Below are 115,343 nucleotides of genomic sequence, written 5' to 3'. Positions count from 1 at the left end.
ACGCAGCCGGACCTTGTCACGATGCAGGTTGGCGGCGGCGCGCGGCACGCGTGCGACGTGCCGCCGGGTTGGGCCATTGCGGGTTGGGTTGGGGTTGAATGCAGTCGGAGTGGCGGCGCGGTGCGCGGTTTTCCTGGCGTGCGCTTCGGACGTTCTTTTCGGGCTTGCGCGCAGGGCTGTGCGGGCGAACACCGTGGCGAGCCGGCATAACCTTGTCCGATTTCCCGCCCCAGTTTTCTGCCTGATGCTCCGCCCCGCTGCCCTACCCGCCGCCTTGCTCGATCGCACGCGCAAGCGCGGTCAACGCCGCGCCGCTGGCCGGTGGCGCCATGCCCGCCGCCACTTTGTGCAGCATCGCGCGCAACGCCTCGGCGGCGGCTTCCAGCGCGCTTGCCGCCGGAGCGTCGACAATCACATGCGCGCGCACCGCGGGCGTCGAGACAGCCGTATGCGCGCGGCGCCGCCACGCGAGCCCCAGCGCATCCGCCAGCAACGCGACGTGGCCCAGACCGAGCGCGCACGCCGCCGACCCGAGCCGGTATGCGGCGTCACCGGCTTGCAGCGCTTCGCCCGGATCGGCTTTCTCAGGCTGATCCGCCGCGCGCGCATGGTCCGCGAGCGCGGAAATGGCCGCGTCGGCTGTCTGCAGGAAGTCTTCATACGCATGGGCGTTGACGCTCAACACGCCCAGATCGCGCGTCAGCGAAGTGTGGGCGCTGAACGACTGCGCTTCGATTGCGCTCGCTTCCCACAGCATTTCCGATGCCTGCGTGCCCGCGACATGCCAATCGACGGTCAAGCCATAGTCGTGCAGCACCTCGACCTGATCGGCGTCTTCGGCGGCGGCCCCAAAGAGCGCGTAGTCGCGCCACAGCAACGCGAGCGTGGCCCGCACGAGCGAGCGCTGCGCGCGCTCGATGCCGCGCGCGTGCTCCGCCAGCGCCAGATTGCAGCGCGCATAAAAGCGCCGCGCGTCGGTGTCGCCGACCGCGCGTCCGCCGACGCGCAACGCTCGGGCGCAAGCCTTCGCGAGACGCCAGAAATCGTAGGGATCGGGGCCGGCGAGTTCGGTGAAGACGGCGTCGAGTTCGTCGAGCGCGGCTTGAGTGGCCGCGCGCGCCGCTGCGCTGAGCGTATCCGGCTGCGAGCGCAACACCGGCAGCAACGCACGCTCATAGCGCGCCCGCAGATGCGCCAGCTGGTCGGCCGGCTGCGCGTGGAACGAAACTGGCGGAATGGGGCGCGCGGTCAGCGCGAGGTCTTCAAAGGCAATCTGGGAGGCGGCCGCGGGCTCGCCCGGATCGACGCTCAGCGCGCGGTAATGATTGAAAAGCGCGGGCGAACAGGCGAGTTCGCGCAGATTGTGACGTTCGAGCGCCGCCCGGAAGTCGCGCAGCGCGGCGCCGAACGCCGGCCGCACGCTCTCGGCTTCCGCGGGATCGCCCGTGGCCATCGGCGACAGGCGCACGAGCGCGTCGGCGAAACGCGTGGCGCTCAGCCAGCCGGCGCTGCGCAACGCATGTGACGCGCGCACCAGCCCCGTGGTGCAGCCGGTGTGCTGCTCGAACGACAACAGCGTCTCGGCCAGCGCAAGCTCCGCCGGACGAACAGCGCCGCCGCGCGGATTGGGCAATGCGTCGAAGGGAACGGGTGCTGCGGATCGAAGAGTCATGAGTTGGCGACGGAAAGTCGGCGGGTCGCCGTCGGACGCCGCACGCAGACTGAGCGCCTAACACGCGGACCGGCGAACACAGTGACAGATACGCGATGACAAATACAAAACGACAGACCTGACGACAGGCACGCGATGCAACCTGCTGTTGCGACACACCCCGCTCAGAGACGTTCCGGGAGACGTTCCGGCCGATGCCGCAGCAAGGCCGGACGCCGCCGGCCGTCTTCCGGCTTCAGATCTGAACCATCTCGAAGTCTTCCTTGCGCGCGCCGCATTCAGGGCATGTCCAGTTAATGGGAACATCTTCCCAACGCGTGCCCGGCGCAATGCCTTCGTCCGGCAAACCGGCCTCTTCGTCGTAAATCCAGCCGCAAATCAGGCACATCCAGCTTTGATATTCCATTCTTGTGTCGCGTCGTAAAGTCCGTGGAAACGGGAGCCATGATGGTACCGTGTTGCCGCCCCAATGCCTAGCAATCCAAAAGCCGCAACCCGCGCGCGCAACGGCCTTTGCCATGCCGGCCGGATAACTTCCCGCCTCGTGGGGCAGCGCGCCGCCGCCCGGCTCGCCGCTACGCGCCGCAACCCGCTTCGCCTGTGCAAAAAAACGCCCTCGCACCGGTTTAGGCCGCATAATTGAGCCGATTGCGCACTTCCCGCGCCAAAAAACTGCCCCATTTGTAAAACTTCATGCCCAGCGACACGCCTCCGATCGTCCTCACCTTCGGCCTTTCCGATCCCACCGGCGGCTCCGGCCTGCAAGCCGACCTGATGACCCTTGCCAGCATGGGCTGCCATGGCGTATCCGTGCTCACGGGCTACACCGTGCGCGACTCGGCGAGCTGCGACGAAGTCAACGGGCTCGATCCAGAAGTCGTGGCGACCCAGGCGCGCATGCTGCTCGAAGACATGCCGATCGCGGCCTTCAAGGTCGGCGCCTGCACGCGCGCGGAAGTGGTGAGCGCGATAGCCGAAGTGGTGGCCGATTACGACGACGTCCCGCTGATTCTCGCCCCCGACTTCACGCTCGACGACGAACACGTGCTCGCCGCCGACGAACTCCGCGAAGCGATCGCCGACCTGCTGGCGCCGCAAACCACGTTGCTGGTTGCCGACTCTGCCACGCTGCTCGCCCTCGCCCAACCCGACGGCGACGCCGAAGCGCCGAGCCTCGACGCCGCGATCTCGCATCTGCTCTCGCAAGGCTGCGAATACATCCTTTCGACGGAAACCGGAACGCATCGGCACGTCAACACCCTGTTCAGCGAAGACGGCCAGCTACGCCAGGACATGTGGGATCGCGGCAGCAACCGGATCATGGGCTTGACCGACACGCTGGGCTCCGCGATCGCGGCGCTTCTCGCCAATGGCCAGGAACCGGCCGAGGCGGTGCGCGAGGCTCAGGAGTATCTGTATCAGGCAGTGCGCAGCGCGTTCCGCCCGGGCATGGGCGCGTATATGCCGGACCGGTTCTTCTGGGCGCGCAGCAGCGACGACGAAACTCCGCCCACAGCGGGTAAAGACGCAGCGCCCGGCGAAGCGCGACACTGATTCAAAGCCGCTTGCCGTGTATCGCGCGCTCGTCCGCCGCATATGAAGGAGGCGGCCTCGCCGGCGCCGCATTGGCGCGCGCCGCGCTTTCGCTGCCCCTACCGAAAATCAGCGTCACACGCAAACCTTCCCGCCCGTAAGACCTTGCCAAATGTAAGCATATTCATCATCGTGTAATTAAACGTTACAGCGGTGTGACGGCTCGCGCGCTACACTTACAAATCGTAAATTGTCATATCTTTATATGCGCGCCCCCACGTTTTTTATCCACCCGCCCAAGAGCGGCGGGTCGACGGTGATCTCTTTCTTCGATTTGAACAAAGGCAAGGGTCAATTCGTCAACTTCGAATGGGACAGGCAAGGCTGGGACCGGTGTCGCGCCCAATTGCTGGAAACGCATGTCGGCGGCGGTCATCAGTCGTACGGCATTCATAGAAGTCTCAAAACTCCCCTCGCCTATTGCACCATCTTGCGCGATCCGCTTGCGCGGCAAATCTCGCATTACCGCTACGCATTGAACGGCAAGAACGGCGAGGTTGCACGTGGCGCAAGCGTGTCGGCGACCGAGGCGCTCGTGCGCCGCGGCGCACTTTCACTCGACGAGTGGGTGAGCGAGTCTTTGGGCGGCCGAAACGTATTCGTGCAGATGCTGAGCGGCCATCCTTCGCCGAACGAACTGAGCCTCGAAGTCGCCCAAGCCAATCTTCGGCAACATTTCAGCGCAGTCGGCACGTGCGAGGACATGAGCGAGTTTTTGCTCCGGCTTTGCGGGAGAGCGGGCTTGAAATTGCCGTTCTATTTTGAGACGAACATCACGAGTGGCTCATCGAAAGACATCGGTCAGTTAAGCGACACGGCCAGAGAAAAGTTTATTGAAGACAATAGCCTCGACTATGGGATCGTCGAGTTCGCCAGGCGCCAGATTCAATGCGATAGGCAGAAGTCAGGCAGCGCATTCATCCCGGCGCTCGAACTGGTCAAGGTGATTCAGGCGGAAATCAATCAGCTTGAGAATCCGTATCTCCACAGCTCGGTGGTTTTCGGCTTCGACCAGGCATTTCTCGCGAAAGTGCTGGGCGTAATCGGCCGTTTCGACCTCGCGCCGATCGAGGAATACTTGCAGTCAGTACAAAACGAAACGCCATTGCTCGCCGACATGTACGACGGGTTCGTCGATTCGGTCCGCGACGGTGTCGTGTCGGGCTGGGCCGTCAACCTGAGCCGTCCGGAAGAGAAGGTGCTGCTCGAAGTGCGCGTCGGCGCCGATGTCATTGCGAGCGGCTTGAGTGGCGAGCATCGGCCGGACGTGGCAAACGCCGGGTATCCGAGCGCTTACGCCGGCTTTTCGATCGCGTTGCCATCGGACGCGCCCGACGGATTTCATGTCGCGCTCGCCCATTCCGCTGAGCGCCTGCACAACGCGGGCGTCTGGCGACAAGGTTGGCACTGCGTTTAAGCCTTCAGGAAAAATCTCATGGAACAGCTCCGCGGTCTGGTGCAACGCTTCCACGGCGCGATCACGCTCGACGACAGAATGCGGATTCTTCGCCAGAAGCCCGTCACCATCTGGCTCACCGGTCTTTCGGGCGCGGGCAAGTCGACTATCGCCTTTGAACTCGAGCGGCAACTCGTGTCGCAAGGTCAGGCCTGCTATGTACTCGACGGTGACAACGTCCGCCACGGCCTGGGCCGCGACCTCGGGTTCAGCCAGCAAGACCGTCATGAAAATATCCGCCGGGTCGCGCATGTCGCTCAACTGATGAACGACGCCGGCCTCATTGTCATCACGGCGCTCATCTCGCCGATGCAGGCCGACCGCGCCATGGCGCGCGAGATCATCGGCGCCAACAATTTTATCGAGACGTATTTGTCGGCCCCCGTCGACACATGCGCGCGCCGCGATCCCAAGGGCCTCTACGCGAAAGCGCTGGCGGGAGAAATTCCGTCATTTACCGGTATCTCGGCGCCCTATGAAGCGCCGCTCAATCCGGAACTCGAAGTCGACACCGAGAGGTTGACGCCGGACGAAAGTGTGGCCGGCATTTTCGGGTATTTGCGCGAGCACTGTCTGGCGATGCCGGCCTAGCCCACGCGGCCGGAATTTCAACGCGCTTCTGATCGGCTTTAAAACAAAAAAACCCGCATTTCTGCGGGTTTTTTCTTTGGGAAGCGCACCTCGCGGCGCGCCTTTCCAAGGGCTTCCGACTGAACCTCTGAACGAGGTCCAACCGGAGAGCGAACATGCAATTACATGTCCATGCCCATGCCGCCCATGCCGCCGGGCATGCCGCCGGGCATCGGTGCGTCTTCCTTCGGCAGTTCGCAAACAGCTGCGTCGGTGGTCAACAGCAGGCCAGCGACCGAAGCTGCGTTTTGCAGCGCCGTGCGCGTCACCTTTGTCGGGTCCACGACACCTGCGTCAACCAGGTCGACGTACTCGCCGGTTGCTGCGTTGTAGCCGTAGTTGCCTTGGCCAGCAGCAACTGCCGCGACCACGACGCTGGCTTCTTCGCCACCGTTCGTGACGATCTGGCGCAGCGGCTCTTCCATTGCGCGCAGAACGATCTTGATACCTGCGTCCTGATCGGCGTTAGCGCCCTTCAGGCCGGCGATCGCCGTACGTGCGCGGATCAGCGCAACGCCGCCGCCAGCCACGATGCCTTCTTCCACAGCTGCGCGCGTGGCGTGCAGTGCGTCTTCGACACGTGCCTTCTTTTCCTTCATTTCGACTTCGGTCGCAGCGCCGACCTTGATCACTGCAACGCCGCCTGCCAGCTTGGCAACGCGCTCTTGCAGCTTTTCACGGTCGTAGTCCGACGTAGCTTCTTCGATTTGCGTGCGAACTTGCTTCACACGTGCTTCGATGTTTGCAGCTTCGCCAGCGCCGTCGATGATCGTCGTGTTTTCCTTGCCCACTTCGATGCGCTTCGCCTGGCCCAGTTCTGCCAGCGTTGCCTTTTCGAGCGTCAGGCCGGTTTCTTCAGCGATGACCTGGCCGCCGGTCAGGATCGCGATGTCTTCCAGCATGGCCTTACGACGATCGCCAAAGCCCGGAGCCTTCACAGCAACGGTCTTCAGAATGCCGCGGATGTTGTTCACAACCAGCGTTGCCAGTGCTTCGCCTTCGACGTCTTCGGCGATGATCAGCAGCGGACGGCCAGCCTTCGCGACCTGTTCCAGAACCGGCAGCAGATCACGGATGTTCGACACCTTCTTGTCGTGCAGCAGCACGAACGGGTTGTCGAGCACGGCAACTTGCTTGTCCGGGTTGTTGATGAAGTACGGCGACAGGTAGCCGCGGTCGAATTGCATACCTTCGACAACGTCCAGCTCGTCTTGCAGCGACTTGCCGTCTTCGACGGTGATGACGCCTTCCTTGCCGACCTTGTCCATTGCTTCAGCGATACGATCGCCGATCGACGAGTCGCTGTTTGCCGAAATCGCGCCGACTTGTGCGATTTCCTTGTTGGTCGTGCACGGCTTGCTGATCTTGCGCAGTTCTTCGATTGCTGCGAACACAGCCTTGTCGATACCGCGCTTCAGGTCCATCGGGTTCATGCCCGATGCAACGTACTTCATGCCTTCGCGGACGATCGACTGAGCCAGAACCGTTGCGGTCGTGGTGCCGTCACCTGCGTTGTCGCTGGTCTTGGAAGCGACTTCCTTGACCATTTGCGCGCCCATGTTCTGGAGCTTGTCTTTCAGTTCGATCTCTTTCGCGACCGACACACCGTCCTTGGTGACCGTCGGGCCGCCGAAGCTGCGTTCCAGGACAACGTTGCGGCCCTTCGGACCCAGCGTGACCTTCACAGCGTTCGCGAGGATGTTCACGCCTTCGACCATCTTGGCACGGGCGGAATCACCGAATACGACGTCTTTAGCTGCCATCTTCTAACTCCTTGAATTCTTTAAGATATGACCGGGAAAGTAGCGACCAGCGCTTACTTCTGCACCACGGCCATGATGTCTTCTTCGCGCATTACCAGCAGTTCGTTGCCGTCGACCTTGACGGTCTGGCCTGCGTACTTGCCGAACAGAACGCGGTCGCCCACCTTCACGTCGAGGGCGATTGCTGCGCCCTTGTCGTCGCGCTTACCCGGGCCGACCGCCAGGATTTCGCCCTGATCCGGCTTTTCTGCTGCGGCTTCGGGGATCACGATGCCCGACGCGGTCTTGGTTTCTTGATCCAGACGCTTGACGATCACGCGATCATGCAAAGGACGAAGGTTCATACATACTCCTCTCTTGATTGAGACTGAAGAACGCTTGGAAAACCCGGCTGGCCGAGCCAACCGGCGAAGTTGTTAGCACTCTCGTGCAGCGAGTGCTAATTATATGGACGGGTGGTGACAAATTCAAGAAGCGATGCGGCGCGTGCCGGGATTCACCTAACGGGGACCCTCGTTCGCTCAGGTTCGAATGTCAGAGCGATAGCCGGATCGCCGGCCGGGCGGCCAATCTTACGTAAAAACAATAACTTACAACGTCTGTCGGCATTCGCGGCATGGTGCGCGCAGTCCGGGGCAACGTCCTGCGGCCCGCATTCGTGCTCGCGCGATCTGACGATTCACGCGGCGTAGTGAAAACCCCTACGCAGACAGATGGTCCGTCGTGGCGCGCTTTTCAAGGCGTTTTTCGCGAGCCATCGACAGACACGCCAACTATATAAGTTCTCCGCCTTCATCTGACCCGATTGACGAACTCATTCGTATACGTCTTCGACAGATCGATATGCTTGCCCTTGATATTCGCGTTGAACCCGCTCATGACCTTCAATACGGTTTCGGGTCCGCCTTCCGGCATCTTTCCATCAGGTGAGTACATCGGCAGCGAGGCTTTCAACGCCTGGACGTAGAGTGTTTTGTTGCCGCCGTAGTAGTCCGCCGGCATTTTCGCTGCGATCTCTTCGGGCGAGTGCGTCTGGATGAACCGCAGGGTTCTGACAAACGCTCTCGCAAGCTTCTGCGCGTCGGCCTGATGCGTATCCGCCCAGTTGCGCTGGACGTAGAGACTCGACGCGGGATACAAGCCACCCAAAGCCGCTCTGGTTCCTTCGACGCTGCTCAGGTCCACCAGCACCTTTGCGTCGCCGCTTGCACGCAATAGCGACGTAGTCGGCTCAGTGGTCCACGCAACCTCCACGCGCTGCTGCTTCAGCGACGCGATCAGGCTGTTGCCGGCGCCGACGGGCAGCATCGAATACTCCGATGTCTTGAGACCAAACGTGGACGCCAGATACTGGCCAAGAAATGCCGACGACGAACCGAGCCCCGTGACGCCGAGCGTCTTGCCTTTGATATCGCCCATGTTCTTGATTTGCGCGGCCGCATCCGAGCGCACCATTTCCATACTGCCCGGCACAAGCCCGAAAACAACAATGCTCTCGATGTCCTTGCCCTTCGCCTGCAAGTCGATCGAGTGATCGTAGAAGCCGACCACCGCCTGCGCGGCGCCCGCGAGCAGTTCGTTTTCCGCATCGACGCCGGCCTGTTGCGATTGCAGCTCGACATCGAGACCTTCGTCCTTGAAATAGCCGAGGTTTTCCGCAAGCTTCGGCGGCAGGTAAATCAGCTTGTTAATACCGCCGACGATGATCGTGATCTTCTCGGCGGCCTGTACTTCGACGGCCTGAAAAGCACAGACAGCGGCCGCAACGGCGGCCATGGCGCGAACGGTGAGTTGCATGGAAAGTCTCCGCTTTGTTATCGACATTGGAACGGACGCGCGTTGACACGTGAGAGCGCGCGCCACGGATACAACGATCAAACCGCCTTCATGACCGAGGCCGGAATGAGCACTTCGCCTTGCATCAACCGGCGCGCACTGCGGCTCATGATGGCCTTCGTGACGACCCAATTGCCGTCGCGTTCGAGCGCCTCGGCGCCGACCGCCATGGTCCCAGACGGATGACCGAAACGAAGCTGATCGAGCTGCATGCCGCTCACGAGCTGGTTGACGACAGTACCGGGGATTGCACCGGCAACGGCCAGCGCAACCGCGCCCGTGCCCGTCATCGCGTGATGCAGCTTGCCCATCGACAGAATGCGCGCGTTGATATGCACATCTTGCGGCTCGACACGCTTGCCGCTCGACGCGACATAGCCGCGCGGCAACGACACGAAGGCGAGCTTAGGTGTATGCGGACGCTGCGCCGTGACTTCTTCGGGCGTGGACGCGAGTCCCATGCGCACCGCGGCATGCGCGCGAATCGCTTCGCATCGGTCGAGCAGCGCGGCATTGCTGTTCACGTCCTGCTGCATTTCATTGCCCTGCAATCCCAGTTCTTTTGCGTCGATGAAGATGGCGGGATTGCCTGCATTGATCAGCGTGAGCGCGAATGTGCCGTGCCCTGGAACGTCGAGCGAATCGACAAGATTGCCGGTGGGAAACATGCCGCCGCCGGCCGCTGCATCCGCGTCGGCCGAGCCGCCGGGGTCGAGAAATTCGATGCGGATTTCGGCTGCGGGAAACGTCACGCCGTCGAGTTCGAAGTCGCCGTCTTCAACGACCTCGCCATTCTTCATGGGCACATGCGCGATGATTCTCGCATTGATGTTGGCCTGCCAGATCCGCACGATCGCGATGCCGTTCGCGGGCGCATCGACGAGTCCTTGTGCGATCGCAAATGGCCCGACCGCCGACGTCAGGTTTCCGCAGTTGCCCGACCAGTCGATGACCGCATTCTCAATCGAAGCCGCGCCGAACAGATAGTCCACATCGCAATCGGCTCGCGACGAAGGGCCCACGACGACGAGCTTGCTGGTGCTCGATGTCGCGCCGCCCATTCCGTCGATCTGCTTGCCATACAGGTCGGGACTTCCGATCACCCTCAACAGGATTTTGTCGCGCAATGCCGTGTCTTCAGGAAGACTGTCGGCGCGAAAGAACACGCCCTTGCTCGTGCCGCCGCGCATATAAACGGCCGGAATGCTGTACTGACCCACTCTGCTACTCCTCAATAGTTGCGAAGGCGATGCATACGGGGCTGCCGGTTTCGATCACACGTCCGGTCGGAATGGGCAACTTCGTATGCGCGTCGATTTCATACTGCACAATCGTGTGCGAAATTTCATTCGCCACGTACAACGCGCGGTCATCGGGGCTCAGGCAAAGAAAGCGCGGACACTGTCCTTTCGACGCAGTCCACTCAACCGTTTGCGGCACTCCCGTTTCTTCGCTTAGCGCAATCGTCGCGATGCTGTCGTGGCCGCGATTCGTGACGTAAAGGCAGCGGCCATCGGCGGCGATCACAATGCCGGCGGCACGCGTCAAAGCATGAAATCCGGAAGGCACGACAGAGACCGTCTGCAACGGCGCAAGAGTTCCTGTCGATGAATCGAACGACCACGTTGTGATCGTCGAGTCCAGTTCGTTCGACACGTAGACGAGCGGCAACCCGGGATGGAATGCGGCGTGACGCGGCCCTGCGCCTTCACGGGCATGCCCCTCGCGAACCACTGTCGAGCCGTCGTCGTTCCAGCGCACGGCGAACACGGTGTCGAGCCCCTTGTCGGGAACGATGTGCCAGTCGGTGTCGGCGAAACGGGTCACGTATCGCGCGATATGGTGCGGATGCGACGAGGCCTGCTCGACGCGATGCGGCCCCGGCGTGCCGATGAATTCGAGCGGCGGCAACAAAGGCTCACCGAGCGCGCCATTCGCCTGCAAGGCAATGCGCGTCGCGGTGCCCGTCGCGTAGCCCGCCACCACGAGAGCGCTGCCATCGCGCGAGAGCGCCAGATGCACGGGATTGCGTCCTTCGCACGACTGGCTGTTCAATGCCGATAACCGCCCCGAAGCAGCATCGATCCGATATGCGCTGACCGTGCCGCCATCGCCGTGCACGGTGTAAAGCGTGCGCCGCGAAATGTTGAGCGCGAGGTAGCTCGGATTGACGAGCGGCTCAAGCGTCTGCACATGCCGCCACGCGCCCGACGCACTGACTTCGTACACGCCGATTCCAGTGCCTGCCGCATGGCGTTCGCGTGTCGTGCGGCATCCGACGTAGGCGAATAGTCGCGGCATGATCACGCCGCCTTCATCTCGTGAGCAATACGCGGAAGCAGACCGCCCGCGCTGAAGATCTCCGCTTCTTCCTCGGTATCGATACGGCACTTGACGGGCGCACTCACGACCTCGCCATTCTTGCGCGTGATGCGCAGCGACAACGCGATCGACGGCGTGATGGGTCCGCTCAATCCTTCAATGGCAAACGTCTCCGACCCGTCGATTCGCAGCGTCTTACGATCGACGCCTTCAACAAATTCCAGCGGCAACACGCCCATGCCGACCAGATTCGAACGATGAATGCGCTCGAAGTTTTCACACACGACAGCGCGCACGCCGATCAGCCGAACGCCCTTTGCCGCCCAGTCGCGCGAAGAGCCGGAGCCGTAGTTTTTTCCGGCGATAACGATCAGTTCCTCGCCGCGCTCCATGTATTTTTCGGCGGCGTCGAAGAGGCGCATCGTCGCGCCTTCGGGTTCCATTCTCGTGATCGAGCCTTCCGTGCCGCCCGCCATTTCGTTGTGCAGGCGGTTGTTTGCAAACGTCGCACGAATCGCCACTTGATGATCGCCGCGCCGCGTGCCGTACGAATTGAATTCCGCGGCGTTCACGCCGTGCGCGATCAGGTATTCGCCCGCCGCGCTCTCAGGAAGAATCGCGCCCGAAGGCGAGAGATCATCGGTCGTCACGTTATCGCCGAAAACGCCGATTGCCCGCATTTCGTCGAAGCGCGCCGCTTGAGTCAGGCCCGGCTGCCAGTATGGCGGTCTGCGGATGTAGTTGCTATCCTCGCGCCACGGAAAGCGCGCGGGCACGGCGTTGGCGCCATCGAGACGCTCGGCCTTGCGGAACATTTCCGTGTAGATGCGCAGATACTGTTCGCCATGCAGACTGGCGTTGAGGAGCGCATCGATTTCCTCGTCGGCCGGCCAGAGATCTTTCAGATACACCGCGTGGCCCGCCGCGTCCGCGCCAATTGCGCCGTTCTCGATGTCGATGTTGATCGTGCCTGCAATGGCGTAAGCCACGACGAGCGGCGGCGATGCAAGAAACGCTTCCTTCACGCGCGGATGAATGCGGCCATTGAAATTCCGGTTGCCGGACAGCACGGCGACCGCGTGCACGTTGCGGCTCACAATGTCCTCTTCGATGCTCTGCGGCAAAGGACCGGACATGCCGTTGCACGACGTACAGCCAAATCCGATGATGCCGAAGCCGAGCGCTTCGAGCGGCTCCATCAAACCCGCTTCGCGTAGATAGCTCTCCACGGGTTTCGAGCCGGGCGCAAACGAGGTCTTCACCCACGGTTTTCGATTCAGCCCGCGTTCCATGGCCTTTTTCGCCACGAGCCCCGCGGCAATCATGTTGCGCGGATTCGACGTGTTCGTGCAGCTCGTGATCGCTGCAATGACGACCGAGCCGTCACGCAATTCGACGGGCGACGCCGCGTCCGATTTCGCGTACGATTCCGCGTCCGATTCGGCGTCCGACTCCGCAACGGGCTCAGCGGATGGCCGCGCGATCCCTTTCGCGATCAGACTCGACAGCGGCACACGATCATGCGGATTCGACGGGCCCGCCAGCGCGCGGCCAACGCTCGACAGATCGAACGACAGCACGCGGTCATACTCGGCGTCGTTCAGATCGTCGGCCCAGAGTCCTTGCGCCCTGGCATAGCTTTCCGTCAGCGCGATTTGCGCGGACGGGCGCCCGGTGAGACGCATGAAGTCCAGTGTCTTTTGATCGATTGCAAAGAGCGTCGCCGTCGCGCCGAACTCCGGCGCCATGTTCGAGATCGTCGCGCGATCGCTCAAGGTCATTGCGCGCGCACCTTCACCATGAAACTCGATGATCGAGCCCACCACCTTCTGCTGGCGCAGAAACTCAGTAATGGCGAGCACGAGATCGGTGGCCATCACGCCCGGCTGGCGGCATCCCTTCAACTCGACGCCGACGATGGTCGGCAGCCGCAGCCACACGGCACGGCCGAGCATCACCGATTCGGCCTCGATTCCGCCGACGCCCCAGCCAAGCACGCCGATTGCGTTGATCATCGTCGTGTGGCTGTCGGTGCCGACGAGCGTGTCGGGATACGCCACACCGTCCTTGATCTGAATGACCGGCGACAGGTGCTCGATATTCACCTGATGCAGGATGCCGTTGCCCGGCATCAGCACGTCGAGGTTCGAAAACGCCTGCTTGCACCACGCGAGAAACTCGAAGCGTTCGACGTTCTTCTGCTGCTCGATCGCCATGTTCTTCGCCATCGCCTCGCGGTCGTAGCCCGCGACGTCGACATTCAGCGAATGATCGACGACCAGATGCGTCGGCACGACGGGATTGATCGTCGCCGGATCGCCGCCCGCTTCCGCAATCGCGTCACGCATGCCCGCGAGATCGACGAGCGCCGGCGTGCCGAGCAGATCCTGCAGCACCACGCGCGCCGGATAGTACGGAAAGTCGACGTCGTGACGACGCGCCGCCAGTGCCTGCAGATAGCGTTCGGCTTGCACCCCCGGCTGCCTGCGCGCGATGTTCTCGGCAAACACGCGGACGCTATAAGGCATGCGGGCAAATGAAGTCGCGCCGATGGACTGCATGGCGTCGGCGACGCTGACGAATTCGACGGACTGATTCGGAAGGAAGCGGGACATCAGGGTTTTCTCCAAGGCAATACAAGGCTGCTTGCGTTTCGATGTAGTGCATTCTATGATCATAAAACGCAATAAGCAAATGCAGTTGAACTGGGTGGATACCCTGGCGGGCAGATTCCCGCTCATCGCTGGAGGCAGCAGGCAATGGCAAAATCACAAACCGGCTTTTCAGTTGCATCGCCACATCCGGCGATCGTGAACGGCCGTTTGAGCCATTCGCCGCTTGCAACCCACATGACCTCCTCCACTGAAACCGCTGCGGCGCTGACGCCGCTGCAAACGCGCGTGGCGCGCGAAATCCTCGCGCTTGCGCGGCGTGAAGATCTTGCCCTTGGCGACCGGCTTGCGGAATCCGCGCTCGCCGAAAAAATCGGCACGTCGCGCACGCCCGTGAACGTGGCGCTTCATCATCTCGTGTCGCTCGGCGTGGTGTATTACGACGCGAATCGCGGCTTCTTCATGGCGAAGCCCGCGCGCGACGTGACTGATGTCGCCGCCCAGTTCTTCAACGAACCGGACGACCCGCTGTATCTGCGAATCGCCGAAGACCGTCTCGCGCATCGCTTGCCGGACGACGTGACAGAAGCCGATCTGATGCGTCAGTACGAGGTGTCGCGCAGCGAGCTTCGGCGAGTGCTGTCGCGCATGCAGGAAGAAGGCTGGATCGAACGGCAGGTCGGCCACGGCTGGCAGTTCATGCCCATGATCGACTCGGTCGAGGCGTATGAAGAGAGCTATCTGTTCCGTGCCGCAATCGAGCCGACGGGCGTGATGTCGCCCACGTTCAGCGCAAACCGCGTCGAACTGGACGCGTTGCGCCGCCGCCAGCGCTTCATCGCCGAAGGCGGCTATCTGACGATGAACTCAGTGGAACTCTTCGAAGCCAACAGCGAATTTCACGAGACGATCGCGAAATGGTCGGGCAATCGCTTCATCGCCCAGTCGGTGCGCCGAATGGACCGGCTGCGGCGCCTCGTCGAGTATCGGCAGGCGAAGGCGCGTAAGCCGCGGCAGGAGCAGGCGCTGGAACACCTCGCCATCCTCGATGCGATTGCCCAGCACGATCTGCTGCGCGCGGCCGCGCTGCTGCGCGATCACATCGAAGGCGCGCGGCGCGCCAAGGTTCACGCACGAGAGGTCTTCACGCCGCGAAAATAGCGGTTCTTTGTCATGGCGGCCCGGCCGGGCCGTTTTTTTTAAACCATATTGCGTTTTGTTGCCATAAAACGCTTAATAACGGAGCCGCACCCGCACGGTGTCGAGACTCCGGGACACGGAGACGAGCATGTCGTATCGCCGAGGCTGGATAGCCCTTTTTCTCTTTTGCTTATCCATGATCAACTACATGGACCGCATCGCCCTTTCGATTGCAGCGAAGCCGATTGCATCCGAATTCAAACTGACCTCCGTCGGCATGGGCTATCTGTTCTCGTCGTTCATCTGGAGCTATGCACTGTTCCTGTTGCCGATGGGATTTCTGGTTGACCGTTTCGGCACGAAGCGCATGGCGGCAGCCGGGATCTTCGTCTGGTCGGCGGCGACCGCGCTCACAGGCACCGCAAGCAGCTTTGTCAGCCTGATGTGCGCCCGGCTCGTGATGGGCGCGGGCGAATCCACCAGCAATCCGGTCGGCGCGAAGGTGATCCGTCAATGGATTCCCGCGGACGAACGCGGCATGGTGACCTCCATGTTCAACAGCGGCTCGTATGCCGGGCCGGCGATCTGCTCGATCATGCTGGGTTCGCTCATTGCGCTCTTTGGATGGCGCATTTCGTTTGTCATCGCGGGCGCGATCGGCTTCGTCTGGTTGGCCGCGTGGCTGATTTTCTTCAATACGCCGGAGAAGGTCCGCTGGCTGGACACGGCCGAGCGGAACAAGATTCTCGCCCAGCGCGAAACAAAGCCCGCGAATACGCTCAGTCAATCGAACAACCCGGCCGGGCTGCTGTCCCTGATGCGCTCCCCGACACTGTGGGGTCTCGCCATCACGCAGGGCTGCAACGTCTACACCCAATACCTCTTCCTGACATGGTTGCCGAGCTATTTGCAGGCGACGCGTCACTTGAGCATCAGCCACACCGGTCTTTTTTCGGCTGTTCCTTATGCCGCGTCTGTCGTGCTGTGTATTCTGGCGGGACGTCTGAGCGACCGGTATCTGAAGAAAAGCGGAGTCGGCACGGGCCGTCGCCGCAATGCTGTTGCACTCGCCATGCTCACCGGCGCGACGATCCTCACCGTGCCGTTCACGTCGAACCTTTTCGTGCTGCTTCTGATCTTCTCGATCACCTTGACGGGCATTGCATCGACTACGTCGCTGAACTTCGCGCTGTTGAACGACCTGTTGCCGAATTCGCGCGATGTGGCCAAGGCAATGGCTTTCGTCGTGGTCGGCGGACAGATCTTCGGCATGATCGCGCCCATCGCCACCGGCTATGTGATCGCGGCGACCGGAAGCTATGACTGGGCATTCGGCATTGCCGGCCTGCTTCTGCTTGTGGGCGCAACAGTCGTCATCACGATGACTCGCTCGCCGATGCTGCGCAACCACGATGACGACGCCGCGAATGCTCAGGTCGCGCTGTAATACACAACCAGCGGAACCGTGATTTTCCGAGCCCTCCGCGCGCGATGCGCAGTCGTTCGCGGAGGGCTTGCTCGCGCGCGTGGCAGCGTGTTCCCAAAAGGTGCGTTCGGCACCGGCATGCGGCCCGCACATCGCGCGCCACGCTTTTGCCTGGCCATCTCCGATGCGCCGGCTCCCATGCAAATGTTCTCCACTTGCAGCCGCGTGAAATCGCAAACCTGACGCGCGCCGTCAATCGCAACCGACGCGCCACGCAGGTGAACGGGCGGCTGACAGGCTGTGCGAAATCCGCCCCCAAACGCTGCCATCAAAAGTAAAAAAACAGGCGTTAAGGGTCTCTTAAGCAGGCATTTCGCAGAATGGCATCCCTTGTTGGCAGCATTCCATCGAAGTTGCCCCACCTCTCATTCCGGAGCCGAATTTGACGGACTGCAAGATCGCAGAGGCCGCTGCTGCAGCGGCGACAACAGCGGTTGAGAGTCTGGTCACGACGCGCCCGGCCTTGCCGACGCAAAGTATGACCGCTCGCTCATTTCTGAAACACCATGCCCTCATACCGATCTGCGCATTGCTGATGAGCGGCTGCACGTGGTATCACCGCGCGCCGCTCGCCCTGCAGGCAACGGCCACATCTGCAAGGACGCTTGAGCGCGTTCAGATCGATCCTTCGACCATGCCGCTGCCCGAGCTGGCCGCGCATCGTTTCGATCCGTCCGACGGACTCGACATCGACGAAGTCGCCATGCTCGCGGTGGCCAACAATCCGGACCTCAAGCTCGCGCGCGACGATCTCGGCATCGCCCGCGCGCAAGCTTATTCGGCGGGTCTCCTGCCCGACCCGCAGTTGAGCGTGTCGAGCGATTATGCGGGCGCGGCCGGCACGACGCGCGCGTTCAATTATGGGCTGAGCATCGACGTCATGGCGATCGTGCTTCGCAGCGCGAACAAGCAATCCGCCGACGCCACCGTCGCCAAAACCGATCTCGGCCTGCTGTGGCAGGAATGGCAGATCGTCGCGCAGGCGCGGCAATTGTTCATCAAGACGCGCTTCCAGCAGGACACGCTGCCGCTCTTGCGGCAACAGCGCGATCTCGCGCGCACACGTTATGAGCGCATGGCCGAAGCGCATCGCGACGGCAATCTGACCGACGACACGCTCACCGCCGCGCTCACCGCGTATAGCGACGCCCGCAAGCAGTACACCGACGCCGAACGCGCCGCCGAACAAACGCACCACGATCTGAACGCGCTTCTCGGACTCGCGCCCGAGGTGCAACTACAACTCGCCGACACCGGCGAAACCGCTCCGCTCGACGATGCCACGCTCGACGCCGCGCTCGCGAAGCTGGCGCAGCGCCGCCCCGATCTGATCGCGTTGCAAGCCGGTTACGAAGCGCAGGAGCAGAAATATCGCGCGGCGATTCTCAGCCAGTTTCCGAGCCTGTCCGTGGGCTTCGTACGCGCGCGCGACACGTCGAACATCTATACCAGCGGCTTCCAGATCAACCTGAGCTTGCCGATCTTCAACCGGAACCAGGGCAATGTCGCGATTGAAAAGGCCACGCGCCAGCGGCTGCGCGACGAATATCAAATGCGTCTGAACGAGGCTTACGCCGATGTCGCGCACATGCGCGCGGACAACGCGATCCTGTCGCGCCAGTTGCAGCAGACCCAATCTGCGTTGCCCGATGCCGATCTCGCGGCCACCCATGCGGCTGCGGCCTACGCGGAACATAACCTGACGCTCGGCGCCTATACCGACGCACAAAGCGCGGCACTCACCAAACGCATCGACATCGCGACCTTGCGCGAGTCGCTTGCGGAGCAGCGCGTGGGTCTCCAGGCGCTGCTGGGCAGCGCAATTCCCGACGCCTTCTCTTCCGCCCAGAACTTCACCCAAACCCATGCGAAATAGACCCTTTGCGACGCGGCGAGCGCGTATTGCGCTCCTGACGATAGCCGCCGGCGCCGTCTTCACGTGTTCCGCGTGCCACTCATCGAGTGCGGCCGATTCTGCTGCAAGCGACGCCTCATCCGACAAGCCCGCGGTATCCGTGCAGACCGTGCGCGCGCAGCGCGGGGCCATTGCGCAACCCGTGCGCGCGTATGGCATCGTCGCGGCTTCCGCCTCCAACGTCACCACGATCAATCTGCCGTACATCGCGCGTGTCGTGCAGATGCGCGTGCAGCCAGGGCAGACCGTGACGCGCGGCACGCCGCTTTTCGTCGTGCAAGCCGATCTCGCCGCCGTCCTTGCGGCGACCCAGGCAAAAAGCGCCTTGACCCTCGCACAAGGCGAACTGGCGCGCACTCAGTCACTGTTCGACAAGGGGCTTGCCACGCAGTCGCAACTGGCAGCCGCCCGCAAGTCCGAAGACGACGCGCAGCAGGCGCTCGCCGCGCAAAACCAGAGCGGCGTCGCGGGCGGCAACAAGGTCGTGAGCGCGCCGTTCGACGGCGTGGTGCTCCAGGTATCGGTCGCGCAGGGCGACCAGGTCCAGGCGGGCGCCGCGATCCTGCAACTCGCGGGCGGCAGCAGCAAGGACATGCGCGCGAACGTCATGCTCGGCGTCGAACCGTCGGATGCCGCCGCGATCCATGCCGGCGACGTCGTGACGGTGCACGGACTGTCGGCCACGCTCGCCAGAAACGCGGCGGATGGCCGCGTTGTGATGGTCGGCGCCTCAATCGATCCGCAGAGTCAGCTTGTCGATGTCGGCGCGAATGTGCCGCTCGGCCAGAGTGCATTCATTCCGGGCACGCGCGTGAGCGCCGACATCGCCACGCGCAGCGGCGTCCACTGGATCGTGCCACGCGCGGCCGTGCTGAAGGACGACAAAGGCGCGTACGTGTTCCAGATCAATGCACAAGGCAAGGCGCGGCGCGTCGCCGTGGCGATCCAGGTCGAGGACGGCGACCGTTACGGCGTGGACGGTTCACTCGATCCGGCCCAGAGTCTCGTGGTGAGCGGCAACTATGAGCTGGACGACGGCATGGCGGTGCGGGTCAGTGGAGGCGCGCCGCGATGAATTTTGGTCAATGGATGCAGATGCACCGGCGTTCGCTGCTGTTCGTGATCGCCTTGCTGGCGATTGCCGGCGTCATGAGCGCCTTCCGGCTGCCCATCTCGCTGTTTCCGAACGTCGCGTTTCCGCGTGCGGTCGTCTCTCTCGATGCAGGCGACCGCCCCGCCGAGCAGATGGCCACGCTCGTCACGATGCCCGTCGAAGAGGCGCTGCGCCGTGTGCCGAATGTGCTCGACGTCGAATCGAAAACCAGTCGCGGGTCGGCGGAAATCTCGCTGAACTTCAACTGGGGCACCGACATGGCGCAAGCCACGCTGCAAGCCCAATCGGCGATCAGCGAAATTCTGGCGACGCTGCCGCAGGGCACCTCGATGCAGGTGCGCCGCATGGACCCCACCGTGTTTCCCGTGCTGGCCTACAGCCTGACGTCGAACAACCAGTCGCTCTCCGCGTTGCACGATCTGGCGCAGTTTCAGATGCGGCCGTTGCTGTCCGGGATCGAGGGCGTGGCGCGCGTGGACGTGACAGGCGGCGCACAGGACGAACTCGAAGTCGCGATCGATCCTGCACGGCTCGCCGCGTACAAACTCTCGCTCGCCGATGTATCGAAGGCCATCGGCGCGAGCAATGTGCTGATGGCGAACGGCCGTATCGAGGATCACTACAAGCTCTATCTCGTGATCGCCAACTCCACGATCACAAAGCTCGACGAGCTGCGCAACGTCGTCGTGTCGGCCAACGGCGCCACGCAGATCCGGCTGGGCGACATCGCGACCGTGCGTCAGGGCGTGATGCCCCAGTGGATGCGCGTGACCGCCGACGGACAGGACGCGGTGCTCATCAACGTCTACCAGCAGCCGGGCGCGAATAGCGTGGCCATGGCCAAGGCGATTCGCGCAAAGCTCGCCGATTTCCAGCACCAGATGCCGCGCGGCGTGCATCTGTCGAACTGGTACGATCAGAGCGAACTCGTGATCGCCTCCGCAACCAGCGTGCGCGACGCCATCATGATCGGCGTGGTGCTCGCGGCGCTGACGCTTTTCTTCTTCCTGCGCAACTGGAAGATCACGGCCATCGCCGTCGCGCTGGTGCCGGTCGTGATGGCCGCGACCATCCTGCTGCTCGACGTCTTCGGCATGGGCTTTAACATCATGACACTCGGTGGCATGGCCGCCGCGGTCGGGCTCGTGATCGACGACGCGATCGTGATGATCGAACACATCGTGCGGCGCATGCGCGAAGGCGGCGCACGCGCCTTTCACGGCCGCGTGATGGCCGCGGCACTCGAATTCACACGGCCGCTTGCCGGATCGTCGGCGGCCACGCTGATCATTTTCGTGCCGCTCGCGTTCCTGTCGGGTGTCACCGGTGCCTTCTTCAAGGCACTGTCGATCACGATGGCAAGCGCCCTCTTCATTTCTTTTCTTGTCACGTGGCTCGCCGTGCCGATTCTGTGCGATCGCTGGCTCAAGCCGAAAGACGCCGAGGAACATCGCGAGACACGTTTTGCCTCGTGGATGAACCGGCGCTACGCGTTTCTGGTCGAGCGCGTCACCGCGCGGCCGGTTCTCGTGCTCGTGGGTCTCCTGCCGCTCATCGCGGTGGCCGCGTTCGCCTTCACGCGCGTGGGCAGCGGCTTCATGCCGAGCATGGACGAAGGTGGTTTCGTGCTCGACTACCACACCGAGCCAGGCACTTCGGTGAGCGAAACCGACCGGCTGATGAAACAGGTCGAAAGCATCATTCAGGCGAACCCGAATGTCGCAACGTATTCGCGGCGCACCGGCGCGGGTCTGGGCGGCGATCTCAACGAGCCCAACAAAGGCGACTTCTTTGTGCGGCTGAAGTCAGGCAAGCGCGAGCCGATCGAAACCGTGATGGAGGAAATCCGCTCGAAAGTCGACGCTCAGGTGCCCGGCGTGAATGTCGAACTCGCGCAGCTCATGGAAGATCTGATCGGCGATCTGACGGCGGTTCCGCAACCGGTCCAGATCAAGATCTATTCCGACGACCAGAACACGCTCGACACGACCGCGCGCGCCGTGGCCGCGCGAATCGGGAAGATCCAGGGCGTGGTGGATGTGAACGACGGCATCAATCCGGCCGGCGACGCTCTCGAATTGCATATCCGGCCCGAAGCCGCGGCCGCCGAGGGTATGGACCCGCAGTCGATTGCGCAGGCCGTCTCCGACATGGTCGAAGGGAATGTGGCCACGCAGTTCCAAAACGGACCGAAAACCGTCGGCGTGCGTGTGCGCGTGGCAGGAGCGACGGGATTGACCGATACGCAACTGGGCCAGATGCAGATCCGCGCGCCTGATGGGCATCTTTTTGCGCTGAATCGCGTTGCTGACCAGATCACCGTGACGGGACAGCCGGAAATCAGCCGGGATAACCTGAAGCGGATGGTGGCGGTGACCGCGCGCATCGACGGCCGCGATCTGGGCTCGACGATCGCCGACGTGCAGAAGGCGCTCGGCGACAAAAGCCTGTTGCCCGCCAGCGTGTATTACGAGCTGGGCGGCCTTTATCAGCAACAGCAGATTGCCTTCAAGGGCTTGCTGACCGTGTTCGGCGCGGCAGTCGCGCTGGTGTTCGGCCTGCTGCTGTTCCTCTACGAGCGCTTTCGCGTGGCGCTTGCCGTCATGGCCATGCCTCTGCTGGCGGCGGGCGCGGTGTTCATCGGTTTGTGGATCACCGGCATGGAACTGAATATCTCCGCCATGATGGGAATGACGATGATTATCGGCATCGTGACCGAAGTGGCGATCTTCTATGTATCCGAGCTGCAAGGCTTGACTCGCGAGGAAGAGATGCCATTCGAGGAGGCGCTGACCGCTGCCGGGCGCAATCGCCTGCGGCCCATTGCAATGACGACCATCGCGGCGATCCTCGCGCTGCTGCCGCTCGCCTTCGCGCTCGGTCAGGGGTCGGCCATGCAGCAGCCGCTTGCCATCGCGATCATTTCCGGGCTGATTGTGCAGCTGCCGCTGGTGTTACTGTTACTGCCGGTGTTACTGAAATTGCTGATGAAGAAGCAGGCTATTTGAGTCGGCGAAGGTGTTGTCGGGATTGATTTCGGGGGCCGTCGTCTAGCGTTTGCAGTGCATCAGCGAAAGGGCGCTTCTTGACTCGGCGTTACCCGGTAGAAGTCCCCCGTTGCCCTGATTCTCTCGCCCGCCTCGCGCGGGCTTTTTTTCGTCCTGACGGTGCAGCCTTAACATCGTTCGAGCGGGTCGCAGTTACTTCGTTATGCGAAATAACAGGCTGAAGTGCGTACCGATATGGCAGTTTTGTCATGTGCCATGGTTTCAGAATTTTGGGATGTCTGTTCGTGCGAGGGTGGCACCATTCACACGAACCTTTCAGGGATGAATGATCGTCTTATGCATCGCGGCCGCCATTGAGATAACCCTAAAAAACCAGGAGGCCAGCAATGGACCCGGCTTTCCCCGCGTATTACCAGAAGGAATTGCGATACGTCACAGCATCCTTTGGCGAATTCGCAAAGGCGCACCCGAAGATCGCCGCGCGGCTCGGAGCAAAGGCCGGTGGTGAAGTCAGCGATATCTACGTGCAGCGTCTGCTCCAGTCATACGCCTTCAGCACCGCTGGCTCGCAGATGCGTATCGACCGGTTCCCGGCCGAGATTCCGCAGCGCCTGCTCGATCGCGTCGATATCAACTACACCGCACCGCTGCCGTCGCTGGCCGTGGCACAACTTCACCCCGATCCGGAAGGCGCACACCGTTCGCACGGACTCGTGCTCGACCATGCCATTACCGCAGGGCGGGATGTGAGCCTGTCTGTGGGGCGCTCGCTGATTGCCGCAGCGCGCGGCGCGATCTCCATGTTCGCCTGGTTGGGGCTGAAATTGATCGCGGCCAAAGGCAAGGTCGTGATTCAGGCGCAGAGCGACGAGATGGAGCTGGACGCACTCAAGAACCTCACGGTTCGTAGCGTGAACGGCAAGCTCATTCTGACGGCCAGGGAAGAAGTCTGGATTGGTGCGGGCGGTTCATACATCCAGATCAACGGCGGCGGAATTGTTAATGGCTCGCCTGGGCCGATTCTGGAAAAGACGCCTTCTTGGGATGCGCCTGCTGCATCTTCCCAACGCGTTCCCCTGCCTGCGATGCCGGTCACGCCGCTCATGCAGGACCCCGCCGAGCTTTACTCGCAGACGTTTGATGCCAGCACCGTCATTGCGAACCAGGGCGACGGGCTGGCACTCGCCAACCAGCCCTATCGCGTCTACCTGCCTGACGGCACGCTCAAGCAGCAGGGCATGCTGACTGAAGGTGCGACGCTGACTGTCAACACACCGGAATCTGTAAAAGTGAAGTGCGAAATCGGCGCAGGCGATTGGGCCGTGGCCGAAGACGCATACGACTACGAAGAACTTGCAGATGACTCCGGACAGGCCTGATGTCTGCCCGCCTTTTAAAGTGACTTGTTCGAGGTTAACCGATGGCACACCTGCATCACAAACCGCATTCGGAGGGGCCGGGAACGCCGCCTTCGCCCTACGTGGAAGTCACGATCCTGTTTCGGGACGTGTTGAAAAAGCCCATCGAAGGGCTGTCCGTGCAGGTCAAGGCAGGCACCGGTGCGCCCGCCGCACCGGCGTGGCGAATCGGCCCTGACAATATTGACGATCCACAAACCGGCATCCCGGCATCGGCTCCCAACGGGGCGGCAGCTTCGCCTGCCGCATCTGTACCAATGGTCGATAACAAAGCGGAGGCCGTCGCGGACAGGGATGGATATGCCGCAACGATCCACAATGCCGCGCGCAACCAGCCCATGGATGTACTGGTAAAGAACCGGCATGGTGAGTACGTGCTCAAGGCCACCGTTACGCCGACAAAGGACATCAGCGCCTTCACGGTATCCAGTCCTGAAGTTCATATCGAGGCGACCACGCAGCTAACGCCCAAGCAAACGCTGGAGCAGGATATCAACGTGCCTGTCGTGAAGCAGGGCGAGGTGATGACCATCGAGCGCCTGGTTCATGAATTTGGGCCATTCATAGGTTGGTCTCAGGTAGTGACGGAGCAAGGGAGAGTCAAGAAGGACTTTCCGGAAAAGCACAAGGAAGTGACGACTGATGAACAGACCGGGAAGCAGAAGACAAAGATTGCTATCGAACATCATTACAAAGTCGTGGACAACGGGAAACCACACACTGTCCTGTTGAATCTGCTTGGTTCTCGGCTGAATTATCCGTCGCCAATTACATTCTCCGAAGAGCAGTACAAAAAAATGGCAACGGAATTGAACGTGGATGTTGCTGCTATCAAGGCGATAGTGATGCAGGAATGCGGCGGAGTTCCATTTGAAGCGAACGGTCTTCCAAAAATAAGATATGAGCGACATAGATTTTATGATCTGTTGAGAAAGCAGCACGAAAACCAAGAGGCCGAATAAATCACTGCGGCTCGCAGGAGAGGGCAAAAGAGGAAGGCTGTGCCGTTCAATAATCCTTATCCAAAATTTCCAGATTTGTGCAATCCGAATCAAGGCGGATATGGCGCAGAAGGAATGCATCAATACGAGAAACTGACGCGTGCGGCGGCTCTGGATTTCGATTTGGCAATACAAGCCTGTTCTTGGGGTGGATTTCAGATACTTGCAAACGAGTATGTTGCATGTGGATGTCCAACCTCGTTTTCATTTGCAAATAAGTTCATGTCTGGCTCTAATGGGCAAATGCAAATTTTTATCTTATTTATGAAAAATGTGAAGCTGCATGGCGTTACATCTCTTCGTTCACATGATTGGGAAGGCGTGGCGTCTGCATACAACGGGGCGAGATGGAAGGAAACTAATCCGCACTACGCAACAGATCTCGGGGTGTACTATGAGAAATTTAAGTAAGACTTTTGTTTTTTTTCTACTTGCGACGTCCTCGTGTGAGGTTTGGAGTGGACAGGCATTTTCTTTTGACAAACCGGGGCTTGTTTCTTTCGAAGATCATGGTGCTATAAGTGGATACTATAATGTCAGTGATGGTGAGCGGTCATGCACATTTTTGTTTGTGAGTGCTGGCGGAGAAATTAATGATCCATCAAAGTCCCCCTATTCGGAAGTTAAATTGTTGACCTTTGTGCCACGGGAAAATAGTTTTTCTTTCTCTGAGCGTGATAAGTCTTATGACATATCGGGCACGTTGTATAGAAGGGATGGGACGTGGATTGTTCGAACGGACGAGGGGCAGGCGGGATGCGAAAATTCGTTGGGCTCGTTTATGTCTTCTCGATCGGACAAGGTTGGTGGTGAAATATTTTCCGTCAGACGAACCATTTCTGCGACGGGAATACGTTTGATAGGCCGGAAAACGTATTTATTTGATTTGAAGCGTGGACGATACGTGGCGAAGAAAGCATATCTGACAAAATGGGACGGGGTCATTGTGCTCCAAACCCATGAGCCATTTACCTTGGTTCGCTTCGCAGACGCAAAATCGAACGTGGCAAATCCGGGGAAGGTAACAACCGGCTGGGTCCGTTCAGCCGACCTGGTTGATCCGTTTCCTCCTACAGCCAAACACCAAGGAGAAGCTCAATGATCGATCTCATCCGACTCGGCGACACCACCGACCACGGCGGTGAAGTCATCACCGCCTCCGAAACCATGCGCTACCAGGGCGTTCGTGTCGCCCGCCAGGGCGACGAAGTGAAATGCCCGCAGCATCCAGACGTGAAGCCCAACGTGATACTCGAAGGAGACGGCAAGATCACCGACCACGGCATACCCGTCGCACGCCACGGTCACCGCGCCACATGCGGATGCAGGCTGATATCGAGCATTGGCTGATGCCACAACCTGTCAGGGCCGCGCGCGGCCCTTTTTCAGACGAGGTGCATTTGGAAAGCGTAGTACGCGATACGGCTATGTCTGTACACCTGATCGAAGGTCTGTTGGCCAAACCATGGCACCACAGCTTCTTCGCGCTCATGCGCCGCATCAACGCGAATCCCGCCAGCGATCCTGTCGGTGCCGCGCTGCATCCGCAGGATGAACCGTTTCGCGTCGGCCAGAAGCCGAGCCTCATTTTTGCGCCGAGCGAAGTGGCAGACGCGACGATAACAAATGGCAGACTGCGCATCCGTCTTCACAGCTTGGGAGTGCTAGGTCCCAATGGGCCGCTGCCGATCCATGTCACGGAGATCGCCCGCGAGCGCGAAGAACATCGCGGCGACCCGACACTGTGCAACTTCCTCGACGTTTTCCATCATCGCTCGCTTACGATCCTGTACCGCGCCTGGGCGTCTGCGCAGTCGGCGGCAAGCCTTGACCGGCCCGAACAGGACCGTTTTTCGTTCTATGTCGGCTGCCTGTCCGGTGTTTCGCCAGTGCCAGCACGCACTGTATCGCTGCCCCTGCATGCGCGCCTGGCGGCGACGCCTCTGCTCGTGCAGGAGACGCGCAATCTGGAGGGACTGTGCGGGTGGATTAACCATCACTTCGATGTGCCCGTCCAGATGAAGGAATGGGCGTTTCACTGGACGGCACTCCCACCTGACCTTCAATGCCGGTTCGGTACAGAGCGCAGACTGGGAACGCTCGGCGCGGGAGCGATGCTGGGCGAGCAGGTGCCCGGCAGAACACAGCAGTTCTGTCTCGTCCTCGGCCCGCTCGACCTGGAAACCTATCACCGTTTCACACCGCGCGGCAAAGACCTGCTGCAACTCGTGGCGCTGGTGCGCGCCTATGTCGGGCTGGAGTTCGAATGGCCGCTGGAACTTCAGATCAGGCCGGAGGAAATGACACCGGCAAAGCTGGGTGACGAACAGCGACTCGGCTGGTCGGGCTGGATGGGACGTTCGTCCACGAACCGGCCAGTCGTCGGCATGCGCTTTGAACCCGAGCGGTATCTGGAAGAACTCTTGCGGAACGTGGCGAAGGAGCACTCAGCAAGGCGCAATGCAACTGACCGCGACTCAATGGAGAGCCGTCTCCCTGTCATCGCGCCGTGAGGGAATTTCCGTGGGGTGGGTGCTGCGGCGTGCACCGCAGCGTTGGGGAACCGTGGGGGAATGGATGTTTGAGGGCGTGAGGGGGATGCAATTTCCCCCTCACATAACCCGGAGAACCTTGTGTGGCGGAGTGTTTTATCACAGGGTGTGATTTATCCACAGTGTAATAAACGAATCTGTGGACAACCCCAACCCGTGCCCGACAACATGCACCCGTCCTCCACGCGCACAGTCGATTAACGATTGAGTCGCGACATCGCTCCACCCGTTGAAAGTCCACCTTGCGTTAAGCATTCGATAAGGTTCGCTCACCTATCATTTGCGCAACAGGAAGAACCCGGTTTCGGCCAAGGCGAAGCCGAAGGCGTTTATATCAACGTCTTTCAACAAAGGAGCAGCAGATTGTCTGACGCGCACGTGACACCCATGCAGAACAAGGTGCCCGAAATAACGGCCGCCTTCTGGACAATCAAGATTCTGTCGACGACCGTCGGCGAGACCGGTGCCGACTATCTTGCAGTCCATGTCGGGCTGGGCACCACTATCACCATTGCAATCACGCTGTCGCTGCTTGTGGCCTCGCTGATCGCACAATTGCGCAAACGCGCTTATGTGCCGTGGATCTACTGGCTCACCGTGGTGCTCGTGAGTATCGTCGGCACGCAATTGACGGATGTGCTGACCGACGCACTGGGCGTCAGTCTGTACAGCAGTACCGCGGTCTTCACCGTTTTGCTCTGCAGTGTCTTCGGCATCTGGTACTGGAGGGAAAAAACCCTCTCTATTCACACGATCGTCACGCACAGGCGGGAGCTGTTCTACTGGACGGCGATTCTTGTCACGTTTGCCCTGGGCACGGCAGCAGGCGATCTCGCGACGGAAGCCATCGGACTCGGTTTCAGGCTGGGTGTCGTTGTCTTTGGCTTGTCGCTGCTATTGATGGGTTTCGCTACCTATCTCGGCGCGCAGCCCGTACTGGTCTTCTGGCTAGCCTACATCTTGACGCGGCCGTTCGGCGCATCGCTGGGCGATCTGCTCTCGCAAGCACGCGATTACGGCGGGCTCGGCATGGGGACCGTCACGACGAGCGCCCTATTCCTCGTCGTCATCGTCGCGCTAGTCGGCATTCATGCTTCGGCCAGAGCACGCCGGGGTCCTGCCGTATAGGTCAGATTTCGTTTTCGAGTCGCCAGAACTGGCGAAGTCATCGCATTTTCAAATGGAGGATCGGTTATGAACCGGCGCTTGGTAGTTCCTGTACTCGCAGTGACCGCTTTGGCCATCTATACGATGGCAAGCTCGCCTATCGCCTCGACTTCGCAAGGGCTTTTCGCGCTGTCGCCGGTGTCGGTGGCGCATGCCGATACCGTACCGTCGAAGCTGGGCGATCTCTCGAAGTTCCGGATCATCGCGACCGACACGTCGAAACTCGTCGACAAAAATGATCTGGCTGGCGCGAAAACGCGCATCAAGGATCTGGAAACATCGTGGGACGACGCTGAGCCTTCGCTCAAACCGCGCGCCGCTGCGGAATGGCACAAGCTCGATAAGGCCATCGACAATGCGCTTGAAGCGCTGCGCGACAGGTCGCCGGATCAGACAAAGTGCAAAAAAGCGCTCGCCGATCTGATTGCAATGATGGACCAGATGGGCGGAAAGGGTTGAGCATGCCTGGGTACGAAACGCGCTTTCGAGGGTCGTAGACCGATCCAGGACAAGCGACACACCCAACCAGAGGTGCTCGCAAGAAACGGGCTTTTTCGTACGTTAAGGCCGACTCGTCCCTTCGACGGCTCCAGCGTCGCGCGGTTCTTCCGCTCGCTGCAATGAGGCGATCAACGGGCACGATACGGTACCCCTGCGCGAATGGCACGCGCACACGAGCTGGGCGAGTACCGCTTCCATGCGCGCGAGATCGGCGAGCTTCTCCTGAATGTCGCGGAGCTTGTGCTCGGCGAGGCGGCTCGCCTCATCGCAATGCGTCCCATCCTCCAGTTTCAGCAGCTCCGCGATTTCGTCGAGGCGGAAGCCGAGCCGCTGCGCCGATTTGACGAATCGCACCCGCGTCACGTCCGCCGCGCCGTAGCGACGAATGCCGCCAGATGGCCGTTCCGGTTCGAGCAACAACCCCTTGCGCTGATAGAAGCGGATCGTCTCCACATTGACGCTGGCCGCCCTCGCAAAAGCGCCGATCGTCAACGGCTCTCTATGGTTCTCCATATCGGTTCTCCATATCGCTTGACTCCGTACTTAGGTACAGAGCTAACGTTACGCTATTGATCGGCAAGCCGGAAGGGCAAGCGTATGGCAGAACCACAGAAAGGGCGCGGCGCGCTGGCCGCCGGCGGACTGGCCGCGATGCTCGCGTCGACCTGCTGCCTCGGGCCACTGGTGCTCGTCATGCTGGGTGTCAGCGGGGCCTGGATCGGCAATCTGACCTTGCTCGAACCCTACCGGCCGGTTTTCATCGGCACGGCACTCGTGGCGTTGTTCTTCGCCGGACGGCGCATCTTCCGTCCCGCCGCCGCGTGCAAGCCCGATGAGGTCTGCGCGTTGCCGCGCGTGCGCGCCGCATACAAGCTCGTGTTCTGGATCGTCGTCGCACTTGTAGTGATTGCGCTCGGTTTTCCCTATGTGCTCCCTCTCTTCTATTAACCCGGAGTCGCTCATGAAAAAACTGCTTGCTGCACTCGCGCTCGCCGTCGCGACGGTCCCGGTCTGGGCGGCAACCCGGACGGTCACACTGTCTGTTCCCGGCATGACATGCGCCGCCTGCCCGATCATCGTCAGGCATGCGCTCTCCCAGGTCGCCGGAGTCCAAAAAACGGAGGTCCGTTTCGAGCAGCGGGAAGCGATCGTGACATTCGACGACAACAAGATCAGCGTCCAGACACTGACGAAAGCCACGGCTGACGCGGGCTATCCGTCGTCGGTCAAGCGCTGACGGGCTGGCGGTGACTTCCATGAGCATCCGATTCAATTGAAGAAAAGAACTGGAGCAAGCCCATGACGACCTTGACCATCGACGGAATGACCTGTGCTTCCTGCGCAGCGCATATCAGAGACGCGCTCGAAAAGGTGCCCGGAGTGCGCTCGGTTGCAGTTTCCTGGCCCAGTGCACTCGTCGATGTGACGGTCGATGCAGACGTCAGCCACGACACGCTGGCTGCTGCCGTGACGGCAGCAGGCTACCGCGCCAGGATGGCTGACGCGCCGCCCCACGCCGCCGGCCTCAAGGACGACACGCCCGGCCGGGCGGAAGCTGCCGCGAAGCGTCGCGGCGAAGACGGCCCGCTGCGGATTGCCGTCATCGGCAGTGGTGGCGCTGCGATGGCGGCCGCATTGAAGGCAGCCGAACGCGGCGCGCACGTGACCCTGATCGAGCGAGGCACGACAGGCGGCACCTGCGTGAATGTCGGGTGCGTGCCGTCCAAGATCATGATCCGTGCCGCGCACGTCGCACATCTTCGCCAGACGAGCCCCTTCGACACGGGGATCAGTGCCGTGGCGCCAGTGATCGACCGGCCGCGTCTGCTCGCCCAGCAACAGGCGCGCGTCGACGAACTGCGCCACGACAAGTACGAGGACATTCTGGCGTCGAAGCCGAACATCGACGTCCTGGCCGGCGAGGCGCGCTTCACGGACGGCCATACTCTCGCCGTCACGCTGACCGCCGGCGGCGAGCGCGCGGTGTCGTTCGACCGCTGCCTGATCGCCACGGGCGCAACGGCCGCCGTGCCGCCGGTTCCCGGCCTGGCGCAGACGCCGTACTGGACCTCGACCGAAGCGCTGGCGAGCGACATCGTCCCTAAACGGCTCGCGGTGATCGGCTCGTCGGTGGTCGCCCTGGAGCTGGCCCAGGGGTTTGCGCGGCTGGGCAGTCATGTGACCGTCATGGCTCGCCACACCGTGCTCTACCGGGAGGACCCGGCCATCGGCGAAGCGGTGAGCGCAGCCTTTCGCGCGGAGGGCATCGAAATCATGACGCAGACACAGGCAAGCCGCGTGTCGCACGCCGACGGCACGTTCGTCCTCAGCACGAACCATGGCGAGGTGCAAGCCGACCGGCTGATGGTGGCAACAGGCCGCGCGCCCAACACGGGCAGTCTGAATCTGGCGAGTATCGGCGTGCAGCTCGACGAACGCGGCGCCATTGTGATCGACGCCGGCATGCGCACGAGCGCACCGGATATCTATGCCGCCGGCGACTGCACCGGCCAGCCGCAGTTCGTCTATGTCGCGGCCGCCGCCGGTACGCGCGCGGCGATCAACATGACCGGGGGCGATGCACGGCTCGATCTCGATACGATGCCGGCGGTTGTCTTCACCGAGCCACAGGTCGCCACTGTCGGCTATAGCGAGGCGCAAGCGGATCAGGCGGGCATCGAGACCGCCAGTCGCACGTTGACGCTCGATAACGTCCCGCGCGCGCTGGTGAACTTCGACACGCGCGGCTTCATCAAGCTGGTGGCGGAAGCGGGCAGCGGCCGGCTGATCGGCGTGCAGGCGGTTGCGCCTGAGGCGGGCGAACTCATTCAGACGGCCGCCATTGCGATTCGCGCCCGAATGAGCGTCCACGAACTCGCCGATCAGTTATTTCCGTACCTGACGATGGTCGAGGGGCTCAAGCTTGCCGCGCAGACCTTTTCGAAGGACGTGAAACAGCTCTCGTGCTGCGCCGGATAAGTCGCGGAGAACGACTCATCGGGGCGGATTCAACCGGCGGAGGCTCTTGCAGCCAGCGATATCTGGCTCGGTCCGGAACGCAGTTTTGTCGAAGGGGAAAAGTGTCGCGACTGGTCGCACGTTCGCCGAACCCTGGGCAGCCACACGCGGCTACGCGGAAATCGCGCTCGACACACCGTGCCCGCGTCACATCTCGTTGCTTTACGATAAAACCACGGGAACGCAAGAACCCGCTGTCGGCTTCCAGTGGTTCAGCCACGCAACCAGCGTCGTCGCGGACATGGGTCGTGCGAAAAGATAGCCTTGTGCGACCTTGCAGCCATGCTTTGTCAGGATCTGTCTTTGCGCGTCCGTCTCGACGCCTTCGGCAATCGTGCCCAATCCCAGACTTGCGCCGATGCTCATGACCGCCTTGGCGAGCGTCCTTGCGCTTTCGTTGCTCTCCAGTTCGTGAACGAAGCTCTTGTCCAATTTGAGTTCGTTCACCGGCATCCGGTGCAGATAGCTCAGGCTGGAATAGCCGGTGCCGAAGTCATCGATCGACAGTCCGATACCCTGGTTATGCACCGAATTAAGGTTCGCTAAACCGTCGGTCGCGGTATTGAGGAGCACGCCTTCTGTCACTTCGAGCATCAGATCCGATGCGCGAAGGCCATGCTCGGCTAGCGTCTGTGCGATGAACCCCGGCAACGCCTGATCGCAAAATGTGGTCGGCGAGATGTTCACGGAGACATGTGGGATCGCAATCGCCAAACGTCGCCATTCGCTCAGTTGACGGCAAGCCGAGCGAAGTACCCAGCGATCGAGTTCCGCGATCATGCCGCCTTCTTCCGCCAGTGCGACGAAGCGCTGCGGCGGCACCATGCCGAACTCCGCGTGATCCCAGCGCGCCAATGCCTCCACGCCGTGAATAGCGCCGTCTTCGAGTCTGATCTGAGGCTGATAGTGCAGTTGCAACTGCTCGTTTTGCAGCGCTTCTCGGAGCGCTCGTTCGAGCTTCAGGTTTTCCTGCGCCGCGCGGTTCAAATCGGGATCGAATATCGAATAGCGATGACGACCGGCGGCCTTCGCGCGGTACATGGCCATATCAGCGTGCGGCAGCAATGTGCCGATACTGTCGCCATGCTGCGGAAAGACCGCGATACCCACGCTCGCCGTGGGCGTCACGCTCATTGAACCGAGAAGAACCGGCTCGCGTATTGTCGCCATGATGGCTTCGCAACGTGCAACCGCGGCTTCGGCATTACACGACGTCAGGACGATCACGAATTCGTCGCCCGACAGTCTGCCTGCAATGTCCTTTTCACCGAGGCATTTCTTCAGCCGTTGCGCGACTTCGCACAGGAGCGTGTCGCCCGCCGGATGGCCGAACGAATCGTTCACCTGTTTGAAGCGGTCGAGGTCCAGAAACAACACGGCCAATGGCCGCCCCATCCGGGCAGCGTCGACGAGCAGCGTGTCTGTTTGAGCAACGAGCGAACTTCGATTGGGCAAACCAGTAAGACTATCGAAATAGGCGAGGCGCCGGATTTTTTCCTTGCTGGCCTCGCGCTCCATCGCAAGCGAACACAGGTTCGCGCTGACGTCGGCGAGGCGCCGATGCAGGTTGTCGGGATGGTGTCGTTCGCGGTAGTAAAAGGCGAGCGTGCCGAGCGTCTGGCCGTCGCCCGAGCGAATGGGGCGCCACCAGCACATGGCCAGCCCGCACGCCTGCGCGAGTTCCGTTCGCTTGTTCCAGAACGAAGTGCACGCCTCGTCGCCGAAAACCACCAGTTGTCCTTCCAGCCCCGGCACCTCGCTGCCCTCGATACCGCAATCGAGCGTGATTCCGTCCATGGCTCTCACGTAATGAGCGGGCAGGCTCGGCGCACCGACGGTCCAGAGCCGATTGCTTTGGTCGATACGCCGGATCGATACCGTCACCTCGGGGGCGATCCGCTCGACCTCGAGACAGATCAACCGCATCACGTCCGCGATCGGCGCCTCGCGCGCGATGGCGTGCAGCGCCTTGTGTTGCAGGACCTCGTGCATCTTCGTGTTGGTGATGTCGGTCCACACGCCGACCATGCTCGTGCACACGCCCTCGTCGTTCTTCACCACATTGATCACCGCGGCAATCCAGAGGGGTTTGCCCCGACGGTCGTAAATGAGAATCTCCGTGCGGAAGCTCTCGCGGGACGTAACATGTTCCCGGACACTCGCCAATGCCGTCGCATTGGTATGGAGCCCACTGACGACGGCGCTGGGCACCTTCCCTTGCATGTCGGCAAGCGTATAGCCGAGCATGCGCGTAAACCCGTCATTCAGATAGAGTGTCCGGCCCAAATGATCGGTGATGATGATGGCCGTATCCGTCTCGTTGGCCGCGAGCGAGAGCAAATGGTGCTCTGCCTCAGATAAAACACAGGCGGAAGTAATCTGATTCATGAGTCACACAGGGCGTGAAGCGACGAATGCCGGCAGAGCTATAGGCACGTCATCGGCATAATGCTGAAGAACTTGAAATTCCGGAACGGGCAGCCTTCCTTACAATTTCCTATTCACGTGCAACCGGTCGCCACCTTTTCCCGGCCCTCACTTTACCCGACTTTCACGACCTTACAGCGGACGCTCCCCTTCCTGTCTGGGCGGGCGATCGACGCGCGACCATCACGGCGCGGTGAGCATGCGCAATGACGAGCCGCGACACCGATCCAGGCAACCAGCGACGGGACATGCCAGGTTCGCGATACCGCGTGACGATCAGATGATGAGTTGCTCCGCAGGGCGCCCGACGCGCACGCTGCACACGTGGTGCAGAGAAATGCTTCTCGAAGAAAATTTCAGCCTGTTCGAGATTGCTTCGATGGGACTGCGAGAGAGCGCGCACGAATTCAGGAACCTTAGTACTTATTGTTTATTGACTTCCCACAAGGTTGCTCAATGAGCTATGGCCACTGACGGGCGTCAGCCTGCCGACATTGATCCGATGAAACTGCCGCAAGTCGATGCGGCAGTCTTCCTTTTGAAAGTGAATCAGCCATTTCCCAGACGCCGCTTCGTCAACCGCCATTCTCCGCAGCGACTTGCCCACTGCTCTGCCTCGATAGCGCGACCGACAGGATAATCACCGGCACCAGGAACGCGAGCGCGTCGGTCTCGATACTGCTTGCCATGCCGGGCATCGCGAATGACAGCCCCGCTATCACAATGGGGCCGCCCGCCAAGGTGCCAAGCAGCCTGGCCCACCACCATTTGCCGTTGCGTTCCGTTATGGCAACGATCGCGGCTAACGAAATCCCAAACAGAAAAACACCCGGCAGTACATCCATCATTGGTCTCCACATGGTTGTCGTTGTGGATTAATTTTAGGTGGACGGGACAATCCGGAAAGCCTTCGGCGCGAGGAATCGGCGCAGAAGTGTGCGGAACCTCGCATAGGCTGCTGGCAGACGCCGAACGTTGCAAACCTGCCGCTTCCTTGCTGGCCTGGCTGGAGGTACTTCAATTATGCAGACGATCCCAGCGGCCCGAAAAAGGGAGTCATCTGAAGTCCGTCCAGGTGCGACACGTTGGCAAAACCATTAAGGCACCCTCAAACATTAAGACGGAACCGAAAGCGGATCGATGAGGAAGGTATTAATCGTCATTCAGTGTGTTGACGGCCGCACAGAATCTTGCAATCGACCGGAGCAAGAACCGTCCGTTCAGTTCTCAATACGCACGCATGCGGCAGACTGAGCCCTGACGTGTACTGCCAGACTTCGTCTAATGACAATGCTTCGGCTTACCCCTCTAATTAATTCGCACGACAGCGATATTGTTCGTTCGAACACACACGCGGCGATAACGTTCCTGTTAAATACAAGCGTGGAGGGAAACAAGCGTGGAGAGAATTCCGCGTGGGAGTGAAGTGGTCCGTGCGCGAAAACGCGCCCACTACTTCTGCGTGTTGCGATCGGGGTGCAGGTATTCAACTTCTATAGCGGCGCACGCAATGTGAACCCGCAATGCTTAGACCATTGGAGTAAAACAATGAATCACGTCAGTTCACACGCCTACAGTTTCGGGGAACCGCTACAACAAGCCGCTTTGCCTGCGTACCATCTCAATGCCCTTTATCGTGGACGTTGGGTCATTCTCGGTACGACTCTCGTGTCTCTGGTGATCGGCCTCGGGTACGCCACGTTCAAGCAGCCCGTGTACCGCTCCGACCTGCTGATTCAGGTCGAGCAGAACGCGCAAACCCAGAAGAGCGTTCCCGCCAGTCTCTCTTCGATGTTCGATGAAAAGACAGAAGCGGCCGACGAAATGGAAGTGCTGAGATCGCGCATGGTGACATCGCAAGCCGTGAGCAAGCTCAAGCTCTATATCGATGCCACGCCACGCTATGTGCCAGTTGTTGGATGGTGGGCTGCCGCGCACACGACCGGCTTGTCCAGCCCTTTGCCGGGCGGCTACGTTTTCGGAAGGGAGAACATCGACGTCGGAACGTTTAACGTGCCGCAGAAGCTGGAAGGCAAGACGTTCAAACTGACATTGACGGGTGAAGGCCAGTACACGCTGGAAGGAAGCGGATTCGAATTCACGGATGGAATTCACCTGCAAGGCCAGGTCGGCAAGTTGATGACCGCACAGACGCCGGACGGTACTATCGAGTTGCTGGTCGATAAGGTGACGGGCAACTCTGGCGCAAGCTTCTCACTGAAGCGGAGTTCACAAGTCGAGACCGTCGCGTGGCTACAGAAAGCGATGGTTCTTGCACAGAAGGGCAAGCAGTCTTACATCATTGGCGTATCGCTCGACGGCACCGATGCGCGACATGACAGTCGCATTCTGAACGAGATCTGGCAGGCCTATTTGTCGCAGAACATGCAGCGCAGGTCGGCGGATGCAGACAAGTCGATTCAATTTCTCGACGCGCAATTGCCGGTGCTGAAGGCGCAACTGGAAGCCGCCGAAAACCGCTTCAACAACTTTCGCGCGGAGCATGGGACGATCGACACGAGCCAGGTCGGCGCGGCGCTGCTACAGCAATCCGTCGCCGCACAACTGAAGGTACTCGATCTGCAACAGCATCGCGACGAACTCGTGTCACGTTTCACCGCAAACTATCCTGCGGTGCGAGCCGTCGATACTCAGTTGCAAGATGCCAATGCCTCGCTCGGCTCGGTCCTCTCACGCACTCGTGCGTTGCCTGTCATCCAGCAAAGTTATCTGCGGCTCCAGCGAGACGTGCAGGTCGACACAGAGCTTTATACGAATCTGCTCAATGCTCGCCAGCAACTCACGCTCGTGAGCGCCGGCAAGGTCAGTGACGTGCGACTGCTCGACGCCGCCACGCCGACAAGAACGCCGGTCCAGCCACGGCGAACTCTCGTGATTGCCGGCTCTGCGCTTTTTGGTCTGCTGCTGGGAGTCGGGATTGCATTGTTCCGGCGCCGTGTGGTCGGCGCGGTTGAGGATGCGCGGGAAATTGAAGCGTCTACGGGACTGCTGGTGTATGCAACCGTGCCGCGTGGCCGTCTGCCGATTTACCGGCGCCGCAAGGCGCTGGGTGGGCCGAAGAGCGCGTTAGCAGTAGCAGGCGCCTATTCCTCCGACGCCACCATCGAAAGCCTGCGGAACTTCCGCACACTTTTGCAATTTAGTTTGCCGGAAGCGCGTAACCACATTGTGCTTATCACGGGACCGACGGCGGACATCGGCAAGTCCTTTGTGTGCGCCCACGTTGCCGCGCTCGCGGGCGCGTCGAATAAACGCGTGCTTCTCGTCGACGCCGATCTGCGCAAGGGCGCTTTGCATAAGTATTTCAACCTGGAACGGGCAGGCGGACTCGCGGATGTCGTGAGAGGCACGCAACGTTTTGAAGAAGTGGTACGGCGCGACGTGTCGCCGGGACTCGATTTTCTGTCCACCGGCGGCGCGGAACTCAATCCCAGCGAGATGCTTTTGCAGCCCGAACTCGAAGAACTGCTGGAACGCGTGAGCCTGCAATACGACATGGTCGTGGTCGACGGTCCCCCGCTTCTATTGTTCGCCGATGCGGTAGCGCTCGGGCGTACCGCAGGCACCGTATTTATCGTGGCACGCCATGCAGTGACGACGCATGCGGAGATTCAGGAGAGCGCCCGCCGGCTTGCGCACGCAGGTGTACCTGTCCAGGGCGTGGTCTTCAACGACCTCACCGCGTCGCCCGGCACATACGGATACGGGGACAACGATTTCTCCAGCTACAAGTACCGCCCCGATGCAAGAGATGCATAAAAGTAGCAGCGCCGCCGTGACGGAATGGCATTGAGCAACAACAGCCAGCTCAAGATGCTAATGCAATGCGGACCTTAAGGGTCCGCACTCCTGATAGGTACATGTCATGCCTGTCACCTGAACGATCTAACCGTGGATGGCAAGGAGACGGTAATGCAGAAGACCCGCATGCTCATGGGACCGCCGGAGTTGACGCGCGTCGCCCCAGCACGCATGTCGACGAACCAGCTCGCGTTTAATGGATATTGGTGGGAAGACCCGGCGCGCTTGATGATGTTCTTCATAGTGCCGCTCTACGTTCTGATCTCAATGAGCTTGCTGGGAAACCAGAAAGCGATCGACCGCGTCTTTTTCGATGGCTTCTATGCGTTTGCGGGCGCGCTGTTTTTAATCACCATCATGGTTGTTTCTTCTTTCGGCAGAAGAACGCCTGCAAGGACGAGCCAGGTGCCGTCCCGGGTTCCACCGCTCGTTCTCGACCTGGTCTTTGTTCTTTCGTGTATTGGGTACTTAACCATGATGGGCGGCTTGCTGGCCAAGCCCGCGCTTCTCATGGCGTTCTTTGACGGCAGCGACAGCGCGTTCGATTTGCTGGAGGTGAAAGGCCGGGTTCCTGGAATTTCCACACTGACGCAAGCTGCTATTGCTTACGTGCCGCTGTACTTCTATGTATTTCCACAAAAAAGACGCGGCCTTACCCGGCACAAACTCTATTTTTCAATCTTGTTCGCTTTGACGGCGCTGCGCAGTTTTATTTTTGCCGAGCGCCTCGCGCTTATCGAACTCGTATTGCCGCTTGCGTTGATGTGGGTGAGATTCCGACGCCCGAACAGGCCGTCAAAGATCCTGATGCTCGGACCGTATCTGTGTGTGGCGCCGCTGATTGCGTTTTTTATCGCCAATGAATATCAGCGTTCGTGGGCAATCTACTATGTGAACCTCTACGACAACATCTTTGATTTCGCAATAGAGCGCCTGGGACTGTATTACTCCACCGCGCTCAATAACGGCGCCGCCATGCTGTCGATTTTCGGTTGGGGCACCGGCAGCCCCGAGTTTACGTTCGACTGGTTGATCAAATTTCCGCTAATCGGCGATTACTTTCGTCCACTGTTCGGCCTCGACGCGAGCTACACCATCCTGCTGACCCGGTACGCCGACCCTGAATTCAACAATCCGTCCGGTATCTTCGTGCACTTCTATGAATGGGGTTGGTCTGCCCTGTTCCTCGCCGCATTCATTGGCTGGCTATTCAGAAAGAGTTACTACGGCTGGCGCGCGGCCAATGGATTCTGGTGTTGTGCGCATCCTGTACTACTGGTTTCGCTATTCGAGATCCTGCGTCTTCCCAATCTCTTTAGCGGCAGAAACTTTGTTCCGATTGCACTGTTGTTCATTGTGTTCAGCCTGTGCCGCACGAAGTCCGCGCGACCGTTGAACGCTATTCCGCGACCTTATTGAGCCGCGCAACGCACGGCACGTTCTCTTCGCTCTTTACTCGCCCGCGTAGACGGCGGGCGCCGGCTAGTGAGGCATCGTATGAACAAACGGCTCCATGTCGCCTTCGTGACGCTTGCACTCGCGTCGTGCTACGCAACGGACGTCTGCGCGCAGCCCGAAATGCCGGACAGTGTGTCATCAACAGTGGCGAGAACCGGTCTGAAAGGACCGGGCTCTTTCCAACGGATAACAGTTGCCGCGGTGGCCGACAAGACGATCAGCGCGCCTAAGGGCAGCAGCGATCAGACTCGCGAGATCCAGTCCACGCTCGATGCGCTGCGTCCCGGACAACGGTTAGTGATCCAGCCAGGTACTTATGTTGTGAGTCATTCGCTCGTCGTCCGGACACAAGCGGCGGTGGTAACAGGCTATGGCGCTTCATTCATTGCGACAAACCCTGACGATCAGGCGCTGGTCGTCATGGGGACGGGTGCGACGATAGCTGGACTGACGCTGCGCGGCACCGGACACAAGCGTCTCGAAACGGAAAGCTCCGCGAAAATCGTGGTGCGCGGAAAAGATATCCAGATTCTCGATACGACAATCGAAGGCGGCGCAAGCGCGGGCATTTTTGTGTCGCACGCATCGCGCATCGTCATCGCGCGAAACAAGGTGCAAAAGACGCTGGCCGACGGCATCCATGTAACCGGCGCATCGCGCGACGTGCTCGTTTCGAACAATACGGTGATCGGGACAGGCGACGATCTGATCGCCATTGTCAGCTATAAAAAAGACGGCGCGCTGAGTAGAAATGTACTCGTCACCCATAACACCGTATCTGGAAACTACTGGGGCAGAGGACTGTCGGTGGTCGGCGGCGCCGATGTGACGCTGTCGGAAAACGATGTACGAGGAGTGCAAAAAGCCGCAGGCATCATGGTCGCCCATGAGGACGGTTACCGCACCTACAACGTGAGAAATGTCGTTATCGCCCACAACGTGGTGTCTGATATCGAGGACCCCGTGTATCGCGGCAACGGACTGCCTCCTGCCGAGCAGGCTGGAATCGACATCAATACAGGCGACGAAGACGTCGCACTGGTGGCGGTAAAGGACAATCAGGTTTCGCGAGCAAGCTATGACGGCTTCCGTGCGCTTGGCAATGTTTGCCAATTCGATGTCGCCAATACCGCTTTCTCGTCGATAACCGGTTCTGCGATTTCCTTGCAGACGAACCATTGCACGCCCAGTGCGATGACCTGTCGCGCGAACACACTCGACGGCAAGTTGCTCCCTCAAGCAGCTGGCTGCACGGGTTCCGGCAAACTTGTCGTAACAGGGGCCGACGTGTCGCGTCTTCCGGCCGTTGACCTGCGTGCGCTTTCGGCGCACACGCCGGATTTGGACCCTGCCGACGCGAATGGGCGCGCGATCGCACAATCGTCAGCTAAGCAATAGCACTCTAATTGCGACAATCCACTTATTGATAGCGCGTCCTTTTCAATCTCGATGTTGGCGTACCGGGAACTGAGAGTTACATGGTTTATATTCTCCCTATTCCGAATTGGGAAATCCCAAAGCAGAGTTACGACAGTAGAAATAGATTTCTCCAAATGCGTGGCCCCTATTCATCACGTAGACCTGCGGACAAGTAAATTGGTGATCAGGCCAATCAGGCGCTCGATATTTCCCTGATACTTCGCCAATAGCGATCCCTCTCACTTCCTCCGCGATCCAGACCGAGCAGCTTGCACTGCGGCTTGAACAACATCTGTCCGACGAAAGCGCGGCCACCCGCGCCAACTCAAAGAAGACGCAGCAGCGAGGCCGCCATAGTGCCGCCCGCTCACCGCTGCCCGATCACCTCCAGCGCGAAGAGCGGGTACATCGGTCTCTCTCCATCCGCTCGCTGTCTGTTCGCCATCCCACGCATCTCTGCATGGCTATCCGCCATTCATCTGTCACGGTACGCCCGTTAACTCGATGTATCCCGTTCATGCGCTCTTGTCCGTCTAATATAGTTCTCCAGAGCTTTTAACCTGCTTGCTCAATAGTTTAAACCTCGCCGCGTTGCAGCTGCATTGCTAATGTCGGTGCCAGACGGAGACTGCCTTGCTCAATCCAACCCAGCGTTTGACCACTGGCAGACTACTCAGAAAAGCTCTGGGTTGGCCTGTCCACAGATTCATGCCGGCGGCGCTCAAAGCTTTGATTTTGCCCCGTCGCGCCTTGATCTCAGGACAAACCTGGGATCGCGAGTACCAGACCGGAACCTGGGACTACCTCTCCGCCACCGGAGAACTTGGCCGGTATAGCGTGATCTGCGGATATTGCCGCTACCTGAAACCCGCCGCACGCGTCCTGGACGTTGGATGTGGAGCGGGCATCCTCGCAGAATGGCTTACCAGTGCTCGCATATCGAGCTATTTCGGCATCGACCTGTCAGAAGTCGGGATAGAAAAGGCGCGCCGCTCGAACATCAAGGGAGCGGAGTTCGCTGTGGCCAATGCCGCCGCGTTCGACACCTCGCAAACGTTTGACGTCATCGTGTTTAACGAAATACTTTATTATTTTGAACGGCCTGACGAGGTGGCACGTCGATTTGCGGGCTTCCTTGCCCCCGGAGGAATAATGATTGTCAGCATGTGGCATCACCCCGACGGAATAAGAACATGGAAAGCGTTGAAGACCGGATTCGAGGAGATTGATCGCATCCGCCTCGTTCACGCGTCCTCCCGACTTAAATGGAATATAGCCGTGCTGAGGCCTGAGGGAGGACTACCGAAGGTTCAACAGTAAACGGAAGCGATGTGCCTTTTTCATTCGAAATTATTGCTTTTGCTTAGCATACCCGATCAATCGTGAGCGCCTCACGCGCCGCTTCATTCCGCACATCCATCCTACGGCTGGCCGTCCTCTTAGATCAGTTCTTTCGTCATTTATCCATGAAGCTCAGTTCCTCCGGAACGGCATCATGGATAGGTGCGGCAGCGAACGGATATTTCCCTCCCGGTGCCTAAGATTCATTACGTGATCTTTGAATGGGTGGTTGCACGTCAGACTAGTCGGGCTGCCGTTAAAAAGACAAGCCGCGCAATCGTCCACCCAATGAAGCAATCCATAAAAGAGCCTTAATGCGCTAACAAGGCGGCTTCTGTTCGGCAGATTGAAGCGGACGGCCGGCGCTTCTTCGCGCACGAAATTGATGAGCCTGGCTCAAATCGCCTTCTGTCATGGTTGGTCTTTCCACTGGTGGCCGCATGCAGCGTTCACGCGCTCGCACGGGTGATTTTCGACTGCTCGCGTTGAAATTTTCATTGATTTAAAGATGCACGGAAACTCCTTTTAATGACGCTCCGAATGATTCCGTAGAAAACACTGCCCTTTCCGTTTTCGGCTTTACTGAGGCGACGTTCCACTTCCGCGAACTCTGCATAATCGTTATGAGGAGAGAAGCTCATGGCCCCCCCGACATGGCAGGAAAGTGGCGCTTCCTCATTGCCATTACCTCTGTCGCCCTCGACAACGCAGGAACGGGGCGTGTTGCGATGGCCATTGCGTCTGCTAGCAATATCGTTCGTTCTGTTCGGGTTGGCGTTCGTCGCGGGCGGTGGCTGGTTGATCTGGCTCGGAGGATCTGCGTATTACCTGGCCGCAGGCGCTGGGATTGCCGTGTCTGGAGTACAACTGTTTCGTCTTCGTCAGTCAGGAGCGTGGCTGTACGCGATCGTATATTCAGGAACGGCGATATGGACTGCATGGGAAAGTGGTCTGGATTACTGGGGCTGGGTGCCGCGCCTTGGACTGATGACGTTCTTCGCTTTTTTGCTGGCGCTACTGTTGCCGATACTGAACGTCAGGAAGAAAGTGGCCTTCTCGCTGGCCGGCATGATGGCGGCCATCTTTCTCGTCGCCTTTGCGCTCGCCTTCGTGCCTTACCATGTCACGTCGGCACAAGGGCCGTTTCCGGATAAGCCGCTCGCAGCAGCGATATCCAACGCTGCGCCACAACCCGACGGCGACTGGACGGCTTATGGCCGCGACAATGATGCGACACGCTACTCGCCTCTCAAGCAAATCACGCCGGAGAACGTCAGCCAATTGCAGCGAGCGTGGGTGTACCGTACCGGCGACCTACCTCCGGCTGGCCAGCGAAACAAATGGGCCGCGGAGACAACCCCACTCAAAATTGGCGACGCGGTCTACCTGTGCTCTGCCACGAACGATCTGGTGAGGCTCGACGCAGCGACCGGGCGTCAGATCTGGCGTTATAAATCAGGCGTGAAGTACGAAAACGTACCGTACACGGCGGCCTGTCGCGGCGTGGTGTACTACAAATCGCAGACTCTTTCCGCTTCGCTCCCGTGCGCGCAACGGATCATCGAGGCGACGCTGGACGAGCGGCTGATCGCAGTCGATGCAAAAACAGGTAAGGCATGCGAAGCATTCGGCACGCATGGCCAAGTCGATCTTATGATCGGAATGGGACCATCCGTGCCCGGCTTCGTCGCCGAACCGTCGCCGCCGACCGTGGTCAACGGCGTCATCGTCACGAATCACGAGGTACTGGACGGCCAACGTCGCTGGGCGCCGTCCGGCGTCATTCGAGGTTACAGCGCCGAGACCGGCAAGTTTGTATGGGCGTGGGACGTCAAGCGTCCTCACGATCATGCCGAACCGCCGCCGGGCAAATGGTACAGCCGTGGCACGCCCAATTCATGGGCCATCATGGTGGGCGACGAGAAGCTAGGTCTTATTTATGTGCCGACGGGAAACTCCGCTGTGGACTACTACAGCGCGCTGCGCTCGCCCGAAGAGAACGCGGTTTCTTCCGCGATCGTGGCGCTAGACGCGCGTACCGGTGAGTCGCGTTGGGTATTTCAGACCGTGCACAAGGATGTCTGGGACTATGACATCGCGTCGCAGCCCACATTGATCGACTTCCCCGATAAGGATGGTGTCCCGGTCCCCGCGATGATCGTGCCCACCAAGCGCGGCCAGACCTTCGTGCTCGACCGGCGTAATGGAGAGCCATTGACTGCCGTTGAAGAGCGTCCGGCACCTCCGGGCGTCCTCCCGGAAGATCCGCGCTCGCCGACCCAGCCGTGGTCGGTCGGTATGCCGCAACTCCGCTTTCCCGATCTCAGCGAAAAGCAGATGTGGGGACTCACGCCACTTGACCAACTCTATTGCCGACTCAAGTTCCGGCGCGCACGTTATGAAGGCGAATTCACGGCGCCCAGCCTCACGCGATCCTGGATTCAATACCCCGGAAATAACGGCGGGAGCGAATGGGGGAGCATGGCATATGACCCGACAACTGGCGTGCTGATCGCCAACTGGAATAACACCGCGATGTACAACCGGTTGCTCACTCGCTCTCAGGCTGACGCGGGCCACCTCAGGTCGATCGACGACTCGGCCTTCGATCCGCACGGCGATGGTTCAGGCGCGCAAGCAGAGACACCTTATGGCGTTTTTATCAGCCCGTTCGTCATGAGCTATACGAACCTGCTGTGCACCGAGCCACCCTACGGAATGACCACAGCGATCGACATGCACACCCGGCAGGTGTTATGGCAGCGCCCACTCGGTACGGCACGCGCGAACGGACCTTTCGGGCTATCAACGGGATTGCCGATCCACATGGGGACACCGAATAACGGCGGTCCGATGATCACGGCTGGCGGCCTCGTTTTCATCGCGGCTGCGACAGACAATCTTCTTCGCGCGATCGACATCAAAACGGGCAAGGTCGTCTGGAGCGATGTCCTGCCGACGGGCGGTCAGGCAACGCCCATGACGTATGAAATGAATGGCCGCCAGTTCGTTGTCATCGTTGCAGCAGGTCATCATTTCATGCTGACGGCACCAGGCGATTACGTGATCGCCTACGCTTTACCGAAGCGCGGCGCATGACATTGGCTTAGGCTCTCGTGCGCCACGACCGATTGAGTCCGGTCGTGGCGCGACATGAGCAATGCGGCAACAAGCTGTTGCGCCCACAACAAAACCACAAAGCCGGTTCCGCTCTTTCACCAGTGTCACGCGTGAAATTACCCGCGTGGCACACGCTTGCGGCCTTTGGACGAAAGAAGCGCCAGTGGTCGTAACGCGCGAATTGCCTCTGCAATCACACCCGCAAGACGCCGCGCCGCCGCTTCCATCTGAGCGCTACTGAACCCGCCGAATCCGAGGACCAGCCCAGGCCGCCCGTTCCCCTGTGAAAACATCGGCGATACCGCGCGCACCGCAACGCCGGATTGCGCCGCGAGCGCGGCCACCTCGCGGTCGTCAAGGCGCTGATCGAGCCACAGCACGAGATGCATGCCCTGATCGCCGGGCTGCACCCATGCGACCTCGGGCGCGAGCAACTTGCCGAGCACGGCAATGAGTTGCGCGCGATGGTCCGCATAGACATTGCGAACGCGCCTGATATGCCGCTCCAGATGTCCTTCCGCCATGAACGCCGTGAGAACGTGCTGATCCGCGTTCGGTGGATGACGGTCCATGAGCACCCGCGCGCCGCAAAACGCATCCGCCAGATCGTTCGGCGCGATCACATAACCCAGCCGCAGCGACGGGAACAGAATCTTGCTGAAGGTGCCGAGGTAAATCACGCGATCGGCATCTGAACTTTGCAGCGACGGAAACGGATAACCCTCGTAGCGGAACTCGCTGTCGTAGTCGTCCTCGACGACCCATGCGTCGTTCGCGCGCGCCCACTTCAGCAGCGCGCCGCGTCTCGCCATGCTGAGCGGCATGCCGAGCGGATATTGATGCGACGGCGTCACGAACGCCACTTTCGCGTGCGGCGCGCGGCGAATGCCGGCTTCGACATCGAGTCCCTCTGCATCCACCGGCACGCGAATCATTGCACTGCCGCGCCCGTTATTTTCGAGGATCGCGGTGAGGCCGCGATACGCGGGATCTTCGACCCACGCCTGATCCTTCACTCCGAGCAAGACCTGACTCGCGAGATACAAGCCCTGCTGCGTGCCGCTTGTAACGATCACCTGGCTCGCCTCGCACTGCACCGAGCGCGACTTGCGCACATAGGCCGCAATCGCCTCGCGCAGCGGCAGCGCGCCTCGCGGGTCGTCGTAACCCGCGGGCGCGCCCGCGCCTTTTGCGCGCAGACGATTGCCGAGCCGGCGCCAGATGTCGGCGGGCGCGGTCAGGCCGATCGGCACCGAGATCGCAAACGGCATCGGCCGCAATGGTGTGAATTCGCGCGCCAATCCGGCGAAGCGCGCCGCCGGTTCGGGCAAACTCAAGCGCGACGGCCGGCGGCGAAGCGTGGCGGCACGGCGAGCGCGCGTCGCGGCTCCGGCGCCCGACAAGGCCCCGGCAACGCGCGTGGCCGCACCGCGCCGAGCTTCGAGAAAGCCCTCGGCGATCAGTTGCTCGTACGCTTCCACGACCGTGCCGCGCGCGAGCTGAAGCGACGCGGCGAGGAGCCGCGTCGACGGCAATGCGTCGCCCGGCGCGAGCGCCGTGTCGCGCACCGCCTCTCGCAGCAACTCGGCCAACTGGGCGGACAGGTTGCCCGCGTCGCGCTCGAGTGCGCCGAGCGCGGGGATGTCCAATACACGCGCGGTTCGCGCCATAATTCTGGTTTAATAAAAATGATTCAAACTGGCTCTACAGGATAAACCAGTTTCGGTGCACACTGCGCGCAGAAACTCAACGGAGCAACCATGTACGTACCGGCCCATTTCAACGAGTCCCGCCAGGACGTGTTGCATGCGCTCATCGCGCAAAATCCCTTCGGCACGCTGATTACTCATGGCAAAAGCGGTCTCGACGCCAATCACATCCCGCTCGAACTCGCGCCGAACGAAGGCGAACTCGGCGTGCTGCATGGGCACGTTGCGCGCAATAACCCGCTCTGGCAGGACGTAGCGAATGGCGACGAAGTGCTCGTCGTGTTTCGTGCGGGCGATGCGTACGTTTCGCCGACCTGGTATCCGAGCAAGCACGAAACCCACAAGCAGGTGCCGACGTGGAACTACGTCGTGGTGCATGCACATGGGCGTATCACGATCCGCGACGACGAGAAATATGTGCGTGGCGTGGTCGCGCGCCTCACGCGCACGCACGAGGCCACGCAGCCCGCGCCGTGGAAAATGGGCGATGCGCCCGGCGAATACATCGACACGCTGCTCAAGGCGATTGTCGGCGTGCAGATCGACATCACGCGCCTGGTGGGCAAGAGCAAGCTAAGCCAGAACAAGGACGTCCGCGACATTCAGGGCGCGGGCGCAGCGTTGCAGGCGCAAGGCAACCGGATCGGCAACGCGATGCTCGACTGCGCGGCGCAGAAGGAATAACAGACACGGAGCGCAGTGAATGCGTCTTTGCGCATTGCATCGCATCGCGCGCTGCCCTCGTGCCGCATGTCCTGATTCGCCTGCACGATGGCGTTTTCCCCCGTTATGCAACGCACCGAGCCGGCGCACGAAAGTGGTACGCTAAGGCACGAGCCTTTGCGAGCACAGTGAGCCGCCGTTTTGCGGCGACATCAAAGCGATCAGAACGCACGCAAAGCGCACATTGCCGGAACCGGCTAAACATCGCTGCGGGAGCGACTGCGATGGGATACAAAACCTATACCCTGATGACCCTCATGGCGGTGAGCAACGCGGCCTTCGCGTGGCAACCGCTGATCTATCCGATTCGAGCCCAAGGCCCTGCACAACGCAGCGTCGATAGTGCGTTGTGCTACGCGACTGCGAACAAGCAAACCAAGATCAACATGGTGCACGAATCGCAACGTCCGCCGAGCAAACCGCCTGCGAGCAAGACATCGTCGACCGGCGCGCCGTCGCGTCCGCCGCTGCCGCCGAGCACGTTCTCAGCGGCTCCGATGGGCGCGAGCATGCCCGCCGACGGCGCGCCGGCGGCGCCCAACGCGGCTTCGGGCGCGAAGCAGGGAAATGCCACGGCGACCGCCGGCAACGCGGCACCGGGCGCACCGGGAACACCGGCAAGCGGCACGGCAGTCGCGGCTACGAAGGGCGGCCATGCGGCGTCGGCGGCCCAGCCGGCGTCTGCGTCAGTCGCGGACAAGGGCGCGTCCGAAACGGCGACGATGGCCAGCGCCACAGGCGCATCACAACCGGCCACCGGCACGCCCACCGCGACCCTGCCGCCGCTGCCCGCACCCGAGCCGCCGATGACCCAGTACTGGGCCGCATACGGCGCATGCATGCAGGCACGGGGTTACGTCGTCGCGCAATAGGCTGTCGTTGCGGTTGGGTTGCGGCGTATGTGCCGCAACCTGGCCCGGTGGCGGCATTCAGTGTCGTCAATCAGATCGTCAAGTCTCGTCACGCGAGTCCGCGCGAGATCAATACTTCGGAATACAAACCATGTGGCGCGAGACGAGCAGTGTCGCGCCCGCGTGCTTGCCGATTAGCAAGCACCCTCGCACGTCGCCGTCGAAGATCGGTACGCGCTAATCCGCCGAGGCCACCAGCGGCACGCGATTCACCGGGAGAAAAACAGAGAGAAGCAAACTCGACCGCCATCGCAGCCGCGAGCGGGTGATCGACGACGCACACCTCGCGCGCCCCAGTTCAAAGCATCAGGCAAGGTCGGCGCCATCCACGTCGCCGACCTGCCCGCCTTTAACCGTCAACCACCCGCAGCCGTGTTCGTCACACGGTCACACGGTCATTACTTCGCGAGCACCGCGCCCGTCACAGCCGCGTTGATCGCCGGCAGCAGGAGGTTCAGCACACGGTTGAAGCGAACGAGGCCGCCCTGGCCCACGTACACGACGTCCTTCGGCTCCAGCTCGAACTGATTCGCGAGGATCATCGAAACCGGCGAAGTCGCGTCGAGGTGATAGACCTGCGGCGAGTCCGTCGTCGAGCCGCGGATCACGAACAGTTGCCGCGTTGCCGCCGTGTTCGAATCGAAGCTGCCGCTGTCCGAAATGGCTTGCGAAAGCGTCAGCGAACCGTTGCGCATCGGCATGATGGTCGCCGGCTTGTTCACTTCGCCCATCACATAGACGCCGCTATCTTCGCGTGACGCAACGCGCACGGAGTCGCCCGGTTGCAGATAGATGTTCGACGGGTTCTGGCCGCGCTTGAGCAGATCGTCGAGGTTCAGCTTGTACGTGACGCCATTACGGATCAGTTCGACGCGGCTGCGGTCAGCATTCGGGCTGAAGCCGCCGCCCTGGCTGATCGCGCTCGTGAGCGACATCGAGATGTCATTGATCGATTGCGCGCCGGGCGTGCGGACTTCGCCGTCGATGAACACCTGCGAAGCGCGGAACGATGCAACACGCACCGTCACTTCCGGCTTCTGGTAGACCTTGCTCAAGCGGCTATACAGTTCCTTCTGGATCGTGCCGACGTCCTTGCCCTGCACATGCAACGTGCCCGCATACGGGAACTGCACATTGCCCTGATCGTCGATGAGAAAGCCCTGCGCGGCATCCGTCGTCTTGCCGCTCGCAGCCGGCTGGCCCAGCGCCGCCGCGAGTTCCGGGTGATCCCACACGACGATCTGCAGCACGTCGCCAGGACCGACGCGATACGCGGTCGGCTTGCCGAAGAGCGCGAGCGTGGCGGGCGGCAGCGCGGTGGCGGCCTCCTCCGTGCGCATCTTGCGCACCAATTGCAGATTGATATCGGTAATCGGGATGTTCTGCTGCTGCGCAGGTTCACTGCTGAAATCGCCGCCCGTTTCCTGAACGGCGGCCGGCGTGATCATCCGTTGACCGGGCGCGGCAGCGCAGCCCGCAAGCAATGCAGCGATGGCAAAAACCGTAAGACTTCCCGTGCGTGTACGAAGCGAGCTCATAATATTTCCTCCTTGCGCAAAGCGGCTGTCCTCACATGAAGCAGCGCCCTGCGGGCCTTGTTAACAACTAATAGGCGTTTCGATGTGCCAAGCCGGCAACAATCGTTGCGCCGATAATCCGCATGTCGAGTCCGAACGACCAATGCCCCAGGTAATACAGGTCATGTTCGACACGACGCTCCATCTTCTCGATGCGGTCGGTCTCGCCACGAAAGCCGTTGATCTGCGCCCAACCTGTAATACCCGGCTTGATCCGATAGCGATTGATGTAGCCCGCGACCACTTTCTGATAGAGGTCGTCGTGCTCGAGCGCATGAGGACGCGGTCCCACGACCGACATGTCGCCACGCAATACATTAAAAAACTGCGGTAGTTCATCGAGGCTCGTACGGCGCAGAAACGCGCCCACACGCGTGACGCGCGGATCGTCGCGCGTTGCCTGCTTCAGGATGCCTTTTTCCTCCGTGTGCAGACGCATCGATCGAAACTTGTAGATAGTGAACACGCGTCCGTCCGCGCCCTTGCGCTTCTGCTTGAAGAACACCGGCCCGCGCGACGACAGCTTCACCGCGATCGCAATGCCCAGCAAAAGCGGCGCGAGACAGAAGAGCGCCGCAGCCGCGAACAGGCGATCGAAGATCTCTTTCTTCAGCATCGAGTTCGCCGACAGCGGCGACGCCACCAGGTTGATCGCCGGCACGCCGAGCAGATCGACCACGCCGCTGCCTTCGAACAACGCAAGACTGCGCACGTCCGGCATGAAGCGGATATTCACGAGATCTTCACGGAATTCGCCGACGAGCGAGCAGATCAGCGGTTCCTCGGAAAGCGACAGCATCAGCCACAGTTCATGAACGTCATTGGTGCGGATGTATTCGGCGAGCGCATCCACACTGTCGAAAGCCGGGACGCCCGTGCTGGTCAGCGGCGACTTGTCGGGACTGGTGTTGTAGACCGCCGTCGCGCGAAATCCGGTGCCGGGCGAGAAATCGATACGACGAATCAGCGCGTCGCATTGCGAGCCGCTGCCCACGATCGCCACCTGATGCAGATTCATACCCGCCGTCCGTGCGCGGGCGAGCACGGCATGCGTGATGAGCCGGTACGAAATCAGCAAGCCGCCGGCGACGGCAGTCCAGTACGAGAACCACAAACGCGAAACGGAATCGATGCGATGCAACGAATACATCAGCACGAGCGCGCAGCCCTGCACGATCAGCCACGCCAGCGACACCTGCCCCGCGAGCGCGAGCTTCGAGCGGCCGCGCCACGATTCATACACGCCGAACGCGGGGAAAATGGCCAGCGCGAAGGCAGCAGAGAACATCGCCAGCGTCCAGTAGAAGCCGGAATGAGCGAGGTCCTCGAAACGAATTTGCGAAGCGACTGCCGCTCCTGCGAGCACCAACGCGACGTCGAAAATTCGCGCGAGCAGGTCCTGAAACTTGCGCATTTTGCTTACCTCGTACTGGCCGTTGCCGTTCGCAACCCGTCACGCACGTTGCCTATGAGCAGCGGCCATAGTTGTCGTCGAATCGCACGATGTCGTCTTCGCCGAGATAGGTGCCCGATTGAATTTCAATGATCTCGAGCGGCACCTTGCCCGGGTTTTCCAGCCGGTGCCGCGTGCCGAGCGGAATGTAAGTCGATTCGTTCTCGCTCAGCAGGAACTGCTCTTCGCCTCGCGTGACGAGCGCCGTGCCGGACACCACGACCCAATGTTCCGCGCGATGGTGATGCAGTTGCAGCGAAAGCTGCGCTCCCGGCGACACGACGATGCGCTTGACCTGAAAGCGCTCACCGTGGTCGATGGAATCGTAAAAGCCCCACGGGCGATGAACCTTGCGATGCGCGTCCGCTTCCGGCGCGTGTTGCGCCTTGATGCGCGACACGAGGCCCTTGACGTCCTGCACGTGCGAGCGGTCCACCACGAGCACCGCGTCGGCTGTTTCGACCACGACGACATTCGTCGTGCCGACGCAGGCGACGAGGCGTCCTTCGGAATGCGCGTAGCTCGACACCGCGCCTTCGAACGTCACACGGCCGCGTCCGGCGTTGCCGTTGGCGTCTTTGTCCATGGCGGCCCACACCGCGTCCCACGAACCGAGATCGGACCAGCCGGCTTCGAGCCGGATGACCACGCCGGCAGGCGTTGCCGCGTTTGCGCTGTGGGTCGAATCAGCGGCATCAGTTGCATCGGCGGCCGCGGCGGCATGCGCGCCTTCGGTGTCCACCGTCTCGGTCAGGCGCTCCATCACCGCATAGTCGATCGAATCCGCGGGCGCGCTGAGGAACGCATCGACGAGCGGGCGGAAATACGCGCCCTCGGTGCGCCCGCCGCTGAACGCGCGTTCGCACGCAGCATGCATGTCGGGTTGCAGACGCTTCAGCGTATCGAGCCACACGCTCGCGCGCACGATGAAGATGCCGCTATTCCACCAATACGTGCCTGCTGCAACGTATTGCGCCGCGAGTTCTTCCGCGGGCTTTTCGACGAAGCCGTCGATCGCGTGCCCGCCGTTCGACAGCGCAGCGCCAATGCGGATATAGCCGAAGCCCGTATCGGGGCGCGTGGGCGGCACACCGAGCGTCGCGATCGCACCTTGTTCTGCGTAGCGTGCCGCGTTTTCCAGCGCGCCTTGCAATGCGTCGAGATCGGCGATCGAATGATCGGCCGGCATCACGACGAGGATGCCGTCTTCGCCGTCCGCGCATGCGAGCGATGCGGCAAGCGTGAGCGCGGGCGCCGTATCGCGGCGGCCGGGCTCGACAATCAGGCGCGGCTTCACGCCGTTTTCCTGCAGCTGTTCAGCAATGACGAAGCGGTGCTCTTCACCGCATACGATGATCGGCGAGGCGTCGACTTTCCAGTTCTCGGGAAAGCCGTTCATGCGTCGCGCGGTGGCTTGCAGCAGAGAGTCGGAGCCGACCACATCGATAAGCTGCTTCGGATAGTTTTCGCGCGACACGGGCCACAACCGCGTGCCCGACCCGCCTGCGAGAATGACCGGGACAATGCGCGCGCAACGCGCGCCGGCTGCCCCGCCGCCCGTTTCGGACGACACGTCGCTAAGAGCTCCCTGAGTCGACATATTGGCAATCCTTTGTAGTGCTTAAACCAGCGAAAAGAGAGGCCGGAGCCCGCTCATGGCGAGTACCCCGGCTGACTCCGTCGATGCTATTGGCCGGCCATGCGACGGCTTTGTATGCGGAACTCGGTGGGCGAGATTCGCATACGCTTGCGAAATACTTTCGCGAGCCTGTCGCCATTGCCCATGCCCGTGCGGCGCGCGATCTTGTCGACCGGCAACTCGGACTCGGTCAACAGACTGCACGTCACGGCGAGACGTTCATGCAGCAGAAAACTCGAAGGCGTAATGCCCATTTCCATCTTGAAGCGGCGCAGAAAGTTGCGCTCGCTCATCGCGGCGAACTGCGCGGCGTCCGCGATCGAGATGGCCTGCTGGCAGTTTTCCTGCAGCCAGCGGGCCGCCGCGCGGACCTTGTCGCCCGGCGTAAGCGCGCCCTCGTCGCCGAGCAGCGGCGCGAGACTCGAACACGAATCGGCCAGAAGGCGCTCCGCGACGGTGCGCGCGACTGCGGCGCCGAGATCGCGCTTGATCATCGCGAGCGCGCTTCTCATCGACTCGATGCGATCGCCCGCGTCCCCGGCATGCTCGGGATGGCGCGGCGCATTGCTCATTTCGTTCAGCTCGGCTGCGTCGGACGGGAGAGAGGCGTCGACCAGAGCGCGCCCTTCCGCAATCGGACGGACCACGCCGGTGTTGCGGCGAATCCGACGCAACCAGGCAATCAGCTGTTCGTCCTGAGCGGCAGCACTCGCGCCCTTGCCGCCGGCGACATACAGCGCGTCGAAACCGCCGAAATGCCGGGCGTCGACCGGGTCGGTCCACGCCCGCAAACCCGACGACGTTGCCACCATGCCGCCTTCGGCCGACAGGAAGCACACCTCGTAAGACGCGCCGCCGGTGCCCGACGAAGCCAGTTCATTCGCCGCCTGGAACACTTCGGCGACTACGCCGGCACCTTGCAGCGAGCAGTCGTTGAACAACAGTATCGCGATACGACGCATCCCTTTGTCGGGCGCGTGCACCCAGCGGAGCATTGCAGATTCGAGATCGAGACTCGCGGACATCATAGCTATCCCCTCACAGAAAACGGATCGACCCCACCACCCTTCAGGCCGCAGAGGGCCCGTCTCTGTGCCGTGCATCATAGCTATCGGGCATCCAGCGTTTAGCCGCCATGACCGATAGTGCTGACATGTTGGCGCATTAAATGGAGCGGTTCGTCGGTTGTTTTTCGGCAAAATTCAGCCACGCAAAACTTCACTGAATTAATTGCCGGGTTCCACATATCAGTGAATTGGCGTTGTGCGAATATTAGTGCAAACCAAGAGCGTATTTCGTTCGGCACCGCACACTGGATCGCGACTCAAAAATCGCAGAGAGCACAATCCAATCCGCGCGAAAGCACCCGGGAAAAGAAGGGTTTATTCTTCTCCCGACGACACCTGCGGGCAGTTTCGCCTCAGTGCGCGGATTTGCCAGGCATCTTACCGCACGCCGTTTCCACTGACCATACATAAGGCATGTTTCAATTAGTCAAAACCGTGACTAATTGAAACACTTTACCTGCGACGCCAATTATTTAATTTGTTCTTATTCGACTCGCCGAATATAAACACGGCGATTAATGTTTCAGAATTGAAACACGAAAAAGACCGCGCGGAACGCTGACGCAACCTGCACACCCGGGCGTCCCGCGCCCCAAGGGCGCCAGGGCGAATCGGTCATAAGATTGCGGAAATGCACTATGCAATTTCCGCAACGCGCGGCAGCGGACAAACGTAGGGGCGGCTGAGGTCTCGCGATCCGGCAGTCTGACGACACTCCTCGCCGCGAGACGGCTCGCGATGTCGCGCCGCCGTATCGCACCTTCTTATAAGCAGACGAAAGCATCGTTTCGTACTACCAGAAGCGGCGTCACTGTACTCAGCTCAAACCGCTTCTCCCCGCAGAAGATCTGCGCTGTGAGTAACGAGTCGCATCATGGCCGATTCGGCGCGCTCGGCATCGCCGCCTTCAATCGCGCGCACGACTTTTCCGTAGTCGGCCAGCCACGCGTCGTGCGAGTGCCTTTGCATACGCGGAGCCGCCTGCATGGCCCTCAGACCCATTCTGACGATGCTGCCCATTTGCCTGAGCAATGGGTCGCCGCTTGCCTCGATAATTGCTGCTTGCAGTGCGTCTTCCGCCGCTTCCTGCGCGACCTGATCGCCCCTCGTCCGCTGAAGGTTCTGATACATCGCGGTGATCGCAATGCGCTGATGCCGGCTTGCGCGAGCCGCCGCGAACGCGGCCGCACGGGGATCGACAAGCTTGCGAAACGCGATCAGTCCGTGCAGATACTCGGGGTCGGGCGTGGCGCGAAGCCGCCAGTCCGCCACCTCATGATCGATGATCAGCCAGTCACGCGACGGCGTGATGCGGGTGCCCGTCTTGGTCCTGACATCGAGCATCCGGCGCGAAACCAGAATGCTGATCGCTTCACGCATGATCGCGCGGCTCACGCCGTGCGTCTTCGACAGGATGACCTGTGGAGGCAGCACGTGGTCCGCGTAATCCCCGTTGATAATGCCGGCCACCAGCTGATTGACCACTCGTTTGACGAGCGAGGCTTCGTATCCGTGGTTCATTTTCGTTCTCGTGACACTGTGAGGCGTTACGCCAAGATCTGGTCTCTCTCGCATTTTCGCCTTGGTTTACAGGGCTTTTTCGCTTGCTTTTCCATGTCAACATCGTGCATCGGCTTGAGTTCGCATAACGTGCGTCCGCACACACTGATCATGCAATCGATGCATATCGCAACACGTTGCGAGCAGCAATCCAATATCGCCACAACTGACTACCACTATATTTAGCCACCCTAACGACTTTAAAATTCTCTGCTCGTGCGTTACTTCTTGACCGATTCCGAGCAATAGGCTTCGTACGCGTAGCCGCCGTATCGGCGCGACTGCGCGTAATTGCCGCGACTGACCTTGAATCCGTTCAGCAGAATGCCTTCCACTTTGGCGCCCGTCTGAGCGAGGCGCTTGACCGCTTCGGATATCTCGCCCGCGCGTGTATCGGCGAAACGCGCGACCATGAAGATCGAGTCGGCGACGGGCGCCATGGTCGCCGTATCCGACACGGCAAGAATGGCCGGCGCGTCGAGCAGCACGATGTCGTAGCGCTCCGACGCGGCACGAATGCTCTCCCTGAAATTGCTGCTCAATAACAGTTCGGCGGGGTCGTGCGGATAAGCGCCGCACTGAAGCACATCGAGATTCGGGAGCACGTGCATGTGCACAGCGTCGTCGAACGAACTCGTACCCGCGATCACCTCGGCGAACCCCGCGCCGCGCGGCAAGCCGAAGTACTGATTCAAATGACCGCGGCGCAAGTCGCCATCCACCAGCAGCACGCGCTTTCCAGCTGACGCGAGCAACGTGCTGAGATTCGCGGAGAGGAACGACTTGCCGATTCCGGGAAGCGGCCCCGCGAGCATGACCACGTTGTTGCGGTCCCCATTCAATGCGAATTGCAGCGACGCACGCATCGTGCGCAATGCTTCAATAGCCGGGTCTGCCGGGTGTTCGAAAGCCAGAGTAAGCCTCTCCTCGCCTTTGACCGTCATCTTCCGTGTCAACTGGTTCTGCTGATCGCTGACCGGAATCGTCGCGTAGACAGTCAGGCCGGTACGCGACTCCAGCACACTCGGGTCGGACACGCCCTTGAACAGATAGTCGCGCATGAAGGCAAGCGCGATGCCGGCAAGAAGCCCCAGAAATGCAGAGACGAGCATGACGAGCGCCTTTGCCGGTTTGATCGGCCGCTCGGGGACGTCCGCGGTATCGAGCATCTGCACGGAGGCCGACTCGCCGGCCTTTGCCAGACGCAGCGTGTCGATGTTGCCGCGCAACGCCGCATACATGTCGGAACTCACCCGCACATCTCGCATGAGCCGCAGCGCACCTTGTTCGGCAGCCGGCATAGAGCGCACGCGCGCACCGAGACTGTCGACATATTTGCTGGTGCTCGAGATCTGCTGGTCGATCGCTTCCACACTCGGATGCCCGGCGGAAAAGCGCAACATCAGGTCTTGCCGTTGACGCTTGAGATCGAAGAGGCGCGTTTCGGCTTCAGTGGTCTGTCTCAGGATGAGGCGGCTCTCCTCCTCGGCATCGAGCAAACCATGACTATTGCGGTAGGCGTTGTAGGCTTGCTCTGCCTGATCCACGTCGCGCTTCGCCTGCGGTAGTTGCATCTCCAGGTAATTGAGCGACTTCGCGGCAGCAGCCCCCTTCTGACTCTCGTTCTGACGGACGTACTCGCGGCCGATGTTGTTGAGTATCGCGGTCACGAGAACCGGATCGGCGCCTTCCAGCAGAACACTGAGGACATTCGACCTGTTACCTTGCTCATCGACCAGCAAACCTCTTTGCAATTGTTCGAGCGCCTGTTGACGCGAGTGCCGCGTCACATTGAACACAGCCCCACTTTCGCCATCGAGCTTACTCACCAGCAAAGTAATCGGTCCGTGGATGCTTTCAAAGTGCTCCTCCACGCCAACTTTTCCAGTGACCGGCAGTTCGAGTCCCGGTCCGCGCAACTCATATTGCCCGTGAGATAAAGCGGTGACGCTGTACTCCGATCCTTCGGCGCGCCTCGGCACGTCGAACGTGGACACGCTGATGGATTCGTCGCCCCAGACATAGCCACCCCAGCCAAATAGTCCAGGCGTGTAGCGTCCTTCGATATTCCGCGCGATCAGGCCGCCGACCAGCGGAAGGCGTTTCGGCTGGGCGTCGATATAGAGCTTGAGCGAATCCACCGTTTGCATCGCGATGGTTTTTGATCTCAGCACCTGAATCTCGCTTTCGGCGGAAGTTCTCTGCTCGAATAGAGAAGAAGCATTACGCACTCGATCTTTTCCATCCGGCAGCGTGCTGGATGGACTGTCGTCGATCCTGATCGAGATATTGGCTCGATAGACGGGCGTCGCGCAGAACGCGTAGACGGCGCCGAGCGAGACGAAAAGCAAGGTCGTGACGACAATCAGCACGCGGTGATTCATCAACGTGTCGATGATCGATCCAGGATCGAATTCATCGCTACGTTCAATGACGGTCGCGGATGCGGGATTCATATGTGCCATGGGAACGTCTCGTCACGTGATTTTCTTTGAGCGCGCGAAGCAACGGATGCGAGCGATGGAAATGCACGACTGGATTCTTATCGTCTTTTTCTTAGGTCGAACAATACGCATCGCGCAACGCGAGGTATGCGCGTTACTGAACACAAATCCCGTCGGCCGATCCGCGATAAGCGGCGTATCGCGCTTAACGATCGAAGACCCAATCGCTGCTCAAGGGAAAATCACCAAATGTCTGACCGAAGCGCTTCGAGGTCTCGCATGAAACACTGCGTAAGTGTGCGGACGGAACTTCTGCAACGCCACGTTGCATCACTGGCGCGCTGACGCACGCAACGACGCAATCGCCTGTCACATCGAGCAATACGTTTCGCCATCCTTATTGTTTTAAACGCTCACACTTCAATACCTGATTCACGGCGTCACTGCGAAGTCGCGCTTCTCAGGCGCTTGCAAAGAGCGCTGCCGCACACTGCAATTCACCACTTCGGCGCGGAGTGTTCGATGGACCACGGATATCTGAGTGCACGTTTCGTAGAGTCCGAAACATGCCAGATGCGGTTCATCACTGCACGCCAGCAATAAGGCATCCATTCGATGCCCAGGGGGAAACTCATGAAGATCACTCAGTCGTGCGCGATAGTCGCCCGCTCGATCGCACCATCGTGCGAAGGGACGCTCGTGCACGACTTCATTGCAGCGCGATGCGATGCCATCGCGGCCGCGTCTTCGTGTGACATCTCTTCTGCCGTTTTCTATCGCAAGTGGAAAGACTCTCCGCGATCCACATTGCGTCGCGGCGCGATCGCGCCGCAACGCGTTGTGGCCTTTGCGAATCCGGTTCAGCGCGACTGAGCTGAATGCAAGCCTTTCTTGCTGTACCGGCTACATTTCGGCGCCGATGTAGCTGGGAAACCATGCGCCTTCAATCTGGAGATTGACCATGAAACGCAATCTGATCGCAGCAGCAGTGCTCTCGCTCGTTTCCGCCGCGTCCTTCGCTATGGGAACGGATTCCAGCTCCACGGCGACGTCGGGTGGCTCGACCGCCGCTGCCGTATTCGGGTTCGGCCACTTCGTCGCAACGGATTCGGGCGCGGCAAATGGCAACGCTTATTCCGTCGCGGGTACGGGCTATGGCGATACCGGCACGGCGACGAACGCCACGACGAGCCACACCAACACGTCGAAAGTGAGCGGCTTCGGCTTCGGCGGCGCGACGGCTGGCGGCACCTCGGGCGCCGACGCAGCGGCAAATGCATGGAGCCGTCTGGGCACCGGCTGGCATTAAACCGGCGACTGAAAGACGGAATACGTACCTTTCACTTTGTTTAGGATGACGAATCATGAAAAGTAAAATGATCGTTGCTGCACTGTTCGCGCTTAGCTCGGTTACGGCGCTGGCGGGGACCGGAACGAATTCCTCCTCGATCTCGACATCGGGCGGAACGACGTTTGCAGCCGTTACGGGTTGTGGTTCCTTCTCAGCAAGCGACTACGGCGCGGCCAACAGCAATGCGCAAGCGCTCGCCGGCAGCGGCTACGGCACAACCGGCAATTTCACGAACGCAACGGCGAGCCACACCAACACGTCGACGGCGGGCGGATATGGTCACGGCACGTCCTCGGCAACCGGCCTCTCCGGTGCCGATGCGGCGGCCAACGCGTGGAGTTCGCTGGGCCGCGGCTGGTAATAGTCGGGTGCTGACAGGTGGCGTCTGGATTGATCTCGGGTCAGCCCAGCCGCCCCTTTTCCTCAACTATAAAAAACGACATCGTTGATCCGGGGTCGCTTGTTGCGATGACGACTTTTGCGGCACCCCTCCATATCGGGAGAAGTAAAATGACAAGGAATGCTCTGTACCTGGCATGTGCCGTGATGTTCTGCACCGCGCACGCTGCCTACGCCGATACGACCGCCAATTCGTCGTCGGGATCGACATCGGGTTCCACTTCCGTCGGCATCGGCCAGGGCGGCGGATCGAGCCTGAATAACATCGGGACGTCGGCGAATTCGTCGGCCACCACCAATTCGAACTCGTCGTCGGTCGGCGGCATCGGAAGCGCCAACGCGATGGGCGGCTCGTCGAATGTCAACGTATCCGTGACCATGCCGACCATGACGGCATCCACCGGCGCGGGCACGGGCACGAGCGGCGGCGCGGGTGCCGACGTCACCAGCAAGGCCGCAACGGGCCCGGGATCGAGCGCCTATGACACGCGTGCGACGGTGGACTACAACCAGAGTTCGTACTCCGTGCGCACCACGCCGGCCATCGCCGCACCTGGATTGACCACGACGCTTTCCGACACCTGCATGGGCTCGACGAGCTTCGGACTTTCGGTCACGGGTTTCGGCGTGACGGGCGGCACGACCCAGGTCGATCAGGCTTGCGTGCGCCGACTGGATGCGCGCGAGTTCCGTGCAATGGGTCTGACCGATGTCGCGCTCGCGCTGCTGTGCCAAAGCGACGCCAATCGCAAGGCGGTGGAAGCGACCGGCCACCTCTGCCCCGGCACGACCGCGCCGCTTGCGAAGGCCCCGAAGGCTCCTGAAGCGCCGCAATATTCCGACGACGAAAAGTATCGCGATCCGTTCGTGCGCGCACGTCTCGGCCTTCCTGTTCCGGAAACCGGCGCGCAGTCGCAGTCCTCGGGCGTACCGGCGAATGCGCCCTCGGCCCGTGACGCGCACAATGACATTGCCGCTGTGAAGACGTCACCGGTCACGAGCCACAGCATCGAGGTATCGCTGCTGAAATAGGTTGTTCTGGAAGGAACGGCAACCTGCACTCGATGAAAAGAGATTTGCTCGTGCCTTTTCTACGTCTTAAGGGTTGGCCAGTGTCGCCGGTCGCCAACTCGTTTTATCGTGAGGCATCGTATGAAGAGCTATCTCATGTTGGCCATGCTGTCGCTCGCTGCCATTGCAGACGTTACCGCGCAAGCCGCAACACCTGGCACGGCGCTTTGGGCTGCCACCCCAGCGGGCTCGCAACCCGTGCCCAACGCGCCGGACCTGGTGTTGCTCCAATGGAGCGGGGCAGTTCCGCTCAAGCTCTCCGACGGCGGCAAATGTCTCCTTGTCGCGCGACGGGGACCGCAGATCGTGGCGATCGAGTTGTCGCCGCTTATCGAGGGGCCGAAGCTGGTCGGCTGGGCGCCGAAGCAGATCGACATGAACACGGCCACGTCGAAGTGGGGATATGTCGCTCCGTCATGGGATGCAAACCGGGCGAAGTTCAGCAATCCGGCCACTGCGTCGATCCAGGCTTCGAGCAAAACAGTGGCGAATGCAAGCGGCGCGTCAGCCGCTTATGCAAACGCGAGCGCAAGCACGAAAAGCTGGACCAATGCGAGCGTCGAGGCCCATAAGAGCGCCGCGGCGACCAGCGAGTCGGCGCAGACAGTCACGGTCAAAGGCAAGACCTACACGAAATACAGCCATTTTGAAGCTGCATCCGCGCAGGTGCCGATGGCGGCCTCGGACGAATACATTTGCCAGTGACCGCCGCCGACATTCATCGCGCCTCGTGAACCGGGGCGCGTTACTTCGAAATATCCTCCAACGCGACATTGCGTGTTCTCGGTCCCAACGCGCCGATGGCGAGCATCACAATCGCCATCGCGCAGGAGATGAACACGAACACGCCGTCCACGCCGAAGCGGCCCAGGCACGCCGCGATCACGAAGGCGGAGAACATCGCCGAAATGCGGCTCCACGAATAAACGAAGCCGACTGCGCGCGCGCGGATGCTCGTCGGAAAGAGTTCGGCCTGATACGCGTGATAGCTGTACGAAATGATGTTGCCGGCCAGCACGAGACAGACACCGAGGCTCACCAGCATCACCGTCTCGCGCGCCTGGCTGAACAGCAGGCCGCACACCACGTTGACCGCGGCCATGCAGATAATCACCGTCTTGCGCTCGAAGCGGTCCGCAATCAGCAGGCCGAGCAATGGTCCGAGCGGCGCCGCCACGGCGATGATGCTCGCGTACATCAGGCTCGTCGTCACCGTGATGCCCTGCTTGATCAGCAACGTGGGAATCCAGTTGGCGAAGCCGTAATAGCCCATCGTCTGGAATACGTGAAAGATGATCAGCATGAGCGTGCGTTTGCGATACGGCGGCACGAGCAGGTCGCGAAACGCTGAGCGCGCGCGCACCGGTTCCGGCAATGCGGGCTGCGGCAACGCGCGTCCATATTCGCGTTCGACGCGCGCTTCGAGTCGCGTCATGATCGCGTCCGCTTCGTCCAAACGGCCTTTTTGCGCGAGCCAGCGCGGACTCTCCGGCAGACCGAGGCGAATCCACCACACCACGATCGCGCCGACCACGCCCGTCAGCACGACGAGACGCCAGCCATCGAGGCCGAAGTATCGATGCGGCACCAGTTGATACGACAGAAACGCGACGATCGGCACCGCGCAAAAACCCACCGCCTGCGAACACGCCGACGCGCGGCCGCGCACATGCTTCGGAACAAGTTCGGAAATGTACGTGCCGATCGTCACGATCTCCACGCCAATGCCGATGCCCGCAATGAAGCGCCACAGATTGAGCCCGAGCGCCGTGTCCTGAAACGCCATGATGATGTTCGCGGCCGTGTACCACAGCAGCGACCACGTGAAGATTGCGCGCCGTCCGAAGCGGTCCGCGAGAAAGCCGCACGCCGCCGTGCCGATGAACAGTCCCGCGAACAACGCGGCAATGAAACTCGCGACGCCGCTCGTGCCGAACAGGCCATGCGTCGTCGCGGTGAGAATGCCGCTGCGCACGAGGCCCGGCGCGATATAGCCGGAAAACATGAGGTCGTACAGTTCGAAGAAGAGCCCGAGGCTCAGCAACATCACCAGCTTCCAGATGGAACGCGTGGCCGGCAAACGGTCGAGCCGCGCCGAAATGCGCGCACCGCCCAGTGCGATGTCGTCCGCGTGGCTCTCTGCCGAGGCGCCCGCGCCGAGAGGCGCGCCGAGCGCGCCGGCATCGCCGGTTGCCGCCGCATATACCGCCTGATTCGACGATTTCATCGTCTGTCTCCTTGAATGCCGGTCTTTCGCCGGATAAGCCTGATTGACTACCTGTGATGCATGAAAGCGCTACGCGCGATCAGGCGGCCTCGCGCGGCGTCTGAGTAGAACCGCTGGTAAGCGCCGCGATCTGCGCGTCGTCGTAACCGATTTCGCGCAAGACGTCGGCGGTGTGCTCGCCGATCTTCGCTATCGGCTGACGCGGCTGCAAACGCGCGCCGTCGATCGAAATGGGCAGCAAGGGCATGGCGGTTTCGTTGCCGTCGTCGAGCGTGAGGCGCGCAAGGCCGCCGCTTTCGTTCAGATGCGGATCGTCGAACAGTTCTTCAGGCTTCACGATAGACGCGAACGGAATGTGGTCGCGCTCGAACAGCGGCACGAGCGCGGCGCCTTCGAACTGGCTCAAGGTTTCGCCGAGCGTCTTCAACAGCCATTCGCGCGCGAGCACGCGGTCGTTGTTGGTCGCGAGACGCGGGTCGGCGAGCAGATCGGCGCGGCCGAGAATCCCGCACAACGCGCGCCATTGACTGTCGCCCGTCGCGGCGATGAACATCTGCTCGTGGTTGGCCAGCGTGAACACGTCGTAGACGGCCCATGCGCTGATGCGCTCAGGCATCGGCGCGGGCGCGACGCCGGTCGCGGCGTACTGCTGCATGTGCTGCGCCGACAGCAACACGCAGTTTTCGAACAGCGCGCTTTGCACTTCCTTGCCACGCCCGCTTGCATGCCGCTCGTGCAACGCGGCCAGCACGCCGATGGCGCCGAACATGCCGCCCATGATGTCGTTCACCGAACTGCCCGCGCGCAGCGGCCGGCCCACCGGCCCGGTCATATACGCGAGGCCGGCCATCATCTGCACGACTTCGTCGAGTGCGAGGCGATGTTCGTACGGGCCGTTCAAAAAGCCTTTGTGCGAGACGTAGATCAGTTTCGGGTTGCGCTCGCGCAGCGACGCGTAATCGAGACCGAGGCTCGCCATGCGTCCCGGCTTGAAGTTTTCGACGAACACGTCAGCGGTATCCACGAGCCTATGCAGCGCGGCGAGTCCCGCTTCGCTGTCGAGATCGAGCGCGATGCTCTTCTTGTTGCGATTGAAGGTGCGGAAAAAGCCCGCGCCCGTGCCGAGCAAACGACGCGTGCCGTCGCCGCGCGGCGGCTCGACCTTGATGACCTCGGCGCCCAGGTCGCCGAGAATCATCCCGCACGTCGGGCCCATCACCATATGCGACAACTCGATCACGCGAATGCCCGCGAGCGGCAACGCGCCTGGCTGTTGGCCCGCCGCGGCGGCATCCGGGGAAGAGGAATAAGCGTTCATTGCAGTACCTGCGAGGCGGAAGATTGGGAAGAGCCGAGGTGTCCGGCAGCAGCGAACTGCTTCGGCAAACCGGCGCGCGCGAGATAGCCGTAAAGCGGCTCGCCGGGCAATGCATCCGCGAGCACCTCGCGCGACGCGATCAGACGGGTCAGGTCGATGCCCGTTTCGTAGCCCATGCTGTCGAGCATGAACACGAGGTCTTCGGTGTTCACGTTGCCGGTCGCGCCGGGCGCATGCGGGCAGCCGCCGAGTCCCGCGAGCGACGCGTCGAATTCGCGGATGCCGTGTTGCAGCGCGATCAGCGTATTCGCGAGGCCGAGTCCGCGCGTGTCGTGCAAATGCAGTGAGCGCAGCGTGTCGCCGGCTACGTCGCGCACGAGTTCGATGATCTCGCCGACCTGGCGCGGCGTCGCTTCGCCGGTCGTGTCGCCGAGCGCGATCACATCGGCGCCTGCTTCGACGGCCGCGCGCGCAATCGCGGCAATGTCCGCGTACGGCACCGCGCCTTGCAGCGTGCAGCCGAACACCGTCGACAAACCGGCGATCAACTCGACGCGCCTCGCGCTCGCACCCGCCGCGCTGTCGATCAACTCGCGCATCGCCGCAAACGCGTCGATCATTTCAGCCGGCGTCTTGCGCACGTTCGCGAGGCTGTGCGCGGCGCTGACCGAAATCGGCGCGACGATCCTGTGCGCGCCGGATTCGAGCGCGCGCTGCGCGCCCTTCAGGTTCGGCACGAGCGCGGTCACGATCAGATCGTCGTAGCCGAGCGCGTGAGCAATGACTTCGTCGGCGTCGGCCATTTGCGGCAGGAGCTTCGCGGGCACGAATGACGCGACTTCCATATGACGCACGCCGGCGGCATACGCGGCATCGATCCAGCGGCGTTTGGCTTCGGTGGGCATCGTTCGCGCGATGCTTTGCAGACCGTCGCGCATGCCGACTTCCGTCACGACGACGCGCTCCCTGGTTTCATTCATGTCGTAAATCCTGCGGAAAAAATGCGGGGAATCAAGCACGGATGAGAGCGTGCCTGTTCGCGGGCGCGCCGCAAAGTCTGCGTTGACGAAGCACTCCATCGCCGTTGACGATGGCAGCCGACGCAAGCGGGGCGGCCTTGCGCCGCCACAAAGGGGAAACCCTTAAGGGCTTTTCAGAGGATGAGAAACCACCCGCGGCGCAGGCAGACGCACGCGTCTCAAACGGCATCCAGCAAATGAGCGAGCAGATGCGACGCGGCCAGCGTCAGCGCATGCCGGTCGCGCACGCAGATCACGAAGCGCCGCGCGGCCCACGCTTCGCGCAACGGCACGGCGACAATGTCGTATTCCTCGGCGGCGTGGCGAGGCAGCGCCTCGGCGGGCAGAATGGCCACCGCGAGGCCGGCCTGAATGAAGCGATAGGCGGCGTCGAAGGTCGATACGTAAGTGCGATAGTTAAGCTCGCGGCCCTTCTCCGCTGCGATGCGCTGCATCAGTGAGTTCACCGACGCATTCGAAGCGAGCCCGAGGTGGTCGAACGAAAGCGTCTGCTCGAAGCTGATCGCGGCCTCGCCGGCCAGCGGATGACCGCGCGGCACGATCAGCGCGAGATGATCGGCGCGATATGGCAGCGCGTCGAGAGTGCCCATCGGCACGGTATCGCGGCAGATGCCGAGATCGGCCACGCCTTCTTCGAGGCCGCGCACGATCTCCGTGCTCACGCGCTCTTCCACGTCCACGCGAATCTGCGGATTGGCCTTCAGAAAGACGGATAATGCCTCGGGCAAAAACTCGACCATCGACGACACATTCGCCAGCACGCGCACATGGCCGCGCGCGCCGGCCGCATATTGGCTGAGTTCGGCCTGCATGCGTTCATGGCCGCGCATGATGAGCCGCGCATGCCGCAACAGCGCCTCGCCCGCGGCGGTGGCGCGCACGCCGCGCTGGCTGCGCGACAGCAGCGCCACGTCGACGAGCGCTTCGAGATCGGCGAGCCGCTTGCTCACCGCCGACGGCGCGATGAACTCGCGTTCAGCGGCGCGCGCGATCGTGCCTTCCTCGCAAACGGCAATGAACAAGCGCAACGTCACCTGATCGATCTGCCACATGCGAGAAGGCTCCAGAAATTGAGTGGGGAAAATTATGCCCGAGGAAAGCGGCGGCCGAGTCCGTCCCAGGGTATCCACGGTCCATGGCCAGAGGGCATGGCGGGCTTGCTCGCCGCATCCGCTCTGGCTATGCTGGGCGACGCCCGCCGCAAGCCGCTTGTGACTTTCCCGGCGACCGGCTCGATCGAACAACACACCACGAGAACCGCCATGTCCATGACCAGCCTCTTCTTTACCGCCGCGGGCGTCGGCCTTGCGATTGCCGCGCCGGTCGGCCCCATGGGCATGCTGTGCATTCGCCGCACGCTGACGGGCGGTCCGCAAGCGGGGCTCGCCATCGGCCTCGGCATTGCGAGCGGCGATGCGCTCTATGGCCTGATCGCGGCGCTCGGCCTCGTCGGCATTTCGCAGTTCATGCTTGCGTACGACAGGCCGTTGCATCTGCTTGCCGGCTTGTTTCTGCTTTATCTCGGCGTGCGGACGCTGCTGCAAAAGCCTCCCGCCGACGCCAACGCCGAGCAAAGCGGCAATGGAACCGGCAACGGCAAGCTTGCGCAAGTGGGCCGCGCGGGCGCGTTGCGCGCCTATGCGAGTTCCTTGCTCCTCACATTGACCAACCCGCAAACGGTCATCATGTTCGCCGCGCTGTTCACGACGCTCGCGCCACGCGGCGCGTTTTCCTCGACGATCGCGTTGACCACCGTCGGCGGCGTGTTCTGCGGCTCGATCGCCTGGTGGTGCTTTCTCGTGACGGTGGTGTCGCTCGCGCGGCATGCCATCGGCAGCAAGCTGCGGCTGGCAATCGACCGGTTCGTCGGGATCATGCTCGCGGCGTTCGGCGTGGTGGAAATTCGCCGCGCGCTATGAGCGCTGCGCCGCACTGCGCCGCATAAAATGCGGCCTCGGCGTTCACCTTTCCTTGCATTCCATACGCTCGCGCTTCAGTTTTGCGACAATAGCGCCTTTCGCTGCGCCGGGCGCTGCCTTCCGCCCATTGTTGCCGACTCGCGTCGGCGCACGAGGCACGCGCGCCGCGCGTGCCCTAACGTCAATCCACCGACCGCCAGCGGTCTCTTCAATGGCTCTTCCGCATATCGATCTGCTGTACGCCGTCTCCGGTCTCTTTGTCGGCTTTCTGGTCGGACTGACGGGCGTGGGTGGCGGCTCCCTGATGACGCCGATTCTGGTGCTGCTGTTCAACGTGCATCCGGCGACGGCTGTCGGCACGGACCTGCTGTACGCGGCCGCCACCAAGGCGACCGGCACGCTGATCCACGGTCTGAAAGGCTCGATCGACTGGCAGGTCACGCTGCGGCTGGCGGCCGGCAGCGTGCCGGCGGCGACCGTCACGCTGCTCCTGCTGCACCGCTACGGGATGGACACGCCGGGCGCGAGCCGGCTGATCCAGCTCGTGCTCGGCGCCGCGTTGCTGGTGACGGCGGTGGCGCTCGTGTTTCGTCCGCAGCTCGCGGCGCTCGGCGCGCACCGCCGCCGCGCGCCGAGCCAAGGGCGCACGCTCGCACTGACCATGCTGACGGGCGCGGTGCTCGGCGTGCTGGTGTCGCTGACTTCGGTGGGCGCGGGCGCGATCGGCGTGACCGTGTTGCTGCTGCTTTATCCGATGCTGCCGACCAAGCGCATCGTCGGCTCCGATATCGCGCACGCCGTGCCGCTCACGCTGCTGGCGGGCGCGGGCCATTGGCTGCTCGGTTCCGTCGACTGGTCGATGCTGCTGTCGCTCCTGATTGGCTCGCTGCCGGGCATCGTGACGGGCAGTCTGCTGTCCTCGCGCGCGCCGGACTCGCTCTTGCGCAATCTGCTGGCCGCGACGCTCACGCTGGTGGGCGCGCGCCTCGTGCTCGCCTGACGCCGCGGGCGGACGCCGTTCCGCTCATTTGAAAAAGCGGCTGATCAGGTCGGCTTCGAACTGCCGGACCCATTGGCCACGCCGGTCGTAATACGCTTGCGCCCAGTTGGCGCGCCGCACGGTGACGAGGCGTTCGCCGGCTGTATCGGCGGGATCGGCGGAAATGCTCAGGTCGAAATGCGCGGGCGCGAAGCCATGGCGCGCGCAGACCAGTTCGAAGGCCGCCCGGTCGTTGATGGGCAAATCGGTGTAACGCAGGAGCGTGGATTGCATGGCGTGGACTCCGGTTCTTCATCCACACAGTACGCTTCGCGCGGCGTCGGCAATGTGTCATGGGACACAGTCCGGCGACGTCGCCTGGCGCGGCATCGGCTGAAACCCACAGCGCCGCTTCAATCATGCACGGCCAACAATAAAAAAGCTCCGGCGTGGATCGCCGGAGCTTTGTACTGGCCGACAGCGGAATCGCGCGCTGCAATCCCGGCGCCGCCCCGGCGCGCATCCGCGCCGTGCTTACTGCTGCATCACCGTCAGCTTGTTCGACACCGACGTCACGCCCGCCACACCCTTCGCGGCATTGCCCGCAGCGTCGATCTGGCCCTGGTCGGGCACGGAGCCCGTCAGCGTCACCGCGCCGCCGCGAGCCCGCACGGCGATGTTCGACACATCGACGCCCTGCGTCTTCGAGATTGCGCTGCGCACCTTGCGGCCCAGTTGCCTATTGGCCTTCTTGCCCGCCTTGGCGCTGGCGGCGGGGGCGGCTGTCGTGCCCGTTGCCGTTGCATCGCTTGCCTGAGCATAGACATTGCACGCCACCACCATGGCCACCACTGAGCCCAGCGTCTTCAGAAAACCGACCGATTTCATGTTTCTTCTCTCCTTGGCTTCACATTGGACCGCCTGGATAAGCGGCTTCGTACGACTACCGGCGGCCATGCCTGGCGCGACAAAACAGACGCGACACAAACAAACGCGACAAAGCGCGCGGCGAAACCATGGCCGGCTGGAGCTGCGACACGCGATGCGAGAGGCGAAGAGAGACCGGCTGCCGCGTGCCGCACGCGATGGCGCGCATGCAATGCGGTACGGAAACCGGCAAGCCGCGAATTCCGCCGACGCGCCCGGTTCTTGTGTGTCTTGTGTGTCATGCCGGGTCGCGCCGCGCGAAAGCTGTGTTCGCGGCAGCGATGCACAATTTAATCTAGCCGTGCGAGAAGCGCAAAGGGTTTAGTCGCCCGTCACTTTTTGTTACGGGTTTCTCGGCGCGCCCGGCTGGCGTGCGTTTCGCGGCCGCTGCAATCTCAGGTACCATCGGCGCCACGCGCAGCGCCGCCATTCTGTTCACTCTCGACCGTAGCCGTCCCCGTCACCCGATGAAGCCAGCCACCGGCCGCAAACGCCCTCCCCGCCTCGTCGCCCGTTTTGTCGCGATCTCGTGGCGCGATCTCGCGGTCTCCTTCGGGCCGATCCTGCTGATCGCCATCGTCGCGATCTGGGTCGCCGTGCGTCTGATCCAGCCCGCGCCGCCCAGCACGCTCACCATCAGCGCCGGCCCGGAAGGCAGCAATTTCTGGAACGCGGCGCAGAAATACAAGGAGATTCTGGCGCGCAACCGCATCACGCTGAACGTGCTGCCCTCGGAAGGCTCGCTGCAAAACCTCAAGCGGCTGTCGGACCCGAACTCGAATGTCGACGTGGGCTTCGTGCAGGACGGCGTCGCGCCCGGCGCGGCCGGCAGCGGTCTGATGTCGCTCGGCAGCGTGTCGTATGTGCCGCTCGCGATCTTCTATCACGGGCCGACGGTCACGCGGCTCTCCGAATTCAAAGGCCAGCGGCTCGCGGTCGGCGCCGAGGGCAGCGGCACGCGCGAGCTGGCGCTCGCGCTGCTCAAGGCCAACGGCATCGAGCCGGGCGGCTCGACCAAGCTGCTGCCGCTTTCCGGCGATGCCGCCGCGCAGGCGCTCGTCTCCGGCAAGGTGGACGCGGCCTTCCTCGCCGGCGATTCCGCGCAGCCCGCCGTCATGGGCAAGCTTTACCGCACGCCGAACGTGCAGTTCTACGACTTCGCGCAGGCCGACGCCTACACGCGCCGCTTTCCGTATCTGACGCAGCTCGAATTGCCGATGGGCGCGTTCGATCTCGGCAAGAACCTGCCGTCCGCGCCGATCCACATGGTTGCGCCGACCGCCGAACTGGTCGCGCGCGACTCGCTGCATCCCGCGCTGTCGGACCTGCTGATCGAAGCCGCGCGCGAAGTGCACGGCAAGGCGAACATCATGCAGCGCGCCGGCGAATTCCCCGCGCCGCTCGCGCACGACTTCCCGATCAGCGACGACGCCGCTCGCTACTACAAGTCGGGCAAGAGCTTCCTGTACCGCCTGTTGCCGTTCTGGCTCGCGAGCCTCGCCGACCGTCTGCTGGTGGTTGTCGTGCCGCTCGTCGTGCTGCTGATTCCGGCGTTGCGGCTCGTGCCGTCGCTGTATGCGTGGCGCGTGAAGTCGCGCATCTATCGCTGGTATGGCGCGCTGATCGCGATCGAGCGCAGCGCGCTCAGCGATCACTCGCCGGCCGAACGCGCGTCGCTGCGGCGGCGTCTGGACGCCATCGAAGATTCGGTGAATGGTCTGAAGATGCCGCTCGCCTATGCCGACCAGTTCTATGTGCTGCGCGAGCACATCGGCTTCGTGCGGTCGCGGCTCACGCACAGCCGCGACGCCCGGCGCGATCTGTCCGGCGAGGAAGACACCGACGACACCGCGGACGAGGACGAAGATGCGACGCCGTCCACGCCGTCCACGCCGAACGAAGCGGCCGAGATCGGTGAGACACGCGCCGACGAGCCCCGCAAACCAGATTGACGGTGCAAGCCGCAGCCGCACCGCGTAAGATCATTACAGTTCCGACGATGCAGCAGATGCGCCTGCCGATCTGTCGGAGAAGCAATTCGGGAGACATATATGACCGTTGGCATCGACGCCGCGCAGCCTTTGTGGTTTTACGATTTCGTCTCGCCGTTCACCTATCTGCTGCTCGAGCAACACGACAAATGGCCGGGCTTCGACTTCGCCTTCACGCCGGTCGTGCTGAACGACCTGTACCGTCACTGGGGGCAGCGCTCGGCCTACAGCGTGCCCGCCAAGCGCACCTTCATGTACCGGCACGCGCTGTTTCGCGCGGAACAACTCGGCATTCCGTACAAGATGCCGCCGGCTCATCCGTTCGACTCGATGAAGCCGCTGCTGCTCGCGACCGCCGCGCGCGCGGACATGGTGTGCGTGCGCGAGATCTTCCGCTTCATCTGGCGCGAAGGGCGTGATCCGTCGAGCGACGCGGCCTTTGCCGAACTGTGCGAACGCGTCGGCATACCGGACGGTCCGGCGCTGATCAAAAGCGAGGAAGTGAAGGCCCAATTGCAGCGCAATACCGCCGATGCCATCGGCCTCGGCGTCTACGGCGTGCCGACCTTCCGCATGAACGACCAGTTGTTCTGGGGCGAGGATGCGCTGCCCATGGTGCTGTATTGCGCGCGCACGCCGAACTGGCTGGAATCGAGCGAGGTGAAACGGGTCAGCGCGTTGCCGTCGGGTCTGCCGGGGGTGTCGTCCGATGTGTCGTCGGATCTGTCGTCCGATGTGTCGCCGGATCTGTCGCAAAGCTGAGCATCGCGCGTTCGCGTCGGCAAAGCACCGCTGATGCCGGTCATACCGCGCCTGCTATGGCGGCTGCAGTGCAATCGGGCCTAAGGTTATGACCTTTGCGTCGTGCATCGCCCGTGCCACTGGCTTGTCCGCTCTTACGCGGAACCTGTCTTTCGGGCGGTTATTTGCGCGACGCGTGGCCCATTCCGGTCCGCTTGCCTCTTTATCATGGACGACACCGCCGCCTCCCTCGATATCTGGCTCGTGCGCGTGCTGCGCACGCTGCTCGTCGAGCGCAGCGTCACGCAGAGCGCGCTGCGTCTGAATCAGACTCAGCCTGCCATCAGCACCGCGCTGCGCAAATTGCGCGAGACGCTGAACGACCCCATTCTCGTGCGTGGCAAAGCGGGCATGGTGCCCACCGAGTACGGCGAATCGCTTCTGGCTTCCGCGCAACGCGTGCTGCGCGAGGTCGATTTCGTGGCGACGCCGCACGGCGATTTCGATCCCGGCCGCTCGCGCCGCACGTTTCGCGTGGCCGCGCCGGATTATCTGAACGACTTCTTCATGCCGACCGTGATCGCGCAGTTTCGCGAGGCGGCGCCGCACGCGCGGCTCGAAATCGATTCGCTCAACCCGATGCTCGACCATTACGCCGCGCTCGATGCAGGCGAACTCGACCTCGTGATCGGCAACTGGCCGAAGCCGGATGCGCGCTTCGAGCGCAGCGATCTGTTCTCGGATACGGTCGTGTGTCTGATGCGCGCCGATCATCCGCTGACGCGCACGCCGCTCACTCGCGACGCGTATCTGGCCGCGCCGCATCTCGCGCCGACTCCGTATAGTGGCGCACGCGGCGGCGCCATCGACATCGGCTTCGCGCGCGCGCACGCGGAGCGGCGCATCGTCGCCACGCTGCCCTACTTCGGCCTCGTGCCGCAAACGCTGCTTCAATCGGATCTGATCTTCACGACGACGCGCCGCTTCGCCATGCACTATGCGAGCATCCTGCCGCTCGCGGTGGTCGAGGCGCCAATTCCGTTTCCGCGTATCAAGTGCTATCAGATGTGGCATCCGCAGCCGGATCGTCCGAGCGATCTCGGCTGGTTGCGGGCATTGATGTCCGAGGTGTCGGACGGGCTGGTCGCGCAGAAAGTGCGGCGCGTGAAGCGGGCGGGGTGAGAGTGATTGGGGCGCTTGAAGCGCTTGAGGCGTCTCAAGCGCCTCAACCCTCTTACACGTTCGTCGTCGTACGCTGAGCTGGTGCGGCAAGACAGGCTCGCGTGGCGGCCTGCCTTGCAGCCTGCCGGCAGCGAACCTGGAGCAATTCGGCGCACACCGCGACGGCAATCGTCGAGGGCGCCTTATCGACGATGCCCGCGACGCCAATCGGACAAGTCATCTGCGCAAGCCGTTCGAGTTCGACGCCACGCTCCAGCAAGCGCCGCTCGAATTTCACGCGCTTCGTTTTCGAGCCAATCATGCCGAAGTATGTGAAATCGCGCCGCCGCATGATCCGCGCGGCGAGCGAAAAATCGAGCGCATGGTTGTGCGTCATCACCAGAAAGTAGGCGCCGGGCGGCGCTGTATCGACGATCGCGTCGGGCGTGTCGGTCGCTTCGATCTGCACGTTCGGGGGCGTTTCGTCGGGGAACAGTTCGTCGCGCTCGTCGACCCATTGCACCACGCACGGCAGATGGCCGAGCAGTTCAACAAGCGCATGGCCGACGTGCCCCGCGCCGAACAGCACGATGTGCATCGGCGCGGGACGCGGCGAACCGGAGACGCCGCGCCGGCCGATCTGAATGAAGGGATAGTCGTTCATCGCGATCGTCGCTCCGGTTAGCGCGCGGCGGACGTCGCGGCCCGCACCGCACCAATCGCGCGCAGGATTTCCTCGCTCGTGGCAGGCGCGTTCAGCGGCGGATTGACCTTGTGGCCGCCCACGGCCGACACGGCGTCGCGAATCGCGAAAAACACCGAGAACGGCAGCAGCAACGGCGGCTCGCCGGTTGCCTTCGAGCGATGAATGCTGTCCTCCACATTCCGGTTCTTGAAGAGGCGCACGTTGAAAACCGGCGGCGTATCGTTGACGGTCGGAATCTTGTACGTGGACGGCGCGTGCGTCATCAGCTTGCCGCCGGCGTTCCACCAGAGTTCTTCGGTCGTGAGCCAGCCCATGCCCTGAATGAAAGCGCCTTCCACCTGACCGACGTCGAGCGCCGGATTCAGCGACGCGCCCACGTCATGCAGCGCGTCCGCGCGCAGCACACGCATTTCGCCGGTCAGCGTGTCGATCACCACTTCCGACACGGCCGCGCCATACGAGTAGTAGTAGAACGGCCGGCCCTGCAACTTCGCCTGATCCCAGTAGAGCTTCGGCGTGGCGTAAAAACCGTCGGACCACAATTGCACGCGCGCGAGATACGCCTTCGCGATCACTTCTCCGAATGGCACGACCGCCTCGCCGACCATCACGCGATCATGCGCGAAGCGCACGTCCGAAGCGTTGACCTCGCCCGCGCCGAAGCGCTCGGCGGCAAACGCCGCGAGACGTTCGCGCAACTGACGCGCCGCGTCCTGTGCGGCCTTGCCGTTCAGATCGGAACCTGTGGACGCCGCCGTTGCCGATGTATTCGCGACCTTGCTCGTATCCGTCGCGGTCACGCGAATGCGATTGAAGCCGATGCCCAGCTCATGCGCGACGACCTGCGCGACCTTCGTGTTCAATCCCTGGCCCATTTCCGTGCCGCCGTGATTCACGAGCACCGAACCATCGGTATAGATATGCACGAGCGCGCCGGCCTGATTGAAGTGCGTAACGTTGAACGCAATGCCGAACTTGACCGGCGTGAGCGCGAGTCCTTTCTTCAATACTTCGTTGTTCGAATTGAATTCGTCGATTTCCTTGCGGCGCGCGCGATAGCCGCTCGTCGCCTCCAGTTCGTCGATCAGTTCGTGAATCACGTTGTCTTCGACAATCTGGCCGTACGGCGTCTGATTGCGCTCGGTCTTGCCATACAGATTGCGGCGGCGCACGTCGAGCGAATCTTCGCCGATGGAACGCGCCACGTTGTCCATGATGTATTCGATCGCAAACGCGCCTTGCGGACCGCCGAAGCCGCGGAACGCCGTATTCGACTGCGTGTTGGTCTTGCCGCAGAAGCCGTCGATCGTGACATCGGAGAGCCAGTACGCGTTGTCGAAGTGACACAGCGCGCGCGTCATCACCGGGCCCGACAGGTCGGCCGAGAAACCGCAGCGCGAGGTCATATCCACGGCGACGCCCTCGATCACGCCCTTGTCGTCGTAGCCGACTTCATACGTGTAGTGGAAATCGTGACGCTTGCCCGTGACCATCATGTCGTCGTCGCGGTCCGGACGCAGCTTGACGGGGCACAGCAACTTCCATGCGGCGAGCGCCGCGCAGCACGCGAACAGACCCGACTGCGATTCCTTGCCGCCAAAGCCGCCGCCCATCCGGCGGCATTCGATCAACACGTTATGCGACGCAATGCCCAATGCGTGCGCGACGAGGTGCTGCATTTCCGTCGGATGCTGCGTCGAGCAGTAGACGTGCATGCCGTCGTCGTCTTTCGGCACCGCGTACGAAATCTGGCCTTCCAGGTAGAACTGTTCCTGGCCGCCCAACAACATTTCGCCCGCCTCGCGGCGCGCGGCGCGTGCGATCTTCGCGTCCGCCTCGCCGCGCGCGAGTTTCATCGGCGGCAATACGTGCTGGTTGGCCGCGCGCGCCTGTTGCGCGGTCAGAATGGCGGGCAGTTCCTCGTACACAATTTCAGCGCGGCGCGCCGCGCGTCGCGCGGTTTCATGCGACGTCGCGACCACGATGAACACCGGCTGGCCGACGTATTGCACGATGCCGTCGGCGAGAATCGGATCGTCGCCGTGGATGATCGGGCCCACGTCGTTGGCGCCCGGAATGTCGTCGGCGGTGAAGATCGCGACCACGCCGGGCGTGGCGCGCACTTTCGCGAGCGACATCGACGTGATCTTCGCGTGCGCTTTGGTCGAGAGCCCGAGCGCGGCGTGCAGCGTGCCGGCGACCGTCGGGATGTCGTCCGTGTAAGTGGCGCGGCCGCTCACATGCAGATGCGCGGATTCATGCGGTCGCGAGACATGGACCTGCGTGAAGTCTTCGAGCGCCTGAGCGTCTTTCAGGAATGGTTCGGCTTGCTGATTCATCGTCGTGTTCTCCGTATCCTTCTTGTGTCTCGCGCGTCAGGCGCCGGCTTCGAGGTCGGCGGGCGCGCGGGCCGCGGCGACCGCGCGCACGTCGAGCGAGCTTTTCGGCAGCGGATTGTCCGGACGCGTTTCGAGCCAGAAGCGGTACAGCGTGTTCTTCGCGGCTTCGAGGCGATAGTTGCTGGTCGCGCGCATGTCGGACAGCGGCGCGTAGTCGTTGCCGAGCGCGAGCATCGCGGCCTGCGCGGTGGCTTCGTGCCAGTGCGTGTCGCGCAGCACGGCTTCGGCGTGCGTCGCGCGCTTCGGCGTCGCGGCCATGCCGCCGAATGCAACGCGCGGCTCGCGAATCGTGTCGCCATCCGCAATGAACGAGAACGCCGCGCACACGGCGGAAATGTCCGAGTCGAAACGCTTGGACAGCTTGTAGGTGCGGAATTGCAGCTTTTCGCGAGCGCCGGTGCGCGTCGGCACTTTCAATCCGACGACGAATTCGTGTTCCGCCATGTCCTTCTTCTGATAGGCGAGGTAAAGGTCTTCCAGCGCCATTTCACGTTCGATGTCACCGCCGCGCACGATCACGCGCGCGCCGAGCGCGATGAGGCCGGGCATCGAATCGCCGATCGGCGAACCATTGGCGATGTTGCCGCCGAGCGTGCCCGCGTTGCGAATTGGCAGCGACGCAAAGCGCTGCCACATCTCGGTGAGTTCGGGATATTGCTTCGCGATTTCCGCATAAGCCTTTTCGACGGTCACGCCCGCGCCGATCTCGATCCATTCGGCACTGGTTTCGAGCTTCTGCAAACCGGCGATCTGCCCCACGTAGACCACGTTGCCGAGTTCGCGCATCTGCTTGGTGACCCACAGGCCGATGTCCGTGCTGCCCGCGAGAATGCGCGCGGACGGTTCAGCCTGCTTGATGTGCGCGAGCGCTTCGATGCTGCGCGGCGCGTGAAAGCGCTGACCGGCGTGCTCGTAGTGAAAGGTGTCGTCGCGTTGCAGCGTGGCGAGCGTGCCCGCGAGCGTCTCGACATTCACCGGCGCTTTCGGCGCGGGCGCTTCGAACATGCGCTCGGCCGCGTCGACAATCGGACGATAGCCCGTGCAGCGGCACAGATTGCCGGTCAGCGCGTTGCTGATCGCCTCGCGCGAAGGCACCGTCTTGTTGGCGCAGCCCTGTTCGTGGCCGTGCTTTTCGTAGAGCGACCACATCGACATGACGAAGCCCGGCGTGCAGAAGCCGCACTGCGAGCCGTGGCATTCGACCATCGCCTCCTGCACCGGATGCAGCGAACCGTCCGGCTGGCGCAGATCTTCGACGGTGAAAAGCGCTTTGCCGTCGAGTGTCGGCAGGAACTGGATGCAGGCGTTGACCGCCTTGAATTCGACCCCGCCCGCCTCGTTGCGCTCACCGACCACCACGGTGCATGCGCCGCAATCGCCTTCGGCGCAGCCTTCCTTGGTGCCGGTGCAATGCGCGTCTTCGCGCAGATACTGCAGGACCGTGCGGGTGACGGGCGCGTCCTTGATCTCGCGGATCGCGTTGCGATGGTAGAAGCGAATCGGCTCAGTCATGTCTCGTGGCTCTCGAATGTTCTCGACTCTGCGCGGTCCGGTGGAACGGGCAGCGGGGATGGTTCGAAAACTATCACCGTCAATAATCACAACCCATAGGCCGGATCGCATGGGGGACATACTCGTGCAGCGATAACGAGATGGATTACCGACGACGTCGGCTTATGTTGACGCGACTGAATCGAGGTGCTTCTTTGGTTTATGTCGCGATTGCGCCAGATCCGCGCATTGAATGGGCCGCCGACGCGCTTCAGAACGAACGCTTCAGGGGTTAAAACGCACCACTATATGAGCCGGCGAACCGTCTTTGGTCTGACGAATTATTAAGCGAATCCTGCAAGAGAATCGGTTCCATGGGAAAATCACGACCTCCCGCCGTTTTCAAGTCTCGTTTTCCCCATGTCCACCGACTCAGCGACACCTCGCAGCGAATTCGCGACGACCTTGCAGATCATTCCGGTCGTCTTTTTCACGTTTCTTTGCTACCTGACGATCGGTATTCCGCTCGCGGTGCTGCCCGGCTACGTTCACGACGACCTCGGCTATAGCGCCGTGCTCGCGGGCGCGGCGATCAGCGTTCAATATCTGGCGACGCTGGCCTCGCGGCCGCTGGCGGGACGCTCGGCGGACACAGTGGGGCCGAAGCGCACCGTGACGCTCGGTTTGCTCGGTTGCGGCGCGAGCGGGGTTTTATTGTTGCTGGCGGTGTTATGCGGACGCTGGCCCGCGCTGAGCCTGGTGCTGCTGGTGTGCAGCCGCCTCGTGCTTGGCTTCGGCGAAAGTCTGTGCGGCACGGGCGCGATTCTGTGGGGCATTGGCCGCGTGGGCACGACCAATAATGCACGCGTGATTTCGTGGAACGGCATCGCCACGTATGGCGCGCTGGCCGTCGGCGCGCCGCTCGGCGTGGCGATCGAGCGCACGATCGGGTTTCCGGCGCTGGCCATTCTGGTGATTCTGCTGGCGGCGCTCGGCTTTTATCTTGCGCGTCCGATGGCGCCTGTGCCGATCGTCCATGGCGAGCGGATGTCCTACCGCAGCGTGTTCACGCGCGTGCTGCCGCACGGGTTGGGTCTTGCGCTGGGCTCGGCCGGTTTTGGGTCGATTGCCACGTTCATCACGTTGTTCTATGCGGCAAGGCATTGGCCGAACGCGGCTTTGTCGCTGACGGTGTTCGGCACGCTGTTCATCGGCGCACGCTTGCTGTTTGCAAACACCATCAAGACGTATGGCGGATTCCGGGTCGCGATTGCTTCGTTTTCGTTCGAGTGTGCCGGCTTGTTGATGCTGTGGCTGGCGCCTGAGCCGCATATCGCGCTGGCGGGCGCGGCATTGACCGGATTTGGATTTGCGTTGGTGTTTCCGGCGCTCGGCGTCGAAGCGGTGGGGCTCGTGCCGCCGGCTAGCCGCGGCGCGGCGCTGTCGGCTTATTCGGTGTTTCTGGATTTGTCGCTGGGGATTACGGGGCCGTTGGCCGGGTATATTGCCGGTGAGTTTGGATATGGGTCGGTGTTTCTTTTTGCCGCGGTGGCCGCGGCGGCGGCTGTGGGGCTTTCTGCTTTTCTTTATCTTCGGGACGTGAGGGTTGGGAAGATGCCTGCGGCGCTTTGACGGTTTTTTGGGTTTTGGATTTTTGCCTGCTCGGCCGGGCTTTTTTTGGGCTTTTCTTTTGTTTGTGGTCTAAGAAAAGAAAAGCCCAACAACGCCAACCCAAAAATCCAACCCAAAAACCCAATCAGAAAATCCCAAACAGAAAAAACCCAAAGACCTACTTCCCCTCCGACAACCCCCTCTCCAGCGCCGCGACGCCCGCCGGCAAATCCACCCTAACCCCGAGATCCACCATCGTCCTCCCCAGCGCGTGCACAGTCCGAAAGAGATTGTGCTCCCGACACTGCTCGCCCATCTGTCCAATCCGAACAATCGGCAATCCGAACGATCCAGAAATTTCCACCTGATGCTGCCGTGAAATATGCGCGCAAACATCGCCAGGACTCAGCCCAGCGGGCACCTCGATCCCCACGACCGAATTCAACCGGCACTCCGTCGGCGCATACAACTGCAAGCCCAGCGCGGTCACGCCTTCCTGCAAGGCCACGGAGCACTTCAGATGCCGCGCAAAGCGCTTCTCCAGCGTCTCCGCGCAAACGAGCCGCAACGCCTCATGCAAAGCCAGCACGCCCGACACCGGCGCCGTGTAGTGATACCCCGCGTTATGCCAGAAATTTTCCGCGAGCGATGCATCGAGACACCAATGCGCATTCGGCGCGGTACGGCCCTTCACTCGCGCCCACGCCGCGTCGGAAAACGCGATCAGCGAGACGCCCGGAATCGATGACAACCCTTTCTGCCCGCCCGTGATCACCGCGTCGATACCCCACGCGTCCATCGCGAGCGGCATCGTGCTCAGCGTGCACACGGCATCCACGATCACCAGCGCGCCGGCCGCCTTCGCCAGCGCCGCAATGTCCTTCAGGTGATAGTTCCACACCGTATTCGACGTCTCGCCCTGCACGACCGTGACGATCTCCGGACGCTCGCGACGGATCGCGCCGGCGATCTCGTCGAGACTCGCCACCGTGCGGTCGGCCACGTCGAGCGTGCTCACCCGCGCGCCGACGCGCCGGCCCATCTCGGCCATCCGTCCGCTGAAAAAGCCGTTTTTGATGCTCAGCACACGCGTGCCTTCCCACGCGAGATTGGAGATCGCCATTTCCATGGCGGCCGAGCCCGGTCCGGCCACGCCCAGCACCCATTTCGAATTCGTCTGGAACACGTAGCGCGCCATCGTCTTCACCTGGCCGATCACCTTCACCATCGTGCCGCCCAGGTGATTGATCACGATCGCGTTGGCCTTGGCGACGGCCGCCGGAATCGGCACGGGGCCGGCGCCCATCATGAGTAACGGCTCTTCGGGAAGAATGGCGTCGAGCGACTCGACAACGGGACACGGCACAGCGGAGGACGCAACGTCGATGGATGAAGTCGGCATGATCGGTACTTGAAGATTGAACGCAAAAGTGGAGCGCAAAGTCGCGAACGGCCTCGCCAGCAGAGACACTGGCAAGGCCGTCGATCGATCATTCACCGAACCGCACGATTGCGCAAGCACTTTGACCATGCTTGACCGAACCGCGTGACAACGACGCCCTGACAACGACGCCCTGGCCCACAGCCAAAAGGCGCAATGACGTCATGGGCGTGCGCCGGCACGCCTTGCGATAGCGAGCCGGCAAGCGGCGCGAGCGGAGCGGGCCGCTAAACCCCGCCGTCTGCGTTCAGCGAAACCGGACGGATCGCCGTGCGGGCGTCGTCGGGCGCGCCGCACATCTCGCGCAACAAGGCCGCCTCGCGCTCGTGCACTTCGACGGGAAACCAGCGCGCGCCAGCATCGGCGAGATAGCGCGCGCGATGCTGCCCATTGCGAAACGACACCACGCCTTCGCGCTCGATACCCATCCAGCCCAGCAGGCCGGACGCGCGGCGCGTCGAGATCGTCACGTAGGGCATTTGCGGAATGCGCGGATTGTCCGGATCGAGAAACTCGCGAATGCCGCGCACCTTACCCGGATGCCATTCGACGACGGGCTTCAGAACATAATCGGTGTTGTCGCGATCCGCGCACGCCAGCAGTTTGCGCGCGTCGACCAGCACGACCTGATGCCGCGTGCCGTCGGCAACAAAGACGCGCTTCAGACGCACATGGTCGTACCATGAATGCTGGTTCAGCGGCACGACCCAGAGCGTCTCCGCACATCCCGGCGCGGCCGCGGGTGTTGTAGTTATTAGGGGCAAGGACAGGCTCGATAAGCTTGCGGTGATCCGCCAGCGCGTTAAAAGAGCGCTAACGCTACGAGCCGATTGTGAAAGAAGCATGTCAAATCATTGTTTTAATTGCTCTGCATGAGCGCTGCGCCACCCCCGCGCGCCCGAGCGAACGAGCGAACGCGGACCTTCAAGGACACGACGATGACCGGCACCGAAAATTTCAACGACTATGTGCGCATCGAAGCTACCCAGGATAACGGCGTAGCAACGATCGTGCTTGAGCGTTCCGAGCGTCGAAATGCGGTCGATCGTATAGTCGCCGACGCGTTGCGCGCCGCGTTCGAGCGCTTCGAAGCGGAGCCCGCGTGGCATGCGGCCGTGCTGTTCGGCGCGGGCGGCACGTTTTGCGCGGGCGCGGACCTGAGCGCGCTCGCCGACGAAAACCGCCGCAACGAGCTGCATGCGGACGGCAGCGGCCCCGGACCGATGGGGCCGACCCGTACTTTTTTCACAAAGCCGGTCATTGCTGCCATTTCGGGCTATGCGGTCGCGGGCGGCCTGGAGCTGGCGGCCATGTGCGACCTGCGAGTCGTCGAGGAAGACGCGGTGCTCGGCGTGTTCTGCCGGCGCGTGGGCATTCCGTTGATCGACGGCGGCACGATCCGCTTGCCTCGGCTCATCGGCATGTCGCGCGCACTCGATCTCATCCTGACGGGGCGCGCCGTGAGCGCGCAGGAAGCGCTGCAGATCGGCCTGGCAAACCGCGTGGTCGCCAAGGGCGAAGCGCGCGCGGCGGCGGAGCAACTCGCCGCGCAGCTCGCGGCCTTCCCACAAGCCGCGCTGCTGGCCGACCGCCGCTCGGTGCTGGAAAACAGCGTGCTCGACGACTTCGCCGAGGCGCTCCGGCGCGAAGGCGCCGGCGGCTATCAGGCGGTATTCGACGAAGGCGTCACCGGTGCCGCGCGCTTCACGGCAGGCGCGGGGCGCCACGGCAAGACTTTGAATTCGCCAGAGAGCAACGGCTAGCGGGCACCGTCGCCCGCCGAGCTTTGCCACGAAATACAACAACCGCGGCAACCCGTGCCCGGCCGTCAGCACTATCGTTTTGACTTAGGTAGAATCCCTGACTGCTCGACTCCTTGCCGGCGCAGGCGCTCTCGCCCCGAGAACGCGCGACGGCCACGCGACGCTCCCGTCGCGCAGATTCATACTCCGCCGCCATGCCTTTGCCCCTGCTTGCCCTTGCCGTTGCCGCGTTCGGCATCGGTACAACCGAATTCGTGATCATGGGGCTGCTGCCCGACGTCTCCCGCGATCTGTCCGTCTCGATTCCGGCGGCGGGCATGCTCGTGTCGGCTTATGCGCTCGGCGTGACGATCGGCGCGCCGATCGTGGCCATCGCGGTCGCGAACATGCCGCGCAAGAAGGCGCTGATGAGTCTGATCGGCGTGTTCATCGTCGGGAATCTGCTGTGCGCGGTCGCGCCGGGCTACGCGGTGCTGATGGCCGCGCGGATCGTCACTGCGTTTTGCCATGGCGCGTTTTTCGGCATCGGCTCGGTGGTGGCCGCGGGCCTCGTCGCGCCGAACCGTCGCGCGCAGGCCATCGCGCTGATGTTCACCGGCCTCACGCTCGCCAACGTGTTGGGCGTGCCGCTCGGCACGGCGCTCGGTCAGGCCGTGGGCTGGCGCGCGACCTTCTGGGCAGTGACGGGCATCGGCATTGTCGCGGCCGCCGCGCTCGCGCTCTGCCTGCCCGCGCGGATCGAGATGCAGAAGGCGAGCCTCATGCGCGAATTCAGCGTGCTGAAAAATCCGCAAGTGCTGATGGTGCTCGGCATCAGCGTGCTGGCGTCGGCCAGCCTTTTCTCGACCTTCACGTACATCACGCCGATTCTCGAAGACGTTACCGGCTTCACGCCCCACGCGGTCACGCTCGTGCTGCTGCTGTTCGGCCTCGGCCTGACGGTCGGCAGCACGCTCGGCGGCAAGCTCGCCGACTGGCGGCTGATGCCGTCGCTGATTGCGTTTTTGCTGGCCATCGTGGTGATTCTGGCGGTGTTCGCGCACACCATGCACGCCGATATTCCGGCGATGATCACCATCTTCGTCTGGGGCGTGCTGGCTTTTGCGATCGTGCCGCCGTTGCAGATGCTGATCGTCGACCGCGCGAGTCATGCGCCGAATCTTGCGTCCACGCTGAATCAGGGCGCGTTCAACCTCGGCAACGCGACGGGCGCATGGCTCGGCGGCATGGCAATCGGTGCGGGCGCGCCGTTGACGACGCTGCCGTGGGTCGGCGTCGCGACGTCGATGGGTGCGCTCCTGCTCACGCTGTGGTCGCAGGCCATCGACCGGCGCGCGCAGCGCATCGCCATGGCCGGCTGAGCTCGCCGCGGAGCGTCGCGACGATGCGGTGGCGGGTACACCGCACGCCGCCGCGCTCGCGTTTCCGCGCTCGCGTTTCTTGTGGCGGCGTGGGAAAGGCGGTTTATCGCGCCGCCAGAATTTCCCCGACACACTCGCCAAATCCCACACGATAACCCTCGCCCTGACACCAGCCCGCGAGCGTCAACTCATCGCCATCCTCGATGAAGCTGCGTGTGCCGCCCTCCTTCAACTCCAGCGGCTTTTTCCCGTTGTATGTCAGTTCGAGCAGGCTGCCGTAGGAATCTTCCGTCGGACCGCTGATCGTGCCCGAGCCCATCAGATCGCCCACTCGCGTGTTGCATCCCGACACGGTGTGATGCGCGAGCTGCTGCGCCATCGTCCAGTACATGTACTTGAAGTTGGTCCGCGAGATCGTGCTGGCCTCCCCGGCGCCGCGCGGACGCAGCTTCACTTCCAGCGCGATGTCGAACGCGTGCGCGCCGCCGTGCCGCAGATACGCGAGCGGCTCCGGCTCCTGCACAGGTTGCGCGACGCGGAATGGTTCGAGCGCGTCGAGCGTGACGATCCACGGCGAGATGGTGGTCGAAAAGCCCTTCGAGTTGAACGGGCCGAGCGGCACGTATTCCCATTGCTGGATGTCGCGCGCGCTCCAGTCGTTCAGCAGCACCATGCCGAAGATATGCGCTTCCGCGTCGGCACACGCAATCGGTTCGCCCAGCACGTTGCCGCCGCCGATGACGAAACCCGTCTCCAGCTCGATATCGAGCTTGCGGCACGCGCCGAACACCGGCCGCTCCTGATCCGGCAACTTCAACTGGCCATTCGGACGACGCACCGGCGTGCCGCTCACCACCACCGACGACGCGCGTCCGTTGTAGCCGATCGGCATTTCCGACCAGTTCGGCAGCAGCGCATTCTTCGGATCGCGAAACATGCTGCCGACATTCGTCGCGTGCTCTTTCGACGAATAGAAATCCGTGTAGCCCGGAATCTGCACCGGCAGGTGCAACCGGGCATCGGCCCGGCGCACCAGCGCTTTCGCGCGCAACGCGGCGTCGTCGCGCAAGCTCGCGGTATCGCGTGCGAGCAGGTGGCTCAACTGGATGCGCACCTCGCGCCAAGCCTCGCGGCCGAGCGCGATGAAATCGTTCAGCGCGTCGCGCGAGAAAACATCGGCCGGCGCGGCCAGCTTCAATAGCCCGGCTGTCCGCAACGCGGCCAGATCGACGATCTCGTCGCCGATCGCCACGCCCACGCGGCGCGTGTCGTTGCTGTTGTCGCTGAAAATGCCGAACGGCAGGTTCTGAATCGAGAAGTCGTGGGTCGGTTCGTTGGCCGACTCGACCCAGCTTTTGCGCGACGGATCGAGCGTCGCCTGAAGATCGCTCAATGCGCTCATCGTTGCTCCGGATTGAAGTGTTTCTTGAGACCCTGCCAGCACTCGTAGTAATGCGCCTGCAATTGCGCGGTTTCCAGCGCAAAACGGGTGGGTTTGATCAGTGTGCGCGTTTCGAACATGAAGGCCATGGTGTCGCCGACCTTGCTCGGTTTCGACGTATCGCCGTGCGACGCCTTTTCGAACGTCCCGGCGTCAGGGCCGTGGCCCGACATGCAGTTGTGCAGACTCGCGCCGCCCGGCACGAAACCCTCGGCCTTCGCGTCGTACACGCCGTGCACGAGCCCCATGAATTCGCTCGCGACATTGCGATGGAACCACGGCGGGCGGAACGTATCTTCGGCCGCGAGCCAGCGCGGCGGGAAAATCACGAAGTCGATCGAATCTACGCCCGGCGTGTCGCTTTGCGATTGCAGCACGAGAAAAATCGACGGGTCCGGATGATCGAAACTGATCGAGCCAATTGTGTTGAAGCGCCGCAAGTCGTACTTGTACGGCGCGTAATTGCCGTGCCACGCAACCACGTCGAGCGGCGAATGGCCAATGTCCGCGCGCCACACATTGCCGTTCATCTTCGCGACGAGTTCGAAGTCGCCTTCGCGGTCTTCGTAGGCTGCGTGCGGCGTGAGAAAGTCGCGTGGATTCGCGAGGCCGTTCGAGCCGATCGGCCCGAGATCCGGCAAGCGCAACAACGCCCCGAAGTTTTCGCAGATATAGCCGCGCGCGGCGCCGTCCGGCAGGCTCACCGCGAAGCGCACGCCGCGCGGAATCACCGCGATCTCGAACGGTTCCACTTCGAGGCGGCCCAGTTCGGTCGCGATGTCGAGGCGGCCTTCCTGCGGCACGATCAGCAATTCGCCGTCCGCGCTGTAAAAGAAGCGGTCTGTCATCGAGCGGTTCGCCGCGTACAGGTGGATCGCGCAGCCGCTCATCGACTCGGCCGCGCCGTTGCCCGCCATCGTCACCCAGCCGTCGATGAAATCCGTCGGCTCGGCCGGCATCGGCAAGGCGTCCCAACGCAGCTGGTTCGGCGGCGTCGGCGGCACGTCGGCGAAATTGGCGACGAGCCGCCCGGACGGCAGCGGCGTGAACGGCTTGTGCACCGCCGCCGGCCGAATCCGGTACAACCACGTGCGGCGATTGTGGCCGCGCGGCGCGGTGAAGGCGGTGCCCGACAACTGCTCGGCGTACAAGCCGTAGGCCACGCGTTGCGGCGAATTGCGGCCTGCGGGCAGCGCGCCCGGCAGCGCCTCGGTCGCGAATTCGTTCGCAAATCCCGACTGATAGCCGGGCTCGATTTCGAGCCGCGAACGCCCGGTGTTCGGACTCCGTGTTGAGGTATCCATGCAAGGTTCTCCGTTGATGCCCGATGTTTTCATCTCACGCGGCGCGGGGTGCCGACGGGCCACTGTGCTGACACGCTGAGCCGCCGTCATAATTTACGTATAGTAAAATGAATTACGTTAAGTGAAATTAACGTATACCTTGGAGACGCGGGTTTACGTGGAGGCGCGCGCGGCCGGACAGGCGTGCGGCTCCTATCGTTATGAGCATTTTGTTCATGAGAGCGCGATGCGGACTGCTACCATCGGGGGACGCGGCGCGCGCGCCTTCACCTCGGCGCTACGTGCCATTCATGTGATCCATTCGTTTAAATGATTCCCCAGACTATCCCCACTCTCGTTGCGCGCGCGGCCGAGCATCCCTTTCTCCGCAACCATCTGGCAATGGGGCACGGCGCGAACGGGAACGTCGCGCTCGCGCGCTTCGACGACATCGAACTGACAAGCTGCTATGAACCGATCTTCGACATCAGCGTGCATGCGTTGGCGCAGTCGTTGTCGTCGGATGTGGAAAGCGTGGACCGTTTCGGCGACGAACTCGGCTTTCAGGCGGTCACGCAGCGGCTCGACGCCGCGCCGTTCGATGTGTTCGATCCGTTCGACCGCATCGCCGACGACCAGGAACTCGTCGCGCTCGACCGCATGTCGCGCGCGCTGCATGCAATCAACTTCTTCGGCGCGCAGCGGCACGGCCTGCTCTTTCTGCGCGTGCACGAGCGGCTGTTGAAGAGCGTGAAATACGATCACGGGCGGCATTTCTCAAACGTGCTGATGTCGTTCGGGCTGACCCCGTCGAGGATCGTGATCGAATTGCCCGCGGCGGCGGTCGCGCACAAGACTTTTCTCGGCTATCTGACCAAGAGCTATCAGCACTACGGGTTCAAGGTCGCGGGCAATCTGTCCAATGCAGGGCAGATTCTGTCGGTGTCGGACACCGCGCGGCTCGATTTCATCAAGATGGATGCGACGGTCGCGTTGCGCGACGCCACGGTCAAACCGCTAGTGGGCTACGCGAGCCGGCTGCGGATTCCGCTGATCTTCAATCGCGTGATGGACGAGCCGCAGTTCGAGGCCTTGCAGCAGTACGACGTGCGCTTCGTGCAAGGGCCACTGTTCAATGCGCATTATCACGATCGGCCCGCTTGAATTTCCTGGCGTGATTCGGGTGCTCTGACTCACGCGCCGCTTCGACCTGCTATCCGGCGTCGCCCAAACGCCGCGCGAGCGCCTTCAGGCGCGGCGCAACCTTCTCGCGAAACACCTCTTCTCCCATCGACGAAGCCGGACCGCTGCAACTCAGCACGAGCCAGCGCCCTTCGCGCGGCTCGCGAAACGGCACCGCGACGGCGTTCACGTCGTCGTGCCACGCGCGAAACGAATAGCTGCAGCGTTCCTTCTCGAACGCGGCGATTTCCTTCACCGCGTCCGCCGCGAGCGCCGCGCCGCCCTTGCCTGCCGCTTTCCTCAATTCGACCAGCAACGCGGCGCGCACGTCGGCGGGCTGCACGGCCAGATAGGCGCGGCCCATGGAACTCGTCAGCATCGACAGTTTCGAGCCCGGCGCGAGGCCGAGCGTGAGCGCCGTTTCGCTGCGAATGGTGTCGAGATAGATCATGTCGAGGCCGTCGCGGCAACCGAGCGAGACCGCCGCGCCCACTTCGCGCGCGAATGCGCGCATGTGCGGGCGCGCGAGTTCGAGCGTGTCGGTGCCCGAGAGCAGCGCGAAACCGAGCGACAAAACGCCGGCATCCAGTGCATATTTGCCCAATGCCTCATCGAGCCGAAGATAGCCGAGCACGGTCAGCGTGTAGGCGAGCCGGTTCACGGTCGCCTTGGGCAAACCCGTGCGTTCGACGAAATCGCGGTTGCCGAGCATCGTGTCGCCCGGCCTGAACGCGCGCAGCAAATCGAGCCCGCGTGCAAGGGCGACGACGAATTTGCGCTCGTCGAGCGATTCAGGGGAAGTGGATGCGGGCGTCATAGGGTGATACACTCGGGCGTCGGTTGCAAAACATTGTTTCGCATAGCGGAACTTAAGTCAAGCTTGGATCGAGCAGAAAATCAGGAGATACGTCATGGCCGAAGCCGCGCAGTTTCACTGGGAAGACCCGTTGCTGCTGGATCAGCAGCTCACCGAAGACGAACGCATGGTGCGCGACGCCGCCGCCGCTTATGCGCAGGACAAGCTCCAGCCGCGCGTGCTCGAAGCGTTCCGTCACGAGAAGACGGACATCGAAATTTTCCGCGAGATGGGCGAACTGGGCCTGCTCGGGCCGACCATCCCCGAGCAATACGGCGGGCCGGGGCTGAACTACGTGGCATATGGTTTGATCGCGCGCGAGGTGGAGCGGGTCGACTCGGGCTACCGGTCCATGATGTCGGTGCAGTCGTCGCTCGTCATGGTGCCGATCCACGCGTTCGGCTCCGAGGCGCAAAAACAGAAGTACCTGCCAAAGCTCGCCACCGGCGAGTGGATCGGCTGCTTCGGTCTGACCGAGCCGGATCACGGCTCCGATCCGGGCAGCATGGTGACGCGCGCGAAAAAGGTCGACGGCGGCTATTCGCTGTCGGGCTCGAAAATGTGGATCACCAATTCGCCGATCGCCGACGTTTTCGTCGTATGGGCCAAGCTCGAGGAAGACGGCAAGGACGCGATCCGCGGCTTCATTCTCGAAAAGGGCTGGAAGGGGCTGTCGGCGCCGACCATTCATAGCAAGGTCGGTTTGCGGGCGTCGATCACCGGCGAGATCGTGCTGGACGACGTCTTCGTGCCCGAAGAAAACCGCTTTCCGGAAGTCAGCGGCCTGCGCGGTCCGTTCACGTGCCTGAACTCGGCGCGCTATGGCATTGCATGGGGCGCACTCGGTGCGGCCGAGTCGTGCTGGCACACCGCGCGTCAGTACGTGCTCGATCGCAAGCAGTTCGGCCGGCCGCTCGCGGCGAACCAGTTGATCCAGAAAAAACTCGCCGACATGCAGACGGAAATCACGCTCGGCCTGCAAGGCGTCTTGCGGCTTGGGCGCATGAAGGACGAAGGCACGGCGGCCGTCGAAATCACGTCGATCATGAAGCGCAATTCGTGCGGCAAGGCGCTCGACATTGCGCGGCTCGCGCGCGACATGCTGGGCGGCAACGGCATCTCGGACGAGTTCGGCATCGCGCGGCATCTGGTGAATCTGGAAGTGGTGAACACCTATGAAGGCACGCACGACATCCACGCGCTGATTCTGGGCCGCGCGCAAACGGGCATTCAGGCGTTTTTCTGAAGTTCTTCTGAAACACCTTTGCGCCGAGTATGGTGGAGATGTCTCACACGCTTGTAAGCAAAAAGGCCGGTTCGCGAGGAACCGGCCTTTTTCGTTTGCAATAGCGCTTTTACTTGTTCGGCTGCGGCGTCATACGCAGATACGGGCGCAGCGCCTTGTAGCCCTTCGGGAATTTCTGTTTGATCACCTCTTCGTCTTTCAGCGACGGCACGATCACGACGTCATCGCCCTGCTTCCAGTTGCCGGGCGTGGCGACCGAGTGATTATCGGTGAGCTGAAGCGAATCGATTACGCGCAATACTTCGTCGAAATTGCGCCCCGTGCTCGCCGGGTACGTGATGATCAAACGCACCTTCTTCTTCGGATCGATCACGAAGAGCGAGCGCACCGTCAGCGTTTCGTTCGCGTTCGGGTGAATCATGTCGTACAACTCGGACACTTTGCGGTCACCATCGGCCAAAATCGGGAAGCCGACATTGGCAGCCTGAGTCTCGTTGATGTCCTTGATCCATTCGTTGTGCGACTCGGCGCTATCCACCGACAACGCAATGGTCTTCACGTTGCGCTTCGCAAATTCCTCGGCGAGCTTGGCGGTCAGACCGAGTTCCGTGGTGCAGACCGGCGTGAAGTCGGCCGGATGCGAAAACAGCACACCCCAGCTATCGCCGAGCCATTCGTGGAACTTGATGCGGCCGATGCTGGAATCCTGCTCGAAATCCGGTGCGGTATCGCCAAGACGTAGACTCATGTGCATCTCCTTTAGATAGTCGGACATTAGGGCGAGCGTGTGCCCGCAGCGCCTCGCAAAAGATAAAGCATACGGCCGCGACCGTATATGACGAACCAACATCGCGTCACTACTTTATGCGCCTTTGTAATTTTCGCCGATTTAATGGAAACTTTGCGGGACAGATCAACTCCATCATGAACTAACATCAATTGGATGTCGTGCAGATGTTCGTTTCAAACGCTCCACCTCGCCGGGAACGGTTCGTGCGGTCGCCGTCTGCATCCGTGCAGTGCGCTCGCCAGCCGCCGTTTCTTTGGTTACGATTCACGCGTGACGTGAGAAGAAGGGGGAGCTGTCAATGTCGGAAGCCAACAAGGAGAGATTGATGTCGGATATCAAAACCGTCCTCGCGGACGCAGAAGACCTTCTGAAGCAAGCCGCAAGCGCAACGGGCGAGCGCGCGTCGGAACTGCGTGAAACGGCGCTTTCGCGTCTGAAGCAGGCGCGCGAAAAAGCGGCTGACGTGCAGGTCGTCGTGATCGAGAAAGGCAAGAAGGCCGCTCGCGTGACCGACGACTACGTTCATGAACATCCGTGGGCATCCATCGGCATCGCTGCGGGCGCCGGTGTGCTGCTCGGCCTGCTGATCAACCGCAAGTAAGACTGCACGTGGCCGGACCGACCTGTCCGGCATGCCTGCGAATCGAGTTGACCGGCGCACGTCCGGCCGGTCCGCTTCTCTTGGCGCGCACGTTTGCTCGCGCCGCCTTGGCCAACACGCGCAATGCCCACAGCCATGACGATCGACACCCATTCGCAGCGCGAACCACATAGCCCATTACGCCGCATCATCGGTTCGGTGTCTGCCATTCTGCAAACGCGTCTCGAACTGATCGGCATCGAACTCGCTGAAGAGAAAGACCGCCTTCTGGCCGTGCTGTTTCTCGGCCTGGCCGCGATGATGCTCGTCACCATGGCCCTGATCGCACTCACCGCGCTGGTCGCCATTACGTTCTGGGATACCTACCGATGGCAGGCGCTCGCCGGCATCACGATTGTCTACGCGGTTGCCGGGCTGATCTGTGCGCTCAAAGCGCGCAGCGGGCTGCGCAACGCGCCGCTCGTTTTCGAAGAGACCCTCGCCGAATTCGAAAAAGACCGCGACATATTCCGTCGACCGTGACAGGCCAAGCGCGTGAGGCGTGTGCGACGCCTTCGCGCTGATCGAGAAGCTCCAACGATTGCCGCGACGTTTTCTGCGCTGTGCCCTGTTCCCCCGCTCCCTTAGACTGCCCCCTTCGACTGCCGACATGCCATGAGCCAAAGCCACTCAAGCACCGCATACCGTAACAAGCGCCAGCCGGCCAAGGACCTGAGCGCGCCGCATCTGCGCGCGCTGCGCAAGGAACTGCTGCTCGTGCGCGCGGACGTCGAGCGCATGGAACTCGCTCAGGCGACGATCGAACTGCGCGAGTCCGTCACGCACTTCGGCTGGCTCAAGTTCATCGTGCCGGGCTTCGGCGGACTGCGCATGGGCCGCGGCTCCAAGGCCCGCTTTGTCAACGCCGGGACGATTGGCGCGCTGCTCAAGCAATACCCTGTCATCAGCTCGATTGTCTCAATGGTCTTTGCCAAACCGCTTCGCGCAACTGTCGCCGCCGGTGCAAAGCCCGCACTGAAGTGGGGCGGCCTGGCGTTTGCCGCGTGGGAAGCGTACCGCGTGTGGCAGCAGATCAAAGGCGAGTCTCGTGCCTCGAAAGAGACCGGCGGCGAAGGCTGAACGCTACCGCGGTTCGTCGCCGCACAAGCACACTGCGGCTTGGGGCGGCTTGCGGCGGCTTGCGGCGGCTTGTATTTGCATGCCCCGGATTTGCGGCTCGCTAGCTCGTATTCCAACACTCGGCGCTCGGCGGCGTCGAACCATTCGACACTGTCTTATTGCCTCGCAGCCCGGTCGCGTCGAGTGTGAACGTGCCGCAGGCGTCATCCTGCATTGGGCCCGATTCGCTTGGCGCCGCTTCGATTGAATAGCCTCCGTTTGTTTCGTCTGCCGGCAATACGTGAAGCCGATAGATCGCCACGCCGGATTGCGGCGCCTGATCCAGCCCCGACGGCAAAGCGATAAGGCTGTCTCCCGCCGCCCCCTCGACGAATTGCGCTGCCCGGAATAGTGCCGATGCCGCGTCGAGCCTATGCGTTCGCGCAACGTGGCTGTGGTACGAAGGCACGGCCAATACGGCCAGCGCGGCAACTATCGCGAGCGTGATCATCAGTTCGAGCAGTGTGAAGGCAGATGTGTTCGGCTTTTTCATCGGGGACTCGTCAAAAGGGTCTTGCGGCGACGCGCCGCCAATGGCGCTCGATTCTGTCGCCGTCAATGACCAGTTCCATTTGCAGCCATACATGCGACTCTTTGCTCTTGCCGAAACCGCACGACGTGAGCAGAAACGCTCGCGCGTCCGGACGGCTGGCCAGGCGCCATGGTTCCACCATGCACTGCGGCGCGCGCGACGATCCCGGCCATTGCGCGACAGGCGTCAGCGCGGCGCCTTCGAAAGCAGACTCGACTTTCCATTGCGTCGGCTCGGCCCCGGCGGCCGCCGGGGCGCCGCCACTGCCCGTTGATCCAATCACGCTGCGGGCGCATAAGGTCAATGCCGAGTCAGCCGCGTGAAACGCCTGCAGGTAGTCGCGCACATTCATTGCGCTACGCGCCGCTGCGAGCGATGTCTCGAACCACGCAGCCGATGTCGCCAGCAGCATCGCCGAGATCAGCAGGACGATGGGTAACACGGTGCCACGATGGCGCATCCGTGAAGCACGGTAACGGCGATTGCCACGAACCCGCCAGCGTGGTGAGCCAACGCTCGCAACAGCCGGTGCTTCGCCAACGCAGCGCCCTGAGCTGCTTCCAGCGTCTGTCACGAGCCATCCTCCACGTAATTGCGCAGCGCGATGCGCCGCGAGAAAGCTTGCCGCGGACGCAAATCCGTCGCGATGCCGCTTACGCCGTCGCAATCGACGTAACGCGAGCGCTGACCCTGAGGCGCCCCGCGCACGAGCACGCAGAGGTCGACGGCGACGATGCTGGCCCACTGATCGGCCATCATCGCTGACGCGTCTCTCGCTTCCCTCGCCCCGGCGAGCCAGTATCTGATTCGCAAGCGTTCGACACCCTCGACCAGTGGCTGCGCGGACCCCGTCTTGCCATTACCGTCGCAGTAAAGTTCCGGCTCGCCGGTCGACGTGCTCGCCTTCGCGAAGTAACGATTGACTACCGCTACGCCGCGGTCGCCGAGCGTGGCGCTGCTGCCTGTCACGGCTTGGCCGAGACAATCCGTTGTTTGTCCACTCGACGACGGCCACGTCGAAACGCTGTCACCCACATATCGGATCGCCACACCGTCCGACTTCCCGGGCAAGCTCTCGCACGTGAGATGGCTGTCGTCGGCACCTGTCGGATGGCCGCCCGAGCAGCCGAACAACGGCGCAGGCGCGTGGTATTGGGCGACGTCGGCGGGAACGAAGCCGGCCATTTGCAATTGCTGCCCAACGAGGGTGAGCGCGGTCAAGCCGGCTTCGCGGATGCGCAGCGCGTTGCTCGCGTGTTCAAAGGCTGCGCGTTGCGCCGTGTAAAGCGACACCGCTGCTGCGGTCACCACGAGCCCGAGCGCCATGGCGATCACGAACTCGATCAGCGTATGACCGCGGGCCCCATGCAAAGGCGGCATCATTTGACGAACGCCAGGGCGACACAAGAGAAGCCGACGGGGGCCTCCACTGCGCCGCAAGACTCGGGCTTGTCGATCGCGCCGTCGGCGCGCGGCAGATTGCGCACAGTTGCCCACGTCACGCGCGCCGCCGACACGGCGCCTGCACCGACCACCGAGGCCTCGCCGCGCGGCAATAGCATCGACGCTTTGCTGCTCCATTGCTTGAGCGCGGCGTCACCCGGTGACGGCGCGGACACTGCCTCCGCGACGGAATCGGCGATCCACGCGGCGTGTTCGCGCATCGACATCGCGCGGGCTTCGCGCGCCGTCCACAATTGGCCCGCAATCAGGCCAAGTGCCGTGACCGCTATGACCGCGACGGCGAGCATCACTTCGATCAGCGAACTGCCGCCGCTTTTCGTCTTTTGGCATCTGAACTGCTGTGCCCCGCGCGGACAGGAATTGCTTTGCGGCTTCATGACGCCGCTCCACAGGCACCATTGGAAATGCGTGGCCGTCCACCCGCCGCAATGCGAATGCAGCGCCGCCATTTGTCGCCCTGAGTCGCTTTCGATGAAACGCGCGGTGCGACTTCGAAACTACGGAAGCTGCCGATAAGCTGGCCTGCGGGCGGCGTGAATGTCAGATTCGTCTGCGTGCCGACAATGCTCACGGATGCAAACGGCGAATGCGCGCGCAGCAGCGTCAGCGTGCCGGCACGGTCCGCCAGAACCGCCCAACCGCAGGACCAGTCGGTCATGCCATTGCCGCACGATTGCCCCGCCGCAAGATAATGCCGCGCGGCATCGATCCTGCATACGGTCACCCGCGCGCCACGGCGCAACGCCTCACTGCGTGCATACGCGAGTGTGGACAGGAGCGCCTTGGCGCGCGCGTCGACCTGATCTCGCACGTGCCACGCTACGAACGATGGTGTCGCCATCACGGCCATCACCGCGATTAACGCGACCACCGCCAGCGTCTCGACAAGCGTGAATCCCCCGCTGGGCGGAGAGCCGATTACATGCTGATTCATCTGCATCCCTGAACGTTTCAAAGAATGCAGCCAATCTAGCGATTCGCGCACAGCTCAACAATCGGCCGAATGGCCAGGTGGTATTCAGACGCTAACCCGCGCAAGAATTCACGCGACGAACCATAACGGGAGCAGCAGATGCAGACACGTCAAGCCACGCGGCACAGACACGTCACGGAAAGTTTGAAGCGACGCGAGACGCGCTGGCGATCAGCGCTTGCGGGAAGGCTTGGGAGGAGAAGACGCGCGGCGAAACTCTTCGATTACGTCCTCGAACTCGGAGACGTCTTCAAAGCGCCGGTAAACAGAGGCAAAGCGAACGTAGGCAATCGTGTCGAGTGCGCGCAACTCGTTCATCACGAGTTCGCCGAGTCGCTCGCTGCGCACCTCGCGCTCGCCGCTGCCAAGAAGCTGATATTCGATGCGCGCGACTGCGGCGTCGATCGCGTCCGCTGCAACCGGACGCTTGCGCAGCGCCAGTTGCATGCTCGCGACAATCTTGCGGCGGTCGAACTCCGTGCGGCTGCCATCCTTCTTGACGACCGACGGCAACGCCAGCTCGACCCGCTCATACGTCGTGAAACGCTTGTCGCAGGCCGGGCAGCGGCGGCGCCGGCGAATCGTCGCGCCGTCTTCGGATACGCGCGAGTCGACGACCTGCGTATCGGCGTGACGGCAGAAAGGGCAATGCATGGCGGCTTAGCGGTAGACCGGGAAGCGCTGCGTCAACTCGGCGACCTGGCCACGCACCCGTTCGATCGTGGCGGCGTCTTCCGGGTTGTCGAGCACGTCGGCAATCAGGTTACCCACCTGCTCTGCTTCCTTGACGCCGAAACCGCGCGTGGTCATGGCAGGCGAGCCGAGACGGATACCGCTCGTCACAAACGGCTTTTCCGGGTCGTTCGGAATCGCGTTCTTGTTGACCGTAATGTGAGCGGCGCCCAGCGCCGCTTCCGCAGCCTTGCCGGTGATCTTCTTGGCGCGCAGATCGACCAGCATCACGTGGCTTTCAGTGCGGCCGGAGACAATGCGCAGACCACGCTTGACCAGCGTTTCGGCGAGCACGCGCGCATTTTCGACGACTTGCTGCTGATACGTCTTGAATTCCGGCGACAGTGCCTCTTTGAACGCGACGGCCTTGCCGGCGATCACGTGCATCAGCGGACCACCCTGAATGCCCGGGAAGATTGCCGAATTGATCTGCTTTTCGAACTCGGCCTTCATCAGGATCACACCGCCGCGAGGGCCGCGCAGGCTCTTGTGCGTGGTGGTGGTGACGAAATCCGCGTGGGGAACGGGGTTGGGGTAGACGCCCGCAGCGATCAGGCCGGCGTAGTGCGCCATGTCGACCATGAAGTACGCGCCGACCGACTTGGCGATTTTCGACAGACGCTCGAAGTCGATGCGCAGCGCGAAGGCCGACGCGCCCGCGACGATCAGCTTCGGCTTGTGTTCCTGAGCGAGCTTCTCGGCGGCGTCGTAGTCGATGTCTTCCGCTTCGTTCAGGCCATAGCTCACCACGTTGAACCACTTGCCCGACATGTTGACCGGCGAACCGTGGGTCAGGTGGCCGCCGTGCGCGAGGCTCATGCCCATGATCGTGTCGCCCGGCTTGAGCATGGCGAAGAACACGCCCTGATTCGCTTGCGAGCCCGAGTTCGGCTGCACGTTGGCCGCGTCGGCGCCGAACAGTTGCTTCACGCGGTCGATTGCCAGCTGTTCCGCCACGTCGACGTATTCACAGCCGCCGTAGTAACGCTTGCCCGGATACCCTTCGGCGTACTTGTTGGTGAGCTGCGAGCCTTGCGCAGCCATCACGGCCGGACTCGTGTAGTTTTCCGACGCGATCAGCTCGATGTGCTCTTCCTGGCGGCGGTTTTCCTGCTCGATCACCTTCCAGAGTTCAGGATCGACGTTGGCGATGGTGCTTTGGGCTCTGTCAAACATACGGATTCCGTTGAGTGTGTTCAGGTTGACCGGATCGTGCGCCGAATCTTGCGTAGTGGGTACGCAGCGCTGCTGGCGGCTGGGCCAGCCCTGACGTGGCGGAAGGAGAATCGCCGCACACGCGAGGCAGGACAGCCACCGTCAGCGCAGATTGATGCGCACGGATCACAGCTGCCCAGGCGAACGGCAAAACGGCACCCTGCGCTTCACGGTGGGTTGCTCCACCTTGAACCCGATCGGTTGGATCGGCTCTATCGCCAGTCACGCAGGGATGAGCGCGTTAGTGTATTGGAAGCGGATCGAATAGGCAACCGGCTTCCAGCCGCCATCGGGGACGGCCGCCAAGGGCAGATCCACAGCCCGCCGGGGTGCCTGCGACGGGCCGCCGAAAGGCCGCTGCAAGCCGGTTGCGCGCGCCTCCCGACGCACGCGATCCGGCTGGTTCATCCTTGCCGCAGCGCCGCATTGGAAGTAGGCTTTGGGCCTTTTCCTCCTTCCGACCAGGGAACTGCAATGATCGTGTTCGTCACCGGGGCGTCCGCAGGATTCGGCGCCGCCATCGCTCGCGCCTTCGTCAAGGGCGGCCATCGCGTCGTCGCCACCGCCCGCCGTAAAGACCGCCTGCAGGCACTCGCCGATGAGCTCGGCGACGCGCTTCTGCCCTACGAACTGGACGTGCGGGATCGCGCGGCCGTCGAGGCGGTTCCGGCAGCATTGCCCGCTGAATTCGCCGCCATCGACGTGCTCGTCAACAACGCCGGCCTCGCGCTCGGCGTCGAGCCGGCCCACAAGGCGAGCCTCGATGAATGGAACACCATGATCGAAACCAACTGCACGGGTCTCGTTCAGGTCACGCACGCCCTCCTGTCCGGCATGGTCGAGCGCAACCGCGGCCATGTTTTCAACCTGGGCTCGGTCGCCGGACGCTGGCCCTACGCGGGCGGCAACGTCTACGGCGCCACGAAGGCATTCGTGCGCCAGTTCAGCCTGAACCTGCGCGCCGACCTCGCGGGCACCGCGCTTCGCGTGACCGACATCGAGCCGGGCCTCTGCGGCGGCACGGAATTTTCGAACGTGCGTTATCGCGGCGACGACCAGAAGGCCGACAAGGTCTACGAAAACGTCCAGCCGCTCACAGCCGAAGATATCGCCGATTCGATTTACTGGATCGCCACGCGGCCGGCCCACGTCAACATCAATACGATCGAACTGATGCCGGTCGCGCAATCGTTCGCCGGCCTGACTATCCATCGCGGCTGAGACACGCGAGACGGAACGCACAACTTGAAACAGACCACGCGTTGTGCGTTCCGGTAAAATGCGCCGCATGAATATGACGACCAGTCAGCCCGGCGCGGAAATAGGCCACACGTGGGCCATCCGTGTGTATTACGAAGATACCGACGCCGGCGGCATCGTGTTTTACGCGAACTATCTGAAGTTCTTTGAACGGGCGCGCACCGAATGGCTGCGCGCGTGTGGAATCGACCAGAATCGGCTTGCCGATGAAACGGGGGCAATCTTCATCGTCCGCAGCACCGCGATCGACTATCGGGCGCCCGCGCGGCTTGACGACGTCGTCAAAGTGGTGAGCCGGATCGAGCGCCTCGGTAAAGCGTCCGTCGACTTCGCGCAGGAAGCATGGCGCGACGGCACGTTGCTTGCTGCGGGCTCGATTCGGGTCGGCTGCGTCGAGCGCACAGCGTTGCGCCCCCTCGCGATCCCTCCGCCGGTTCTTGCCGCTTTGCGGCTCGGGCCGGGCCTCAGTGATGGGAGCGTGTCAACGAACGTATGCTGATCCTCGTTGTTACGGGGCCAGCGAACTCGCATCGATCAAGCAGCATGAAACATGGTTCGGCTTGCGGCACCGCCGACGCTTCCGTTTTGCCAACGGCAAGCTTCGTATAGCCTTGCAAAGCCGGACGCCCGCTTTCGGGACGTTAAAACGAACCTTTATGAACACTACACAAGATCTGTCGATCGTTTCTCTCGTACTCAATGCGAGCCTGCTGGCGCAGGCCGTGATGGCGCTACTGCTGTTGTTGTCGCTGCTCTCCTGGACCTTCATCTTCCGCAAGTGGTTTGCGATCCGCCGCGCCCGCGCGCAAACTGAACGTTTCGAACGCGATTTCTGGTCGGGCGGCGATCTTCAGGCGTTGTATCAAAGCGCGGCAAATAATCGCCACACGATCGGCGCGCTCGAGCGAATTTTCGAATCCGGCATGCGCGAATTCCTAAAAGGCAAGGAAAAGCGCCTGAACGACCCCGGCGCGATTCTCGACGGTGCGCGGCGTGCCATGCGGGCGGCGTTCCAGCGCGAAATGGACGTGCTCGAAGCGAACCTGGCGTTTCTCGCGTCGGTGGGTTCGGTCAGCCCGTATATCGGTCTCTTCGGGACGGTGTGGGGGATCATGAATGCGTTCCGCGGCCTCGCCAACGTGCAGCAGGCCACGCTTGCGAACGTCGCACCGGGCATCGCCGAAGCGCTGACCGCCACCGCGATCGGCCTGTTCGCCGCGATTCCCGCCGTGGTCGCGTATAACCGCTACGCGCACGACATCGACCGTCTGGCAATCCGCTTCGAGACCTTCATCGAAGAGTTCTCGAACATCCTGCAGCGTCAGGCGCACTAAGGAGTCCACGATGGCAGGCTCTCGCTCCTCCAGCATGCGCGGCGGCCGCTCGCGCCGCGCGATGGCCGACATCAACGTCGTGCCGTACATCGACGTGATGCTCGTGCTGCTCGTCATCTTCATGGTGACCGCGCCGCTCGTCGCGCCATCCATCGTCAATCTGCCGACCGTCGGCGGCGCAGCGCCGCAGCAGCAAACGCCGCCCGTGATCGTGAACATTCGCGCGGACGGCAATATGAGCGTCAAATACAAGGACGATTCCGGCGCGCAGCAGCAGGAGGACATGACGAAAGCCGGCCTGAACGGCTTTATCGCCGACCGCGCGCAGTCGCATCCGGATCAGCCCGTCGTGATCGCCGCCGACAAAACCGTGAAGTATGAAGCCGTGATGAACGTGATGTCCGAGCTCAAGGCACGAGGCGTCAAGCGCGTTGGATTGCTCGTCAAATCGCAATGATCCGTAAGAACACCGAATATCCGCTCCAGCCACCGCGTGAACGCGGCACCGGGCGAGCTTTTGCGTTCGCGCTGGTGATGCATGCGCTGCTCGGGTTCTTCCTGTATCACGGCATTCAGTGGCAAAACAGTACGCCGGAAGGCGCGGAAGCGGAACTGTGGACCGAAGTGCCGGACAGCGCGATTCCGCCCCCGGTTACGCCTCCGCCTCCCCCCGTGCGCGTGGCCCCTGCCCCGCCGGTGGCTGACGAACAGGCTGACATCGCGCTGCAGGAAAAGAAACGCAAGCAACAGGAAGCGGCTCGCCAGGCACAACTCGCCGAACAGGAACGTCAGCAGAAGCTGCAGGCTCAACAGGAAGCCGAAGCGAAGCGTGAGCAGCAAATTGCGGCCGAACAGGCGGCGCAACTGGCGGCCCAGAAAGCCGCGGCGGCGAAGCAGAAACAACAGCAACAGCAGGCCGAAAAGCTCAAGCAACAGCAACTGGCCGAACAGAAAAAACAGCAGCTGAAGGAACAGCAAGAGCAACAGCAGAAGCAGGTCGAGGCGCAGAAGCAGGCTGAAGCGCAGAAGCAGGCCGAAGCCGAAGCCCAGAAGAAGGCCGACGCGCAAAAGGCGGCGAAGGCCAAGGCGCAGGCCGACGCCGCGGCGCAAGCGAAAAAGCTCGATGCGGAACGGCGTGCTCGCCTGGCTCAGATGCAGGGCATGGCCGGCCCTCCGGGTTCGACCGGCAACGGACTGGGCAAGAGCGGTACGGGCAGCGGCTCGGGCGGCACGGCGACCTCGCCGGGTTACGCCGACAAAGTGCGTCGCGTCGTACGGCCGAACATTTCGTGGGGCGGCGAAACCGAGGGTCTCGAAACCGTGATCGCGGTTCGCTGCTCGCCGACGGGCACGCTGTTGAGCGCGACGATCGCGCACAGCAGCGGCAACTCGGCGTGGGACGACGCAGCGCTGCGAGCCGTTCAGCGCTCGGACCCAATGCCTCAGGATATCGACGGCAAAACGCCGGCCAGCTTCAGGATTACGTTGCGTCCGGCAGGTTGATTGATGGCAGCTTGACAGTCGGCTAACAGCAGACAGGCGCCCGCCCCGCGCGGCGCGCTCGGGAACGAAACAGCCGTTTTCGGGTCTGTCTGCTGTTGCGAAGCTTTAGTAAAACCGTTTTTGGGGAATCCATACAGCATGAGTTTGATGACCAAGCTAGGCCTGCGGACACTTGTAGCGTCGTGCCTGATCGCCGCCGGCGGCGCCGCCCACGCACAACTCAACGTCCTCGTCACGGGCGTCGGGTCCACCCAGTTTCCGATCGCAACGGCGAACTTCGCCAACGAGGCAAACTCGCCGCAGCAAGTCAGCACCATCGTGCGCCAGGATCTGCAACGCAGCGGCAAATTCACCAATATCGACGCGGGCTCGGCGCCGGTTCCCGAAACGGCCTCGGTCGACCTCGGCAGCTGGAAAGCGAAAGGCGCGAACGCGTTTGTCGCCGGCAGCGTCAACCGCCTGCCCAACGGCCAGTACGAAGTGCGCTTCAAGCTGTACGACACGGTCAAGGGCGAGAGCCTCGGCGGCCTCGTGCTGGTGAGCCCGGAAAGCGGCCTGCGCATGAGCGCGCACAAGGTTGCCGACTACATCTACGCGAAGCTGATGGGCGGCCGCGGCGTGTTCGCCACGCGCCTGTCCTACGTGATCAAGACGGGCAACCGTTATCAGTTGCAGATTTCGGACTCTGACGGCCAGGACGCGCACATCGCGCTGTCGAGCCCCGAGCCGATCATCTCTCCCGCCTGGTCGCCTGACGGCACCAAGGTCGCTTACGTTTCGTTCGAAAAGAAGAAGCCGATCGTCTATATCCACGATCTGCCCACGGGCCGCCGCATCGTCGTGTCGGATCAAAAGGGCAATAACAGCGCGCCGGCATGGTCGCCGGATGGCCGCACAGTCGCCGTCGCGCTCTCGCGCACCGGCAACACGCAGATCTTCGCCGTGAATGCGGACGGCTCGGGCCTGCGCCGCCTCACACAAGGCAGTTCGATCGACACCGAACCCACCTTCTCGCCCGACGGCCAGTCTATCTATTTCACCAGCGACCGCGGCGGCCAACCGCAGATCTACAAGATGTCGGCGCAAGGCGAAAGCGCCGGCTCGGCACAACGCGTCACGTTCACCGGCAGCTACAACACGAGCCCGCGCGTGAGCCCGGACGGCAAGCAACTCGCGTATATTTCGCGCGTGGGCGGCGGCTTCAAGCTCTATATCCAGGACCTGCAAGGCAACTCGGCCACAGGCCTGACGGACACAACACATGACGAATCGCCGAGTTTCGCGGCGAACGGTCAGTACATTCTTTATGCCACCCAGGTGAACGGCCGTGGCGTATTGGCTGCGGTTTCGACCGACGGTCGCACCCGGCAGGTCCTGTCAGTGCAGGGCGGCAGCGTACGCGAGCCGTCCTGGGGACCCTTTATGCAATAACGTTTGATGCAATAACACAAGGAGAGTAAAAAATGATGTCCAAACTTCGCTTCGGATTTGCAGTCCTCATGGTCGGTGCATTGGCCGCATGTCACTCGGGCGTCAAGCTCGACGAAAACGCAAACAAGAACGGCGCCGTCTCGACGCAACCGAACCCGAACGATGTCGCGCGAGTCAACGTCGACCCGCTGAACGACCCGAACAGCCCGCTCGCGAAGCGCAGCATTTACTTCGACTTCGACAGCTACTCGGTGAAGGACGACTATCAGACGCTGCTGCAGCAACACTCGCAATACCTGAAGAGCCATCCGCAACGCCACGTGCTGATTCAGGGCAACACCGACGAGCGCGGTACGAGCGAGTACAACCTGGCACTCGGCCAGAAGCGTGCTGAAGCTGTGCGCCGTTCGTTGTCGCTGATGGGCGTGACGGACTCGCAAATGGAAGCCGTGAGCCTCGGCAAGGAAAAGCCGCAAGCTACGGGTCATGACGAATCGTCGTGGGCGCAAAACCGCCGCGCCGACCTCGTGTACCAACAGTAAGTAACGGGTGATGAGCCGAATGACGCATCGTTTCTCCTGGCTGCGGCTCGCCGCAGTGGCCTGCGTCGCGGGCACGACCTTCACGGCTGTGCCCGCGCATGCCGGCATGTTCGACGACGATCAGGCCCGCCAGGCCATCCTTGATCTGCGTACGAAGACCGACAGCCTGTCGAGCCAGTTGTCGGCGGCACAGCGCACTATCCTCGATCAGTCCAACCGTCTCGACCAGATGAATCAACAGGTCGCGACGCTGCGTGGACAAAACGAGGACATGGCTAACCAGCTCGCCACGCTGCAAAAACAGCAGAAGGACTACTACACCGATCTGGACACGCGCCTGAAGAAATTCGAGCCGCAGCAACAAACGGTGGATGGCGTCCAGGGCGAGGTGCAGCCGGGCGAAACGGAGTCGTTCAATGCGGCTTCACAGCAGTTCCGCAACGGCGACTTCAAGAATGCAGCGGCGTCTTTCCGCAGCTTCATTTCCAAGTATCCGAACAGCCCTTATCAGCCAACCGCGCAGTACTGGCTCGGCAACGCGCTGTATGCGCTGCGCGATTACAAGGGCTCGACGGCGACCTGGCAGGGCGTCGTGAAGAACTACCCGCAGCATCCTCGTGCGCCGGAAGCGTTGCTGGCCATCGCGAACAATCAGCTCGAGCAAGGTCAGAAGGCAGCGGCCAAGAAGACGCTTGAGCAGATCCTCGCGCAATACGGCGGATCGGACGTCGCGCAGTCGGCACAGAGCAAGCTGTCGCAGATCAAGTAGACGTATCGAGCAGTCGGCAGTCACGCGAGGTGTCCGCGAGGTGTCAGAAAGTAGGCACGCGCGCCTCTCGCTGAAAAGCCCAGGCCTTACCGCTTGGGCTTTTCACTATTTGAAGTGAGTCCCTGTTGTTAGCCAAAATGCTCACAATGGGTTGACAGCCCTTAGGGCCGTCGATATAATTTCGCTTCTCTTTTGGGTCGTTAGCTCAGCTGGTAGAGCAGCGGACTTTTAATCCGTTGGTCACAGGTTCGAATCCCGTACGGCCTACCAAAAGATTCGAGGGCTTACACGCGTCAGCGTCGTAAGCCCTTTTCTTTTTGCGTCGCGCTTTTGTGCGATGGTCTCAGCAGTTCCTCCATTCCCGTACGAAAAGCCCCACCGAAATACGAAGCGATCTTACAGAGCAAGCCGCGCTTTCTCCCGCTAGTTTCAGCCGTTTCACCAACAAAATTTCACGCACCCTGACAACACTACGGACTCCCAATCTGGACATTTATTGAGACATAAAGACGTGCAATGATCGCCGCCGTCCGGCTGTACCCGCTGTGATCCTGCGGAACCAGACGCTTTGCAGCACCACAACCCGCGGCGCTTTCATTTCATCGATATGACCAATTTTCTGTTCGATCTCGTCTCGAATCTTGCATTGCTGGCGATCGTGCTTATCGCATGTCATGTGTGCAATCGGTTGACTCCAGGTGTTGCGCTGAACGGCTCGCACGTTTTTGCAGCGCTCGCGCTTGTGGCCGCGCTCCTCGATGCCGCCCTTACCTTCCTCGTCTTTGCCGACGCCCGCACGCGCTACGGTCAGTTCAGCACGTCGTCGGCGTTTCTTGCGCGAAGCGCCGCCTATGCAATCGCGATCATTGTCGCCTTGACATGGCGCAGCGTCGTCCTCCGGAACCGGCCCACGAAAGCACCATCGGACAAGGCGCTCGCGATTCAAACCTCGCCGTATTCGGAATCGCATCTGCCGATGTAAGCGACACACACTCCTGCGCGTCCGACGACCGGCAAACAAAAACGGCGTCGCGATTGACGCGACGCCGTGTATTGATGCAGGCAACTTCGTGTGAAGCAGTCTTAGCCGGGCTTGGACGCGTTCTTGCGCATCATCTTCCACAGCGCGCCGAGCACGACCGGCACGATCGCCGCGCCAATCCCGACCAGCACGATCACGTTCAGATATTGGCGAATGAACGGAATGTTGCCGAAGAAATAGCCGAGCAGAACGAGCAGCAACACCCAGAACAGCGCGCCCGCAATGTTGAAAAGCTGAAACCGGCTGAACGTCATTTGGGACGCGCCCCCGACAAACGGTGCGAAGGTACGCACCACCGGAATGAAACGCGCGAGCACGATAGTCTTGCCGCCATGCTTTTCATAGAAGTCGTGCGTCTTTTGCAGCGCGCGCCGATCGAGAAAGCGCTCGAGCACCGGAATGTGCGAATTGAACACCTTCGGCCCAATCGCGCGCCCGATCATATAGTTGACGGTATTGCCGCCGGTTGCCGCGAGAAACAGCAGCAGAATCAACAGGCCGAGACTCATCTCCCCGGTCGCGCAAAACGCGCCGCCGATGAACAGCAGCGAATCGCCAGGCAGAAACGGCAGGACGACCAGCCCGGTTTCGCAGAACACGATCAAAAACAGCACCGCATAAACCCAGGCGCCGTACACGTGGATGAAATCTCCGAGGAACTTGTCGATGTGCAGGACAAGATTGACGAAATGTAGCAGCGTGTCCAAAACAGCGTCCTTTATCAAGCGAGAGTGGGCGTGGCGGCCGAGGTCGGCGGCAGACCTGCTGGCGACGGCGGTAAGCCCCGCGTGCCGCCCCAAATTGACCGCGTCATGATACCGAAAGTGCCGGGGCCATCCTGAAAAATCTCCGGCTCGTTTCCGCCATTTCAGGGCCGCCGCGCCGAATCGCTATAATTTCGCCATGTCCGAATTTTCTGAAACGCCTGTCGGTGCCGACGCCGCAGCCACTGCTTCCGCCACGCCGCCTGCCCGCCCGCTGCGCGCGATCCAGCCGCTGCCCGATCAGCTCATCAGCCAGATCGCCGCCGGCGAAGTGGTCGAGCGGCCCGCGTCGGTCGTGAAGGAATTGCTGGAGAACGCGCTCGACGCTGGCGCGCAGACGCTGCGCATCATGCTGGACGAAGGCGGCGTCAAACGCATTTCGATCACCGACGACGGCTGCGGCATTCCCGAGAACGAACTGGCGCTCGCCCTGATGCGCCATGCCACCAGCAAGATCCGCTCGCTCGCGGAACTCGAGGCGGTTGCGACGCTGGGTTTCCGCGGCGAGGCGCTGGCCTCGATCGCGTCCGTCGCGCAAATGACGATCACGAGCCGCACCGCCGAGGCGCCGCATGCCGTGCGCGTCGACGCGCAAACCGGCGTGCTGAGCCCCGCTGCGGGTACGCAGGGCACGACCATCGAGGTGCGCGAGCTGTATTTCAACACGCCTGCGCGCCGCAAATTCCTGAAGAGCGAACAGACCGAACTCGGCCATTGTCTCGAACAGATTCGCCGCGCCGCGCTAGCGCGCCCGGACGTCGCGATTTCGGTGCTGCATAACGGCAAGGCCGTCGAACACTGGAACGCCAGCGAACCGCCAGCGCGCGTCGCGAAAATACTCGGCGAGATCTTCGCGACGGCTCATCTGCCGCTCGACGAATCCGCCGGCCCGCTCGCCGTCTACGGTTGCGCGGGTTTGCCGACCGCGAGCCGCGGCCGCTCGGACCAGCAATATTTCTTCGTCAACGGCCGCTTCGTGCGCGACAAGCTGCTCACGCACGCCGTGCGCGCCGCTTATGAAGACGTGCTGCATGGCGATCGCTATCCGTCGTATGTGCTGTTTCTCGACTTGCCGCCGGAAGCGGTCGATGTGAACGTGCATCCGTCCAAGATCGAAGTGCGCTTCCGCGATTCGCGCTCGATTCACCAGTTCGTTTTTCACGCCGTGCAGCGCGCGCTCGCGCGGCAGGCGGGCGCATCGCCGGAAACGACCGCCGGTGGTCACGCGGCGCATCTGCAAACGTCGCCGGATGGAGGGGTTTCGTTCGGCGCGTCGCCGGTGAGTGGCGCGGGATTCGGCGCTTCAGGTAGCGCGAACGCGACAACCGGCTTCGGTTCGAACGCGGCGCTGTCCGGCTCGCCGGGCAGCGGCTTCAGCGCGCCGCAAGCCGGCAACACGTGGATGCGCCAGTCGCGCATGACGCAAGGCACGCTGCCGGTCGCGCAACCGCTCGCCTTCTACGACGCATTGTTCGGCCGCAAGGACACCAGCGCGGGAACCGCGCAAGGCGCCGCGCTTTTCGAAGCGCGCGATTCGGCAGCGGAAGGCGCGTCGCCGTACAACGCGTCAGCGCCCTACACGCCGCCCGCGTTCAACGCCGCCGACGACCAGCCGCTCGGTTTCGCGCTCGGCCAGATCCACGGCATCTACGTGCTCGCGCAGAACGCGCATGGACTGGTGATCGTCGATATGCACGCCGCGCACGAGCGCATCCTGTACGAGCAGTTCAAAAACGCGCTGGCCGACCGCACGATCGCCGTGCAGCCGCTGCTGATTCCGCAGACCATGCAGGCCGATCCGGTTGAAATCGGCACCGTCGAGGAAGAGCGCGATACGCTCGACGCGCTCGGCTTCGACCTCGCCGCGCTATCGCCGACCACGCTCGCCATCCGCGCGGTGCCGGCGTTGCTGAAAGACGCCGATCTGCAGGCGTTGGCGCGCGCGGTCCTGTCCGATCTGCATGCATATGGCGGCTCGCGCGTGTTGACCGAGCGCCAGCACGAGCTGCTCGGCACGCTCGCGTGCCATCACGCGGTGCGCGCCAACCGGCGCCTCTCGCTCGATGAAATGAACGCGCTGTTGCGTCAGATGGAAGCGACCGAGCGCGCCGATCAATGCAACCACGGGCGTCCGACGTGGTATCAATTGACACTGTCCGATCTCGATCGCCTGTTCATGCGTGGACAGTGACGGTGCGTTTCATCGAACCCGATTCGCGCGCGCCGGCACGCTCATGACCGCACGCCAATGACTTCAAGCATTCCAACGCCGATTCCCTGCCTGCTCGGGCCGACCGCGTCCGGCAAGACCGCGGCCGCGCTCGCGTTGGCCGCGCGGCGGCCGGTGGAAATCGTCAGCGTCGATTCGGCGCTGGTGTATCGCGAGATGGACATCGGCACCGCCAAGCCGACCGCGCAGGAGCGCGCGGCGGCGCCGCATCATCTGATCGATATTGTCGATCCCGCCGACGCCTATTCCGCCGCTCAATTTCGCGCCGACGCGCTGCGTCTGACAGCCGAAATCAGCGCGCGCGGGCGACTGCCGCTGCTGGTCGGCGGCACGATGCTGTACTACAAGGCGCTCACGCAAGGGCTCAACGATCTGCCCGCAGCCGATGCGACCGTGCGGGCGCAACTCGACGCCGACGCCGCGCGCGACAGCTGGCCCGCGCTGCATGCGCGGCTTGCCGCCGTCGATCCGGCGACGGCCGCGCGCCTCGCGCCCAACGACTCGCAGAGAATCCAGCGCGCGCTCGAGGTGTTCATGCTGACCGGCCAGGCGATGTCGGCGCTGCTGTCGGCGCCCGCCCGCATCGACGACGCCGCCGCCCAATGGCGTTTCGTGCCGATCGCGCTCGAACCGTCCGACCGCAGCGTGCTGCACGCGCGCATCGAGCAACGTTTTGACGCGATGCTGGCGAGCGGTTTCATCGATGAAGTGGTGAAATTGCGCGAACGCGGAGATCTGTCGCCCGACATGCCGTCGATGCGTTGCGTCGGCTACCGGCAGGTTTGGGAATATCTCGATGGCGCGGTCGATTATTCGACCATGCGCGACAAAGGCGTCTTTGCGACGCGCCAACTATGCAAGCGGCAGCTCACATGGCTGCGAAGCATGAACGAGCGGGTGGTGGTGGACTGCTGCGATCCGCACGCGACGGCACGCGTGCTGGATGTGATCGAAGCGCTGCTTTGAAGCCGCTTCTTCAAGGAACCGTTGAAACTTCGAACCCGCGCGGCGCTTTCTGTGCATACGCCGCGCGGAGTACTACGACGCGTTAGACCGCGATCAAACCACAACAGTCTGCGCTTCGCCGGCCGCGCTTTCGCGAATCACGCCGATCTTCCAGACCTGCTCGCCGGCCGCGGACAGCAAACCGATCGCGGCATCCGCGTCGGCAGCCGAAACCACCACGGCCATGCCGATGCCGCAATTGAACACGCGATGCATTTCCGCGTCCGCCACGCCGCCGTGCTTCTGCAGCCACGAGAACAGCGGCGGCAGCGGCCAGCCGCGATGATCCAGTTCGGCCGTCAGGCCTTCGCGCAGAACGCGCGGAATATTTTCCACAAGGCCGCCGCCCGTGATGTGCGCCATGCCCTTCACGGCGATCTGCTGCATCAGCGCGAGGAGCGGCTTCACATAAATGTGCGTGGGCGCCATGAGCGCGTCGGCGAGCGAGCGGCCGTCGAAATCCGCATTCAGATCGGGCTGCGCGCGCTCGATGATCTTGCGCACCAGCGAAAAGCCGTTCGAATGGATGCCGCTCGACGCGAGGCCCAGCACGACGTCGCCGGGGGCGATCGTGCTGCCGTCGATAATCTTGCTCTTTTCCACCGCGCCGACCGCGAAGCCGGCCAGATCGTACTCGCCGTCCGGATACATGCCCGGCATTTCGGCCGTCTCGCCGCCGATCAACGCGCAACCCGCCAGCTCGCAGCCATAGGCGATGCCCTTCACGACCGTGGCTGCCGTGCCGACGTCCAGCTTGCCGCACGCGAAGTAATCGAGGAAAAAGAGCGGCTCGGCGCCTTGCACGAGAATGTCGTTCACGCTCATGGCCACCAGATCCTGACCCACGGTGTCGTGCTTGTTCAGCTGGAATGCGAGACGCAGCTTGGTGCCGACGCCGTCCGTGCCCGACACCAGCACCGGTTCCTTGTAGCGCTTCGGCACTTCGAACAGCGCGCCGAATCCGCCGATGCCGCCCAGCACGCCGTCGCGCATCGTCTTTTTGGCAAAGGGCTTGATCGCGTCGACAAGGGCGTCGCCCGCGTCGATGTCCACGCCGGCGTCGCGATACGACAAACCAGTGCGATTCGGGGCGGATTTCGGTTCAGTCATGGGGGGAGAGCTCGAAGGTCGGTAAAATGCGATTTTACCCGATGCCGGCCGGCTGGCTGGAATTTGAATCATCCGGTTCCGACGACACCAGGGAAACAACTTTGCAACAGAACTCGCCTATTCTTACGCCGGTTCAGCGCCGCGCCTTCATCTGGCTCGCCATTGCGCTGGGCGTCGGCATTCTCCTCTGGCTGCTGAGTCCGGTTCTCACGCCGTTTCTGCTCGGCGCGATTCTCGCGTACATCCTGCAGCCGGGCGTCGCATGGCTGGTGCGCCGGCGCGTGCCGCGCGCGCTCGCCGCCTTGCTGATGATGCTGTTTTTCTCGCTGCTGATGACTCTGCTCGTGCTGCTCGTGCTCGCCGTCATCCAGAAAGAAGGGCCGCAGTTGCGGCAGCAGGTGCCGCAACTGTTCGCGCACGTGAATGCGTGGCTGCAGCCCAAGCTCGCGTTGCTGGGCCTCGCCGATTCACTCGACTTCGCGAGCATCCGCGATATGGTGATGGGCCAGCTCGAAGGCAGCGCGCAGACGGTCGCGCACTACGCGTGGACCTCGATCGTGACGAGCAGCAACGTCATGATGGCGGTGGTCGGCAATCTCGTGATGGTGCCGCTCGTACTGTTCTATCTGCTGTACGACTGGAACCGCATGCTGCTGCGCGTGCAAAGCGTGGTGCCGCGCCGCTGGCTCGACAAGACGCTGCAACTCGCGCACGACATGGATCAGATGCTGTCGCAATATCTGCGCGGCCAGTTGCTCGTAATGGCCGTGCTCGCCGTGTTCTACGCGGTGGCGCTGACCCTTGCCGGCTTCGAGATTGCGCTGCCGGTGGGCATTTTCACGGGGCTCGCGGTATTCATCCCGTACGTGGGCTATGCAACGGGTCTCGCGCTCGCGCTGCTCGCCGCGCTGCTGCAGTTCGGCGACTGGTATGGCTTCGGCGCGGTCGCGCTGATTTACGGCGTCGGCCAGATCCTGGAAAGCTTCTTTCTCACGCCGCGCCTCGTGGGCGAGCGCATCGGCCTGCATCCGCTCGCAGTGATTTTCGCGTTGCTCGCGTTCGGGCAGTTGTTCGGCTTTTTCGGCGTGTTGATGGCCTTGCCGGTGAGCGCGATTTTGTCCGTGGCGATGCGCGAGCTTCGGCAAAGCTATCTGACCAGCACGCTCTACAACAATTGATTGTCTGCACCGATGTTGCCGGCGCGCCGGCAACATCGGCGGCCTCAGCCTCATTTTCGGCATTAACCTACTGTGCTTCGTCAACTGACGCTCGATCTCGGCACCCCGCCGCCATCGACATTCGACAATTTTTTCGCCGGCGCCAACGCCGAGCTTGTCACGCGCCTGCGCGAGCTTGATAACGCGCTCGCCGCCGGGCCGGTCGCGGATCGCACCTTCTACATCTGGGGCGAAGCGGGCAGCGGCCGCACGCATCTTCTGGAAGCGCTCGTGCACGAGGCGCCGCCGGGTCACGCGCGCTTCGCGGGTCCGCAAAGCAGCCTCGCCGCGTTCGGCTTCGATCCGCGCGTCGCGCTCTATGCCATCGACGATTGCGACGGCCTCTCCGCCGCCCAGCAGATCGCCGTGTTCAATCTCTTCAACGAGGTGCGCGCGCATCCCACCAGTGCGCTCGTCGCCACGGGCAATGCGCCGCCGATCGGCATGACCGTGCGCGAGGATCTGCGCACGCGGCTCGGCTGGGGCCTCGTGTTCCATCTCGCGCCGCTGCCCGACGAAGGCAAGGCGGCCGTGCTGAAGCTCGCGGCGCGCGAGCGCGGCATCATGCTCGCCGACGACGTGCCCGCCTATCTGCTCACGCATTTTCGCCGCGACATGCCGAGCCTGATGGCCCTGCTCGGCGCGCTCGACCGCTTTTCGCTCGAACAGAAGCGCGCGGTCACGCTGCCGCTGTTGCGCACGATGCTGGCTTCGTCGGGTGTGGAAGGCCCCGCCGCGTCGTCCGCCGCTTCAAGTAAAATAGACCCCCATGGCTAATCTCGCACTCTTCGACCTCGATCACACGCTCATTCCCACCGACAGCGACCACGAATGGGGCCGCTTCATGGTGAAACACGGCATGGTCGACGCCGAAAATTTCGCCCGTGAAAACGACCGCTTCTTTGCCGACTACAAAGCCGGCAAGCTCGACATTCACGCCTATCTGATCGCCATGCTCACGCCGCTCGCCAAATACACGCGCGCGCAGCTCGCGGACTTCCACGAGCAGTACATGCATGAAGTGATCACGCCGGCCATTCTTCCGGCCGCGGTCGAGCTGGTCAAACGGCATCGCGAAGCCGGCGACCTCTGTTGCGTGGTCACGGCCACGAACGAATTCATCACGCGTCCCATCGCCAGCGCGTTCGGCGTCGACACGCTGATCGCCTGCGAAGCCGAAACCGTCGACGGCCAGCCGCATTCGCCGTACACCGGCCGCCCCACCGGCACGCCGAGCTACAAGGAAGGCAAGATCGTGCGCACCGAGACATGGCTCGCGTCGCTCGGCAAAACCTGGAGCGACTTCGAGCGCAGCTATTTCTATAGCGATTCGCACAACGACATTCCGCTGCTCGAAAAGGTCACCGATCCGATCGCGACCAATCCCGACGACACATTGCGTGCCCATGCGCAGGCCAAAGGCTGGCGCATCCTCGAACTCTTCCAACCCCAGTGATCAAAAAACTCATCCGCAAGCTATTCGGCCAGGACGCAGCGTCCACCGACGACATCGTGCCGCCTGAAGCCGACGCAGACGAAACCGGCAGCGCACCGGCGCGCAATGCACGCGGCGCGGCCGGAGCCGGCCGCGCGCGCCGCAAACCGGCACGCTCCGGCGCGTCGGCAAAGACGGTGCGCGATCCCGACGTGCCGGTCATCATTCCGCACGACGTGCACGGCATCGACCCCACGCTGATCTCGCGCAACGCGACTCGTGTGACCGAAGGGCTGCAACAGGCGGGGCACCGGGCGTTCATCGTGGGCGGCGCGGTGCGCGATCTGCTGCTCGGCATCAAGCCCAAAGATTTCGACGTCGCGACCGACGCGACGCCCGAACAGGTGCAAAAGCTGTTCCGCCGCGCGCGCATCATCGGCCGCCGGTTTCAGATCGTGCACGTGCAGTTCGGGCAGGAAATCATCGAAACCTCCACGTTTCGCGCACTGGTCGATCCGCCCGCCGCAGACGCCGCGCCCGCGCGGCGCCTCAAGCGCGACGAGCTCGACCGCCGCACGCACGCGGTGGACGCGAGCGGCCGCGTGCTGCGCGACAACGTGTGGGGCGAGCAGCACGAAGACGCCACGCGCCGCGATTTCACGATCAACGCGATGTACTACGATCCGGCCACGGAAACCGTGCTCGACTATCACAACGGCATGGCCGACGTGCGCGCGCGCCTGTTGCGCATGATCGGCGATCCGGCCACGCGTTATCGCGAAGACCCGGTGCGGATGCTGCGCGTGGTCCGCTTCGCCGCCAAGCTCGATTTCGAGATCGACGACGCGACCCGCGCGCCGATCGCGAACATGGCCGATCTGATCAACAACGTGCCGGCCGCGCGTCTGTTCGACGAGATGCTGAAGCTCATGCTGTCGGGCCACGCGCTCGCGTGTCTGAAGCGTCTGCGCCAGGAAGGCCTGCATCATGGCCTGCTGCCCTTGCTCGACGTGGTGCTCGAACAGCCCACCGGCGAAAAATTCATCACGCTCGCGCTCAACAACACAGACGCGCGCGTGCGCGCCGGCAAGCCGGTCTCGCCGGGTTTTCTTTTTGCCACCTTGTTGTGGCACGACGTGCAGCAGCGCTGGCAGAAATTCGAGGCGAACGGCGAATATCCGGTGCCCGCGCTGCATCGCGCGATGGACGAAGTCCTCGACATGCAAACCGAGAAACTCGCTATTCATAAGCGTTTTTCGTCGGACATGCGCGAAATCTGGGGCTTGCAGCTGCGTCTTGAAAAACGCTCGGGAAGGAGCGCGCTGAAGCTGCTGGAACACCAAAGATTTAGAGCGGGGTATGATTTCCTCCTGTTGCGCTGCGAATCCGGCGAACTCGACGAGTCGGTCGGAGCGTGGTGGACGGAGTTCATCGAAGGAGACGTCGCGGCGCGTGAAA

At 62.2% G+C, this 115,343-nt stretch carries 98 protein-coding genes, 1 tRNA gene, 1 pseudogene and 1 riboswitch (1 of these 101 running past the window's edge); of the genes and pseudogenes, 58 read left to right on the top strand and 42 right to left on the bottom strand.

From position 1 onward, the window contains the following. Positions 1-262 precede the first annotated feature (262 nt). Both VOM14_RS20130 and VOM14_RS20125 read right to left on the bottom strand, forming a co-directional pair. On the bottom strand, positions 263-1,672 hold the full coding sequence (locus VOM14_RS20130) for a hypothetical protein (protein ID WP_327630489.1): 1,410 nt from the start codon (positions 1,670-1,672) through the stop codon (positions 263-265). Positions 1,673-1,907: 235 nt separating this feature from the next. Beyond that, positions 1,908-2,078 carry a rubredoxin gene (locus tag VOM14_RS20125; protein WP_006047743.1) on the bottom strand — a complete coding sequence of 57 codons (171 nt, stop codon included), beginning with the start codon at positions 2,076-2,078 and terminating at the stop codon, positions 1,908-1,910. Between the two features lie 287 nt (positions 2,079-2,365). On the opposite strand from VOM14_RS20125, the gene VOM14_RS20120 reads away from it, so the two are divergent. From VOM14_RS20120 to cysC, 3 genes are all read left to right on the top strand, one after another. Further along, on the top strand, positions 2,366-3,226 hold the full coding sequence (locus VOM14_RS20120) for a hydroxymethylpyrimidine/phosphomethylpyrimidine kinase (RefSeq protein WP_327630488.1): 861 nt from the start codon (positions 2,366-2,368) through the stop codon (positions 3,224-3,226). 244 nt (positions 3,227-3,470) lie between these two features. After that, a complete protein-coding gene (locus VOM14_RS20115; RefSeq protein ID WP_327630539.1) occupies positions 3,471-4,682 on the top strand; it encodes a chondroitin 4-O-sulfotransferase in 1,212 nt (403 codons plus the stop codon). A gap of 18 nt (positions 4,683-4,700) precedes the next feature. After that, the gene (gene cysC, locus VOM14_RS20110) at positions 4,701-5,312 is read left to right on the top strand and encodes an adenylyl-sulfate kinase (protein WP_327630487.1); all 612 of its coding nucleotides are present in this window, start codon (positions 4,701-4,703) and stop codon (positions 5,310-5,312) included. A gap of 161 nt (positions 5,313-5,473) precedes the next feature. On the opposite strand, the gene groL is transcribed toward cysC, so the two are convergent. The 6 genes from groL to acnA form a co-directional block, all read right to left on the bottom strand. Then, entirely contained in the window at positions 5,474-7,114 is a 1,641-nt protein-coding gene (groL, locus tag VOM14_RS20105; protein ID WP_327630486.1) for a chaperonin GroEL, read from the bottom strand. Positions 7,115-7,167: 53 nt separating this feature from the next. Then, positions 7,168-7,458 (bottom strand): co-chaperone GroES, encoded by a 291-nt coding sequence (groES, locus tag VOM14_RS20100; RefSeq protein ID WP_008923887.1) that lies wholly within the window; start codon positions 7,456-7,458, stop codon positions 7,168-7,170. A 448-nt stretch (positions 7,459-7,906) separates the two neighbouring features. Beyond that, positions 7,907-8,890, bottom strand: a complete 984-nt coding sequence (locus VOM14_RS20095) for an ABC transporter substrate-binding protein (RefSeq protein WP_327630538.1) — start codon at positions 8,888-8,890, stop codon at positions 7,907-7,909. Positions 8,891-8,988: 98 nt separating this feature from the next. Next, a complete protein-coding gene (gene prpF, locus VOM14_RS20090) occupies positions 8,989-10,170 on the bottom strand; it encodes a 2-methylaconitate cis-trans isomerase PrpF (protein WP_327630485.1) in 1,182 nt (393 codons plus the stop codon). Positions 10,171-10,174: 4 nt separating this feature from the next. Beyond that, positions 10,175-11,251, bottom strand: a complete 1,077-nt coding sequence (locus tag VOM14_RS20085; protein ID WP_327630484.1) for a lactonase family protein — start codon at positions 11,249-11,251, stop codon at positions 10,175-10,177. A gap of 2 nt (positions 11,252-11,253) precedes the next feature. Next, entirely contained in the window at positions 11,254-13,887 is a 2,634-nt protein-coding gene (acnA, locus tag VOM14_RS20080) for an aconitate hydratase AcnA (RefSeq protein WP_327630483.1), read from the bottom strand. Positions 13,888-14,121: 234 nt separating this feature from the next. On the opposite strand from acnA, the gene VOM14_RS20075 reads away from it, so the two are divergent. The 12 genes and pseudogenes from VOM14_RS20075 to VOM14_RS20015 all read left to right on the top strand — a co-directional run bounded on the left by VOM14_RS20075 (position 14,122) and on the right by VOM14_RS20015 (position 29,144). Further along, positions 14,122-15,045 carry a GntR family transcriptional regulator gene (locus VOM14_RS20075; RefSeq protein ID WP_327630482.1) on the top strand — a complete coding sequence of 308 codons (924 nt, stop codon included), beginning with the start codon at positions 14,122-14,124 and terminating at the stop codon, positions 15,043-15,045. 127 nt (positions 15,046-15,172) lie between these two features. Next, on the top strand, positions 15,173-16,471 hold the full coding sequence (locus VOM14_RS20070) for an MFS transporter (RefSeq protein WP_327630481.1): 1,299 nt from the start codon (positions 15,173-15,175) through the stop codon (positions 16,469-16,471). A gap of 517 nt (positions 16,472-16,988) precedes the next feature. Then, positions 16,989-18,386: a TolC family protein gene (locus tag VOM14_RS20065; protein ID WP_327630480.1), complete on the top strand. Its 1,398-nt coding sequence runs from the start codon at positions 16,989-16,991 to the stop codon at positions 18,384-18,386. Positions 18,387-18,525: 139 nt separating this feature from the next. After that, positions 18,526-19,500: an efflux RND transporter periplasmic adaptor subunit gene (locus tag VOM14_RS20060; RefSeq protein WP_327630479.1), complete on the top strand. Its 975-nt coding sequence runs from the start codon at positions 18,526-18,528 to the stop codon at positions 19,498-19,500. Next, positions 19,497-22,547, top strand: a complete 3,051-nt coding sequence (locus VOM14_RS20055) for an efflux RND transporter permease subunit (RefSeq protein ID WP_327630478.1) — start codon at positions 19,497-19,499, stop codon at positions 22,545-22,547. Before VOM14_RS20060 ends, VOM14_RS20055 begins: the two co-directional genes overlap by 4 nt. A gap of 386 nt (positions 22,548-22,933) precedes the next feature. Then, complete coding sequence (locus tag VOM14_RS20050) at positions 22,934-23,926, top strand: DUF2345 domain-containing protein (protein ID WP_327630477.1); 993 nt, start codon at positions 22,934-22,936, stop codon at positions 23,924-23,926. Positions 23,927-23,967: 41 nt separating this feature from the next. Further along, positions 23,968-25,377: pseudogene (locus VOM14_RS20045) on the top strand (N-acetylmuramidase domain-containing protein). Further along, entirely contained in the window at positions 25,361-26,068 is a 708-nt protein-coding gene (locus VOM14_RS20035; RefSeq protein ID WP_327630474.1) for a hypothetical protein, read from the top strand. The pseudogene VOM14_RS20045 and the gene VOM14_RS20035 overlap by 17 nt, the downstream one beginning before the upstream one ends. Next, positions 26,065-26,316, top strand: coding sequence for a PAAR domain-containing protein (locus VOM14_RS20030; protein WP_327630473.1), 252 nt, complete (start codon positions 26,065-26,067; stop codon positions 26,314-26,316). The genes VOM14_RS20035 and VOM14_RS20030 overlap by 4 nt, the downstream gene beginning before the upstream one ends. Further along, positions 26,316-27,479: a type VI secretion system baseplate subunit TssG gene (gene tssG / locus VOM14_RS20025; RefSeq protein ID WP_327630537.1), complete on the top strand. Its 1,164-nt coding sequence runs from the start codon at positions 26,316-26,318 to the stop codon at positions 27,477-27,479. The genes VOM14_RS20030 and tssG overlap by 1 nt, the downstream gene beginning before the upstream one ends. Positions 27,480-27,905: 426 nt before the next feature. Continuing rightward, positions 27,906-28,646 carry a COG4705 family protein gene (locus tag VOM14_RS20020; RefSeq protein WP_327630472.1) on the top strand — a complete coding sequence of 247 codons (741 nt, stop codon included), beginning with the start codon at positions 27,906-27,908 and terminating at the stop codon, positions 28,644-28,646. 66 nt (positions 28,647-28,712) lie between these two features. Next, positions 28,713-29,144 carry a hypothetical protein gene (locus VOM14_RS20015; protein WP_442955565.1) on the top strand — a complete coding sequence of 144 codons (432 nt, stop codon included), beginning with the start codon at positions 28,713-28,715 and terminating at the stop codon, positions 29,142-29,144. Between the two features lie 102 nt (positions 29,145-29,246). Here the strand turns inward: VOM14_RS20015 and merR are convergent, their stop codons facing one another. After that, the gene (gene merR, locus VOM14_RS20010; RefSeq protein WP_327630471.1) at positions 29,247-29,699 is read right to left on the bottom strand and encodes an Hg(II)-responsive transcriptional regulator; all 453 of its coding nucleotides are present in this window, start codon (positions 29,697-29,699) and stop codon (positions 29,247-29,249) included. A gap of 84 nt (positions 29,700-29,783) precedes the next feature. Here merR and merT point away from each other — a divergent pair, with 84 nt between their 5' ends. The 3 genes from merT (at position 29,784) to merA (ending at position 32,165) form a co-directional block, all read left to right on the top strand. Beyond that, positions 29,784-30,134: a mercuric ion transporter MerT gene (gene merT, locus VOM14_RS20005; RefSeq protein ID WP_327630470.1), complete on the top strand. Its 351-nt coding sequence runs from the start codon at positions 29,784-29,786 to the stop codon at positions 30,132-30,134. 13 nt (positions 30,135-30,147) lie between these two features. Beyond that, positions 30,148-30,423, top strand: coding sequence for a mercury resistance system periplasmic binding protein MerP (merP, locus tag VOM14_RS20000; protein WP_327630469.1), 276 nt, complete (start codon positions 30,148-30,150; stop codon positions 30,421-30,423). A 62-nt stretch (positions 30,424-30,485) separates the two neighbouring features. After that, positions 30,486-32,165, top strand: coding sequence for a mercury(II) reductase (gene merA / locus VOM14_RS19995; RefSeq protein ID WP_327630468.1), 1,680 nt, complete (start codon positions 30,486-30,488; stop codon positions 32,163-32,165). A 201-nt stretch (positions 32,166-32,366) separates the two neighbouring features. On the opposite strand, the gene VOM14_RS19990 is transcribed toward merA, so the two are convergent. Further along, positions 32,367-34,592 (bottom strand): sensor domain-containing protein, encoded by a 2,226-nt coding sequence (locus VOM14_RS19990; RefSeq protein ID WP_327630467.1) that lies wholly within the window; start codon positions 34,590-34,592, stop codon positions 32,367-32,369. 614 nt (positions 34,593-35,206) lie between these two features. Beyond that, complete coding sequence (locus tag VOM14_RS19985; RefSeq protein WP_327630466.1) at positions 35,207-35,479, bottom strand: hypothetical protein; 273 nt, start codon at positions 35,477-35,479, stop codon at positions 35,207-35,209. Between the two features lie 628 nt (positions 35,480-36,107). On the opposite strand from VOM14_RS19985, the gene VOM14_RS19980 reads away from it, so the two are divergent. The 5 genes from VOM14_RS19980 (at position 36,108) to VOM14_RS19960 (ending at position 45,770) form a co-directional block, all read left to right on the top strand. Then, entirely contained in the window at positions 36,108-38,411 is a 2,304-nt protein-coding gene (locus tag VOM14_RS19980; protein WP_327630465.1) for a GNVR domain-containing protein, read from the top strand. Positions 38,412-38,564: 153 nt separating this feature from the next. Continuing rightward, positions 38,565-39,872 carry an O-antigen polymerase gene (locus VOM14_RS19975; protein WP_327630464.1) on the top strand — a complete coding sequence of 436 codons (1,308 nt, stop codon included), beginning with the start codon at positions 38,565-38,567 and terminating at the stop codon, positions 39,870-39,872. Between the two features lie 78 nt (positions 39,873-39,950). Continuing rightward, positions 39,951-41,309, top strand: a complete 1,359-nt coding sequence (locus VOM14_RS19970; protein WP_327630463.1) for a right-handed parallel beta-helix repeat-containing protein — start codon at positions 39,951-39,953, stop codon at positions 41,307-41,309. A gap of 654 nt (positions 41,310-41,963) precedes the next feature. Continuing rightward, positions 41,964-42,650: a class I SAM-dependent methyltransferase gene (locus VOM14_RS19965; protein WP_327630462.1), complete on the top strand. Its 687-nt coding sequence runs from the start codon at positions 41,964-41,966 to the stop codon at positions 42,648-42,650. Between the two features lie 660 nt (positions 42,651-43,310). Next, a complete protein-coding gene (locus VOM14_RS19960; protein WP_327630461.1) occupies positions 43,311-45,770 on the top strand; it encodes a membrane-bound PQQ-dependent dehydrogenase, glucose/quinate/shikimate family in 2,460 nt (819 codons plus the stop codon). 137 nt (positions 45,771-45,907) lie between these two features. On the opposite strand, the gene pdxR is transcribed toward VOM14_RS19960, so the two are convergent. Continuing rightward, positions 45,908-47,461 (bottom strand): MocR-like pyridoxine biosynthesis transcription factor PdxR, encoded by a 1,554-nt coding sequence (pdxR, locus tag VOM14_RS19955; protein ID WP_327630460.1) that lies wholly within the window; start codon positions 47,459-47,461, stop codon positions 45,908-45,910. 90 nt (positions 47,462-47,551) lie between these two features. Between pdxR and VOM14_RS19950 the strand changes: the two genes are divergently transcribed. After that, on the top strand, positions 47,552-48,184 hold the full coding sequence (locus VOM14_RS19950) for an FMN-binding negative transcriptional regulator (RefSeq protein ID WP_327630459.1): 633 nt from the start codon (positions 47,552-47,554) through the stop codon (positions 48,182-48,184). 263 nt (positions 48,185-48,447) lie between these two features. Beyond that, on the top strand, positions 48,448-49,095 hold the full coding sequence (locus VOM14_RS19945) for a hypothetical protein (RefSeq protein WP_327630458.1): 648 nt from the start codon (positions 48,448-48,450) through the stop codon (positions 49,093-49,095). Positions 49,096-49,532: 437 nt separating this feature from the next. On the opposite strand, the gene VOM14_RS19940 is transcribed toward VOM14_RS19945, so the two are convergent. The 6 genes from VOM14_RS19940 to VOM14_RS19915 form a co-directional block, all read right to left on the bottom strand. Then, entirely contained in the window at positions 49,533-50,672 is a 1,140-nt protein-coding gene (locus VOM14_RS19940; protein ID WP_327630457.1) for a polysaccharide biosynthesis/export family protein, read from the bottom strand. Between the two features lie 67 nt (positions 50,673-50,739). Continuing rightward, positions 50,740-52,125 (bottom strand): undecaprenyl-phosphate glucose phosphotransferase, encoded by a 1,386-nt coding sequence (locus VOM14_RS19935; protein WP_327630456.1) that lies wholly within the window; start codon positions 52,123-52,125, stop codon positions 50,740-50,742. A gap of 52 nt (positions 52,126-52,177) precedes the next feature. Beyond that, positions 52,178-53,764: a sugar phosphate nucleotidyltransferase gene (locus VOM14_RS19930; protein ID WP_327630455.1), complete on the bottom strand. Its 1,587-nt coding sequence runs from the start codon at positions 53,762-53,764 to the stop codon at positions 52,178-52,180. An 86-nt stretch (positions 53,765-53,850) separates the two neighbouring features. Then, positions 53,851-54,831, bottom strand: a complete 981-nt coding sequence (locus VOM14_RS19925) for a helix-turn-helix domain-containing protein (RefSeq protein WP_327630454.1) — start codon at positions 54,829-54,831, stop codon at positions 53,851-53,853. 861 nt (positions 54,832-55,692) lie between these two features. After that, positions 55,693-56,391, bottom strand: coding sequence for a FadR/GntR family transcriptional regulator (locus VOM14_RS19920; RefSeq protein WP_327630453.1), 699 nt, complete (start codon positions 56,389-56,391; stop codon positions 55,693-55,695). A gap of 260 nt (positions 56,392-56,651) precedes the next feature. Continuing rightward, a complete protein-coding gene (locus tag VOM14_RS19915; protein ID WP_327630452.1) occupies positions 56,652-58,895 on the bottom strand; it encodes a polysaccharide biosynthesis tyrosine autokinase in 2,244 nt (747 codons plus the stop codon). A 940-nt stretch (positions 58,896-59,835) separates the two neighbouring features. Here VOM14_RS19915 and VOM14_RS19910 point away from each other — a divergent pair. The 4 genes from VOM14_RS19910 to VOM14_RS19895 all read left to right on the top strand — a co-directional run bounded on the left by VOM14_RS19910 (position 59,836) and on the right by VOM14_RS19895 (position 62,400). Then, complete coding sequence (locus VOM14_RS19910; RefSeq protein WP_327630451.1) at positions 59,836-60,183, top strand: hypothetical protein; 348 nt, start codon at positions 59,836-59,838, stop codon at positions 60,181-60,183. 55 nt (positions 60,184-60,238) lie between these two features. Further along, entirely contained in the window at positions 60,239-60,586 is a 348-nt protein-coding gene (locus VOM14_RS19905; protein ID WP_327630450.1) for a hypothetical protein, read from the top strand. A 149-nt stretch (positions 60,587-60,735) separates the two neighbouring features. Beyond that, positions 60,736-61,656 carry a hypothetical protein gene (locus tag VOM14_RS19900; RefSeq protein WP_327630449.1) on the top strand — a complete coding sequence of 307 codons (921 nt, stop codon included), beginning with the start codon at positions 60,736-60,738 and terminating at the stop codon, positions 61,654-61,656. 120 nt (positions 61,657-61,776) lie between these two features. Continuing rightward, the gene (locus tag VOM14_RS19895) at positions 61,777-62,400 is read left to right on the top strand and encodes a hypothetical protein (protein ID WP_327630448.1); all 624 of its coding nucleotides are present in this window, start codon (positions 61,777-61,779) and stop codon (positions 62,398-62,400) included. 40 nt (positions 62,401-62,440) lie between these two features. Here the strand turns inward: VOM14_RS19895 and VOM14_RS19890 are convergent, their stop codons facing one another. The 4 genes from VOM14_RS19890 to VOM14_RS19875 form a co-directional block, all read right to left on the bottom strand. Continuing rightward, positions 62,441-63,922 (bottom strand): MFS transporter, encoded by a 1,482-nt coding sequence (locus VOM14_RS19890; RefSeq protein ID WP_327630447.1) that lies wholly within the window; start codon positions 63,920-63,922, stop codon positions 62,441-62,443. A 79-nt stretch (positions 63,923-64,001) separates the two neighbouring features. Then, positions 64,002-65,240 carry a CaiB/BaiF CoA transferase family protein gene (locus VOM14_RS19885; protein WP_327630446.1) on the bottom strand — a complete coding sequence of 413 codons (1,239 nt, stop codon included), beginning with the start codon at positions 65,238-65,240 and terminating at the stop codon, positions 64,002-64,004. Further along, the gene (locus VOM14_RS19880; RefSeq protein ID WP_327630445.1) at positions 65,237-66,220 is read right to left on the bottom strand and encodes a hydroxymethylglutaryl-CoA lyase; all 984 of its coding nucleotides are present in this window, start codon (positions 66,218-66,220) and stop codon (positions 65,237-65,239) included. The genes VOM14_RS19885 and VOM14_RS19880 overlap by 4 nt, the downstream gene beginning before the upstream one ends. A 218-nt stretch (positions 66,221-66,438) precedes the next feature. Next, entirely contained in the window at positions 66,439-67,332 is an 894-nt protein-coding gene (locus tag VOM14_RS19875; RefSeq protein ID WP_327630444.1) for a LysR substrate-binding domain-containing protein, read from the bottom strand. Positions 67,333-67,542: 210 nt separating this feature from the next. On the opposite strand from VOM14_RS19875, the gene VOM14_RS19870 reads away from it, so the two are divergent. Next, positions 67,543-68,199: a LysE family translocator gene (locus VOM14_RS19870; RefSeq protein ID WP_327630443.1), complete on the top strand. Its 657-nt coding sequence runs from the start codon at positions 67,543-67,545 to the stop codon at positions 68,197-68,199. Between the two features lie 211 nt (positions 68,200-68,410). Further along, a complete protein-coding gene (locus tag VOM14_RS19865) occupies positions 68,411-69,199 on the top strand; it encodes a sulfite exporter TauE/SafE family protein (protein WP_327630442.1) in 789 nt (262 codons plus the stop codon). 24 nt (positions 69,200-69,223) lie between these two features. Here VOM14_RS19865 and VOM14_RS19860 read toward each other — a convergent pair whose 3' ends face one another. Together VOM14_RS19860 and VOM14_RS19855 are read right to left on the bottom strand one after the other, a co-directional pair. Next, a complete protein-coding gene (locus VOM14_RS19860; protein ID WP_327630441.1) occupies positions 69,224-69,472 on the bottom strand; it encodes a hypothetical protein in 249 nt (82 codons plus the stop codon). Between the two features lie 240 nt (positions 69,473-69,712). Next, complete coding sequence (locus VOM14_RS19855) at positions 69,713-70,066, bottom strand: BON domain-containing protein (protein WP_327630440.1); 354 nt, start codon at positions 70,064-70,066, stop codon at positions 69,713-69,715. A 506-nt stretch (positions 70,067-70,572) separates the two neighbouring features. On the opposite strand from VOM14_RS19855, the gene VOM14_RS19850 reads away from it, so the two are divergent. The 3 genes from VOM14_RS19850 (at position 70,573) to VOM14_RS19840 (ending at position 74,019) form a co-directional block, all read left to right on the top strand. Further along, positions 70,573-72,057 (top strand): TAXI family TRAP transporter solute-binding subunit, encoded by a 1,485-nt coding sequence (locus tag VOM14_RS19850; protein WP_327630439.1) that lies wholly within the window; start codon positions 70,573-70,575, stop codon positions 72,055-72,057. 99 nt (positions 72,058-72,156) lie between these two features. After that, positions 72,157-72,858: a 2-hydroxychromene-2-carboxylate isomerase gene (locus VOM14_RS19845; RefSeq protein ID WP_327630438.1), complete on the top strand. Its 702-nt coding sequence runs from the start codon at positions 72,157-72,159 to the stop codon at positions 72,856-72,858. Positions 72,859-73,065: 207 nt separating this feature from the next. Then, a complete protein-coding gene (locus VOM14_RS19840) occupies positions 73,066-74,019 on the top strand; it encodes a LysR family transcriptional regulator (RefSeq protein ID WP_327630437.1) in 954 nt (317 codons plus the stop codon). Between the two features lie 52 nt (positions 74,020-74,071). On the opposite strand, the gene xdhC is transcribed toward VOM14_RS19840, so the two are convergent. Genes xdhC through xdhA form a run of 3 tightly spaced genes read right to left on the bottom strand, consistent with a single transcriptional unit; the run spans position 74,072 to position 78,615 of the window. Continuing rightward, the gene (gene xdhC, locus VOM14_RS19835) at positions 74,072-74,662 is read right to left on the bottom strand and encodes a xanthine dehydrogenase accessory protein XdhC (protein WP_327630436.1); all 591 of its coding nucleotides are present in this window, start codon (positions 74,660-74,662) and stop codon (positions 74,072-74,074) included. Between the two features lie 17 nt (positions 74,663-74,679). Then, the gene (gene xdhB / locus VOM14_RS19830; RefSeq protein ID WP_327630435.1) at positions 74,680-77,043 is read right to left on the bottom strand and encodes a xanthine dehydrogenase molybdopterin binding subunit; all 2,364 of its coding nucleotides are present in this window, start codon (positions 77,041-77,043) and stop codon (positions 74,680-74,682) included. A gap of 36 nt (positions 77,044-77,079) precedes the next feature. Next, positions 77,080-78,615, bottom strand: a complete 1,536-nt coding sequence (xdhA, locus tag VOM14_RS19825) for a xanthine dehydrogenase small subunit (protein WP_327630434.1) — start codon at positions 78,613-78,615, stop codon at positions 77,080-77,082. A 399-nt stretch (positions 78,616-79,014) separates the two neighbouring features. Between xdhA and VOM14_RS19820 the strand changes: the two genes are divergently transcribed. Then, positions 79,015-80,226 (top strand): MFS transporter, encoded by a 1,212-nt coding sequence (locus tag VOM14_RS19820; RefSeq protein WP_327630433.1) that lies wholly within the window; start codon positions 79,015-79,017, stop codon positions 80,224-80,226. Positions 80,227-80,383: 157 nt separating this feature from the next. Here VOM14_RS19820 and VOM14_RS19815 read toward each other — a convergent pair whose 3' ends face one another. Together VOM14_RS19815 and VOM14_RS19810 are read right to left on the bottom strand one after the other, a co-directional pair. Beyond that, positions 80,384-81,607, bottom strand: coding sequence for a pyridoxal-phosphate-dependent aminotransferase family protein (locus tag VOM14_RS19815; RefSeq protein WP_327630432.1), 1,224 nt, complete (start codon positions 81,605-81,607; stop codon positions 80,384-80,386). 266 nt (positions 81,608-81,873) lie between these two features. Then, complete coding sequence (locus tag VOM14_RS19810; protein ID WP_327630431.1) at positions 81,874-82,491, bottom strand: plasmid fertility inhibition factor family protein; 618 nt, start codon at positions 82,489-82,491, stop codon at positions 81,874-81,876. Positions 82,492-82,584: 93 nt separating this feature from the next. On the opposite strand from VOM14_RS19810, the gene VOM14_RS19805 reads away from it, so the two are divergent. Beyond that, positions 82,585-83,409 carry a crotonase/enoyl-CoA hydratase family protein gene (locus VOM14_RS19805; RefSeq protein ID WP_327630430.1) on the top strand — a complete coding sequence of 275 codons (825 nt, stop codon included), beginning with the start codon at positions 82,585-82,587 and terminating at the stop codon, positions 83,407-83,409. 194 nt (positions 83,410-83,603) lie between these two features. After that, positions 83,604-84,770: an MFS transporter gene (locus tag VOM14_RS19800; RefSeq protein ID WP_327630429.1), complete on the top strand. Its 1,167-nt coding sequence runs from the start codon at positions 83,604-83,606 to the stop codon at positions 84,768-84,770. Between the two features lie 103 nt (positions 84,771-84,873). Here the strand turns inward: VOM14_RS19800 and fahA are convergent, their stop codons facing one another. Further along, the gene (fahA, locus tag VOM14_RS19795; protein WP_327630428.1) at positions 84,874-86,172 is read right to left on the bottom strand and encodes a fumarylacetoacetase; all 1,299 of its coding nucleotides are present in this window, start codon (positions 86,170-86,172) and stop codon (positions 84,874-84,876) included. Then, positions 86,169-87,515 carry a homogentisate 1,2-dioxygenase gene (hmgA, locus tag VOM14_RS19790; protein WP_327630427.1) on the bottom strand — a complete coding sequence of 449 codons (1,347 nt, stop codon included), beginning with the start codon at positions 87,513-87,515 and terminating at the stop codon, positions 86,169-86,171. The genes fahA and hmgA overlap by 4 nt, the downstream gene beginning before the upstream one ends. Positions 87,516-87,824: 309 nt before the next feature. Between hmgA and VOM14_RS19785 the strand changes: the two genes are divergently transcribed. Beyond that, a complete protein-coding gene (locus VOM14_RS19785; RefSeq protein ID WP_327630426.1) occupies positions 87,825-88,658 on the top strand; it encodes a diguanylate phosphodiesterase in 834 nt (277 codons plus the stop codon). A 49-nt stretch (positions 88,659-88,707) separates the two neighbouring features. Here VOM14_RS19785 and VOM14_RS19780 read toward each other — a convergent pair whose 3' ends face one another. Next, positions 88,708-89,493: an IclR family transcriptional regulator gene (locus VOM14_RS19780; RefSeq protein WP_327630425.1), complete on the bottom strand. Its 786-nt coding sequence runs from the start codon at positions 89,491-89,493 to the stop codon at positions 88,708-88,710. 94 nt (positions 89,494-89,587) lie between these two features. Between VOM14_RS19780 and VOM14_RS19775 the strand changes: the two genes are divergently transcribed. Beyond that, positions 89,588-90,778 (top strand): acyl-CoA dehydrogenase, encoded by a 1,191-nt coding sequence (locus VOM14_RS19775; RefSeq protein WP_327630424.1) that lies wholly within the window; start codon positions 89,588-89,590, stop codon positions 90,776-90,778. 109 nt (positions 90,779-90,887) lie between these two features. On the opposite strand, the gene VOM14_RS19770 is transcribed toward VOM14_RS19775, so the two are convergent. Continuing rightward, on the bottom strand, positions 90,888-91,526 hold the full coding sequence (locus VOM14_RS19770; RefSeq protein ID WP_327630423.1) for a peroxiredoxin: 639 nt from the start codon (positions 91,524-91,526) through the stop codon (positions 90,888-90,890). A gap of 340 nt (positions 91,527-91,866) precedes the next feature. Between VOM14_RS19770 and VOM14_RS19765 the strand changes: the two genes are divergently transcribed. From VOM14_RS19765 to VOM14_RS19755, 3 genes are all read left to right on the top strand, one after another. Next, positions 91,867-92,169, top strand: a complete 303-nt coding sequence (locus VOM14_RS19765) for a DUF883 family protein (RefSeq protein ID WP_327630422.1) — start codon at positions 91,867-91,869, stop codon at positions 92,167-92,169. 135 nt (positions 92,170-92,304) lie between these two features. Then, the gene (locus VOM14_RS19760) at positions 92,305-92,691 is read left to right on the top strand and encodes a phage holin family protein (RefSeq protein WP_327630421.1); all 387 of its coding nucleotides are present in this window, start codon (positions 92,305-92,307) and stop codon (positions 92,689-92,691) included. Positions 92,692-92,823: 132 nt separating this feature from the next. Further along, positions 92,824-93,288, top strand: a complete 465-nt coding sequence (locus tag VOM14_RS19755; protein ID WP_327630420.1) for a DUF3318 domain-containing protein — start codon at positions 92,824-92,826, stop codon at positions 93,286-93,288. 100 nt (positions 93,289-93,388) lie between these two features. Here the strand turns inward: VOM14_RS19755 and VOM14_RS19750 are convergent, their stop codons facing one another. The 7 genes from VOM14_RS19750 to glyA form a co-directional block, all read right to left on the bottom strand. Continuing rightward, the gene (locus VOM14_RS19750; protein WP_327630419.1) at positions 93,389-93,820 is read right to left on the bottom strand and encodes a type IV pilin protein; all 432 of its coding nucleotides are present in this window, start codon (positions 93,818-93,820) and stop codon (positions 93,389-93,391) included. Positions 93,821-93,830: 10 nt separating this feature from the next. Beyond that, positions 93,831-94,301: a pilus assembly PilX family protein gene (locus VOM14_RS19745; RefSeq protein WP_442955564.1), complete on the bottom strand. Its 471-nt coding sequence runs from the start codon at positions 94,299-94,301 to the stop codon at positions 93,831-93,833. Between the two features lie 128 nt (positions 94,302-94,429). After that, entirely contained in the window at positions 94,430-95,242 is an 813-nt protein-coding gene (locus VOM14_RS19740) for a PilW family protein (protein WP_327630417.1), read from the bottom strand. Beyond that, on the bottom strand, positions 95,239-95,610 hold the full coding sequence (locus VOM14_RS19735) for a hypothetical protein (protein WP_327630535.1): 372 nt from the start codon (positions 95,608-95,610) through the stop codon (positions 95,239-95,241). Before VOM14_RS19735 ends, VOM14_RS19740 begins: the two co-directional genes overlap by 4 nt. 86 nt (positions 95,611-95,696) lie before the next feature. Then, positions 95,697-96,263 carry a GspH/FimT family pseudopilin gene (locus VOM14_RS19730; protein WP_442955563.1) on the bottom strand — a complete coding sequence of 189 codons (567 nt, stop codon included), beginning with the start codon at positions 96,261-96,263 and terminating at the stop codon, positions 95,697-95,699. Between the two features lie 204 nt (positions 96,264-96,467). Beyond that, complete coding sequence (gene nrdR / locus VOM14_RS19725; RefSeq protein ID WP_027799387.1) at positions 96,468-96,950, bottom strand: transcriptional regulator NrdR; 483 nt, start codon at positions 96,948-96,950, stop codon at positions 96,468-96,470. A 6-nt stretch (positions 96,951-96,956) separates the two neighbouring features. Then, complete coding sequence (glyA, locus tag VOM14_RS19720; protein ID WP_327630415.1) at positions 96,957-98,204, bottom strand: serine hydroxymethyltransferase; 1,248 nt, start codon at positions 98,202-98,204, stop codon at positions 96,957-96,959. Positions 98,205-98,370: 166 nt separating this feature from the next. Continuing rightward, positions 98,371-98,479, bottom strand: a riboswitch (ZMP/ZTP riboswitch). Positions 98,480-98,717: 238 nt separating this feature from the next. On the opposite strand from glyA, the gene ydfG reads away from it, so the two are divergent. The 10 genes from ydfG (at position 98,718) to VOM14_RS19670 (ending at position 106,064) form a co-directional block, all read left to right on the top strand. Further along, positions 98,718-99,464, top strand: coding sequence for a bifunctional NADP-dependent 3-hydroxy acid dehydrogenase/3-hydroxypropionate dehydrogenase YdfG (gene ydfG / locus VOM14_RS19715; protein ID WP_327630534.1), 747 nt, complete (start codon positions 98,718-98,720; stop codon positions 99,462-99,464). A 58-nt stretch (positions 99,465-99,522) separates the two neighbouring features. Then, complete coding sequence (ybgC, locus tag VOM14_RS19710; protein WP_327630414.1) at positions 99,523-100,002, top strand: tol-pal system-associated acyl-CoA thioesterase; 480 nt, start codon at positions 99,523-99,525, stop codon at positions 100,000-100,002. A 157-nt stretch (positions 100,003-100,159) separates the two neighbouring features. Next, on the top strand, positions 100,160-100,837 hold the full coding sequence (gene tolQ, locus VOM14_RS19705; RefSeq protein ID WP_006047860.1) for a protein TolQ: 678 nt from the start codon (positions 100,160-100,162) through the stop codon (positions 100,835-100,837). A 10-nt stretch (positions 100,838-100,847) separates the two neighbouring features. Next, positions 100,848-101,294, top strand: coding sequence for a protein TolR (gene tolR / locus VOM14_RS19700; protein ID WP_327630413.1), 447 nt, complete (start codon positions 100,848-100,850; stop codon positions 101,292-101,294). Beyond that, complete coding sequence (tolA, locus tag VOM14_RS19695) at positions 101,291-102,340, top strand: cell envelope integrity protein TolA (RefSeq protein ID WP_327630412.1); 1,050 nt, start codon at positions 101,291-101,293, stop codon at positions 102,338-102,340. Before tolR ends, tolA begins: the two co-directional genes overlap by 4 nt. Positions 102,341-102,478: 138 nt before the next feature. Next, positions 102,479-103,771 (top strand): Tol-Pal system beta propeller repeat protein TolB, encoded by a 1,293-nt coding sequence (tolB, locus tag VOM14_RS19690; RefSeq protein WP_327630411.1) that lies wholly within the window; start codon positions 102,479-102,481, stop codon positions 103,769-103,771. Between the two features lie 32 nt (positions 103,772-103,803). Further along, positions 103,804-104,313, top strand: coding sequence for a peptidoglycan-associated lipoprotein Pal (gene pal, locus VOM14_RS19685; RefSeq protein WP_327630410.1), 510 nt, complete (start codon positions 103,804-103,806; stop codon positions 104,311-104,313). Between the two features lie 19 nt (positions 104,314-104,332). Then, on the top strand, positions 104,333-105,082 hold the full coding sequence (ybgF, locus tag VOM14_RS19680) for a tol-pal system protein YbgF (protein WP_327630409.1): 750 nt from the start codon (positions 104,333-104,335) through the stop codon (positions 105,080-105,082). 194 nt (positions 105,083-105,276) lie between these two features. Next, positions 105,277-105,352 (top strand) — tRNA-Lys (locus VOM14_RS19675). A 337-nt stretch (positions 105,353-105,689) separates the two neighbouring features. Next, positions 105,690-106,064, top strand: a complete 375-nt coding sequence (locus VOM14_RS19670) for a hypothetical protein (RefSeq protein ID WP_327630533.1) — start codon at positions 105,690-105,692, stop codon at positions 106,062-106,064. A gap of 101 nt (positions 106,065-106,165) precedes the next feature. Here VOM14_RS19670 and VOM14_RS19665 read toward each other — a convergent pair whose 3' ends face one another. Continuing rightward, a complete protein-coding gene (locus VOM14_RS19665) occupies positions 106,166-106,831 on the bottom strand; it encodes a VTT domain-containing protein (RefSeq protein WP_327630408.1) in 666 nt (221 codons plus the stop codon). Positions 106,832-107,027: 196 nt separating this feature from the next. Between VOM14_RS19665 and mutL the strand changes: the two genes are divergently transcribed. Beyond that, complete coding sequence (gene mutL / locus VOM14_RS19660) at positions 107,028-109,079, top strand: DNA mismatch repair endonuclease MutL (protein ID WP_327630407.1); 2,052 nt, start codon at positions 107,028-107,030, stop codon at positions 109,077-109,079. A gap of 57 nt (positions 109,080-109,136) precedes the next feature. Next, positions 109,137-110,084: a tRNA (adenosine(37)-N6)-dimethylallyltransferase MiaA gene (gene miaA / locus VOM14_RS19655; protein ID WP_327630406.1), complete on the top strand. Its 948-nt coding sequence runs from the start codon at positions 109,137-109,139 to the stop codon at positions 110,082-110,084. Positions 110,085-110,177: 93 nt separating this feature from the next. Here miaA and purM read toward each other — a convergent pair whose 3' ends face one another. After that, positions 110,178-111,233: a phosphoribosylformylglycinamidine cyclo-ligase gene (gene purM, locus VOM14_RS19650; RefSeq protein WP_327630405.1), complete on the bottom strand. Its 1,056-nt coding sequence runs from the start codon at positions 111,231-111,233 to the stop codon at positions 110,178-110,180. Positions 111,234-111,334: 101 nt separating this feature from the next. Between purM and VOM14_RS19645 the strand changes: the two genes are divergently transcribed. From VOM14_RS19645 to pcnB, 4 genes are all read left to right on the top strand, one after another. Beyond that, entirely contained in the window at positions 111,335-112,411 is a 1,077-nt protein-coding gene (locus VOM14_RS19645; RefSeq protein WP_327630404.1) for an AI-2E family transporter, read from the top strand. Between the two features lie 72 nt (positions 112,412-112,483). Next, positions 112,484-113,227: a DnaA regulatory inactivator Hda gene (gene hda, locus VOM14_RS19640; RefSeq protein ID WP_327630403.1), complete on the top strand. Its 744-nt coding sequence runs from the start codon at positions 112,484-112,486 to the stop codon at positions 113,225-113,227. Further along, positions 113,220-113,906, top strand: coding sequence for an HAD family hydrolase (locus VOM14_RS19635; protein ID WP_327630402.1), 687 nt, complete (start codon positions 113,220-113,222; stop codon positions 113,904-113,906). The genes hda and VOM14_RS19635 overlap by 8 nt, the downstream gene beginning before the upstream one ends. Next, positions 113,903-115,343, top strand: partial view of a polynucleotide adenylyltransferase PcnB gene (pcnB, locus tag VOM14_RS19630; protein ID WP_327630401.1) — the 5' portion only. The gene runs 158 nt beyond the window's last position; only the first 1,441 of its 1,599 coding nucleotides appear in the window; the start codon lies at positions 113,903-113,905; its stop codon lies beyond the right edge, outside the window. The genes VOM14_RS19635 and pcnB overlap by 4 nt, the downstream gene beginning before the upstream one ends.

It is taken from the genome of Paraburkholderia sp. MPAMCS5 (genome assembly GCF_036016995.1).
Lineage (GTDB): Bacteria > Pseudomonadota > Gammaproteobacteria > Burkholderiales > Burkholderiaceae > Paraburkholderia.
The sequence above is the reverse complement of the archived record's forward strand: the minus strand, read 5'-3'. Positions and strand labels throughout refer to the sequence as shown.

Excerpts from the sequence above, each read along its gene's own strand:
- VOM14_RS20130 (WP_327630489.1), bottom strand. The coding sequence starts at position 1,672 with ATGACTCTTCGATCCGCAGCACCCGTTCCCTTCGACGCATTGCCCAAT.
- VOM14_RS20125 (WP_006047743.1), bottom strand. The coding sequence starts at position 2,078 with ATGGAATATCAAAGCTGGATGTGCCTGATTTGCGGCTGGATTTACGAC.
- VOM14_RS20120 (WP_327630488.1), top strand. The coding sequence starts at position 2,366 with ATGCCCAGCGACACGCCTCCGATCGTCCTCACCTTCGGCCTTTCCGAT.
- VOM14_RS20115 (WP_327630539.1), top strand. The coding sequence starts at position 3,471 with ATGCGCGCCCCCACGTTTTTTATCCACCCGCCCAAGAGCGGCGGGTCG.
- cysC (WP_327630487.1), top strand. The coding sequence starts at position 4,701 with ATGGAACAGCTCCGCGGTCTGGTGCAACGCTTCCACGGCGCGATCACG.
- groL (WP_327630486.1), bottom strand. The coding sequence starts at position 7,114 with ATGGCAGCTAAAGACGTCGTATTCGGTGATTCCGCCCGTGCCAAGATG.
- groES (WP_008923887.1), bottom strand. The coding sequence starts at position 7,458 with ATGAACCTTCGTCCTTTGCATGATCGCGTGATCGTCAAGCGTCTGGAT.
- VOM14_RS20095 (WP_327630538.1), bottom strand. The coding sequence starts at position 8,890 with ATGGCCGCCGTTGCGGCCGCTGTCTGTGCTTTTCAGGCCGTCGAAGTA.
- VOM14_RS20085 (WP_327630484.1), bottom strand. The coding sequence starts at position 11,251 with ATGCCGCGACTATTCGCCTACGTCGGATGCCGCACGACACGCGAACGC.
- acnA (WP_327630483.1), bottom strand. The coding sequence starts at position 13,887 with ATGTCCCGCTTCCTTCCGAATCAGTCCGTCGAATTCGTCAGCGTCGCC.
- VOM14_RS20075 (WP_327630482.1), top strand. The coding sequence starts at position 14,122 with ATGACCTCCTCCACTGAAACCGCTGCGGCGCTGACGCCGCTGCAAACG.
- VOM14_RS20070 (WP_327630481.1), top strand. The coding sequence starts at position 15,173 with ATGTCGTATCGCCGAGGCTGGATAGCCCTTTTTCTCTTTTGCTTATCC.
- VOM14_RS20065 (WP_327630480.1), top strand. The coding sequence starts at position 16,989 with ATGACCGCTCGCTCATTTCTGAAACACCATGCCCTCATACCGATCTGC.
- VOM14_RS20055 (WP_327630478.1), top strand. The coding sequence starts at position 19,497 with ATGAATTTTGGTCAATGGATGCAGATGCACCGGCGTTCGCTGCTGTTC.
- VOM14_RS20050 (WP_327630477.1), top strand. The coding sequence starts at position 22,934 with ATGGACCCGGCTTTCCCCGCGTATTACCAGAAGGAATTGCGATACGTC.
- VOM14_RS20035 (WP_327630474.1), top strand. The coding sequence starts at position 25,361 with ATGAGAAATTTAAGTAAGACTTTTGTTTTTTTTCTACTTGCGACGTCC.
- VOM14_RS20030 (WP_327630473.1), top strand. The coding sequence starts at position 26,065 with ATGATCGATCTCATCCGACTCGGCGACACCACCGACCACGGCGGTGAA.
- tssG (WP_327630537.1), top strand. The coding sequence starts at position 26,316 with ATGCCACAACCTGTCAGGGCCGCGCGCGGCCCTTTTTCAGACGAGGTG.
- VOM14_RS20020 (WP_327630472.1), top strand. The coding sequence starts at position 27,906 with ATGCAGAACAAGGTGCCCGAAATAACGGCCGCCTTCTGGACAATCAAG.
- VOM14_RS20015 (WP_442955565.1), top strand. The coding sequence starts at position 28,713 with ATGAACCGGCGCTTGGTAGTTCCTGTACTCGCAGTGACCGCTTTGGCC.
- merR (WP_327630471.1), bottom strand. The coding sequence starts at position 29,699 with ATGGAGAACCATAGAGAGCCGTTGACGATCGGCGCTTTTGCGAGGGCG.
- merT (WP_327630470.1), top strand. The coding sequence starts at position 29,784 with ATGGCAGAACCACAGAAAGGGCGCGGCGCGCTGGCCGCCGGCGGACTG.
- merP (WP_327630469.1), top strand. The coding sequence starts at position 30,148 with ATGAAAAAACTGCTTGCTGCACTCGCGCTCGCCGTCGCGACGGTCCCG.
- merA (WP_327630468.1), top strand. The coding sequence starts at position 30,486 with ATGACGACCTTGACCATCGACGGAATGACCTGTGCTTCCTGCGCAGCG.
- VOM14_RS19990 (WP_327630467.1), bottom strand. The coding sequence starts at position 34,592 with ATGAATCAGATTACTTCCGCCTGTGTTTTATCTGAGGCAGAGCACCAT.
- VOM14_RS19985 (WP_327630466.1), bottom strand. The coding sequence starts at position 35,479 with ATGATGGATGTACTGCCGGGTGTTTTTCTGTTTGGGATTTCGTTAGCC.
- VOM14_RS19975 (WP_327630464.1), top strand. The coding sequence starts at position 38,565 with ATGCAGAAGACCCGCATGCTCATGGGACCGCCGGAGTTGACGCGCGTC.
- VOM14_RS19970 (WP_327630463.1), top strand. The coding sequence starts at position 39,951 with ATGAACAAACGGCTCCATGTCGCCTTCGTGACGCTTGCACTCGCGTCG.
- VOM14_RS19960 (WP_327630461.1), top strand. The coding sequence starts at position 43,311 with ATGGCCCCCCCGACATGGCAGGAAAGTGGCGCTTCCTCATTGCCATTA.
- pdxR (WP_327630460.1), bottom strand. The coding sequence starts at position 47,461 with ATGGCGCGAACCGCGCGTGTATTGGACATCCCCGCGCTCGGCGCACTC.
- VOM14_RS19950 (WP_327630459.1), top strand. The coding sequence starts at position 47,552 with ATGTACGTACCGGCCCATTTCAACGAGTCCCGCCAGGACGTGTTGCAT.
- VOM14_RS19945 (WP_327630458.1), top strand. The coding sequence starts at position 48,448 with ATGGGATACAAAACCTATACCCTGATGACCCTCATGGCGGTGAGCAAC.
- VOM14_RS19940 (WP_327630457.1), bottom strand. The coding sequence starts at position 50,672 with ATGAGCTCGCTTCGTACACGCACGGGAAGTCTTACGGTTTTTGCCATC.
- VOM14_RS19935 (WP_327630456.1), bottom strand. The coding sequence starts at position 52,125 with ATGCGCAAGTTTCAGGACCTGCTCGCGCGAATTTTCGACGTCGCGTTG.
- VOM14_RS19930 (WP_327630455.1), bottom strand. The coding sequence starts at position 53,764 with ATGTCGACTCAGGGAGCTCTTAGCGACGTGTCGTCCGAAACGGGCGGC.
- VOM14_RS19925 (WP_327630454.1), bottom strand. The coding sequence starts at position 54,831 with ATGATGTCCGCGAGTCTCGATCTCGAATCTGCAATGCTCCGCTGGGTG.
- VOM14_RS19920 (WP_327630453.1), bottom strand. The coding sequence starts at position 56,391 with ATGAACCACGGATACGAAGCCTCGCTCGTCAAACGAGTGGTCAATCAG.
- VOM14_RS19915 (WP_327630452.1), bottom strand. The coding sequence starts at position 58,895 with ATGGCACATATGAATCCCGCATCCGCGACCGTCATTGAACGTAGCGAT.
- VOM14_RS19910 (WP_327630451.1), top strand. The coding sequence starts at position 59,836 with ATGAAACGCAATCTGATCGCAGCAGCAGTGCTCTCGCTCGTTTCCGCC.
- VOM14_RS19905 (WP_327630450.1), top strand. The coding sequence starts at position 60,239 with ATGAAAAGTAAAATGATCGTTGCTGCACTGTTCGCGCTTAGCTCGGTT.
- VOM14_RS19900 (WP_327630449.1), top strand. The coding sequence starts at position 60,736 with ATGACAAGGAATGCTCTGTACCTGGCATGTGCCGTGATGTTCTGCACC.
- VOM14_RS19895 (WP_327630448.1), top strand. The coding sequence starts at position 61,777 with ATGAAGAGCTATCTCATGTTGGCCATGCTGTCGCTCGCTGCCATTGCA.
- VOM14_RS19890 (WP_327630447.1), bottom strand. The coding sequence starts at position 63,922 with ATGAAATCGTCGAATCAGGCGGTATATGCGGCGGCAACCGGCGATGCC.
- VOM14_RS19885 (WP_327630446.1), bottom strand. The coding sequence starts at position 65,240 with ATGAACGCTTATTCCTCTTCCCCGGATGCCGCCGCGGCGGGCCAACAG.
- VOM14_RS19880 (WP_327630445.1), bottom strand. The coding sequence starts at position 66,220 with ATGAATGAAACCAGGGAGCGCGTCGTCGTGACGGAAGTCGGCATGCGC.
- VOM14_RS19875 (WP_327630444.1), bottom strand. The coding sequence starts at position 67,332 with ATGTGGCAGATCGATCAGGTGACGTTGCGCTTGTTCATTGCCGTTTGC.
- VOM14_RS19870 (WP_327630443.1), top strand. The coding sequence starts at position 67,543 with ATGTCCATGACCAGCCTCTTCTTTACCGCCGCGGGCGTCGGCCTTGCG.
- VOM14_RS19865 (WP_327630442.1), top strand. The coding sequence starts at position 68,411 with ATGGCTCTTCCGCATATCGATCTGCTGTACGCCGTCTCCGGTCTCTTT.
- VOM14_RS19860 (WP_327630441.1), bottom strand. The coding sequence starts at position 69,472 with ATGCAATCCACGCTCCTGCGTTACACCGATTTGCCCATCAACGACCGG.
- VOM14_RS19855 (WP_327630440.1), bottom strand. The coding sequence starts at position 70,066 with ATGAAATCGGTCGGTTTTCTGAAGACGCTGGGCTCAGTGGTGGCCATG.
- VOM14_RS19850 (WP_327630439.1), top strand. The coding sequence starts at position 70,573 with ATGAAGCCAGCCACCGGCCGCAAACGCCCTCCCCGCCTCGTCGCCCGT.
- VOM14_RS19845 (WP_327630438.1), top strand. The coding sequence starts at position 72,157 with ATGACCGTTGGCATCGACGCCGCGCAGCCTTTGTGGTTTTACGATTTC.
- VOM14_RS19840 (WP_327630437.1), top strand. The coding sequence starts at position 73,066 with ATGGACGACACCGCCGCCTCCCTCGATATCTGGCTCGTGCGCGTGCTG.
- xdhC (WP_327630436.1), bottom strand. The coding sequence starts at position 74,662 with ATGAACGACTATCCCTTCATTCAGATCGGCCGGCGCGGCGTCTCCGGT.
- xdhB (WP_327630435.1), bottom strand. The coding sequence starts at position 77,043 with ATGAATCAGCAAGCCGAACCATTCCTGAAAGACGCTCAGGCGCTCGAA.
- xdhA (WP_327630434.1), bottom strand. The coding sequence starts at position 78,615 with ATGACTGAGCCGATTCGCTTCTACCATCGCAACGCGATCCGCGAGATC.
- VOM14_RS19820 (WP_327630433.1), top strand. The coding sequence starts at position 79,015 with ATGTCCACCGACTCAGCGACACCTCGCAGCGAATTCGCGACGACCTTG.
- VOM14_RS19815 (WP_327630432.1), bottom strand. The coding sequence starts at position 81,607 with ATGCCGACTTCATCCATCGACGTTGCGTCCTCCGCTGTGCCGTGTCCC.
- VOM14_RS19810 (WP_327630431.1), bottom strand. The coding sequence starts at position 82,491 with ATGCTTCTTTCACAATCGGCTCGTAGCGTTAGCGCTCTTTTAACGCGC.
- VOM14_RS19805 (WP_327630430.1), top strand. The coding sequence starts at position 82,585 with ATGACCGGCACCGAAAATTTCAACGACTATGTGCGCATCGAAGCTACC.
- VOM14_RS19800 (WP_327630429.1), top strand. The coding sequence starts at position 83,604 with ATGCCTTTGCCCCTGCTTGCCCTTGCCGTTGCCGCGTTCGGCATCGGT.
- fahA (WP_327630428.1), bottom strand. The coding sequence starts at position 86,172 with ATGAGCGCATTGAGCGATCTTCAGGCGACGCTCGATCCGTCGCGCAAA.
- hmgA (WP_327630427.1), bottom strand. The coding sequence starts at position 87,515 with ATGGATACCTCAACACGGAGTCCGAACACCGGGCGTTCGCGGCTCGAA.
- VOM14_RS19785 (WP_327630426.1), top strand. The coding sequence starts at position 87,825 with ATGATTCCCCAGACTATCCCCACTCTCGTTGCGCGCGCGGCCGAGCAT.
- VOM14_RS19780 (WP_327630425.1), bottom strand. The coding sequence starts at position 89,493 with ATGACGCCCGCATCCACTTCCCCTGAATCGCTCGACGAGCGCAAATTC.
- VOM14_RS19775 (WP_327630424.1), top strand. The coding sequence starts at position 89,588 with ATGGCCGAAGCCGCGCAGTTTCACTGGGAAGACCCGTTGCTGCTGGAT.
- VOM14_RS19770 (WP_327630423.1), bottom strand. The coding sequence starts at position 91,526 with ATGAGTCTACGTCTTGGCGATACCGCACCGGATTTCGAGCAGGATTCC.
- VOM14_RS19765 (WP_327630422.1), top strand. The coding sequence starts at position 91,867 with ATGTCGGAAGCCAACAAGGAGAGATTGATGTCGGATATCAAAACCGTC.
- VOM14_RS19760 (WP_327630421.1), top strand. The coding sequence starts at position 92,305 with ATGACGATCGACACCCATTCGCAGCGCGAACCACATAGCCCATTACGC.
- VOM14_RS19755 (WP_327630420.1), top strand. The coding sequence starts at position 92,824 with ATGAGCCAAAGCCACTCAAGCACCGCATACCGTAACAAGCGCCAGCCG.
- VOM14_RS19750 (WP_327630419.1), bottom strand. The coding sequence starts at position 93,820 with ATGAAAAAGCCGAACACATCTGCCTTCACACTGCTCGAACTGATGATC.
- VOM14_RS19740 (WP_327630417.1), bottom strand. The coding sequence starts at position 95,242 with ATGATGCCGCCTTTGCATGGGGCCCGCGGTCATACGCTGATCGAGTTC.
- VOM14_RS19735 (WP_327630535.1), bottom strand. The coding sequence starts at position 95,610 with ATGCTCGCCGTCGCGGTCATAGCGGTCACGGCACTTGGCCTGATTGCG.
- VOM14_RS19730 (WP_442955563.1), bottom strand. The coding sequence starts at position 96,263 with ATGCAGATGAATCAGCATGTAATCGGCTCTCCGCCCAGCGGGGGATTC.
- nrdR (WP_027799387.1), bottom strand. The coding sequence starts at position 96,950 with ATGCATTGCCCTTTCTGCCGTCACGCCGATACGCAGGTCGTCGACTCG.
- glyA (WP_327630415.1), bottom strand. The coding sequence starts at position 98,204 with ATGTTTGACAGAGCCCAAAGCACCATCGCCAACGTCGATCCTGAACTC.
- ydfG (WP_327630534.1), top strand. The coding sequence starts at position 98,718 with ATGATCGTGTTCGTCACCGGGGCGTCCGCAGGATTCGGCGCCGCCATC.
- ybgC (WP_327630414.1), top strand. The coding sequence starts at position 99,523 with ATGCGCCGCATGAATATGACGACCAGTCAGCCCGGCGCGGAAATAGGC.
- tolQ (WP_006047860.1), top strand. The coding sequence starts at position 100,160 with ATGAACACTACACAAGATCTGTCGATCGTTTCTCTCGTACTCAATGCG.
- tolR (WP_327630413.1), top strand. The coding sequence starts at position 100,848 with ATGGCAGGCTCTCGCTCCTCCAGCATGCGCGGCGGCCGCTCGCGCCGC.
- tolA (WP_327630412.1), top strand. The coding sequence starts at position 101,291 with ATGATCCGTAAGAACACCGAATATCCGCTCCAGCCACCGCGTGAACGC.
- tolB (WP_327630411.1), top strand. The coding sequence starts at position 102,479 with ATGAGTTTGATGACCAAGCTAGGCCTGCGGACACTTGTAGCGTCGTGC.
- pal (WP_327630410.1), top strand. The coding sequence starts at position 103,804 with ATGATGTCCAAACTTCGCTTCGGATTTGCAGTCCTCATGGTCGGTGCA.
- ybgF (WP_327630409.1), top strand. The coding sequence starts at position 104,333 with ATGACGCATCGTTTCTCCTGGCTGCGGCTCGCCGCAGTGGCCTGCGTC.
- VOM14_RS19670 (WP_327630533.1), top strand. The coding sequence starts at position 105,690 with ATGACCAATTTTCTGTTCGATCTCGTCTCGAATCTTGCATTGCTGGCG.
- mutL (WP_327630407.1), top strand. The coding sequence starts at position 107,028 with ATGTCCGAATTTTCTGAAACGCCTGTCGGTGCCGACGCCGCAGCCACT.
- miaA (WP_327630406.1), top strand. The coding sequence starts at position 109,137 with ATGACTTCAAGCATTCCAACGCCGATTCCCTGCCTGCTCGGGCCGACC.
- purM (WP_327630405.1), bottom strand. The coding sequence starts at position 111,233 with ATGACTGAACCGAAATCCGCCCCGAATCGCACTGGTTTGTCGTATCGC.
- VOM14_RS19635 (WP_327630402.1), top strand. The coding sequence starts at position 113,220 with ATGGCTAATCTCGCACTCTTCGACCTCGATCACACGCTCATTCCCACC.